The 99530-nt window shown below is 68.6% G+C and carries 99 protein-coding genes and 2 pseudogenes (1 of these 101 running past the window's edge); 47 read left to right on the top strand and 54 right to left on the bottom strand.

What is annotated here, in order from left to right; all coding sequences use genetic code 11:
- Positions 1–212 precede the first annotated feature (212 nt).
- From ACWEO7_RS04235 to ACWEO7_RS04225, 3 genes are all read left to right on the top strand, one after another.
- Complete coding sequence (locus ACWEO7_RS04235) at positions 213–1157, top strand: ABC transporter ATP-binding protein (RefSeq protein WP_364424617.1); 945 nt, start codon at positions 213–215, stop codon at positions 1155–1157.
- Positions 1157–1918 carry an ABC transporter permease gene (locus tag ACWEO7_RS04230; protein WP_450015392.1) on the top strand — a complete coding sequence of 254 codons (762 nt, stop codon included), beginning with the start codon at positions 1157–1159 and terminating at the stop codon, positions 1916–1918. The genes ACWEO7_RS04235 and ACWEO7_RS04230 overlap by 1 nt, the downstream gene beginning before the upstream one ends.
- A gap of 355 nt (positions 1919–2273) precedes the next feature.
- Positions 2274–3194, top strand: a complete 921-nt coding sequence (locus tag ACWEO7_RS04225) for an adenylate/guanylate cyclase domain-containing protein (RefSeq protein ID WP_452420630.1) — start codon at positions 2274–2276, stop codon at positions 3192–3194.
- Positions 3195–3215: 21 nt separating this feature from the next.
- On the opposite strand, the gene ACWEO7_RS04220 is transcribed toward ACWEO7_RS04225, so the two are convergent.
- Positions 3216–3374: a hypothetical protein gene (locus tag ACWEO7_RS04220; RefSeq protein WP_356962800.1), complete on the bottom strand. Its 159-nt coding sequence runs from the start codon at positions 3372–3374 to the stop codon at positions 3216–3218.
- Positions 3375–3555: 181 nt separating this feature from the next.
- Between ACWEO7_RS04220 and ACWEO7_RS04215 the strand changes: the two genes are divergently transcribed.
- From ACWEO7_RS04215 to ACWEO7_RS04185, 7 genes are read left to right on the top strand one after another with little or no spacing between them, the layout of a single operon-like run.
- Positions 3556–5271: an acyclic terpene utilization AtuA family protein gene (locus tag ACWEO7_RS04215; protein WP_452420628.1), complete on the top strand. Its 1716-nt coding sequence runs from the start codon at positions 3556–3558 to the stop codon at positions 5269–5271.
- Complete coding sequence (locus ACWEO7_RS04210) at positions 5268–6419, top strand: acyl-CoA dehydrogenase family protein (protein ID WP_452420626.1); 1152 nt, start codon at positions 5268–5270, stop codon at positions 6417–6419. The genes ACWEO7_RS04215 and ACWEO7_RS04210 overlap by 4 nt, the downstream gene beginning before the upstream one ends.
- Positions 6416–8014, top strand: coding sequence for an acyl-CoA carboxylase subunit beta (locus tag ACWEO7_RS04205; RefSeq protein ID WP_452420624.1), 1599 nt, complete (start codon positions 6416–6418; stop codon positions 8012–8014). Before ACWEO7_RS04210 ends, ACWEO7_RS04205 begins: the two co-directional genes overlap by 4 nt.
- Positions 8015–8022: 8 nt before the next feature.
- Positions 8023–10029: an acetyl/propionyl/methylcrotonyl-CoA carboxylase subunit alpha gene (locus ACWEO7_RS04200; protein WP_452420622.1), complete on the top strand. Its 2007-nt coding sequence runs from the start codon at positions 8023–8025 to the stop codon at positions 10027–10029.
- The gene (locus ACWEO7_RS04195) at positions 10026–11240 is read left to right on the top strand and encodes an acyl-CoA dehydrogenase family protein (RefSeq protein ID WP_452420620.1); all 1215 of its coding nucleotides are present in this window, start codon (positions 10026–10028) and stop codon (positions 11238–11240) included. Before ACWEO7_RS04200 ends, ACWEO7_RS04195 begins: the two co-directional genes overlap by 4 nt.
- A 10-nt stretch (positions 11241–11250) precedes the next feature.
- Entirely contained in the window at positions 11251–12027 is a 777-nt protein-coding gene (locus ACWEO7_RS04190) for an enoyl-CoA hydratase family protein (RefSeq protein ID WP_452420618.1), read from the top strand.
- 5 nt (positions 12028–12032) lie between these two features.
- Positions 12033–12647 carry a TetR/AcrR family transcriptional regulator gene (locus ACWEO7_RS04185; RefSeq protein ID WP_355071605.1) on the top strand — a complete coding sequence of 205 codons (615 nt, stop codon included), beginning with the start codon at positions 12033–12035 and terminating at the stop codon, positions 12645–12647.
- On the opposite strand, the pseudogene ACWEO7_RS04180 reads toward ACWEO7_RS04185, so the two are convergent.
- From ACWEO7_RS04180 to ACWEO7_RS04170, 3 genes and pseudogenes are all read right to left on the bottom strand, one after another.
- A pseudogene (locus ACWEO7_RS04180) lies at positions 12618–13427 on the bottom strand (glycosyltransferase 87 family protein); the annotation flags it as partial. The gene ACWEO7_RS04185 and the pseudogene ACWEO7_RS04180 overlap by 30 nt on opposite strands.
- A gap of 73 nt (positions 13428–13500) precedes the next feature.
- A pseudogene (locus tag ACWEO7_RS04175) lies at positions 13501–13722 on the bottom strand (hypothetical protein); the annotation flags it as partial.
- A gap of 574 nt (positions 13723–14296) precedes the next feature.
- Positions 14297–14662 carry a hypothetical protein gene (locus tag ACWEO7_RS04170; RefSeq protein ID WP_452420616.1) on the bottom strand — a complete coding sequence of 122 codons (366 nt, stop codon included), beginning with the start codon at positions 14660–14662 and terminating at the stop codon, positions 14297–14299.
- 243 nt (positions 14663–14905) lie between these two features.
- Here ACWEO7_RS04170 and ACWEO7_RS04165 point away from each other — a divergent pair, with 243 nt between their 5' ends.
- Positions 14906–15676, top strand: coding sequence for an SDR family oxidoreductase (locus ACWEO7_RS04165; protein WP_452420614.1), 771 nt, complete (start codon positions 14906–14908; stop codon positions 15674–15676).
- Between the two features lie 153 nt (positions 15677–15829).
- Here ACWEO7_RS04165 and ACWEO7_RS04160 read toward each other — a convergent pair whose 3' ends face one another.
- Positions 15830–18127: a glycosyltransferase family 39 protein gene (locus ACWEO7_RS04160; RefSeq protein WP_452420613.1), complete on the bottom strand. Its 2298-nt coding sequence runs from the start codon at positions 18125–18127 to the stop codon at positions 15830–15832.
- Positions 18124–19386 (bottom strand): glycosyltransferase, encoded by a 1263-nt coding sequence (locus tag ACWEO7_RS04155; RefSeq protein ID WP_452420611.1) that lies wholly within the window; start codon positions 19384–19386, stop codon positions 18124–18126. Before ACWEO7_RS04155 ends, ACWEO7_RS04160 begins: the two co-directional genes overlap by 4 nt.
- A gap of 116 nt (positions 19387–19502) precedes the next feature.
- On the opposite strand from ACWEO7_RS04155, the gene ACWEO7_RS04150 reads away from it, so the two are divergent.
- On the top strand, positions 19503–20249 hold the full coding sequence (locus tag ACWEO7_RS04150) for a TetR/AcrR family transcriptional regulator (RefSeq protein ID WP_452420609.1): 747 nt from the start codon (positions 19503–19505) through the stop codon (positions 20247–20249).
- A gap of 141 nt (positions 20250–20390) precedes the next feature.
- Here the strand turns inward: ACWEO7_RS04150 and thiD are convergent, their stop codons facing one another.
- The gene (gene thiD, locus ACWEO7_RS04145) at positions 20391–21236 is read right to left on the bottom strand and encodes a bifunctional hydroxymethylpyrimidine kinase/phosphomethylpyrimidine kinase (RefSeq protein WP_452420608.1); all 846 of its coding nucleotides are present in this window, start codon (positions 21234–21236) and stop codon (positions 20391–20393) included.
- 89 nt (positions 21237–21325) lie between these two features.
- Between thiD and ACWEO7_RS04140 the strand changes: the two genes are divergently transcribed.
- Positions 21326–22462, top strand: a complete 1137-nt coding sequence (locus ACWEO7_RS04140; RefSeq protein ID WP_452420606.1) for a GTP-binding protein — start codon at positions 21326–21328, stop codon at positions 22460–22462.
- A 56-nt stretch (positions 22463–22518) separates the two neighbouring features.
- Here the strand turns inward: ACWEO7_RS04140 and ACWEO7_RS04135 are convergent, their stop codons facing one another.
- Entirely contained in the window at positions 22519–23142 is a 624-nt protein-coding gene (locus ACWEO7_RS04135; RefSeq protein WP_452420604.1) for an NAD(P)-dependent oxidoreductase, read from the bottom strand.
- Positions 23143–23248: 106 nt separating this feature from the next.
- Positions 23249–24331: an epoxide hydrolase family protein gene (locus ACWEO7_RS04130; protein WP_452420602.1), complete on the bottom strand. Its 1083-nt coding sequence runs from the start codon at positions 24329–24331 to the stop codon at positions 23249–23251.
- Positions 24332–24418: 87 nt separating this feature from the next.
- Between ACWEO7_RS04130 and ACWEO7_RS04125 the strand changes: the two genes are divergently transcribed.
- Both ACWEO7_RS04125 and ACWEO7_RS04120 read left to right on the top strand, forming a co-directional pair.
- Entirely contained in the window at positions 24419–25063 is a 645-nt protein-coding gene (locus ACWEO7_RS04125) for a TetR/AcrR family transcriptional regulator (protein WP_452420599.1), read from the top strand.
- A 62-nt stretch (positions 25064–25125) separates the two neighbouring features.
- Complete coding sequence (locus ACWEO7_RS04120) at positions 25126–25530, top strand: VOC family protein (RefSeq protein ID WP_452420597.1); 405 nt, start codon at positions 25126–25128, stop codon at positions 25528–25530.
- Positions 25531–25606: 76 nt separating this feature from the next.
- Here ACWEO7_RS04120 and ACWEO7_RS04115 read toward each other — a convergent pair whose 3' ends face one another.
- Positions 25607–25993 carry a MerR family transcriptional regulator gene (locus ACWEO7_RS04115; RefSeq protein ID WP_452420594.1) on the bottom strand — a complete coding sequence of 129 codons (387 nt, stop codon included), beginning with the start codon at positions 25991–25993 and terminating at the stop codon, positions 25607–25609.
- A gap of 51 nt (positions 25994–26044) precedes the next feature.
- On the opposite strand from ACWEO7_RS04115, the gene ACWEO7_RS04110 reads away from it, so the two are divergent.
- Together ACWEO7_RS04110 and ACWEO7_RS04105 are read left to right on the top strand one after the other, a co-directional pair.
- Positions 26045–26821, top strand: coding sequence for an MBL fold metallo-hydrolase (locus ACWEO7_RS04110; RefSeq protein ID WP_452420592.1), 777 nt, complete (start codon positions 26045–26047; stop codon positions 26819–26821).
- A gap of 246 nt (positions 26822–27067) precedes the next feature.
- On the top strand, positions 27068–27244 hold the full coding sequence (locus tag ACWEO7_RS04105; RefSeq protein WP_452420591.1) for a hypothetical protein: 177 nt from the start codon (positions 27068–27070) through the stop codon (positions 27242–27244).
- 132 nt (positions 27245–27376) lie between these two features.
- Here ACWEO7_RS04105 and ACWEO7_RS04100 read toward each other — a convergent pair whose 3' ends face one another.
- A complete protein-coding gene (locus ACWEO7_RS04100) occupies positions 27377–28171 on the bottom strand; it encodes a thioesterase family protein (protein WP_452420589.1) in 795 nt (264 codons plus the stop codon).
- A gap of 149 nt (positions 28172–28320) precedes the next feature.
- Positions 28321–29565 (bottom strand): KasA/KasB family beta-ketoacyl-ACP synthase, encoded by a 1245-nt coding sequence (locus ACWEO7_RS04095; RefSeq protein ID WP_452420644.1) that lies wholly within the window; start codon positions 29563–29565, stop codon positions 28321–28323.
- A gap of 39 nt (positions 29566–29604) precedes the next feature.
- On the opposite strand from ACWEO7_RS04095, the gene ACWEO7_RS04090 reads away from it, so the two are divergent.
- Positions 29605–30162, top strand: a complete 558-nt coding sequence (locus ACWEO7_RS04090; protein ID WP_452420587.1) for a TetR/AcrR family transcriptional regulator — start codon at positions 29605–29607, stop codon at positions 30160–30162.
- Positions 30163–30288: 126 nt separating this feature from the next.
- Here ACWEO7_RS04090 and ACWEO7_RS04085 read toward each other — a convergent pair whose 3' ends face one another.
- Positions 30289–30750: a MarR family winged helix-turn-helix transcriptional regulator gene (locus tag ACWEO7_RS04085; RefSeq protein WP_452420585.1), complete on the bottom strand. Its 462-nt coding sequence runs from the start codon at positions 30748–30750 to the stop codon at positions 30289–30291.
- Positions 30751–30807: 57 nt separating this feature from the next.
- Here ACWEO7_RS04085 and ACWEO7_RS04080 point away from each other — a divergent pair, with 57 nt between their 5' ends.
- Complete coding sequence (locus ACWEO7_RS04080; protein ID WP_452420584.1) at positions 30808–31209, top strand: VOC family protein; 402 nt, start codon at positions 30808–30810, stop codon at positions 31207–31209.
- 94 nt (positions 31210–31303) lie between these two features.
- Here the strand turns inward: ACWEO7_RS04080 and ACWEO7_RS04075 are convergent, their stop codons facing one another.
- The 9 genes from ACWEO7_RS04075 to ACWEO7_RS04035 all read right to left on the bottom strand — a co-directional run bounded on the left by ACWEO7_RS04075 (position 31304) and on the right by ACWEO7_RS04035 (position 40159).
- Entirely contained in the window at positions 31304–31789 is a 486-nt protein-coding gene (locus ACWEO7_RS04075; RefSeq protein ID WP_452420583.1) for a nitroreductase/quinone reductase family protein, read from the bottom strand.
- Positions 31790–32119: 330 nt separating this feature from the next.
- A complete protein-coding gene (gene thiC, locus ACWEO7_RS04070; protein WP_452420581.1) occupies positions 32120–33772 on the bottom strand; it encodes a phosphomethylpyrimidine synthase ThiC in 1653 nt (550 codons plus the stop codon).
- Positions 33773–33974: 202 nt separating this feature from the next.
- Positions 33975–34421, bottom strand: a complete 447-nt coding sequence (locus ACWEO7_RS04065; protein ID WP_450015457.1) for a hypothetical protein — start codon at positions 34419–34421, stop codon at positions 33975–33977.
- A gap of 158 nt (positions 34422–34579) precedes the next feature.
- Positions 34580–35758: a fumarylacetoacetase gene (gene fahA, locus ACWEO7_RS04060; protein WP_452420579.1), complete on the bottom strand. Its 1179-nt coding sequence runs from the start codon at positions 35756–35758 to the stop codon at positions 34580–34582.
- Positions 35755–36951 carry a homogentisate 1,2-dioxygenase domain-containing protein gene (locus tag ACWEO7_RS04055; protein WP_452420577.1) on the bottom strand — a complete coding sequence of 399 codons (1197 nt, stop codon included), beginning with the start codon at positions 36949–36951 and terminating at the stop codon, positions 35755–35757. The genes fahA and ACWEO7_RS04055 overlap by 4 nt, the downstream gene beginning before the upstream one ends.
- 65 nt (positions 36952–37016) lie before the next feature.
- Positions 37017–37643 (bottom strand): TetR/AcrR family transcriptional regulator, encoded by a 627-nt coding sequence (locus tag ACWEO7_RS04050; RefSeq protein ID WP_452420643.1) that lies wholly within the window; start codon positions 37641–37643, stop codon positions 37017–37019.
- A 71-nt stretch (positions 37644–37714) separates the two neighbouring features.
- The gene (locus ACWEO7_RS04045) at positions 37715–38545 is read right to left on the bottom strand and encodes an exodeoxyribonuclease III (RefSeq protein WP_452420575.1); all 831 of its coding nucleotides are present in this window, start codon (positions 38543–38545) and stop codon (positions 37715–37717) included.
- A 32-nt stretch (positions 38546–38577) separates the two neighbouring features.
- Entirely contained in the window at positions 38578–39579 is a 1002-nt protein-coding gene (locus tag ACWEO7_RS04040; protein ID WP_452420573.1) for an N-acetylglutamate synthase, CG3035 family, read from the bottom strand.
- Positions 39569–40159 carry a peptide deformylase gene (locus tag ACWEO7_RS04035; RefSeq protein ID WP_452420572.1) on the bottom strand — a complete coding sequence of 197 codons (591 nt, stop codon included), beginning with the start codon at positions 40157–40159 and terminating at the stop codon, positions 39569–39571. The genes ACWEO7_RS04040 and ACWEO7_RS04035 overlap by 11 nt, the downstream gene beginning before the upstream one ends.
- A gap of 181 nt (positions 40160–40340) precedes the next feature.
- On the opposite strand from ACWEO7_RS04035, the gene ACWEO7_RS04030 reads away from it, so the two are divergent.
- The gene (locus ACWEO7_RS04030; RefSeq protein ID WP_452420570.1) at positions 40341–40694 is read left to right on the top strand and encodes a DUF3263 domain-containing protein; all 354 of its coding nucleotides are present in this window, start codon (positions 40341–40343) and stop codon (positions 40692–40694) included.
- A 53-nt stretch (positions 40695–40747) separates the two neighbouring features.
- Here ACWEO7_RS04030 and ACWEO7_RS04025 read toward each other — a convergent pair whose 3' ends face one another.
- Positions 40748–41050, bottom strand: a complete 303-nt coding sequence (locus ACWEO7_RS04025) for a hypothetical protein (protein WP_452420569.1) — start codon at positions 41048–41050, stop codon at positions 40748–40750.
- Here ACWEO7_RS04025 and ACWEO7_RS04020 point away from each other — a divergent pair.
- The 4 genes from ACWEO7_RS04020 (at position 41031) to ACWEO7_RS04005 (ending at position 44741) form a co-directional block, all read left to right on the top strand.
- Positions 41031–41300, top strand: a complete 270-nt coding sequence (locus ACWEO7_RS04020; protein WP_452420567.1) for a LytR C-terminal domain-containing protein — start codon at positions 41031–41033, stop codon at positions 41298–41300. The two genes, ACWEO7_RS04025 and ACWEO7_RS04020, sit on opposite strands and share 20 nt — an antisense overlap.
- Positions 41301–41462: 162 nt before the next feature.
- A complete protein-coding gene (gene sodC, locus ACWEO7_RS04015) occupies positions 41463–42149 on the top strand; it encodes a superoxide dismutase[Cu-Zn] (protein WP_452420565.1) in 687 nt (228 codons plus the stop codon).
- Positions 42150–42160: 11 nt separating this feature from the next.
- Positions 42161–43306 carry a glutamate--cysteine ligase gene (locus ACWEO7_RS04010; protein ID WP_452420563.1) on the top strand — a complete coding sequence of 382 codons (1146 nt, stop codon included), beginning with the start codon at positions 42161–42163 and terminating at the stop codon, positions 43304–43306.
- Between the two features lie 76 nt (positions 43307–43382).
- Complete coding sequence (locus ACWEO7_RS04005) at positions 43383–44741, top strand: DUF5933 domain-containing protein (protein WP_452420561.1); 1359 nt, start codon at positions 43383–43385, stop codon at positions 44739–44741.
- A gap of 14 nt (positions 44742–44755) precedes the next feature.
- Here the strand turns inward: ACWEO7_RS04005 and mnhG are convergent, their stop codons facing one another.
- The 12 genes from mnhG to ACWEO7_RS03945 form a co-directional block, all read right to left on the bottom strand.
- On the bottom strand, positions 44756–45091 hold the full coding sequence (gene mnhG, locus ACWEO7_RS04000) for a monovalent cation/H(+) antiporter subunit G (RefSeq protein WP_452420559.1): 336 nt from the start codon (positions 45089–45091) through the stop codon (positions 44756–44758).
- The gene (locus ACWEO7_RS03995) at positions 45088–45348 is read right to left on the bottom strand and encodes a monovalent cation/H+ antiporter complex subunit F (RefSeq protein ID WP_356962749.1); all 261 of its coding nucleotides are present in this window, start codon (positions 45346–45348) and stop codon (positions 45088–45090) included. The genes mnhG and ACWEO7_RS03995 overlap by 4 nt, the downstream gene beginning before the upstream one ends.
- A complete protein-coding gene (locus ACWEO7_RS03990) occupies positions 45345–45911 on the bottom strand; it encodes a Na+/H+ antiporter subunit E (RefSeq protein ID WP_452420557.1) in 567 nt (188 codons plus the stop codon). Before ACWEO7_RS03990 ends, ACWEO7_RS03995 begins: the two co-directional genes overlap by 4 nt.
- Complete coding sequence (locus tag ACWEO7_RS03985; RefSeq protein WP_452420556.1) at positions 45908–47512, bottom strand: Na+/H+ antiporter subunit D; 1605 nt, start codon at positions 47510–47512, stop codon at positions 45908–45910. The genes ACWEO7_RS03990 and ACWEO7_RS03985 overlap by 4 nt, the downstream gene beginning before the upstream one ends.
- Positions 47509–47886, bottom strand: a complete 378-nt coding sequence (locus tag ACWEO7_RS03980) for a Na(+)/H(+) antiporter subunit C (protein ID WP_452420554.1) — start codon at positions 47884–47886, stop codon at positions 47509–47511. The genes ACWEO7_RS03985 and ACWEO7_RS03980 overlap by 4 nt, the downstream gene beginning before the upstream one ends.
- A complete protein-coding gene (locus tag ACWEO7_RS03975) occupies positions 47883–50783 on the bottom strand; it encodes a Na+/H+ antiporter subunit A (protein WP_452420552.1) in 2901 nt (966 codons plus the stop codon). Before ACWEO7_RS03975 ends, ACWEO7_RS03980 begins: the two co-directional genes overlap by 4 nt.
- Positions 50784–50893: 110 nt before the next feature.
- Positions 50894–52195, bottom strand: coding sequence for a hypothetical protein (locus tag ACWEO7_RS03970; RefSeq protein WP_452420550.1), 1302 nt, complete (start codon positions 52193–52195; stop codon positions 50894–50896).
- Between the two features lie 131 nt (positions 52196–52326).
- Positions 52327–54591 carry an AAA family ATPase gene (locus ACWEO7_RS03965; protein WP_452420549.1) on the bottom strand — a complete coding sequence of 755 codons (2265 nt, stop codon included), beginning with the start codon at positions 54589–54591 and terminating at the stop codon, positions 52327–52329.
- 75 nt (positions 54592–54666) lie between these two features.
- On the bottom strand, positions 54667–55101 hold the full coding sequence (locus ACWEO7_RS03960) for a hypothetical protein (RefSeq protein WP_452420547.1): 435 nt from the start codon (positions 55099–55101) through the stop codon (positions 54667–54669).
- Positions 55102–55174: 73 nt separating this feature from the next.
- Positions 55175–55528, bottom strand: coding sequence for a UBP-type zinc finger domain-containing protein (locus ACWEO7_RS03955; RefSeq protein WP_452420545.1), 354 nt, complete (start codon positions 55526–55528; stop codon positions 55175–55177).
- Positions 55525–57015 (bottom strand): ATP-binding protein, encoded by a 1491-nt coding sequence (locus ACWEO7_RS03950; RefSeq protein ID WP_450015498.1) that lies wholly within the window; start codon positions 57013–57015, stop codon positions 55525–55527. The genes ACWEO7_RS03955 and ACWEO7_RS03950 overlap by 4 nt, the downstream gene beginning before the upstream one ends.
- A 14-nt stretch (positions 57016–57029) precedes the next feature.
- Positions 57030–58697, bottom strand: a complete 1668-nt coding sequence (locus ACWEO7_RS03945) for an FAD-dependent oxidoreductase (RefSeq protein ID WP_452420543.1) — start codon at positions 58695–58697, stop codon at positions 57030–57032.
- A gap of 462 nt (positions 58698–59159) precedes the next feature.
- Between ACWEO7_RS03945 and ACWEO7_RS03940 the strand changes: the two genes are divergently transcribed.
- Positions 59160–59615 (top strand): SRPBCC family protein, encoded by a 456-nt coding sequence (locus tag ACWEO7_RS03940; RefSeq protein ID WP_452420541.1) that lies wholly within the window; start codon positions 59160–59162, stop codon positions 59613–59615.
- Between the two features lie 75 nt (positions 59616–59690).
- Here the strand turns inward: ACWEO7_RS03940 and ACWEO7_RS03935 are convergent, their stop codons facing one another.
- On the bottom strand, positions 59691–60719 hold the full coding sequence (locus ACWEO7_RS03935; protein WP_452420540.1) for a beta-ketoacyl-ACP synthase III: 1029 nt from the start codon (positions 60717–60719) through the stop codon (positions 59691–59693).
- A gap of 219 nt (positions 60720–60938) precedes the next feature.
- On the opposite strand from ACWEO7_RS03935, the gene ACWEO7_RS03930 reads away from it, so the two are divergent.
- The 7 genes from ACWEO7_RS03930 to ACWEO7_RS03900 all read left to right on the top strand — a co-directional run bounded on the left by ACWEO7_RS03930 (position 60939) and on the right by ACWEO7_RS03900 (position 66246).
- Positions 60939–61211, top strand: coding sequence for a GlsB/YeaQ/YmgE family stress response membrane protein (locus ACWEO7_RS03930; protein WP_280478319.1), 273 nt, complete (start codon positions 60939–60941; stop codon positions 61209–61211).
- A 103-nt stretch (positions 61212–61314) separates the two neighbouring features.
- Entirely contained in the window at positions 61315–62043 is a 729-nt protein-coding gene (locus ACWEO7_RS03925) for a phosphatidylserine decarboxylase (RefSeq protein ID WP_452420538.1), read from the top strand.
- Complete coding sequence (locus tag ACWEO7_RS03920; RefSeq protein ID WP_452420536.1) at positions 62043–62987, top strand: CDP-alcohol phosphatidyltransferase family protein; 945 nt, start codon at positions 62043–62045, stop codon at positions 62985–62987. The genes ACWEO7_RS03925 and ACWEO7_RS03920 overlap by 1 nt, the downstream gene beginning before the upstream one ends.
- A gap of 134 nt (positions 62988–63121) precedes the next feature.
- Positions 63122–64051: an RNA polymerase sigma-70 factor gene (locus tag ACWEO7_RS03915; RefSeq protein WP_452420534.1), complete on the top strand. Its 930-nt coding sequence runs from the start codon at positions 63122–63124 to the stop codon at positions 64049–64051.
- Between the two features lie 83 nt (positions 64052–64134).
- Positions 64135–65223 carry an NAD(P)/FAD-dependent oxidoreductase gene (locus tag ACWEO7_RS03910; protein ID WP_452420532.1) on the top strand — a complete coding sequence of 363 codons (1089 nt, stop codon included), beginning with the start codon at positions 64135–64137 and terminating at the stop codon, positions 65221–65223.
- Between the two features lie 55 nt (positions 65224–65278).
- Complete coding sequence (locus ACWEO7_RS03905) at positions 65279–66004, top strand: Clp protease N-terminal domain-containing protein (protein ID WP_450015517.1); 726 nt, start codon at positions 65279–65281, stop codon at positions 66002–66004.
- Between the two features lie 5 nt (positions 66005–66009).
- Positions 66010–66246 (top strand): hypothetical protein, encoded by a 237-nt coding sequence (locus tag ACWEO7_RS03900; protein ID WP_452420530.1) that lies wholly within the window; start codon positions 66010–66012, stop codon positions 66244–66246.
- Here the strand turns inward: ACWEO7_RS03900 and ACWEO7_RS03895 are convergent, their stop codons facing one another.
- Both ACWEO7_RS03895 and ACWEO7_RS03890 read right to left on the bottom strand, forming a co-directional pair.
- The gene (locus ACWEO7_RS03895) at positions 66247–66921 is read right to left on the bottom strand and encodes a suppressor of fused domain protein (RefSeq protein ID WP_452420528.1); all 675 of its coding nucleotides are present in this window, start codon (positions 66919–66921) and stop codon (positions 66247–66249) included.
- Positions 66922–66980: 59 nt separating this feature from the next.
- Positions 66981–69038 (bottom strand): NAD(+) synthase, encoded by a 2058-nt coding sequence (locus ACWEO7_RS03890; protein WP_452420526.1) that lies wholly within the window; start codon positions 69036–69038, stop codon positions 66981–66983.
- 189 nt (positions 69039–69227) lie between these two features.
- On the opposite strand from ACWEO7_RS03890, the gene ACWEO7_RS03885 reads away from it, so the two are divergent.
- Together ACWEO7_RS03885 and groL are read left to right on the top strand one after the other, a co-directional pair.
- Complete coding sequence (locus ACWEO7_RS03885) at positions 69228–69521, top strand: hypothetical protein (RefSeq protein ID WP_355071706.1); 294 nt, start codon at positions 69228–69230, stop codon at positions 69519–69521.
- Between the two features lie 212 nt (positions 69522–69733).
- Positions 69734–71359 carry a chaperonin GroEL gene (gene groL / locus ACWEO7_RS03880; RefSeq protein ID WP_450015527.1) on the top strand — a complete coding sequence of 542 codons (1626 nt, stop codon included), beginning with the start codon at positions 69734–69736 and terminating at the stop codon, positions 71357–71359.
- A gap of 76 nt (positions 71360–71435) precedes the next feature.
- Here the strand turns inward: groL and ACWEO7_RS03875 are convergent, their stop codons facing one another.
- Positions 71436–72434, bottom strand: a complete 999-nt coding sequence (locus ACWEO7_RS03875) for an SMP-30/gluconolactonase/LRE family protein (RefSeq protein ID WP_452420524.1) — start codon at positions 72432–72434, stop codon at positions 71436–71438.
- Between the two features lie 122 nt (positions 72435–72556).
- Between ACWEO7_RS03875 and ACWEO7_RS03870 the strand changes: the two genes are divergently transcribed.
- Entirely contained in the window at positions 72557–73009 is a 453-nt protein-coding gene (locus ACWEO7_RS03870; RefSeq protein WP_450015531.1) for a MarR family winged helix-turn-helix transcriptional regulator, read from the top strand.
- A gap of 206 nt (positions 73010–73215) precedes the next feature.
- On the opposite strand, the gene ACWEO7_RS03865 is transcribed toward ACWEO7_RS03870, so the two are convergent.
- Positions 73216–74388: an MFS transporter gene (locus tag ACWEO7_RS03865; protein WP_452420523.1), complete on the bottom strand. Its 1173-nt coding sequence runs from the start codon at positions 74386–74388 to the stop codon at positions 73216–73218.
- Between the two features lie 46 nt (positions 74389–74434).
- On the opposite strand from ACWEO7_RS03865, the gene ACWEO7_RS03860 reads away from it, so the two are divergent.
- Positions 74435–74755, top strand: coding sequence for an ArsR/SmtB family transcription factor (locus ACWEO7_RS03860; protein ID WP_452420521.1), 321 nt, complete (start codon positions 74435–74437; stop codon positions 74753–74755).
- Positions 74756–74776: 21 nt separating this feature from the next.
- On the opposite strand, the gene ACWEO7_RS03855 is transcribed toward ACWEO7_RS03860, so the two are convergent.
- Positions 74777–75460, bottom strand: a complete 684-nt coding sequence (locus ACWEO7_RS03855) for a ZIP family metal transporter (RefSeq protein WP_452420519.1) — start codon at positions 75458–75460, stop codon at positions 74777–74779.
- A 54-nt stretch (positions 75461–75514) separates the two neighbouring features.
- Between ACWEO7_RS03855 and ACWEO7_RS03850 the strand changes: the two genes are divergently transcribed.
- The 4 genes from ACWEO7_RS03850 (at position 75515) to ACWEO7_RS03835 (ending at position 79728) form a co-directional block, all read left to right on the top strand.
- Positions 75515–76339: an HAD-IIA family hydrolase gene (locus ACWEO7_RS03850; RefSeq protein ID WP_452420518.1), complete on the top strand. Its 825-nt coding sequence runs from the start codon at positions 75515–75517 to the stop codon at positions 76337–76339.
- Positions 76340–76647: 308 nt separating this feature from the next.
- Positions 76648–77280, top strand: coding sequence for a TetR/AcrR family transcriptional regulator (locus ACWEO7_RS03845; RefSeq protein ID WP_355071720.1), 633 nt, complete (start codon positions 76648–76650; stop codon positions 77278–77280).
- Positions 77281–77328: 48 nt separating this feature from the next.
- Complete coding sequence (locus ACWEO7_RS03840; protein WP_452420516.1) at positions 77329–78186, top strand: alpha/beta hydrolase family protein; 858 nt, start codon at positions 77329–77331, stop codon at positions 78184–78186.
- 129 nt (positions 78187–78315) lie between these two features.
- Positions 78316–79728: an MFS transporter gene (locus tag ACWEO7_RS03835; RefSeq protein WP_452420514.1), complete on the top strand. Its 1413-nt coding sequence runs from the start codon at positions 78316–78318 to the stop codon at positions 79726–79728.
- On the opposite strand, the gene ACWEO7_RS03830 is transcribed toward ACWEO7_RS03835, so the two are convergent.
- The gene (locus tag ACWEO7_RS03830) at positions 79723–81768 is read right to left on the bottom strand and encodes a prolyl oligopeptidase family serine peptidase (protein ID WP_452420512.1); all 2046 of its coding nucleotides are present in this window, start codon (positions 81766–81768) and stop codon (positions 79723–79725) included. The genes ACWEO7_RS03835 and ACWEO7_RS03830 overlap by 6 nt on opposite strands.
- A 33-nt stretch (positions 81769–81801) precedes the next feature.
- Positions 81802–82344 carry an AMIN-like domain-containing (lipo)protein gene (locus tag ACWEO7_RS03825; protein ID WP_452420510.1) on the bottom strand — a complete coding sequence of 181 codons (543 nt, stop codon included), beginning with the start codon at positions 82342–82344 and terminating at the stop codon, positions 81802–81804.
- A 221-nt stretch (positions 82345–82565) separates the two neighbouring features.
- Between ACWEO7_RS03825 and ACWEO7_RS03820 the strand changes: the two genes are divergently transcribed.
- The 3 genes from ACWEO7_RS03820 to ACWEO7_RS03810 all read left to right on the top strand — a co-directional run bounded on the left by ACWEO7_RS03820 (position 82566) and on the right by ACWEO7_RS03810 (position 85861).
- On the top strand, positions 82566–83540 hold the full coding sequence (locus ACWEO7_RS03820) for a dipeptidase (RefSeq protein ID WP_452420508.1): 975 nt from the start codon (positions 82566–82568) through the stop codon (positions 83538–83540).
- Between the two features lie 83 nt (positions 83541–83623).
- Complete coding sequence (gene lpdA / locus ACWEO7_RS03815) at positions 83624–85027, top strand: dihydrolipoyl dehydrogenase (protein WP_355071727.1); 1404 nt, start codon at positions 83624–83626, stop codon at positions 85025–85027.
- A 126-nt stretch (positions 85028–85153) separates the two neighbouring features.
- Positions 85154–85861, top strand: coding sequence for a polysaccharide deacetylase family protein (locus tag ACWEO7_RS03810; RefSeq protein WP_452420506.1), 708 nt, complete (start codon positions 85154–85156; stop codon positions 85859–85861).
- Between the two features lie 339 nt (positions 85862–86200).
- Here ACWEO7_RS03810 and ACWEO7_RS03805 read toward each other — a convergent pair whose 3' ends face one another.
- The gene (locus ACWEO7_RS03805) at positions 86201–86629 is read right to left on the bottom strand and encodes a PPOX class F420-dependent oxidoreductase (RefSeq protein WP_452420504.1); all 429 of its coding nucleotides are present in this window, start codon (positions 86627–86629) and stop codon (positions 86201–86203) included.
- A 36-nt stretch (positions 86630–86665) separates the two neighbouring features.
- Positions 86666–87064 carry a winged helix-turn-helix transcriptional regulator gene (locus ACWEO7_RS03800; RefSeq protein WP_356962711.1) on the bottom strand — a complete coding sequence of 133 codons (399 nt, stop codon included), beginning with the start codon at positions 87062–87064 and terminating at the stop codon, positions 86666–86668.
- Positions 87065–87160: 96 nt separating this feature from the next.
- Here ACWEO7_RS03800 and ACWEO7_RS03795 point away from each other — a divergent pair, with 96 nt between their 5' ends.
- A complete protein-coding gene (locus ACWEO7_RS03795; RefSeq protein ID WP_452420502.1) occupies positions 87161–88012 on the top strand; it encodes an SDR family oxidoreductase in 852 nt (283 codons plus the stop codon).
- A gap of 126 nt (positions 88013–88138) precedes the next feature.
- On the opposite strand, the gene ACWEO7_RS03790 is transcribed toward ACWEO7_RS03795, so the two are convergent.
- On the bottom strand, positions 88139–88516 hold the full coding sequence (locus ACWEO7_RS03790) for a VOC family protein (protein ID WP_450026218.1): 378 nt from the start codon (positions 88514–88516) through the stop codon (positions 88139–88141).
- 128 nt (positions 88517–88644) lie between these two features.
- Here ACWEO7_RS03790 and ACWEO7_RS03785 point away from each other — a divergent pair, with 128 nt between their 5' ends.
- The gene (locus ACWEO7_RS03785; RefSeq protein ID WP_452420500.1) at positions 88645–89421 is read left to right on the top strand and encodes a TetR/AcrR family transcriptional regulator C-terminal domain-containing protein; all 777 of its coding nucleotides are present in this window, start codon (positions 88645–88647) and stop codon (positions 89419–89421) included.
- Here the strand turns inward: ACWEO7_RS03785 and ACWEO7_RS03780 are convergent.
- Positions 89418–89951 (bottom strand): carboxymuconolactone decarboxylase family protein, encoded by a 534-nt coding sequence (locus ACWEO7_RS03780; protein WP_355072125.1) that lies wholly within the window; start codon positions 89949–89951, stop codon positions 89418–89420. The two genes, ACWEO7_RS03785 and ACWEO7_RS03780, sit on opposite strands and share 4 nt — an antisense overlap.
- Positions 89952–90179: 228 nt before the next feature.
- Between ACWEO7_RS03780 and ACWEO7_RS03775 the strand changes: the two genes are divergently transcribed.
- Complete coding sequence (locus ACWEO7_RS03775) at positions 90180–91052, top strand: NERD domain-containing protein (RefSeq protein WP_356962705.1); 873 nt, start codon at positions 90180–90182, stop codon at positions 91050–91052.
- Positions 91053–91056: 4 nt separating this feature from the next.
- Here ACWEO7_RS03775 and ACWEO7_RS03770 read toward each other — a convergent pair whose 3' ends face one another.
- From ACWEO7_RS03770 to urtA, 6 genes are all read right to left on the bottom strand, one after another.
- Entirely contained in the window at positions 91057–91758 is a 702-nt protein-coding gene (locus ACWEO7_RS03770; RefSeq protein WP_452420498.1) for a GntR family transcriptional regulator, read from the bottom strand.
- Between the two features lie 8 nt (positions 91759–91766).
- Complete coding sequence (gene urtE / locus ACWEO7_RS03765) at positions 91767–92459, bottom strand: urea ABC transporter ATP-binding subunit UrtE (protein ID WP_355071742.1); 693 nt, start codon at positions 92457–92459, stop codon at positions 91767–91769.
- Positions 92452–93306 carry an urea ABC transporter ATP-binding protein UrtD gene (gene urtD / locus ACWEO7_RS03760; RefSeq protein WP_452420496.1) on the bottom strand — a complete coding sequence of 285 codons (855 nt, stop codon included), beginning with the start codon at positions 93304–93306 and terminating at the stop codon, positions 92452–92454. Before urtD ends, urtE begins: the two co-directional genes overlap by 8 nt.
- The gene (urtC, locus tag ACWEO7_RS03755) at positions 93303–94442 is read right to left on the bottom strand and encodes an urea ABC transporter permease subunit UrtC (protein ID WP_452420494.1); all 1140 of its coding nucleotides are present in this window, start codon (positions 94440–94442) and stop codon (positions 93303–93305) included. Before urtC ends, urtD begins: the two co-directional genes overlap by 4 nt.
- Complete coding sequence (gene urtB / locus ACWEO7_RS03750) at positions 94439–95323, bottom strand: urea ABC transporter permease subunit UrtB (protein WP_450026207.1); 885 nt, start codon at positions 95321–95323, stop codon at positions 94439–94441. Before urtB ends, urtC begins: the two co-directional genes overlap by 4 nt.
- A 217-nt stretch (positions 95324–95540) precedes the next feature.
- On the bottom strand, positions 95541–96815 hold the full coding sequence (gene urtA / locus ACWEO7_RS03745) for an urea ABC transporter substrate-binding protein (protein ID WP_452420493.1): 1275 nt from the start codon (positions 96813–96815) through the stop codon (positions 95541–95543).
- A gap of 373 nt (positions 96816–97188) precedes the next feature.
- Here urtA and ACWEO7_RS03740 point away from each other — a divergent pair, with 373 nt between their 5' ends.
- On the top strand, positions 97189–99018 hold the full coding sequence (locus tag ACWEO7_RS03740) for an acyl-CoA dehydrogenase (protein WP_452420492.1): 1830 nt from the start codon (positions 97189–97191) through the stop codon (positions 99016–99018).
- A gap of 13 nt (positions 99019–99031) precedes the next feature.
- Here ACWEO7_RS03740 and ACWEO7_RS03735 read toward each other — a convergent pair whose 3' ends face one another.
- Positions 99032–99530: the 3' portion of a TetR/AcrR family transcriptional regulator gene (locus ACWEO7_RS03735; RefSeq protein ID WP_452420490.1), read on the bottom strand. The gene runs 347 nt beyond the window's last position; 499 of the gene's 846 nt are visible here — the last part of the coding sequence; the start codon falls outside the window, past its right edge — the gene reads right to left on this strand; the stop codon is at positions 99032–99034.

The following is a 99530-nucleotide window of genomic DNA, read 5'->3' as shown; positions in this document are numbered from 1 at the left end:
CCGAAGCCCTTGGTTATCGAAAGTCTTTCTGTCGCAAGGAGACATGATCAACCAAGGGCTTCACCCATGATCACCCGGGGTATTGAAAACCCAGCCCAGAGGTTAAAACTCAAGCTAGGGGTGCCCTATTCCATCCCCTCATCCTCGAGGATGATCCCACTCGGCACTAATTACCGACGCGCGCGCCCGCGATTTGCGGAATGCTGGGCGGCATGATCGAGCTGAAAGGCCTCACCAAGCACTACGGGCAGACCGTAGCGGTGCAGGATCTGACCTTCACCGTTCGCCCCGGGCAGGTAACGGGGTTCCTCGGGCCGAACGGCGCGGGCAAATCGACCACCATGCGCATGATCCTCGGCTTGGACAAGCCCACCGCGGGCACCGCCTTGATCAAAGGCAGGCCGTACCACGAGCTGGACCATCCGCTGCGCACCGTCGGGGCGCTGCTGGACGCCAAGTGGGTGCATCCGAACCGGTCGGCGCGGGCTCATCTGGAGTGGATGGCCGCCTCCAACGACATCGCCAAGTCCCGGGTGGAGGAAGTGCTGCGGCTGGTCGGCCTGTCCGAGGTGGCGGGCAAGTCGGCGGGCGGCTTCTCGCTCGGCATGTCGCAGCGGCTCGGCCTGGCCGGCGCGCTGCTGGGCGACCCGGAGGTGCTGCTGTTCGACGAGCCGGTGAACGGGCTCGACCCGGAGGGCATCCTGTGGATCCGCCGCTTCATGCAGCGGCTGGCCGCCGAGGGCCGCACGGTGCTGGTCTCCAGCCATCTGCTGTCGGAAATGGCGCAGACCGCCGAGCACCTGGTTGTGATCGGGCGCGGCAAGCTGATCTCGGACTCCACCACCCAGGAGTTCATCGAACGCGCCTCGGAGCAGACGGTCCGGGTGCGCAGCCCGCAACTCGACCAGCTGCGCAGCGTGCTCACCTCCAACGGCATGACCGTCCGGGAGGACGGCGCGAGTGCCGACGGCCCCGCGCTCATGGTGGCGGGCGTCTCCAGTGACGCGGTGGGCAAGCTCGCGGGCGAGAACAGCATCACGCTGTTCGAGCTGGCCCCGCAGCGCGCGTCGCTGGAAGAGGCGTTCATGCGGATGACCGGCGGCGCGGTGGAGTACCACGGCGAAGGCTTCGATCAGGTGATGGGAGGTGCGCTCTGATGGGCGTGCTGGCAGCGGAACGAATCAAGCTCACCTCGACCAGGTCGCCCTGGTGGTGCTCGGCGATCGTCATTGCCCTCGCGCTGGGCATGGCCGCTTTGCTCGCCTCGGTGGCGCGCGCGTCCTACGGCAAGGAAGGCGCGATCGACCTGACGGTCTCCACCGCGGTGGCCGGGATCAGCGGTTTCGGCGTGATGGTCCTGATGATCATGGCCACCCTGACCGTGACCAGCGAATACCGCTTCGGCATCATCCGGACGACGTTCCAGGCGACGCCGCACCGGGCCAAGGTCGTCCTGACCAAGGCTGGGCTGGTCAGCGTGTACGGCGCGCTGCTGACCATCGCCTTGGCGTTCGTCGCCTACGTGGTGGCCAAGGCGATCAGCGGGCCGGACGCGGGCGCGGCGCTCACGCTGTCCAGCGCGGCCGACTGGCGTGAGGTCTACTCCATCCCGATCTACGCGTTCCTGTGCGTCGTCCTCGCGGTCGGCGTCGGCGTGCTGGTGCGGCAATCCGCCGCCGCGATCTCGCTGATCGTGCTGTGGCCGCTGCTCATCGAGGGGCTGCTCGGTGCGTTCGGCAGCTTCGGGCGCAATGTCACCCCGTTCCTGCCGTTCGCGAACGCGAACCATTTCATGAGCGCCTCCCCGTCCACGGCCAACTGGCACTGGGGACCCTGGGGCAGCCTGCTGTACTTCACCGTCTTCGTCGCGATCGTCTTCGGCGCGTCGCTGGTCGTGGTGAACCAGCGCGACGCTTGAGACGAGTTCCCTTGACGACCCGAGTCGCCTTCCCTCGCCACTCGGGTTGACGGTGCGCCGACCTTGTCGGGAGGTCCGGCGCTCCCCCCACCGCCCGTCACTGCCCGGCGGACGGTGCCCTGATCGGCCCGGTGCGAACCCCTCGCGCCGGGCCGATCGTGCGTGTGAACATCGAGGAAACTATGCCGCTTGCCGGTTCCGAGACCCCTTCTCGCCCGAGTAGCCTCGGTGCAGCAACCAGCTCGTTATCCAATGCCGGGCCCGACGGTGTGCTCGCTGAGGTTCGCAGCGGAGGTGGCACATGGTGATGATCGGTAACCTGCCGACGTCGGATCGGCTGAGATACCCTCGGGGCGTGCATGAAACACCTTCCGGCGGCGCCGAGCCAGGGTCGGGGCCGGAGGCCGAAGGAGGGGGACCGCCCGAGGTGGTCATTCCGTTGGAGCCGTCCGATCCGGACGCTGCTCCCCGCCGTTCCGGCGGGTTACGTCGTGGCCAGATATCCGGGCTGGTGAGCGCGGCGAATCAGCGGGCGGACCTGATCGGCGTGCTGCGCAAGGCGCGGCAGCAGTTGCCGGGTGATCCCGCTTTCGGCGACCCGCTGTCGGTTTCCGGGCCCGGCGGGGCGCGAGCGGTCGCGCGCGCGGCGGACAAACTGGTCGGCGACGCACCGAGCGCCGCGCGGGAGATCGGCTTCGGCGCCTTGCAGGTCTGGCAGGCCGCGTTGGAGCGGATGGGACGCGGTAAAGGTAGCCAAGAAGTAACTGTCATGTTCACCGATCTGGTGGCCTTCTCGCGCTGGTCGCTGTCGGCCGGTGACGAGGCCACCCTGGAACTGCTGCGCAAGGTGGCCAAGGCCATCGAGCCGCCGATCGCCGAGCGGGGCGGCCACGTGGTCAAGCGCATGGGCGACGGGGTCATGGCGGTGTTCCCTTCGGCCGACCGGGCGGTGCGCGCCGCCGTGACCGCCAAGCGCAACCTGGCCGACGTGCAGGTGCGCGGCTATACCCCGCAGATGCGGATCGGTTTGCACACCGGTTCCCCGCGTGAGATCGGGGGCGACTGGCTCGGGGTGGACGTCACCATCGCGGCCCGGGTCATGGAGGCGGGCGGCAACGGCAACACCATGCTGTCGGAGGCCACGCTCCAGGGGCTGCGGCCGGAGACGCTGGCGGAGCTGGGCTTGGCGGCCAAGCCGTATCGCCGCAGCTTCTTCGCGGCGCCACTCAACGGTGTCCCTGAGGACCTGCGAATCTTCCGGTTGTCGAGGGGCTGAGCGGCCGCCTCTCCACTCGATCTATCCGAGCCACCAGGCCAGCGCGCCGCCCGCCGCGAGGGCGGCGCAGACGGCGAGCGCGATGGACAGCGGCCGGGCCGTCCTCCAGGTGGTGTAAACGCCGCCGAGCAGGAAGCCCGCCAGGGCGAACAGAACGATCACGGTGACGTCGCTGGACACGGTGCCATCTTGCTCCAGTCCACTCGGTCTCCCGGTGGCCGGGGCGGCGGGTCGGCAATTAACAAGCACGCATGCTTGCTTTTTTCTGGCCCCGGTGTGATGCTGGTCGCGGAACGCGGACTTCACGGGTGCGGCATGCGGCTCATCCTGACGGTTCGCCGTACAGGAGGCATTCCCGCTGATGAGTATGCTGGCCGCCGACCCGGACGTGCTCCGGATCGGCAACTGTTCCGGCTTCTACGGCGACCGGCTCGGCGCCATGCGCGAGATGCTGGAAGGGGGACAGCTCGACGTCCTCACCGGCGACTATCTCGCCGAACTCACCATGCTGATTCTCGGCCGGGACCGGATGAAGGACCCGGACCTCGGCTACGCCAAGACCTTCGTCAAGCAGATCGAGGACTGCCTCGGGCTGGCGCTCGAACGCAACGTGCGCATCGTGGCGAACGCGGGCGGCCTGAACCCAGCCGGTCTGGCGCAGCGTCTGCGCAAGGTTGCCGCCGACCTCGGACTGGACGCCAAGATCGCGCACGTCGAGGGCGACGACCTCCTCTCGCGCGCCGGTGACCTCGGCTTCGGCGCGCCGCTGACCGCCAACGCCTACCTCGGCGCGTGGGGCATCGTCGAATGCCTGAACGCGGGCGCGGACATCGTGGTCACCGGCCGGGTCACCGACGCTTCGGTGATCGTCGGCCCCGCCGCCGCGCACTTCGGTTGGAGTCGAACGGATTACGACCGCCTGGCCGGCGCGGTGGTGGCCGGGCATGTCATCGAGTGCGGCACCCAGGCCACCGGCGGCAACTACGCCTTCTTCACCGAGCTCGCCGATCTGGGCAGGCCGGGTTTCCCGATCGCGGAGATCCGCGCCGACGGCGGCAGCGTCATCACCAAACACGCGGGCACCGGCGGCGCGGTCACCGTCGACACGGTCGAGGCCCAGCTCATGTACGAGATCCAGGGAGCGCGCTACGCCGGGCCCGACGTCACCTCCCGCCTGGACACGATCCGGCTCGACCAGGACGGCCCGGACCGGGTGCGGATCAGCGGCGTCACCGGTGAGGCCCCGCCGTCCCGGCTCAAGGTCTCGCTGAACACCCTCGGCGGTTTCCGCAACGAGATGGAATTCGTGCTCACCGGTCTGGACATCGAAGCGAAAGCGGAACTGGCGCAACGGCAACTGGAGTCCTGGCTGCCGAGCCGACCGTCCGAGCTGACCTGGACCTTGGCCCGCCTGGACCGCCCGGACGCCGACACCGAGGAGCAGGCCAGCGCACTGCTGCGCTGTGTGGTGCGCGACCCGGACCCGAACAAGGTCGGGCGCGCGTTCTCCAACGTCGCGGTGGAGCTGGCGCTGGCCAGCTATCCGGGGTGCAGCTTCACCACCTTGCCGGGCAACGGTTCTCCTTACGGCGTGTTCACGCCCGGGTTCGTCGACGCCGCCGAAGTGCCGCACACGGCGGTGCTGCCCGACGGCGCCCGCGTCGAGATCGCCCCGGCGACGGAGACGGCCGAACTCGCCGCCGTCGACGAGCCGCCCGCTCCGGAACCGCTGCCCGCCGGGGAAACTCGCCGCGTGCCGCTGGGAACCATCGCGCTGGCACGCAGCGGTGACAAAGGCGGTGACGCGAATATCGGTGTGTGGGTGCGCACCGACGAGCAATGGCGCTGGCTGGTGCACACGCTCACCGTGGAGCGCATCAAAGAACTCCTCCCGGAAGTGGTTTCGCTGACCGTCACCCGGCACGTCCTGCCCAATCTGCGGGCGCTGAACTTCATCATCGAAGGCCTGCTCGGCCAGGGTGTGGCCTATCAGGCCCGCTTCGACCCGCAGGCCAAGGGACTCGGCGAATGGCTGCGGTCTCGTCACCTCGACATTCCAGTGGAGCTGCTGACATGACGAAACTCTGGGAAACGCCGGAACGACGCGAATTGCGTTCCACGGTGCGCGGATTCGTGGAACGCGAGATCCTGCCGTACCTGGACGGCTGGGAGCGCGCCGGTGAGATCCCGCGCGAGCTGCACAAGAAGGCGGGCGCACTCGGCCTGCTCGGCGTGCAGTTCCCGGAATCCGCGGGCGGTTCCGGCGGCGACGGCGTGGACGCGATGATCGTCTGCGAGGAGATGCACCAGGCCGGTGCGTCCGGCGGGTTGTTCGCCTCCCTGTTCACCTGCGGCATCTCCGTGCCGCACATCATCGCCTCGGACAACGCCGCGCAGATCGAGCGCTGGGTGAAGCCGACCTTGGCGGGCGAGAAGATCGGATCGCTCGCGATCACCGAGCCCGGCGGCGGCTCCGACGTCGGGCACCTCACCACCACCGCGCGCCGCGACGGCGACCACTACATCGTCAACGGCGCCAAGACCTACATCACCTCCGGCGTCCGCGCCGACTTCGTGGTCACCGCGGTGCGCACCGGCGGGCCGGGCTCCGGCGGCATCTCGCTGCTCATCGTCGACAAGGACACGCCGGGCTTCACGGTCAGCCGCAAGCTGGACAAGATGGGCTGGCTGGCCTCCGACACCGCCGAACTGTCCTACGTCGACGTCCGGGTGCCGGTAGAGAACCTGGTCGGCCCGGAGAACTCCGGCTTCTACCAGATCGCGGGCGCGTTCGTCAGCGAGCGCGTCGGCTTGGCGGTGCAGGCGTATTCCAGCGCGCAGCGCTGCCTGGAACTGACGCTGGAGTGGGTGCGCAATCGCGAGACCTTCGGCCGCCCGCTGATCAGCAGGCAGGCGGTGCAGAACACGGTCACCGAGATGGCGCGTCGGATCGATGTGGCCCGCGTCTACACCCGGGATGTGGTGCAGCGCAGCGCCGAAGGCGAGACCGACCTGATCGCCGAGGTGTGTTTCGCGAAGAACACCGCGGTGGAAGCGGGCGAGTGGGTGGCCAACCAGGCCGTCCAGTTGTTCGGCGGCCTCGGTTACATGCGCGAATCCGAGATCGAGCGTCAGTACCGGGATATGCGCATCCTCGGGATCGGCGGCGGCACTACCGAAATACTGACCGGACTGGCGGCGAAGCGATTGGGGTACCAGTCATGACCATCTTGCGCAGCACCTTGGACACCGCCGCGCCCGAGTACGAGGCGGCCGCGGAGGCGATGACGGCCAAGCTCGCCGAGGTCGACGCGGAGTTCGCCAAAGCCATCGCGGGCGGTGGGCCGGACAAGCTGGCGCGGCATCGTAAGCGCGGCAAGCTGACCGCGCGCGAGCGCATCGAGCTGCTCGTCGACGAGGACTCGCCGTTCCTGGAGTTGTGCCCGCTGGCGGGCTGGGGCAGCGAATTCCACGTCGGCGGCAGCACCATCGCGGGCATCGGCATCGTGGAGGGCGTCGAGTGCATGATCGTCGCGCCCGATCCGACCGTGCGCGGCGGCACCTCGAACCCGTGGACGCTGCGCAAGACGTTGCGGATCAACGACATCGTGCGGGAGAACCGGTTGCCGGTGATCTCGCTGGTGGAATCCGGCGGCGCGGATCTGCCCACGCAGAAGGAGGTCTTCGTCCCCGGCGGCCGGATGTTCCGCGACCTCACCCAGGCGTCGGCGGCGGGCATCCCGACCATCGCGCTGGTGTTCGGCAACTCCACCGCGGGCGGCGCGTACATCCCCGGCATGTCCGATCACGTGGTGATGATCAAGGAGCGCTCCAAGGTGTTCCTCGGCGGTCCGCCGCTGGTCAAGATGGCCACCGGTGAGGAATCCGACGACGAATCCCTCGGCGGCGCGGACATGCACGCGCGGATCTCCGGCCTGGCGGATTACTACGCCGTGGACGAGCAGGACGCGATCCGCATCGGCCGCTCCATCGTCAAGCGGCTGAACTGGCGCAAGCAGGGTCCCGCCCCGCGCGCCGAGGTGATCGAGCCGCTCTACGACGCGGAGGATCTGCTCGGCATCGTGCCGTCGGATCTGAAGATCCCGTTCGATCCGCGCGAGGTGATCGCCCGCATCGTGGACGGCTCGGATTTCGACGAGTTCAAGCCGCTCTACGGCAGCAGCCTGGTCACCGGATGGGCCGAGCTGCACGGTTACCCGGTCGGCATCCTGGCCAACGCGCGCGGTGTGCTGTTCTCCGAGGAATCGCAGAAGGCCACCCAGTTCATCCAGCTGGCCAACAAGACGAACACCCCGCTGCTGTTCCTGCACAACACCACCGGCTACATGGTCGGCAAGGAGTACGAGCAGAGGGGCATCATCAAGCACGGCGCGATGATGATCAACGCGGTCTCCAATTCGAAGGTGCCACACATCTCGGTGCTGATGGGCGCGTCCTACGGCGCGGGCCACTACGGCATGTGCGGCCGTGCCTACGACCCGCGCTTCGTCTTCGCCTGGCCCAGTGCGAAATCCGCTGTGATGGGCGGTGCGCAGCTGGCGGGCGTCATCTCGATCGTCGGCCGGGCCGCCGCCGAGGCCAAGGGCCTGCCGTTCGACGAGGAGGCCGACGCCGGGATGCGCGCCATGGTGGAGGCGCAGATCGAGGCCGAATCGCTGGCGATGTTCATGTCCGGGCGGCTCTACGACGACGGCGTCATCGACCCGCGCGATACCCGCACCGTGTTGGGAATGTCCCTGTCGGCCATTCACAACGCCCCGATCAAAGGCGCCGATGGCTTCGGCGTCTTCCGAATGTGAGGCCGAACATGACAGGTGCGGATATCACGAACGTTCTCGTCGCCAACCGGGGCGAAATCGCCCGCCGGGTCTTCGCGACCTGCCGCCGAGCGGGTCTGGGCACCGTCGCGGTGTACTCCGACGCGGATGCCGCCGCGCCGCACGTCACCGAGGCGGACGCCGCGGTGCGCCTGCCCGGCAACACACCCGCGGAGACCTATCTGCGCGGTGAGCTGATCATCGAGGCCGCGCTCGCCGCGGGCGCCGACGCCATCCATCCCGGATACGGATTCCTCTCCGAGAACGCCGAATTCGCCAAGGCCGTGCTCGACGCCGGGCTGGTCTGGATCGGGCCGCCCGTCGAGGCGATCGAGCAGATGGGCTCGAAGGTCGCCGCGAAGAAGATGATGGACGCCGCGGGCGTGCCGGTGCTCGCCGAACTGGACCCGGCCGAGGTCACCGAGGCGCACCTGCCGGTGCTGATCAAGGCTTCCGCCGGCGGCGGCGGACGCGGTATGCGCGTGGTGCGCGAGCTGGCCGACCTGACCGCGCAGATCGAGGCCGCCCGGCGCGAGGCGGAATCCGCCTTCGGCGATCCGACGGTCTTCTGCGAGCGCTACCTCGAGACCGGCAGGCACATCGAAGTCCAGGTGATGGCCGACACGCACGGCACGATCTGGGCGGTCGGCGAGCGTGAGTGCTCGATCCAGCGCCGCCACCAGAAAGTGCTCGAGGAGGCTCCGTCGCCGCTGGTGGAGCGCACCGAGGGTATGCGGGCGCGGCTGTTCGAGGCGGCGCGGCTGGCGGCGGGCGCGATCGGCTACACCGGTGCGGGCACCGTCGAGTTCCTCGCCGACGAGCAGGGCGAGTTCTTCTTCTTGGAGATGAACACCCGCCTGCAAGTGGAGCATCCGGTCACCGAGTGCACCACCGGGCTGGATCTGGTGCGCCTGCAACTGGACGTTGCCGTCGGCGGCGTGTTGCCCGCCGAACCGCCCGCCATGCACGGGCATTCGATCGAGGTCCGGCTCTACGCCGAAGACCCGGCGCACGACTGGCAGCCGCAGAGCGGGACCGTGCACCGGATCGATATCCCGTCGGTGCTCACCGAGTTCGACCTGCTGGACCGCCCGGGCGTGCGGCTCGACACGGGCGTGGTGGACGGCTCGGTGGTCGGCGTGCACTACGACCCGATGTTGGCCAAGGTCATCTCCTACGCCGAAACCCGCAGCGAGGCTGCACGATTGCTGGCTTCGGCGCTGCACCGCGCGAAGATCCACGGCCTGGTCACCAACCGCGACCTGCTGGTGCGCGTGCTGCGTCATCCGGCGTTCTTGGCGGGTGACACCGACACCGCGTTCTTCACCACGCATGGGCTGGACGCCCTGGCCGCGCCGCTGGTGTCGGAGTCCGACGAGGCGCTGTCCATTGTGGCCGCCGCGCTCGCCGACGCCGCCGCCAACCGGGACAGCGCGCGGATGGGCGGCGGGCTGCCCAGCGGGTGGCGCAATCTCCCCTCGCAGTCACAGCGAAAGTCCTACGAAAGCCGCACTACCGGAACGCACGAGGTGGGTTACCGGTTCGGCCGCACCGCCGTCACCGTGGACGGTCACGACGGTCTCGCTCTCGTCGAGTCGGCTCCCGATCGCGTCGTGCTGTCGGTTCCGGGTGAGCGCCGCCCGGTGCGCAGGCAGTTCGAGGTCGCCCGCTACGGCGACCAAGTCTACGTCGACTCACCGCTCGGCCCGGTAGCCCTGCGCAGGCTGCCGCGCTTCAGCGACCCGGCCGACCAGGTGGCCACCGGCTCCCTGCTTGCGCCCATGCCGGGCAGCGTGATCCGGCTCGGCGCGGAGGTCGGCGACCATGTCGAACAGGGCCAGCCGATCCTGTGGCTGGAGGCGATGAAGATGGAGCACACCATCGCCGCGCCCGCCGCGGGTGTGCTCAGCGCCGTCAACGTCACCGTCGGCCAGCAGGTCGACGTCGGCGCCGTGCTCGCGGTCGTCGAACCCGTAGAACTCCAGGAGAAGTTATGACTACAGCATCGCGCAGCGATTCGGTGAGGGGCGGCGGCCGGGCGGCGGGTGGGCCTTTCATTGAGACCGACGAGCAGAAGGCGCTGCGGGCCGCCGTCGCCGCGCTGGCCGCGAAGTACAACTACCGCGACTACGTGCTGCCGAAGGCGCGCAAGAGCGAGCCGCTGGACGAATTGTGGCAGGAGGCGGGCAAACTCGGTTTCCTCGGCGTGAACCTGCCGGAGGAATACGGTGGCGGCGGCGCGGGCATGTACGAGTTGTCGCTGGTGCTGGAGGAGCTGTCCGCGCAGGGCGCGGGCCTGCTGCTGATGGTGGTCTCCCCGGCCATCTGCGGCACCATCATCACCAAGTACGGCACCGACGAGCAGAAGCAGGAATGGCTGCCCAAGCTCGCCGACGGCTCCGGCAAGATGGTGTTCGGCATCACGGAGCCGGACGCGGGCTCCAACTCCCACCAGATCACCACCACCGCGCGCCGCGACGGTGACGACTGGATCCTCAACGGCCGCAAGATCTTCATCTCCGGCGCGGACCAGGCCGAGGCCGTGCTGATCGTGGCCCGCACCTCCGACCACAAGACCGGCAAGCTCAAGCCCGCCCTGTTCATCGTGCCGACCGACGCCGAAGGCTTCACCAAGACGGCGCAGGAGATGGACATCATCGAGCCCGATCACCAGTACAACCTGTTCCTCGACGACGTCCGGCTGCCGTCCACCGCGCTGGTCGGCAAGGAGGACGCCGCGTTGATGCAGTTGTTCGCGGGCCTGAACCCGGAGCGGATCATGGGTGCCGCGATGGCCGTCGGCATGGGTCGCTACGCCATCGAACGCGCGGTGGAATACGCCAAGGAGCGCACGGTGTGGAAGACGCCGATCGGTGCGCACCAGGGGATCTCGCATCCGCTGGCGCAGGTGAAGGTCGAAGTGGAGCTGGCGAAGCTGATGATGCAGAAGGCCGCGACCCTTTACGACGCGGGCGACGAGATGGGCGCCGCCGAGGCCGCCAACATGGCGAAATACGCGGCGGCGGAAGCCAGTATCAAGGCGCTCGACCAGGCCGTCCAGACCCACGGCGGCTCCGGCCTGACCAAGGACGTCGGACTGGCCGCCATGCTCGCCGCCGCTCGCATCGGCCGCATCGCGCCGGTGAGCCGGGAAATGGTCTTGAACTTCGTCGCCCAGTACTCGCTGGGCCTGCCGAAGTCGTACTGAGAGGACGCGCATGACCGAGACGGCTCCGTTCGTCCGCTACGAGGTGAGCGGCGGCGTGGCGACGCTCACCTTCGACTCGCCGCACAACCGCAACGCGCTGTCGTCCAAGCTGGTCGCCGAGCTGCTGCGCGGACTCGACGACGCCGCCGACGACGAGAAGGTGCGCGTCGTCGTGCTCGCGCACACCGGCACCACCTTCTGCGCGGGCGCCGATCTGAGCGAGGCGAGCGACGCCGATCCGGCCGTGGCCGCCGACGAGCGCACCCGGGTCATGATCGGCGTGCTGCGCAGGCTGGTGGAGATCCCGAAGCCGGTGATCGCGCGGATCGACGGCAACGTGCGGGCGGGCGGCATGGGCATCGTGGCCGGTTGCGACATCGTCGTGGCCGGGCGGGGCAGCAGTTTCGCGCTCACCGAGGTGCGGATCGGGCTGGCGCCGTTCATGATCTCGCTGACCCTGCTGCCCAGGCTCGATCCGCGCGCGGCCAGCAGGTACTACCTCACCGGCGAGAAGTTCGACGCCGCCGTCGCCGAGCAGATCGGCCTGGTCACGGTGACCGCCGACGACCCGGCCGCCGAGGTGGCGCGGCTGTGCGGGGAAGTGCGCAAGGGCTCCCCGCAGGGGCTGGCCGAGGCCAAGCGGCTGGTCAACGCGGGCATCCTCGCGGAGTTCGACGCCTCCGCCGAGGAGCTCGCGCGGCGTTCGGCGAGCTTCTTCGGCACCCCCGAAGTGCACGAGGGCATGCTGGCCTTTTTGCAGCGCCGCCCGCCGAGCTGGGCAGAATAACGACCATGGCGACACCTCACGAACCCAAGCAGGACCGCAGCCGAGCCACCCGGCAGCGCCTGCTCGAGGCGACCATCGACTGTCTGGCCGAGATGGGCTGGGCCGCCGCGACGGTCGCGGTCGTCGCCGAACGGGCCGGGGTGTCGCGTGGCGCGGCGCAGCATCACTTTCCCACCAGGGAGGATTTGATCACCGCCGCGCTGGAGTTCATGTTCGACACGCGCAGCGGGCAGGCGGTGCAAGAGGCGTCGTCGCTGGGGGAGCTGGGCGACGGCGTCGGCCGTACGGAGGCGGTGGTGGCGGGGCTGGTCGAGTCGTACACCAGTCCGCTGTTCAAAGCCGCGTTGCAGGTGTGGACGCACGCCGCGGCCGACCCGGTGCTGCGCGAACGCATCGTCCCGCTGGAAGCCCGCTTCGGCCGCGCGTCGCACCGTCGCGCGATCGAGGCCCTCGGCGTGGACGACTCCGATCCGGTCACCCATCACCTGGTCCAGGCGACCCTGGACATGGCGCGCGGCCTGGGGTTGGCCGACGTCCTCACCGACGACTCGGCCCGCCGCAAGCGCATAGTCGAGCAATGGGCGGCCACGCTACACGCCGCTTTGCACGCTCCTCGCTGAGCGGGAGTCCGCGATCGGGTCACTGGGTGCCGGTCTCGGCGCGCTCAGGAGCAGGGCTATCGCGGCGACCATGGCGCCGAGGGTGAGCAGAGCGTAGGAGTTGCCGACCAGGAATTGCACGACGGTCCAATGGAATTCCCGGCCGTTGGTCTGGGGTACGAACCAGATCAGGCCTTGCGGAAGCAGCGGCAGCGTCTGATCCCATGCTCCGATCGAGTCGACTTGCATCGGCCACGCGAAGGCGAACAGTGCGATCGTCGTGACCGCGGCGATGCCTGCCGTCCGCGCCCGTGGGGAGAGCGCGTGCACAGCCCAGACGAGCGCGGGCACCGCCCACACCCAATAGTGCGTCCAGGAGATCGGTGAGCACAGCAGCGTCACACCGGCGGCGAGCAGGACGCCGAGCATCTCCTCTCCCCGCTGGTAGGCGATCCGCGCGGCGGCCAACCCGGCCAGCCCGAGCCCACCGGCGCCGAGGAGCCACAGCACATGACTGTCCCACGTGGTCCATTGCAGGCGGCCGAGCACACCGTTGAGCGACTGATTCTGCACGTACGCGAAGCCGATCCGGTTCTGCGACGCCACAGTCGTGGTCCAGAACTGGATCGCCTCGGTCGGCCGATACCAGAGCCCGGCCGCGACCGTGGCCGCGAACGCGCCCACCGCGACGGCAGCGGCCTTGAATTGGCGTGTGATCACCAGATAGGCGATGAACACCGCGGGCGTCAGCTTGATGCCGGTGGCGATACCGATGAGGATGCCGCGGACTCCAGCGGCGCTTCGGCGTGGCCAGGTCGACCAAGACCATGGCCATCAGGATCATGCTGATCTGCCCGAAGCGGAAGGTCTGCTGCACCGGCTCGAGCCAGAGTGCGGCGCTGCCGACGGCGAGCGTCATCGCAGGCATGCCGAGCCCACGCCGATACCGCATCAGCACAGCGGTGCACCACACGCTGACATACAGGGAGATCAGCGTCGTGACCACCATGCCGGTGCCGATGTAGTCGATCGGGAACCGCGCCAATTCGGCGCAGATCCACGCGGCGAAGACGGGATAGAGAAACGGCAGGAACATCGGGCCGCGAGCGGTGTACAACTGATCCGGGTGTAGGGCGGCGGCCTTGCCGCCCCACATGTAGACCTGCAGATCTATTTGATGCCAGTACATTTCCCAGTTCGGCCGCAAGAACAGCAGCCAGGCCGCCAGGGAGATCGCGGTGAACACGATGGCCGCGCCCAGGGCGAGCGCGGCCCGCGGCGGTCGGCTGCGCGCGGTCGATAGTTCCGTCGCCTGCGCGACAACGACAGTTGTCGCCGGTGCGACAGTTGCCATGAACTTTCCTTCATCAGATGACGATCGATCGGCGGAACCGTTGCCGGACAACATGTTCGGCGCGGTTCCGAAAGCAACGCCGAAACCGTGAGCTCGTCTAACGATACGGCTACTACGAAAGTAGTATTACCATTAGGAAATAACATGTGTCACTTTTGGCCTCCCTGTGTGGGAAGCGCCGCTTACCGGGTCCCGATGTCCTGGTGCATGTGATCGCGCGAATCCGTGGGGGCGCGACAGGCAACTCGCGCCCCTCATGTTCAACGAATTCGCTTAGGGCTCCACCGAACTCGGCGCGCTCACGCGCTGTGACCGATCAGCACAATCCTTGCTGCTCGAGGCGCCCGGAGTCGATGGCGTAGGAGGAGGCTCCGATGGCGGCGCCGATCAGGCCGACGATGATCGCGCCGGGGATCGCGCCGACGAAGAAGACGGGCAGGCCGACCAGCGCGCCGATGGCGGCGCCGATCGCCGCGCCGATTCCCGTGCGCAGTTCGATCGTGTCGCCGGGCGGCAGGCACGCCTTGATGTAGGTCACCTGCGGAGTCTCGCTGGTCGCCGCGGCGATCGGTTCGGTGCGGTCGACGGGCGCGGCCGACGCGGTGGCGGCGAATCCGACGGTGAGCGCGGTTGCGACCAGTGCGCTGACCACCGTCACGGCCAGCTTCGTGAAAGCGTTCAACTGTCTCCCTGAATGTTCGCGGTGGACACATGACCTGATGCGCTCCGGGCTCCGGCTCCGGAATGTGCGCTGTCACGCATCCGATCATCATCGCTGGAGTTTTGCGGTGTGCCAAGGCCTGACGCTCGAATAGCCTGCGCCGGTGCCAACTCCGAGCGCCTTCGGGTCGATGTCACACTCGCCGACGTCGCGTCGTCCTTCCTGTGAACGCGAAACGACGCAGCGACACAAGGAGTGAGGATCATGGTGAAGGCCACGAAGATCGCGGTAGCGGGCGCGACCGGGCGGCTGGGCAGGCACGTGGTGGATGTGCTGAACGAGCAGGGGCACGACGTGGTCGCCTTCTCCCGGGCCGACGGTGTCGACATCGAGACCGGGCGGGGCCTGGTCGATGCGCTGGATGGTGTGCGCGTCGTGATCGACGTTTCCAGCACGCCGTCCCCGGACCGGGAGGTGGCGACGGCCTTCTTCACCGCGGCCGCGCGCAATCTGCACGAAGCGGGACAGAAGGCAGGGGTCGAGCGACTGGTGGTGGCATCGATCATCGGCATCGACGGCACCACCGCCGGATACAACGCGGCCAAGCTGGCCCACGAACGAGCGCTGCTGGAAGGGCCGCTGCCGGTGCAGATCCTGCGTGCGGCGCAGTTCCACGAACTGGTCGAGCTGATGATGGGGTGGGGCACCCAGGGAGACACCGCCTACCTCGCCGGGATGCGCACCCAACTGGTCGCCGCGCGTACCGTCGCCGAGGAACTGGTCCGCCTGGCGCTCGGCCCCGCGCCCGAGACCACCGCGGCTCCATTCCCGGAAATCGCGGGCCCGCAACCGGAAACGATGGCCGGTGCCGCAACCCTGCTCGCCGCCCGTCGCGGCGCACCCGCACACGTCGTCGAGGTGAGCGACCAGGACAATCCCGATCGTGAGGTGTTCGAAAACGGTGGACTCCTCCCTGGCCCGCACGCCAAGCTCGCAGGCCCGACGTTCGCCGAGTGGGTCGAGTCCGTCCGGTAGCCACGCGAAGACGTCGAAAACGCGGTCCGCACCGGCGCCGAGGTATGACGCCGGTGCGGATGCGGTGTTCAGCGAGTGCAGAGGAATGCGCTGAACAGTGGAAGGCGATGCGGCTCCGAGGGATGCAGGGCGACAGGGCCGCATCGCGTGGTTTCAGTGGGCAGCGGTCAGGTCGTACAAGGTGACCCCGTCCACCTGGACGGCGGTGAAGTTCTCCTCGACCCACTGCGAGATCTGCGCACTGGGAGAGGAACTGGATGAACCGGGCCCGCCGCGGCCGCCGCCGACGAAGTAGTGGATCTTCCCTTCGGCGACATACCGCTGGAACTGCTCCAGCGTCGGCGAGGGGTCACTGCCGTTGAAGCCGCCGATCGGCATCACCGGGAGTTCGGTGGCCAACTGCAAGCCCGCGGCGCTGTTCGAGCCGATGGCCGCGGCCACCCAGGTGTAGTCGCCGCCGTTCTGCTCGAGCAGGGACACGATCCGCGCGCTCGGTTCGCTCGCCCCGAGGAGGCCGCCCATCCCACCGCCGCCATTGGGACCGGGACCGCCGTCTCCGGGCATACCGCCCGTTCCCTGCGGGAACACGGTGCCGTCCGGTGCCTGCTCGCCGGGCGCGGTGCCTTGCGGCGCGGTACCGGGCGGGAAACCCGGCGGTGTCCCCGCGCCGTCAGGAGCTTGCCCGTCGGGCGGGAAGCCTGGCGGCGTACCCGCGCCGCCGGGGGCCTGCCCGTTGGGCGTGGTGCCCTGGCGTCCGCCGCTCGGTGTCCGGCCGCCGGGCGCGTTGCCCTGCGGTCCGGAGCCCGGAAGTCGGCTGCCCGGCTGAGGAATTCGGCCGTCCGGTGCCGTACCCGGCGAACCTCCGTCCGGCGGTGTGCCACCCGGTGCTTGCGCGGCGCCGTCGCGGCCCGTGCTCGTTCCGTTCTGCATGCGGCGACCCATGCCGGGCATGCCTTCGCCCCACGGTGGCCGCCCGCGCATCGCGACGTTCGGCCCCGCCGAAGGAATCGAACCGGCGTGTGGCGTCGCGATGGTGTCGACGGCATAGGCGACAGGCCCGGCCAGGAAGGTGAACGCGACCGCCAGCGCCGACACCGCGGCCGGCTTGCGGGGCGCGGGAACGACCACGGCGAGTGTCGCGAGCACGCCGACGACCAGCACCGTCCAGCGCAGCCACGACTGCCATTCCGGACTGCGCGACAACAGCATCCACGCGGTCGCCGTGGTGAGACCCACCGCGAGTGCCGACGCCAGCCGCACCCACGGCCGATGCCGCCCTCGCCACGCCAGGACCGCGCCCGCGCCGACCAGCGCGGCGACGGCCGGAGCCAGGGCGACGGTGTAGTACTGGTGGAAGATGCCCGCCATGAAGCTGAACACCAGCCCGGTCGCCAGCAGCCATCCGCCCCAGAGGACGAGCGAAGCGCGCTGCCGGTCGGTGCGAGCCGCTCTGCCGCGCAGGAGGATCCCGACGACCAGCGCGACCAGCGCGGCGGGGATCAACCACGCGATCTGACCGCCCTGTGCCGGTTCGAACATCCGCGTGATGCCGGTTTCCCCCCACATGCCGTTGCCGCCCGGCGGCAGCTCACCGCCGCCCGGTACGACACTGCCGCGCTCGTTGCCGTTGAGCCGGCCGAGCCCGTTGTAGCCGAGGGTGAGTTCCAGGATGGAGTTTTGGTGCGAGCCGCCGATCCACGGACGGGACGAGGCGGGCCACAACTCCACCGCGAGCAGCCACCAGCCCGCGGCCACCACCATCGCGGCCCCGGCCGCGAAGAGTTGCAGGACGCGCTTGCCGAGCTTCGGCGGGCCCGCGAGCAGATAGGTCAGCGCGAGCGCCGGAACCACCAGCAGCACCTGCAGTTGCTTGGTGAGGAAGCCGAATCCGATCAGCGCGCCGGTCAGTACCAGCCACCGCCAGCGGCCGTCCTCCACCGCCCGGGTCATCGCCAAGGCGGCGGCGACCATCAAGAACACCAAGAGCGCTTCGGGATTGTTGAAGCGGAACATCAACGCCGCGACCGGCGTCACCGCCAGCGCCAACCCGGCGAGCAATCCGGCCGCGGGCCCGAACGGCCTGCGCACCGTCGCCCACAGCAGTGCCACGCTCGCCACGCCGAGCAGTACCTCCGGCACCAGGATGCTCCAGCTGCCCAGCCCGAAGGCCCGCACCGAAAGCTCCATCAACCACAGCGAGGCGGGTGGCTTGTCCACGGTGATCGAATTGGCCGCGTCGGAAGACCCGAAGAAGAACGCCTTCCACGACACCGAGCCCGCCTGCACCGCGGCGGAATAGAACGAATTCGCCCACCCATTGGCGCTCAGGTTGCACAGATAGGCCACCGCCGTGCCGAGCAGCAGCGCCGCCAGCGCCGGAAACTCCCAGTTCCGTTCGGCCCGGGGCCGCGGTTCGGCCGCGACCGGTTGCGCGGTCAGAGTCGCCGTCATCGACGAACCTCCGCGGCGCGCCCCGATGCGTTCGACGCACGATCGCCTCCGCTGTCGCGGAACACCCAGCGCAGCCCGACGAACCGCAGCAGCGTCGCCACCAGGTTCGCCGCCACCAGGACGAACAGTTCCAGATGCACCGAGGAGTCCGGCGCCCACCGATGCAGCGCGAACAACGAACCGCTGGTGAGCGCCAGCCCGATGCCGAAGATCACCAAACCTTGGAACTGGTGCGACACGGCCCCGTTCGAGCCGCGCACGCCGAAGGTGAAGGCCCGGTTGGCCGCCGTGTTGCCCACCGCCGTGATCAGCAGGGCGGCGAAGTTCGCCACTTGCGCGCCGGTCAATGGTTGCAGCGCCACGTAGAGCAGCAGGTAGGCCAGCGTGCTCAACACACCGACGATCGCGAACCGCACCAGCTGACCCACCATGCCCAGCGGCACGCCGGGCACCAGCGGTTCCCGGCCCACCGAGCGGCGCAGTTCCTCCAGCGGCAGCGCGCCGGTCGCCAGCGCCCGACCCAGCCGCCAGATGCCGAGCAGGTCCTTGCGGGCGGTGTCGATGATGTCGACGCGGCTGTCCGGGTCATCGATCCAGTCCACCGGGACCTCGTGAATCCGCACACCCGCGCGCTCGGCGAGCACCAGCAATTCGGTGTCGAAGAACCATTCCCCGTCGTGCACCAGCGGCAGCAGGCGGCGCGCCACCTCGGTGCGCATCGCCTTGAAGCCGCACTGCGCGTCGGAGAAGTGCGCGCGCAGCGAGGCCTTCAGCAGCAGGTTGTAGCAGCGCGAGATGATCTCGCGCTTGGGTCCGCGCACAACGCGGGACGCGGCGTCGAGCCGGGTGCCGATGGCCAGGTCCGAATGCCCGGTGATCAGCGGCGCGACCAGCGGGAGCAAGGCGTTCAGGTCGGTGGACAGGTCGACGTCCATGTAGGCGACCACCTGCGCGTCCGAGTGTTCCCACACCGCGCGCAGCGCCCGACCGCGCCCCTTGGCGGACAGATGGACGACGCGCACATCGTCCAATTCCTCCGCGAGCAGCTGGGCGACCTGGAGCGTGGCGTCGGTGCTCGCGTTGTCGGCGACCGTGATGCGCGCCGGGAACGGGAAGCCCTCGCGCAGGTAGGCGTGCAGTCTGCGCACGCACACGCCGAGGTCGGTCTCTTCGTTGTAGACGGGTATCACCACGTCCAGCACGGGCGCGCCCGTGGTCTCGGTCCGTTCCGTCGCCGCGACGGTGGAAGTCTCGGTCATGCGAACCAGACTCGACGGCCACACTGCCACCGCGCTGGGCCTCAGCTGTGAGGTTCCTGGTAGCTCGGGATCGCCGGGTGAATGCCCGGCGGACGTCCGGTTATCGGTGCTGCTCGGTGCAGGTAGCATCCGGATTCGTGATGCTGCGCGGCCGGACGGAAGACGACCAGCCGCCGAAACGCGTGGACGCCCGCACCGAGCGCTGGCGCGAGCATCGCAGAAAGGTGCGCGAGGAATTCGTGGACGCGGCGTTCCGCGCCCTCGACAAATTCGGTCCCGCCGTCAGCATGGGCGACATCGCCAAGGAGGCGGGCGCGGCCAAACCGAAGCTGTATCGCCATTTCGAAGACAAGACCGACCTCTACAACGCGATCGTGGACCGGGTTCGCGACCTGCTCTGGGAACAGGTCATGACCAGCTTCGACCTCACCGGCGACTCGGCCGGTGACCTGGTGCGCCGCGCCGCGTCCGAATACGTGCTGGTGGTGTCGCGGCAGCCGAACGTCTTCCGGTTCATGCTGCACAGCCACTTCACGCAACGGTCCGACGACGCCGATCGCGTGCTGCAATCGGCCAGGCAGTCCGCCCGGCGCGCCGCCGAGTTGTTCGCAGGCGTCGTGGACGACGAGTCGGTGCGGGTCGAAAACGTGCAGTTGGTGATCTATTCGATCTTCGGCGCGGTGGCCTCGGCCACCGATTGGTGGCCGGGAGTGAACCGGCTGGAGCCGCCCGCCATGACGGCCGAGCAGTTCGCCGACTATCTGAGCGAGACCATCTTCGCGCTGGTGGCGGCGAGCGCTCGGCTGCACGGCATCGCCATCGCGGCCGATCGTCCGCTGCATCTTGCCGTTTTCACGTTGTGACCGGAGCGCCCCCCGGGCCGGGCGCCGAGGTCGTGCCGCGTCCACGCCGAACGTCGTTGTTCCGATCGCCTCGCCGTTGAAGCCATCCGTGTCGGCGACGTCTTCAGTATCGCAGCGCCCACCGACAAGAAATGGCGCCGATCAGCTCCGGTGCAACCGCCACAGCGGGGACACCGGCCCATGGCCCGCGCCGAGATCGTAGGACGCTGCCAAGCAACGGTAGGTCCACTCCTTGGCGAACTCGACCGCTTCGGGCACCGGACAGCCGTGGGCGAGTGCGCAGGTGATCGCGGCGGCCAGCGTGTCGCCGCCGCCGTGGTCGTTGCCGGTCGCGATGCGCGGCGCGGTGAACTCGAGGAATTGCTCGCCGTCGAACAGCAGGTCGGTGCTGTATTCGGAGGAACGCAGGTGCCCGCCCTTGACGATCGCCCACCGCGGTCCCAGCTTGTGCAGCGCCTCGGCCGCGCGCCGCGCCGAATCGTCGTCCGCTACCTCGATGCCCGTGAGCAGGCGGACCTCGTCCAGGTTCGGCGTCACCACGGTCGCGAGCGGAATCAGGGTGCTGCGCAGCGCGTCCAACGCTTCGGCGTGCAGCAGCGGGTCGCCGTGCATGGAGGCCGCCACCGGATCGACGACCAGCGGAATCTCGCCATCGCGGCCGATGCCGACCTCCCGGCACACCTCCGCGACCGCCTCGATGATCGCGGTCGAGGCCAGCATGCCGGTCTTCGCGGCGCCGACCCCGATGTCCCCGGCGACCGAGCGCACCTGAGCGGCCACGACCTGCGGCGGAATCTCGTGGAAACCGCTGACGCCCACCGTGTTCTGCACGGTCACCGCCGCGACCGCGACCAGGGCGTGCACGCCGCACAGCGCCATGGTGCGGGTATCGGCTTGAATTCCGGCGCCTCCGCCGGAATCGGTACCGGCAATGGTGAGCGCCCGGACGGGGGTCTGCCCCTCGGCGGGCAATGGCAGCAATTTCACGACCCAAACCCTACGGCGACGTCGTTCTCCCGCTACGAGCAACCGGACCCGCCCGTAGAGATAAAATGAAAATCGTTATCATTAACGTCATGGACTCCGATCTGCTTCCCGTCACCGTGCTGTCCGGCTTCCTCGGTGCGGGCAAGACGACGCTGCTCAACCACATCCTCGCCAACCGGGAGGGCCGCCGGGTCGCGGTGATCGTCAACGACATGAGTGAGGTGAACATCGACGCCGCGCTGGTCGCGGGCCAAGGCCACCTCGACCGCACCGAAGAGAAGCTGGTCGAACTGACCAACGGCTGCATCTGTTGCACCCTGCGCGAGGACCTGATCGAGGCGGTGGCCCGGCTCGCCCGCGAGGGCCGGTTCGATCAGCTGGTGATCGAGTCCACCGGCATCTCCGAGCCGATGCCGGTGGCCGCGACCTTCGACTGGGAGTTCGAGGACGGGTTCCGGCTCGGCGACGTCGCCCGGCTGGACACCATGGTGACCGTGGTCGACGCCTCGACCTTCCTCGCGGAAGTGGCGCGCGGCCAAGCGCTGGCCGAGCGGAATCCGGAAGCGGGCGAGGGCGACGCGCGCACCATCGCCGACCTGCTGGTGGATCAGGCCGAGTTCGCCGACGTCGTGCTGGTCAACAAGACCGACCTGGTCGGCGTCGCGGCGGCGGGCGCGGTGGAGGCCACGGTGCGCAGGCTCAATCCGCGCGCTCACGTGCTGCGCACCAGCAACGGTGTGGTCGACCTGCGCGAGGTGCTCGACACCGGCCGCTACAACCCGCTGGTCGCCGCGGCGGCCGAAGGGTGGGCGGAGGAACTCGCAGGCGGCCACACGCCGGAGACCGAGGAGTACGGCATCCGCAGCCTCACCTACACCGCCGATCGGCCGTTCCATCCACTGCGCCTTTCCGGCGCGCTGGAGCGGTTGCGCGGTCTGTTGCGCAGCAAGGGATTCTGCTGGATCGCGAGCCGTTCGACGCTGGCCGCGGTGTGGTCGCAAGCGGGACCGAACCTGGTTTTCGAACCCGCCGCCTGGTGGTCGTCGCTGGAGGTGCCGCCGGGGCAGGAGATCGTGTTCATCGGGATCGGGCTGGACTGCGAGAAGGTGCGTGCACTGCTGGACGGCGCCCTGCTCACCGAGGCGGAGTTCGCCGAGGGACCGGGTGCGTGGGCGGAGTATCCCGATCCGTTCCCGGCCTGGGGCGAACCGCACGAGCACGCATGAGGTGCGTCGGCCCACGCTCCAGGCGTGGGCCGCTTTCGTGCCGCCGCATGGCGCGCTCAGTTCGAGATGCCCGGCGCCTGGCGCAGGTAGGTGGTGTCGGTCAGTTGCTCGATCATGAAGTCGGCGATGTCGGCGCGGGAGATCTTCAGGGTGAGTCCGGGCTCGTCCGCCGGGAACCCGCGCCGGTAGCTGCCGGTGGCCGGTCCGTCGGTGAACGCGCTCGGCCGCACGATCGTCCAATCCAGGTCGCTGGCCAGGACGTACTCCTCCTGCTCGACGTGGTCGGCATAGGCCGGGCGCAGCAGCAACCCGAACATCACGTACTTCCACAGGAAGTTCAGGTTGCCCTTGCTGTCGCCCACACCGAGCGTCGTCTGGCAGATCAGCCGTTTCACGCCCGTCCGCCGCATCGCTTCGATGATCGCTTTGGTGCCGCCCGCCCGGACCACGCCCTTGCGGCCGTTGCCGAGCGAGACCAGCACCGCGTCCTGTCCCTCCACCGCGCGCTGCACCGAATTCGTGTCCAGCACATCGCCTTCCACGACGCGCAGCCGCTCGTGCCGCTGCGTGACGCTCGTGGCGCTGCGGGTGAAGGCCGTCACCTCGTGACCCTCCCGCAACGCCTGCTCGACGACGAGACGACCGACGGTACCGGTGGCTCCGAAGACCGCGATTCGCATGGTTTCTCTCCTTGTTCGAAAGCTGTTGTGCTGTTGATGAATCCAGTACATCAGCGGGAATCGAGACGAACCATGGCCGCGACTCTCGATGCCATAAGCGACTGTCTCAGCGCAGCTTCGCGAAGAACTCCGTGATCTCCTCCGTCATGAGCGCGGGCGCCACATGGTGCAGGTAGTGGGTGAACACATCGTGCGTGCGCCACGAGACGATGTTGTGATCGCGCTCGGCGAAGCGCCGGATGCCGTGGAAATCGCCGGAGGAGCCGCACAGCGCGAGCGGAACCGTGCTCGGCGCGGTGGGGTGCTCGGCCTTGTCCTTCTCGAAGTAGTGCCGGATCGCCGAGCCCGCGGTGCCGGTGAGCCAGTGGATCGCGATATTGGTCAGCACGAAGTCGTCGTCCAGATCCGGGCCGAGCAGTTGGCCGTTCCAGCCGACCAATCCGGCGGGCGAATCCGTGATCGCGTGCGCCAGCGTCTGCGGCTGCTGGGATTGCAGCACGTTGAAGCCCATCTTGTTCTTCACGAACCAGTCCAGGGTGGCCAGCGACCGCTGCTCGTCCTCGTCGAGATCGGCCAGTTCGGCCGGGTCGCCGGACGGGAAGGAGTACACCTGCGCGACGTGCACGCCGACGACGTTCTCCGGAGCCACCCGCCCGAGTTCCGGCGAGATCTGCGATCCACCGTCGTTGCCCACCGCGCCGTAGCGGGCGTAGCCGAGCCGCCGCATCAGCTCCGCCCAGGCGCGGGCGATGCGGGCGTCGTTCCAGCCCGCCTCGGTGGTGGGGCCGGAGAAGCCGTACCCCGGGACCGAGGGGATCACCAGATCGAATCCGGCCGTGGTGAGCGGCTCGATGATGCCGACGAACTCGACGAAGGTGCCGGGCCAGCCGTGCGTGAGGATCAGCGGAAAGGCGTCCTCTCGTGCGGATTTCACGTGCAGGAAGTGGATGTTCTGGCCGTCGATCTCGGTGGTGAACTGCGGGTAGGCGTTCAGCGCGTTCTCGACCGCGCGCCAGTCGAACCCGTCGCGCCAGTAATCGACCAGGTGGCGCACGCGCTCGACGCTCACCCCGTAGGTGTCGCCCGAACCCGGGATCTGCTGAGCCCACCGGGTACGTGCGAGCCGGTCGCGCAAATCGTCCAGCTCGGCCTGGTCGATGTCGATGCGGAAGGGGGTGATCGCGGTCATGTCGGGCTCCTTGTTGAAACGGAATACTCTGTTCTGTTCCAACAGTAACAGAACAGAGTATTCCGTTTCAAGTGCTACGCTGAATCCATGCCGAGAACATCCGACGCCCCAGCTCAGAAGGGTTTGCCCGGCCGCAAGGCGCAGGCGGCCCGCAACGACGGCTTGATCCTGGAGGCCGCCCGCGTGGTCTTCCTCGCCGACGCGACGGCCCCGATCTCCGCCGTCGCCGAACGCGCGGGCGTCGGGATCAGCGCGCTCTACCGCCGCTATCCGAGCAAGGAGGTGCTGCTGCGCACGCTCTGCCATGACGGCCTGCGCCGATATAACGCGGAAGCCGAAGCGGCGCTGGAGGATTCGGACGGATGGCGCGGACTCGTCGGCTTCTTGGAGCGCGTGGTGGACGCGGACGTGCATTCCCTCGCCGTGCACCTCGCGGGCACGTTCACCCCCGACGAATCGATCCTCCCCGACGTCCTGCGCTCCGGCGAGGCGACCGAGGAACTCGTGCGCCGCGCCCACGCCACCGGCAAGCTGCGTCCCGACGTCACCCCGCAGGATCTCGGCCTGATCCTGGAATCTTGCGCGGCGGTCGCGGTGCCCGACCCCGAGCGCACGGTCCAGTTGCGCCGCCGCGTGCTCGCGATGCTCGTCGCCGGGCTGAGCTCCGACGGCGAACTCCCCGGCCCACCGCCCGCGCCGGACGAGTTCTCTTGGCGGTGGGCACGGCGATGAATTTCCCGGGGTGAACCGGTCCGAACTGGTACGAATACCGCAGTCCGCCGAAAGGAAGTGCCGTGAACTGGACACTCGAGGTCGTGATCGTGCCCGTGTCGGACATCGACCGAGCCAAGCAGTTCTACGCGGAGCAACTCGGCTTCGCCGTCGACCACGACACGAAGATCGCCGAGGACGTGCGCATAGTGCAGCTCACCCCGCCCGGCTCGGGCTGCTCGATCGTGATCGGCCGAGGCGCGGTGCCGGACATGCGCCCCGGATCCCAACGAGGCCTCCAACTGGTAGTCAACGACCTGCGCAAAGCCCATGAGGAACTGACCTCCCGAGGCGTCGAACTCACCGAAATCCAAGTCCTCGGCGAAAATCCGACCCCCACGCCCGACCCCTTGGACAACGTCGGATTCTTCTTCACCGACCCGGATGGCAACGGCTGGAGTGTCCAACAGATCTCGACCCGTCCGTGACCTGATTTCGACCGGCGATGCGGCGCTCGTTCTCCGGCAGCGCCTCCTGCCCGACCGCCTCCCTAGTTCTTGCGGGTCAGGACGTTGATGCCGCGAAGTCCCGGCATGCGGGGCAATCACGCACGATCGGATGCGAGCACTCCAAGACATGGTCGAGGTAGTTGGCGGTCTGTGCGAGTTGGGCGCGTTGCCGGTTGATTGCCTCGCGCTGCTCGGCGACCAGCTGTCGGCGTTGTCTGCGGTCACCATTGAGCAGGCGAGCGATCACGTCGAGCGGCATGCCCGCCTGTTGGCACTTGAGGGCGATGGATAGTGCATCCAGTGATTGCGCGTCGTAACGTCGAGCCCCGGCCGCTGTGCGATGCGGGGTGACGATTCCCACGGTTTCCCAATGTCTCAGAAGGTGGGTCGATACCCCGAGGTGCTCGGCGGCGTCACCGATGCTCAGTAGTTCCTTGGGCACGGGACCATTGTCGTTGACTTCGTGTCGACACGAACTTCTAGCATCTGGTGAGTGCAAATCCATGAAATCAACTGCGGAACCCTCAACGTCCCCGGCGGCGAGGCTGTCTTCGGCGTTCCTCATTTCATCTGCCGTTGCCTGCTCATCGAGGTGGACGACCGCCTGGTCGCTGTCGACACAGGTATCGGCCACAAGGACATCGAGTCTCCCGAGGAACGTTTGGGGCAGGACTGGCTGAGGCGCGTCAACCCGGCGCTGGACCCAAGCGAGACCCTGCTGGCCCAGGTGAAGGCGTTGGGGCGCAATCCGCGCGATCTATCCGACGTGGTCCTCACCCACCACCACCGCGACCACGTCGGCGGCCTGGCCGACTTCCCGTGGGTGCGCGTGCACGCCAGCCCCGCGTGTCGCGCCGTAGTCGACGAGGGCAAGGACCGAGTCCTCCCCGCACAGTGGTCCCATGGGGTGCTGTGGGCTCCGACACCGAAGCCGGCTGCCGATTGGCGGGGGTTTTCCACCTGGACGCTGGAAGACATTCCGGAATCGGTCCGGCTGGTCGCTCTGCCCGGCCACTCGCCGGGCCACGCCGGCGTAGTGATCGCCGACCCGAACGCCGGTCAGGAACTTCTGCACGTCGGTGACGCGATCCACCACCACGCCCAACTCGCTTGCACCGCACCCGCGGCGGTCGAGGCGTTCGCCGCGTCTACGCAGCACGATGAAGTAGCAAGACTGCACACGCAGCGGCTGCTGGCCGAACTGGCCGCAGAGGGGTCGGTTCGGCTCGTCAATGCACACGACCCGGGTATCGCGGCGGTGGGCGACTGAGGTGGTTCCCCAGCCGCCAGCCCACTGCCACCAAGGCTGGTCACATAATCGCGATCGCCCTTGGCGCGGATCGTTCCTCGATCGGCGGTATGAAGAAGTCGGCTCCCTGCTCAACAGCGGAACTGGCGATTTCGAGTAACCTGTCCCGACTCGCTGTCATGACGGCGACACCTCCCGAGCGCTGGACCACATCGTCTCGAAGACTCGGCATATAGTCCCCGACGAACGCGCGCGGCGGAGGGGACGATGAGTCAGCCGGTCAGCGCGGATATTGTGCGAATCCGCCATCGCATCTGTGGCGAACAGCCAGGTGAAATCTCGCTCGATGTCGCGAGGATCATTCTGACGCAGCATGCCGGGCACGGTGGCGACTGTTTGCAGTTCCTCGGCGCGCTGAAACGAGCTTCGAGAGTGTGCGGATGAAGTACCGCCGGACGCCCGACCGGCAACTTCTGACGCTTATCGACCAGCGCCGAGAGCGATAGTCGGTCCGTCCATGTTCTCGACCCGTCCGTAACGGCGGCGGCGACGAACGCCGAGTGGGGTCTGCCTCGGTTATCGGTTGCCGAGGAAGAGGGTTTGCGTGCTGCGGCCCAAGGGGCCCTTTTCGTCGTAGAGCGCCGATTCGGCCATGCCTATGCCATGGGGTTGGGGGTAGGTGACGGCGTCGAGGCAGACCCATTCGCCTGCGGGCTGGCGGTGCAGGGTGACCGTCAGGTCGGTGTTGATGAACAAGTACTTCGACCAGTCCAGGACCGCGCTGACGCCGTTGCCGGAGTCCGCGGCCGCGAGGGTGCGCTCCAGTGGGCTCGGATCGGTTCCGGCGACGATCGGGTGCTTGATCCTGATCCAGCAGATCGCCGGGCCGGGCTCGGCGAAGGAACCGCTGACGAAGCGGTAATCGATGGCGGTGTGGAAGCCGATCGGCTGGGTGGACGGGAATGGCTCGGGCGCGTCCGCCTGCTCCGGGCCAGGGCGGGTGCCGGTCGGCGAGAAGTGGTTCGGCAGTGGCAATTCCGGCTCGGCCAGCTTGAATCGCCAGGCATTCGCCCGCATCACCGGCCCGCGCTCGGTGGACAGCGTCGCTTCGATGAGTTCGACGCTGCGGCCGGGACGTACGACGCGCGCCCGGGCGGTGAGCGGTTCCAGCGGCACCGGGCCGAGGATCTCGACGGCGACCCGGCCGACCTGGAACCCGGGCCGTGGCTCGCACCGCTCGATCACGTGCCCGAGCAGCGCCGACGGTGGACCGGCGTGCTGGGCGTCCGGCGACCAGGGGCCACGGGTGAACTCGGTGGAGATGAATCGGTCCGGCCGGTCGGGATCGGGTAGGTAGAAGGCGTCAGTCATGACCGTGCCTCGCCCGCGCCCGGCTGAGTGCGGGCCTGCGCGCCGTGTCCTCGGTTGCTTCGCTGACGCTCGCTCACGTCGCTGTCCATCCTTCGGGCCGATCGGTCGCTTGCACAACGACGGTAACCCGCCCCGGAACGGGCTCGGGATCAGACCCGGCCGAACGCGAGCGCGACGTTGTGCCCGCCGAAACCGAACGAGTTGTTCAGTGCGAAATCGATGTGTTGAGTACGCGGCGAGCCCGAGACGATGTCGAGATCGATCTCCGGATCGAGGTTGTCGAGGTTCAACGTCGGCGGGACGACCTGATCGCGCAGGGTGAGCATGGTGACCAGCGATTCCAACGCGCCGACCGCCCCGATCGAGTGACCGAGCGCGGATTTCGGAGCGTAGACCGAGGCGTCGGGCACGACGGAGGTGATCGCGTTGGCCTCCGAGGCGTCGCCGATGGAGGTCGACGTGGCGTGGGCGTTCACATGCTGGATGTCCGAAGCGCGCAGTCCCGCGGTCTCGATGGCCTTGCGCATCGCGCGGGCCGCGCCGAGCCCCTCCGGTTCGGAGGCGACGATGTGATAGGCGTCGGACGTGATGCCCGCGCCGAGTACCCGCCCGTACACGGTCGCGCCGCGCGCGCGTGCGTGCCGCTCGGACTCGAGCACCAGCAGCGCGCCGGCCTCGCCGAAGACGAACCCGTCGCGATCCCGGTCGAACGGGCGGGACGCGCGTTCGGGTTCGTCGTTGCGGGTGCTCATGGCGCGCATCATGGCGAAGCTCGCGATGGGCACGGCGTCGATGTGTCCTTCGACCCCGCCCGCCACCACTACGTCCGCCTCGCCGGTGGTGATCAGCCGCCAGGCGTGCGCGATCGCCTCCGAACCCGACGAGCACGCCGAGACCGGAGCGAAAACGCCTGCTCTGGCCCCGATCTCGAGCCCCACGGTGGCGGCCGGACCGTTCGGCATCACCATCGGCACCGACATCGGCGACACCTTGCGGTAGCCACCGGCGCGCATCGCGTCGACCGCGGAGATCAGCGCGTCACCACCGCCGAGCCCGGTGCCGATCGCCACCGCCAAGCGTTCGCCGTCCACCTCGGGCGCGCCCGCCGCGCGCCAGACCCGGCGGCCGAGCACCAGCGCCATCTGCTCGACGTAGGAATGTCTGCGCTGTTCGACCCGGCTCAGTTCCGCGCCGGGTTGTGACTGCAACTTGCCGCCGATGCGGACCGGCAGGTCGTACTCGGCCACGAAATCGTCCTCGAGCGCACCGATCCCGCTGTGCCCCGCCAGCAATTCGGACCAGGTCGTGTCCATGTCGTCGGCCAGCGACGTGGTCGCCGCGTATCCGGTGACCACGACCGAATCCCGAGTTTCTGAAGCGATTGTTACAGTCACGATGTCATGAATACCTGTACCGATCGCTACAGTCAACTCATGGCCCGCCCCCTCGACCACGTCAAACGCGCCGAACTGCTCGCCGCCGTCGTGCGCTACATCGCCGATCACGGCCTCGCGGACCTGTCGCTGCGCCCGCTGGCCGCCGAACTCGGCACCAGCTCGCGCATGCTGATCTACTACTTCACGACCAAGGAGGAGTTGCTGGTCCAGGCGCTGGCGACGCAGCGACCCGACATCGCGGCCGTATTCGCCGACATCGGCGACGCTTCGGACCTGCGCGAGCGGCTGTGGGACTTCTGGACCGCCAACGCCGCGGGCGACGGCCGCACGAGCGTCCGGGTGATGCTCCAGGTGCTCGGCGCGGCCTGTGCACCACGCAGTCCGTATGCCGATTACGCCAACTCGGCCATCGCCGTCTTCGTATCGGCGCTGGCCGACGGACTGCGCGGCCTCGATTCCGTCGATGACCCGGAAGTCGTCGCCACGCTTCTGATTTCGGGCCTGCGCGGCATTTTGCAGGACCGGCTGATCACCGGCGAGGTCGAGCGCACCGATCGCGCGGCCCGCCGCTTGATCGAACAGACGGTGCGCTGAACTTTCTCAGCGGCGTCCGGGCGCGGGTGCGGCCGGTGAGGGTGGCCGCGCGTTCGACTCGCTGTGTGACGAGAGCGCGGTGATCATGAGTCGCCCGCGTAGCCGCATGGTCTCGCGCGGAGACGATCACTCGGTGCGGGACTCCGGGTACGCATAGGCGAAGAGACGTTCCAGCATCGCATGCAGCTGCTCTCGCTCCGCCGGGTCGAGCGGGGCGAGGATCTCGTCGCCGACCCGACCGGCTTCGCGATCGAGGGAGCGCAACGCGGTACGGCCGGTCCGGGTGAGGCGCACGGTGATCCGGCGACGGTCGCGCTCGTCTCGCGCACGTTCCACCTGACCGGCGGTCTCGAGTTCGTCGACGACCTTGGCCACGTCGCTGGGATGGATGGTCAGGCGCTCGGCCAAGTCCCGCTGTGCATGTGGGCCGAAGTCGGCGAGCGCGGCGAGGATCGCCATGTGCCACAGGCGCAGGCCGCGAGCGGCGAGGCGGTCGGCGAACCCGGTGCGCGCGGCCTTGCCGACCCGCGATAGGAGGTAGATGTCGAGGCCGAGCAGGCTCGGTGGGAGTGCGCGTTCGGTACCCATGGAACTATTGTAGGAGCAAACCTACAATAGGTCTGAACCAACTAATCGGAGATCACTGTGGACGCGCTACATCCGAGACTCCTGGTCACTCGCTTCGCCGAATGCTTCGACTTCTACGCGGCGGTGCTGCCCGAGCTGATCGGGGCGACCCTCGTCAAGGGAACCGTCGCCGGTCCATACGCGAACTGGGACGTCGCGGACCAAGGCGTACTCGTGCTCTTCGATCGCGCCGCGATGGCTGAGGTCATCGGCACGTCTACGCTGCCTGCCGCACCGTCGCAGGACGCCGTCATGTTCGTCTGCCGGGTGCGCGATGTCGACGCGGGCGCGCAGCTGTGCGCGAAGCATGGTGCGACCGTAGTAGCGGGTCCGGCCGATCGCCCGCAGTGGGGCCCCGGGCTGCGCACCGCCCACCTGCGTGACCCCGAGGGCACGCTGATCGAACTCCAGTCCTATTGAGTGCTCGAAGATCGGACGCGCTCATGCGGTGAGCGCCACCAGCGATCGACCTCAGGCGGTGTGGCCCGCATCCGGGCGCGGTTGCCTGCGCGAGCTAACCTGCGGGTTCGACCCGGAAAACCGGGTACTGGTCGGCGATCCGCGCGAACTCGTCGAGGGAGGCGGTGCGGTCGATCGGAAAGTGCGGGCGGGCACCGGGAGCGACGGCAAGGTAGCGGCGCAGGATCGGCGCCCGTTCCCCCACCTCCACCTCGGCGAGCCGTACCGCTTCGCGGCCGCGCCGGTGCAGGAACGCCCGGCCATGGGCCGCGGAGACGTTGCGCACCCACCCCGCGTCCCGGCCCAGCATCGACACCAGGTAACGCCGACCCTCGTACTCGGCGACCACGATCGGCAGCGTCACCGGACGCCCGGTGCGCCGACCGGCCACTTCCAGAGTCATGGCATAGCCAGGAGACAGCACACCCGCCGAATACATCCACTCCGAAGCCCGGTTCAGCACCCGGGCGAACGTCCCCGGCCGGTTCCCCCGATACATCCGGCGTTTCGCCGCATAAAGCAGACCTCGCACGCTGTCCATACACCCACCTACCTCATGTGCGCCAGCAGCACCGCATACAGTACAGAACGTCCACCGTCACTGCGGTTCTCCCACTGCGACATCAATCCAACACTGCGCCAAAGCATTCGACCTGCTAAGCAGCTGCGACATCTTTTCTGGGCTCAGCCCCGTGCACGGCCCCAGCGGCGGCCTCGACTGCCGGGTGCGGCTTGCCGGCTTCCGATCGACTGATTCGGCCGGGGGATCAGCACGGTGTCGGCGGCCACGAGAACCCATGCGGTGAACCAGCGTCGGTACCGTCCCACCGCCCGCCACATCGTCGGGATGCGGCGGGCAGCGGGTGGCCGATTACGAGACCACGGGCAAATAGACGGCGTTGCCGTGGCTGGCGAACTCGGCGGATTTCTCCGCCATGCCCGCCTCCAGCGCCTCGGCGTCGTTCAAGCCCTGGCGCTCGGCGTATTCGCGCACGTCCGCGGAGATCCGCATCGAGCAGAACTTGGGGCCGCACATGGAGCAGAAGTGTGCGGTCTTGGCGGGTTCGGCGGGCAGCGTCTCGTCGTGGTACTCGCGCGCGGTGTCCGGGTCGAGGGACAGCGCGAACTGGTCGCGCCAGCGGAATTCGAAGCGGGCCTGGGACAGCGCGTCGTCGCGCTGCTGTGCGTGCGGATGGCCCTTGGCCAGGTCGGCGGCGTGTGCGGCGATCTTGTAGGTGATCACGCCGACCTTCACGTCGTCGCGGTTGGGCAGGCCGAGGTGTTCCTTCGGCGTGACGTAGCAGAGCATGGCGGTGCCCGCCTGCGCGATGATGGCGGCGCCGATCGCGGAGGTGATGTGGTCGTAGGCGGGGGCGATGTCGGTGGCGAGCGGGCCGAGGGTGTAGAACGGCGCCTCCTCGCACAGCTCCTCCTCGAGCCGCACGTTCTCCACAATCTTGTGCATCGGCACGTGCCCCGGGCCCTCGATCATCACCTGCACGCCATGGGATTTCGCGATCTTGGTCAGTTCGCCCAGGGTGCGCAGTTCCGCGAACTGCGCCTCGTCGTTGGCGTCGGCGATGGAGCCGGGCCGCAGGCCGTCACCGAGGGAGAAGGTGACGTCGTAGCGGGCCAGGATCTCGCAGAGTTCCGGGAAGTGCGTGTAGAGGAACGATTCCTGGTGATGCGCGAGGCACCAGGCCGCCATGATGGATCCGCCGCGCGAGACGATGCCGGTCACCCGCTTGGCGGTCAGCGGAATGTAGCGCAGCAGCACGCCCGCGTGGACGGTCATGTAGTCGACGCCCTGTTCGCACTGCTCGATCACGGTGTCCCGGTAGATTTCCCAGGTCAGCGCGGTCGGGTCGCCGTTCACCTTCTCCAGCGCCTGGTAGATCGGCACGGTGCCGACCGGGACGGGGGAGTTGCGCAGAATCCACTCGCGGGTCTCGTGGATGTTCTTGCCGGTGGACAGGTCCATGATGGTATCCGCGCCCCAGCGGGTGGCCCACACCATCTTCTCCACCTCCTCGGCGATGGAGGAGGACACGGCCGAGTTGCCGATGTTCGCATTGATCTTGACCAGGAACTTCTTGCCGATAATGGTCGGCTCGAGCTCCGGATGCTTGTGGTTGGCCGGGATCACCGCGCGGCCCGCGGCGACCTCTTCCCGCACCGATTCCGGCGAGACGCCTTCCCGTGCGGCGATGAAACGCATCTCAGGCGTGACGATGCCCTCGCGGGCCCAGGCGAGCTGAGTACGCGGGCCCTTCCCCTCGGGTCTGGTCCATGTGTCGCGCAGTTTCGGTAGCCCGCCTTCGAGATCGATCGTCGCCGACTCGTCGGTGTACGGGCCCGAGGTGTCGTAGACGTCGAAGTGCTCGCCATTGGTCAGATTGATCCGGCGCACCGGAATGCGCAGGTCATCGACCTGGAGATAGTGCTTGACGCTGCCCTCGATCGGGCCGGTGGTGACGCTGTCGACGGGTGCGGATCCGCCGTCGGACGCAGCGGCGCGTGCCATATTTCCTCCCTACGCCGGCATTACCCGGTCAGGTTCATACGGTCGACGGCCCTGACGCCTCTCGGCTAGCCGTCCTCTCAGCCCGCTGGTGCGAGCCCCCGTTGGTTTGTGAAATTTTCCCGCCCGACCATACCCGGACCCGCCGAGCGTCTGCCCGGCGATTCGGCGGGATCGCGTGAAGTCGCAGGCAACGGCGTGGGAATCAGGGGTCTTCCGCCGGCTGCGGGGTGGCCGAATGTCCCGGCGCGCCGTGGGTGCGGCGTGCTTCTTTCATCTCGGCCTCGTAGATGTGGCGGCGGCCGTCGAGCAGTTCGTCGCGGGCGGCGCGCTCGATGTCGCGGAACAGGTCGTAGTAACCGTCGTCGTATTCCTCGACGATCTGGAATGTCCAGCGTCCGGCCAATACGTTCCGCCCGATCAACTCGGCGGAGATCCGATCGGCGATGTGCGCGTGACCCGCCGCGCGGAACAGCTCCACCGCTATGTCGAGCGCCAGATCGGCCCCGCCGGTCAGTTGGTGGAAGGAGTACAGGTGGCCGCGGGCGCGTTCGACGATCTCCAGGGCCTCCGAGAGTTTGCCGGTGGCGGCGACGGTGCCGTCGTCGACGCCATCGGGGCGGCGGTGCTGAGCGGCCGGGCGATCGGTCATGACCTCGCTCCTTGTCCGGAGGATGGGTGCGGCCGTGAACTCCGCGGTCGGCCGGCGGCGGAGATCGAGGCGCTCGGGTAGCGGCGTACCCGGAGAACGCCGTTCTCATGCGCGGCTGTCGTCGAAACCGGTATCCGGTGGGCCGAGACCGAACGTGTTCAGCGTGGGTGTGCTGGAAGGATCCGGCCGGTGACCTCGCCCAATCCGATCCTGGTCGAACCCGGGCCCGGGGCCGAGGCCGTGATCGTCACCGCGTCGCCGTCCTCGAGGAAGGTGCGTTGCTGATCGTTGACCGATACCGGCCTGCTGCCGCCCCAGGACAACTCGATGAACGATCCGCGCCGGCCGGGTTCGGGGCCGGAGATGGTGCCCGAGGCGTACAGATCGCCGGTGCGCGTCGATGCGCCGTTCGCCGTGAGATGAGCCAGCATCTGCGCCGGTGACCAGTACATCCGGGAGTAGGGCGGGTAAGTGACAGGTTGTCCGTTCCACGTCACGGTGAGTTCGATGTCCAGGCCCCAGTGCTCGGTGCCGAGCAGGTAGGGCAGAGGCGCGGGTGACTGCTCGGGCAGCGGTATGCGCGCCGACTCCAAGGCAGCAAGCGGCGTGATCCACGGCGATATCGAGGTCGCGAACGACTTGCCGAGGAACGGGCCCAGCGGCTGGTACTCCCAGGCCTGGATGTCGCGGGCGGACCAATCGTTGACCAGCGCGACGCCGAAGACCCGGTCGGCGAACTCATCGATCTCCACCGGTACGCCGAGCCGCGAGCCGACGCCGATCACGAATCCGAGCTCGGCTTCGATGTCCAGCCGCCGCGACGGGCCGAAATCCGATGCGCCGGAGCCGGTTCCGCGCTGTCCGCAGGGACGCGTCACATCGGTGCCGGACACCACCACGGTGCCCGCCCGCCCGTGATAACCGACCGGCAGATGGCGCCAATTCGGCAGCAGCGGGTCGCCGTCCGGCCGGAACAGGCGGCCGAGGTTCGTCGCGTGGTCGATGCTGGCGTAGAAGTCCACGTAATCGCCGATACGCACAGGCAGCCGCAACACCACGTCGGACAGCCGATGCACCGCGGCGTCGTCCAGTTCGCCGTCGACCGCTTCACGAATCCGCTCGCGCACCGTCCGCCAGCGCACGGGTCCCTGCGCGAGGAAGGCGTTCAGGCTCGGTTCGGCGAAAACCGAATCATCCAGCAGCACAGCCAAATCGATGACATGTTCGCCGAGCCGCACCCCCACGCGGGGGCCTTCTCCGGTCGGCGCGAACACCCCGTAGGGCAAGTTGTCCGGACCGAACTGCGACTCCGGCGCTACCTCCACCGCGGTCCTCACGCGGGGCCTCGCCCCGACCAGCTCCACGCATAGGTCGGGTCTTCGCAAGCCAGCGCGCCTTCGCCGAGCTCCAGCGGGCGAAAGGTATCCACCATGACGGCCAGCTCGTCGAAGTACTCGATGCCGATGCTGTTCTCGTACGCGCCGGGCTGTGGACCGTGGGCGTAACCGCCGGGGTGCACCGACACCGAGCCTTGCGTGATTCCCGAGCCTTTGCGCGCTTCGTAATTGCCGCCGCAATAGAACATGACCTCGTCGGAATCGACGTTGGAGTGGTAGTACGGCACCGGGATCGACAGCGGGTGGTAATCCACTTTGCGCGGAACGAAATTGCAGACGACGAAGTTGCCGCCCTCGAACGCCTGATGGACCGGCGGCGGCTGGTGGATGCGGCCGGTGATCGGTTCGAAGTCGGCGATATTGAAGGTGAACGGATACAGGCAGCCGTCCCAGCCGACCACGTCGAACGGGTGCGCGGCGTAGACCATCCGCGTGCCGACGACCTGGCCGCCGGGGCGGTGCTTGACCAGCACTTCCACTTCGGTGCCGGTCGCGCTGATGGTCTCGGTGGGTCCGTGCAGGTCGCGCTCGCAATACGGGGCGTGTTCGAGCAACTGGCCGAACTTCGACAGATAGCGCTTGGGCGGCGTGATGTGACCTGTCGCTTCGATCGCGTACGCCCGCAATGGTTCCGGGCCGGTGGGCCGCCAGCGGTGTGTGGTGGCACGCGGGATGAGCACCTGATCGCCCTGCTGTGCGGGCAGCGCGCCGAACACGGTCTCCACCACCGCCGCGCCCGACTCCACATAGACCAGCTCGTCGCCGATCGCGTTGCGGTACAGCGGCGAACCGCCCTTCGCGACCACATACGAGATGCGCACGTCCGCGTTGCCCAGCAGCAGGCGTCGGCCGGTCACCGGATCGGTCTCCGCCGGGGTGTCGCCGGGGAACAGCGTGTGCAGGCGCAGATGGCGGTGACGCAGCGGATGGTTCGGCGTGGTCCGCTGATCGGGCAGCTCCCATACCGTCGAATCGACCAGTGCCGGGGGCAGGCCACGGTGATAGAGCAGGGAGGAGTCGCCGGAAAAGCCCTCCTCGCCCATCAGCTCCTCGTAGTAGAGCCGCCCCTGCTCGTCACGATGCTGGGTGTGCCGCTTCGGCGGTACCGCACCCACTTGCCGATAGAACGCCATGACCGTTCCTCCGCCAGCCGGTGGTCGGGTAGTTGATCACCATCGTAGTGCGGCCGAATCCCCTATCAGGCGTTTCGCATGGCCCGGTAGACCGCGGCCCCGACGAACGCGCCGAGATCCGCCGGTGTCCAGCCGTCCTGGTCCGCGAGCAGCGCGCGTACGGCGGCCTCGCCCGCGGAGACCCACTGCTCCACCAGCACCGGCAACTTGTGCTCGGCGTCCACCGTGCCCCAGGCGCGCAGCGTCGGGCGCAGGAGTTTGGTACAGCGCTCGATGACGAGCGCGCGTCCGCGCCCGAAGGAATTCGCGACGGCGGGGTCGGGATTGCCGTAGACCAGCCGCCAGGCGTCCGGCCGGCTCGCGGCCTTCGTCAGCAGAGCGCGGAATCCCTGGACGAACACGGTTTCGTCGGCGTCGACGTCCCGTGGCTTCACCACCTCGAGCACGCCGCTGACCAGGTAGCCCTCCTCGCGCTGGATCAGCGCCTCGATCAGCTCGACGCGATCGGCGAAGCAGGCGTAGACCACCGGCCTGGTCACCTTCATCCGCTCCGCGATGGCGGCCATGGTGACCGCGGCGATGCCGTTCTCCACGGCGATGGCGAGCGCGGTGTCGAGCACCTGCGGACGGCGGCGCTCCGGGCCGAGATGCTGTGCGCGCTGCCGTTGCCGCACGGCCGGGTCGGCGCCCATACCGCCCAGCCTGCCGCCGGTGGCCCGGTTGCCGCTGCTGCGGCGGGGGAAAGGCGGCTGCGCCGGGCGGGTCACGAGCGCCCGGGTTCGTCGGCGAACTCGGCGATCACCGGGGCGTGGTCGCTGGCGCCCTTGCCCTTTCGCGCCTCACGATCGACCGTCGCGTCCGATACGGTGGCGGCGAGCGCGGGAGAGGCGAGGATGAAATCGATGCGCATCCCCTCTTTTCGCGGGAAGCGCAGCTGGGTGTAGTCCCAGTAGGTGTAGACGCCCGGTCCCGGCGCGAACGGACGCATGACATCCGCGAATCCGGCGTCCACGACGGCCTGGAAGGCATCGCGCTCCGGCTGCGACGTGTGCGTCTTCTCGGCGAAGTACTCCACGGACCACACATCGTCGTCGGTCGGCGCGATGTTCCAGTCGCCCACCAGCGCGATCTTGGCCTGCGGGTCGTCGGCCAGCCAGCGCGCGCCGTTGTCGCGCAGGGCGTCAAGCCATTCCAGTTTGTAGGCGTAGTGCGGATCGCCCAGCATACGGCCGTTGGGCACGTACAGGCTCCACACCCGCACGCCGCCACAGGTGGCCCCGATCGCGCGGGACTCGACGACCGGCGTGCTGATCAGCGACTCGCCCGCGTCCTTGTCGAAGCCGGGCTGGCCGGGAAAGGCGAACTCGACGTCGGAGAGACCGACGCGGGAGACGATCGCCACCCCGTTCCACTGGTTGATCCCCAGGTGAGCGACTTCGTAGCCCAGTTCGTCGAAGCGCTCGAACGGGAACTGGTCGTCGCGGCACTTGGTCTCCTGGATGGCCAGCACGTCGATGTCCTGGCGGTCGAGCCAGTCCGCGACGCGGTCGAGCCGGGAGCGAATGGAGTTGACATTCCAGGTGGCGAGACGCACTGCGGCCTTCCTTCGCGGGTGACAGGTCTGTTCTACCGCAGGCCGCCGGGCCCGGCGAGCGGTTCCGGCGCGGCGTAGCGATAGGTGTGGTGTTCGATGAAGCCGAGTTCGCGGTACATCGCGCGGGCCGGCTCGTTGGTGGCTTCCACCTGGAGATAGGCGTGCGTCGCGCCGCGGTCGCGGCCCCAGCGGATCAGTTCGGCGCAGACCAGCGAGCCGAGCCCGTGCCTGCGGTGCGCGGCGGCGACGGCCACGCAGGTGAGGCCGATCCAGCGGCGTCCGTCCGGGGCGGTGGTGAGCGCGCCGCGGCCGATCGCGATGGGACGCGGCAGGCCGAGCGAAGCGAAGCCGAGTTCACCGTTGAGGACCGCGGTCAGTACCTCGGGATCGGGCGCGGGAATCGTCCGTGCGCCGGGTTCTTCGCCGTCGTAGCGGTGCGTCTCCAGCCAGTCGGCGTCGGGAGCGGGCGCGATCCGCACCATCGAAGGGCCTTGGGGCAGCACGAAATTGTCGATATCGAGAGCCAGCACGGCCGTCTCTCGCCAGCTGTGCCAGCCGGGCGGCACCGGGGCCAGCCGATCGGGCAGCGCGAGCTGCACGGGCAGGCCCTGCGCGGTGTACCACTCGCCGATCCGGTGCAGCGTCTCCGCCGACACGGTGGCGGGTCCATCGGAGCTGCCCAGCGGCACAGCGGAATTCGCGCGCCCGGTGTATCCGTTGCCCGCGCGCGCCAGCCAGCCGTCGATCCACGCGTGTTCGACGCCCGGCCAGCCATAGGCGGCCGCGGCCTCCAGCGCGCGGATCTCTCGGATGCGAATCGGCCTCGGACCGATGGCTTTCAGCGCGACCACGCGCTCCGGCGCCACCGAGACGAGCTCGCCGCCCGCGCCGCGCACGGTCGGCGGGTCCAGGGAGACGAGTTCGCCGATCACGTCGGTCAGCGGTTGTGGATAACCCGCGGGCAGCTGATAGCGCAGCACCACGCGGCGGCCGAGCGGAATATCGGGCAGGCCGGCGGCGGGGTCAGTCGTCATGCCCGAACGGGTCGGGGTCGGTGCCGGGCAGCCAGCTCAGACCCGGTGTGCCCCAGCCGTTGCGTTTGATCGCCTTCTTGGCGGCCCGCGCGTTACGGCCGATCAGCACATCCACGTAGAGGAACCCGTCCAGATGCCCGACCTCGTGCTGGAGCATGCGGGCGAAGAAGCCCTTGCCCTCCACCTCCACCGGCTCGCCGTTCTCGTCGGTGCCGGTCACCTTCGCCCATTCGGCGCGGCCGGTGGGGAACTGCTCGCCGGGCACCGACAGACAGCCCTCCTCGTCGTCGTCCGGGTCGGGCATGGTCTCCGGGATCTCCGAGGTCTCCAGCACCGGATTGACCACCACCCCGCGTCGTCGGGTCGCGGTGCCGTCCGCGCCGAGGTCGGGGCAGTCGTAGACGAACAGGCGAAGCGGGACGCCGACCTGGTTGGCCGCGAGCCCGACGCCGTGCGCGGCGTCGAGCGTTTCGAACATGTCCGCGATGAGCGGAGCCAATTCCTCCGGCGATCGAGTGACCCGCTCGGTCGGATTGTGCAGAACCGGGTCGCCGACGATCACGATCGGGAGGATTGCCATGGGCCAATTATTGCCGTGGGCGCCACGTCACAGCTTCCCGGGTGCCGAAGTGGAGACCGCGGCTACCGGCGGGTAGGGAACACGCCGCGCTGCGGGCCCGGCGATTCCTCGCGCGCGTGGTTGAATGTTCCGCGACGTACAAGCACCATTTTCGTCTGGTGGTCACTCGGCGAGGAGCGAGATGGACGGCGCAGCGGCACGGAATCTTTCCGCGACCCACAACGGCCCTTCCGCGAGCGAAGATGGCACGACGGAGCACGCTTCGGCCGGACAGGCCGACGGCGACGGACTGAGCCGTCGCGAACTCGACATCCTGGCTTTCGAGCGGCAGTGGTGGAAGTACGCCGGGGCCAAGGAAGAGGCGATCCGCGAGCTGTTCGCCATGTCGCCGACCCGGTACTACCAGGTGCTGAACGCGGTGGTCGATCGGCAGGAGGCGCTGGCGGCCGACCCGATGCTGGTCAAGCGGCTGCGCAGGCTGCGAGCGAGCAGGCAGAAGGCGCGCGCGGCGCGGCGGCTGGGATTCCAGGTCTGACCCGGCGATGCGGACCCGGACCCGTCCCGTGCGACTAGGCTCGCGAAGGTGAGCTACCCGAATCCCACCTCCGGTGGGCCACCGTTGCGCGCCCTGGCGATGGTGCTGATCGCGTTGGCCATCGTCTTCGCCGGTCTCGGGGCGATGTCGCTGTCGAGTTCCGACGCCGACACCGACGCCTCGGGAACCAGCGCATCGCCGACCTCGAGCGCGAGCGCCGCGCCGCAGGTCCCGGCGAGCACCACCGTACCCAAGGCGCCCACCTCGTCCACCGCGGTGGCGACCGGGACGGCGACCAGTGCCGCCGCGTCGACCACCACCACGGCGGCGCGTTCGGTGCCGGTGCGCGTACTCAACAACAGCATGGTGGCCGGACTCGCGGCGAAAACGGCAGGCCAGCTCGAGGCGAGCGGCTGGACGATCGCGGAAACGGGCAACTACCCGGGCTCGAACATCGCCAAAACCACGGTCTACTACGGCGATTCGTCCGGCGACAAGGAGGCCGCGCAGGCCATCGCGGACCAGCTCGGCGCGTCGGTGGCACCGAAGTCGAGTGCGATCGGGGATACCGCGCCGGGTGTAACGGTGATCGTCACGGGTAACTGACCCATATGTGGCCGCTGGTCGCACGCCCGGACCAGCGAACACGAGTTAGGGCGCGCCGCCCTGTCGGGGGCACGGCGGGACGGCGTGGCATCATCTTGTCCCGTAACGAACGTGTCCACCCGCCCTTACTCGTAAACTCGGTACTCGTAAAGGAGTTCCCCGATGGCCTCGTCCACAACTCGACGCCCGTCCTGGCGGACTGTGACCCCGGTGCTCGCGGTCGCGGTCTTCGGCCTCGCCGCCTGCTCGAACAGCCAGGAGTCGAGTGACGTCCAGGGAACGACCCCGCCGGTGTGGAGCGGGTCGCCCGCTCCGGCCGCGCAGTCGAGCACCCAGCACGGTGGCTCCCCGGCCGCCGAGCAGGGCGTGAACGTGCAGCTGAAGGACCCCTCGGGCGCCGCGGTCGGCACCGCGAACTTCGCCAAGGACGGCAACCACCTGCAGCTCACCGTCGAGGCGCACGGCCTGCGCCCCGGCTTCCACGGCCTGCACGTGCACCAGGTCGGCAAGTGCGAGCCGAACTCCGTCGCGCCGACCGGCGGCCCGGCGGGCGACTTCCTGTCCGCCGGTGGTCACCTGCAGGTCGGCAGCGCCAACGCGCATCCGGCCAGCGGCGATCTGACCTCGCTCGAGGTGCGCGGCGACGGCGTCGCCAAGCTGGTCACCACCACCGACGCGGTGACGCTGGACGACGTGAAGGGCAAGGCCCTGATCATCCACGCCGACGCCGACAACTTCGGCAACATTCCCAACCGTTACTTCCGTGCCGATGGCGTCGCGGGTCCCGATGAGACGACCCTAGCGACGGGTGACGCGGGTGGCCGTGTCGCTTGTGGCGTGATCCAATAGCGCGGTGGTATATGGCCGGGGCAGGAATCGAACACGTTCCCTTCGATGGTTCGCCCCGGCCCACCATCGGGGTCGAATGGGAGATCGCCTTGGTCGACAAGGTGACCCGCGACCTGTCGAATACCGCTGCGGCGGTGTTCGATTCACTCGGTGACCTCCGTGCCCACGACGGCACACCCCAGGTCACCAAGGAATTGCTGCGCAACACCGTCGAACTCGTCACCGGGGTGCACGAGACCGTCGGCGCGGCGGTGGAGGACCTCACCGGCACGATGAACACGGTGCGCCGTGCGGCCGAGCAACTCGGTGTCGACTTGTTCTGCGCGGGCACCCATCCGTTCGCGCAATGGTCGGCCCAGCAGCTGACCCGATCGGAGCACTACGACGAGCTGATCGAGCGCACCCAGTGGTGGGGTCGCCAGATGATGATCTGGGGCGTGCACGTGCACGTCGGAGTCTCCCACCGCGACAAGGTGTTTCCGATCCTCAACTCGTTGCTGCTGTCGTATCCGCATCTGCTCGCGCTGTCGGCGGGCTCGCCGATGTGGGCGGGATCGGACACCGGCTACGCGAGCAACCGGACGCTCATGTTCCAGCAGTTGCCGACCGCGGGCCTGCCGTTCCAGTTCGAGAACTGGACCCAGTTCGAGCATTTCGTGCACGATCAGATCAAGACCGGTGTCTTCACGCAGCTCGGCGGCATGCACTGGGACATCCGCCCGGCGCCGAAGTGGGGCACCATCGAGGTCCGGGTGTGCGACGGGATCTCCACGCGCGCCGAGCTCGCCGCGATGGCCGCGCTCATCCATTGCCTGATCGTCGACCTCGACCGCCGCGTCGAGAACGGCGAGGAACTGCCCACCCTGCCGCCGTGGCACGTCCAGGAGAACAAGTGGCGCGCCGCGCGTTACGGGCTGGATGCGATCATCATCACCGATGCCGACAGCAACGAGCGGTTGGTCACCGACGACCTGGCGGATCTGCTGAACCGGCTGGAGCCGACGGCGGCCCGGCTTGGCTGCGCGGACGAACTCGCGCTGGTCGCCGAGATCCCCAAGCGGGGAGCCTCCTACCAGCGGCAGCGCCGGGTTGCCGCAGCATCGCAGGGAGATCTGGTCGCGGTGGTGGACGCGCTGGTCGAGGAGCTGAAACAGTAGCGATCGGCCGCGTATAGGTCGGTTGCTGTTCAGCTGGCCAGGGGGATGACGTTCACCCCACGTTTACTATGGTCGGATGCTTGTCGAATACCCGGGGTCCAGAGCAGGAAGCGCGGTCGAGCGCCGTCGCGTACCGCGAACTCGGATCCGGGTCGTCGCGGCGGTGGCCGCGGTGCCGGTCCTGCTGATCGTGTTGCAGGGCGTCGCCATCTGGCAGGGATTCGAAGGCCCCCTGGAAAGCTTGGGGCGGGACTACATCGGCACACCGAAATCGATGTCGGTGCCGTGGGCCGGACTGGTCCTTGCGCTGGTGGGCGTTTCGGCCCGTCGCAGGCTGGTCGCGGTGGGTGTCGCGGCTGCCATCGATGTGGCGTGGGCCGGTGTCCGCTTGCTGGCGGGAGAGCCGTTCGCGATCGGGAACGGCCCCGTGATCGTGCTGACCGGCTTGGCGCTGGTGGCCTGGCTGCGCTGGTCCGGAACCGAACGGCGGGACGCGCTGCACGCAGCCGCGCTCGGCGCGCTGCTCGTCCTGGCCACCAAGGTCGGCGATGTCTGGTTGCACGTCACCGTGATCGGCAGACCGACGGTGCTCGACGAATACGTGATCCTCGCCGACCATGCGCTGGGCGATCCGTCGTGGGTGCTCGGGCGGGCGGTGGACACGCTCGGGCCGGTGGTCTACGCGGTGCTGCACTGGGTCTACATCGAGCTGCCCGTGGCGGCGATCGTCGTGGCCGTGTGGCAGCTGCGCCGAGTGGTGTCGTCGGGCCGGTGGCCGTCGCATTACCTGGTGCGCACCTTCCTGGTGCTCGGCTTGATCGGTCCCTTGGTGTACGTCCTCTTCCCGGTGGTCGGCCCGATGTTCGCGTACGGCCCGGACGGCAACGGGCTGCAATTGGGCAACTACTGGCCGGGGGTCGTTCCGCCGATCGATCGCAACCCGCTGCCGCTGCCGTTCGACGCGGCGGTTCCGCGCAACTGCATGCCCTCGATGCACACCGCTTGGGCGCTGTCGGTATTCCTGCACACCCGCCGCGACGGCGACGGCGAGCCTGCTCCACGCTGGCTGCGCTGGGGCGGCGCGTTCTGGCTGCTGGCCACCCTCACCGCCACCCTCGGGTTCGGCTACCACTACGGCGTCGACCTGGTCGCGGGCGCGGTGCTGTGCCTCACCGTCGAATCGGCGCTGCGCGCCCCGGAGCGCGGCTGGGGATGGTTCCGGATCCGGCTGGTCGGCTCCGGTGCGGTCGTGCTGGCCACGCTGCTGCTGTCCTACCGATACCTCGCCGTGCCGATGGCCGAGTATCCGGTGCTCGCGGGCACGGTCGTGCTCGGGCTGCTGGCCGGACTGGCCGCGGCGTTCCACGCGACGTGGTTCGCGACCGCGCGGCAGCCGGAGCAGGCCGTCCGCGAGGTCGAGCCCGTCGCGCGCTGAGGCCGGTCACGCCGCTAGTCGAGGTCGTCGTCACGCATCTCGTTGACACGCAACAGGCCGTCGCGGTGGCGCTGCTCGCGGTAGGCGGTGCGGCCGATCAGGTGGGCGATCACCGGGGCGGTCAGCAGGGTGAACAGCCCGACCAGCACCAGCATCCAGACGTTGCCGTGTCCGCCCAGCTGGATCGCGGCGCCCGCCAGCACCAGGATCAGCCCGATGACCTGTGGCTTGGTGGCGGCGTGCATCCGGGTCAGCGTGTCGGGAAAGCGCACGATCCCGATCGCCGCCGTGAGCGCCAGCGTCGAGCCGAACAGGATCAGGGTGCCCGCGAGCACGTGCCAAAGGTTCATGTGTCGTCCCGCACCCGGAATCGGGACACCGCGGCCGAGCCGAGGAACCCGACCAGCGCCAGCGCGACGATCGCGGGCACCACGGTGGTATCGGCGCTGTAGGCCGCCCAGACGGCCAGCCCGGAGGCGGCGATGGCGATCAGCGAGTCGATGCCGACCACCCGGTCCAGCGTGCTCGGTCCCATGACGACGCGATACGTGGTGATCAGCGCCGCCGCGGTCAGGATGACGGCGGCGAGGACGGCGACGACGGTCACGATGTCACCTCCGGGGGCGAAGGCGGCCGGGAGTACGGCCATCCGGTCGGGCGTTCGAAGGTTTCGATCAGTAGGCGTTCCAGCCGCCGGGTGGTCCGGAAGAACTTGTCCACCGCCGCATCGCTGCCGACATCGAGAACGTGCACGTAGACGACGCAGCGCCGACGATCGATCTCCAGCACCATGGTGCCGGGGATCAGGTTGAGCAGGTCGGCCCACAGCACCAGCACCAGATCCGATCGCGTGCCGGAGTACACGCGCAGCACGCCCGACACCGGGGTCTGCTTCGGGCGGATCGCGAGCCAGGCGACCTGAAGACTCGACTCCAGCGCGTAATACGCGCTCGCCACGATCAGTTCGGGCAGGGGAAACGGGTTCAGCCGCCCGGACACCGGCACGCGCGGCAGCGGCAGCGCCACCATGATCAGCGCGGCGACCGCCAGCCCGCCCAGGACATTCGCGATGCTCGGATCGCCCCACAGGGCCAGCCAGACCACGGTGAGCCACACGAGGATGCCGACGCGGACGGTGGTGTCGCGCCCCCGGCCCCGCTCGGCGCTCATCGTGGGCTTCCCGGCGATTCGCCCAACACCGCACCGATGTACACGCCGGGATCGCGCAGGTCTACCGCAGCGCGGTCGGCGATCGTGAGGATCGGCCCGGCCAGCACCGTCAGGCACAGCCCCACCGTAACCAGCGCCGCGGTGGACAGCACCATCAGCGGCGGCATGCGGCCGGGATCGGTGCGCTCGTCGTAGTGCACGTCGGTCGCTTCCTCGATCAGCGTCGGCGGTTTCGCCGCGGTGATATGGCCCTCCGGCGCGTCCTCGCGGGGCCGCCAGAACGCTTTGCTCCATACCCTGGCGACGGTGTAGAGCGTGAGCAGGCTGGTGAGCACCGCGCCGCCGACCAGCACCCAGGCCAGCACGCTGCCGCGTTCGGCGCCCGCCCGCAACAGCGCGACCTTGCCGATGAACCCGGAGAACGGCGGTATCCCACCGAGATTCAGCGCTGGGACGAGGAACAGCACGGCCAGCAGCGGGCTGGCCGCGGCGAGCCCGCCCAGCCTGCGCAGCGAGGTGGATCCGGCTTGCCGCTCGATCAGGCCCGCCACCAGGAACAGCGTGGTCTGCACCAGAATGTGGTGCGCCACGTAGAACACCGCGCCCGACAGCCCGGCCGCGTTGGCGAGGCCGACGCCGAACACCATGTATCCGATGTGACTGACCAGCGTGAACGACAGCAGACGGCGGATGTCGCTCTGCGCGATGGCGCCGAGGATGCCGATGAGCATGGTGAGCAGGCCCGCCACCAGCAGCACCGAGTCGAAGCCGCCGTCGGGGAACAGCAGCGAGTGGGTCCGGATGATCGCGTACACGCCGACTTTGGTGAGCAGACCGGCGAACACGGCGGTGACCGGCGCCGGGGCGGCCGGATAGGAGTCGGGCAGCCAGTTCGACAGCGGGAATACGGCCGCCTTGATACCGAACGCCACCAGCAGCACTGCGAAGATCGCCGTGCGCGTGCCCTCCGGCACGGCGCCGAACCGGACCGCGAGCTGGGCGAGATTCAGCGTTCCGGTGGCCGCGTAGGTGAGCCCGATGCCGGCGAGGAAGATCAGCGACGAGACCGACGAGACCATCACGTAGGCCACGCCCGCGCGGATGCGTTCGGTGGTCGCGCCCACGGTGAGCAGCACGAACGACGCCGCGAGCAGGATCTCGAAGCCGACGAAGAGGTTGAACAGGTCACCGGCGAGGAACGCGGCCGAAACACCGGCGGTGAGCACCAGATACGTGGGCCGGTAGATCGAGGTGGGCTGCCGCTCGTCGCCGTCGCGGATGTTCTGGCCCGCGCCGTAGAGGTTGACCGACAGCAGCACGATGGACGAGACCAGCAGCATCGCCGCCGACAACCGGTCCACCACCAGCGTGATGCCGATCGGCGCTGCCCAGTCGCCCACCTGCAACGCGGTGGTGCCGTCCCGGTCGACCAGGAACAGCAGTAACCCGCAGATCACCACGACAGCGGTGAGCGCCCCGACGCTGACCGCGCTCTGGATGCGCGGCCTGCGGCCGAAGACGAGCGTGGCCGCCGCGCCGAGCAGGGGGACGAGCACCGGCAGCGGCGTGAGGACCGGCAGCAGGCCAGGCGATAGGCTCACGTCTCCGGGTCCTCTCCGGCGCGACGCCGGGCGACATCCATGTCCTCTTGGTCGTTGGCGACGTCGTCGCTGGTGGTGAGCATGTAGGCGCGGTAGGCGAGGGCGAGCACGAATGCCGCGATGCCCATGGTGATCACGATGGCGGTGAGCAGCATCGCCTGGGCGAGCGGGTCGGCCATCTCCTCGGTGTCGGCCGTACCGCGGATGGGCGGTTTGCCGCGACCGCCGCCAGCGGTGAGGATCAGCAGGTTCACCGCGTTGCCGAACAGGATCAGCCCGAGCAGCATCTTCGACACCGCGCGTTCCAGGAGCAGGTACACCCCGCACGCGACGAGGATGCCGATCAGCACCAGCAGGGTCAGATTCGCGGTCACGTCGCGGAACCTCCGTTCGCCGAGGGGGTCTCGGCGTCGGCCAGCTCGCTGTCCAGGCGTGCGCCGAGACTGCGCAGCACGTCCAGCACCAGGCCGACCACGATGAGGTAGACGCCGAGATCGAACAGCAGCGCGGTGACCACCTTGACGTGCCCGATCACCGGCAGCGAAACCTCGATGATCGCCGAGGACAGCGGCGGCGCGCCGAGCAGCAGCGACGACACGGCGGTGCCCGCGGCCAAGGTCAGGCCGGCGCCGAGGATGTGACCCGCGTCGACGGGCAGTGCCTCACCCAATTCGTAGCGGCCGCCCGCGAGGTACCGCAGGGTCAGCGCGAGCCCAGCGGTGAGCCCGCCCGCGAACCCGCCGCCGGGCGCGTTGTGGCCGGAGAAGAAGAAGTAGACCGACAGCACCATGATGGTCGGGAACACCAGCCGCGTGGTGATCTGCAGAACCATCGAGCGTTCGGCCCGAGCCACCAATCGGCCCGCGGGCAGCCAGCTGACCAGCTCCGGATCGTAGTCGGGGGAGTCCGTCGCGCGCGGCGCGCTACCGAAACGCCTGCTGCGGAATACCAGAGAGGCCACCCCGGTCGCGGCGACGACGAGCACCGAGATCTCACCGAGGGTGTCCCACGCCCGCAGGTCGACGAGCAGGACGTTGACGGCGTTCTTCCCGCCGCCGAATTCGTAGGCGGCATCGGGAATTCTGAGCCAGACGGGTTCGGCGGTGCGGGCCGCCACGGCGAACCCGGCCAGGACCGCGACCACCGTCCCGGTCCCGACGGCCAGAACCGCTCTGCGCAACTTGAACGCGGCCGTCCGGCTCGGCTCGATCGTCGCGGGAAAAGCGCGCAGCACCAGCACGAAGATGACCAGGGTGAGCGTCTCCACCAGGAATTGGGTGAGCGCGAGGTCGGGCGCGCCGTGCAGCGCGAAGATGACGCCGCTGCCGTATCCGGTCACCCCGACGACCAGCACGCTCGCGAGCCGGTTGCGCAGCACCGTCGCGGCGAGCGCGCTCACCGACATGATCGCGCCGATGGCCGCTTGCAGCGGCGAATCCCACAACCGCAGCGTGACTCCGGTTCGGGTGCCGAGGGCGAGCAGGATGGTCGGCAGGACGATGAGCGTGACCAGGATCACGGCTTGGCTCAGCGGCAGCGACCCGCGCTGCACCGCGCCGGTCATCCGCAGCGAGAGGGTGTCCATCGCGCGCAGCGTGGCGTCGTAGGCGCGGTCGGCGTTGCCGAGGCGCGGGTGCGCCGATTCGGCGAAGCGGCCGCCCAGCCGCCACAGCACTACGCCGACCGCGACGATCAGCAGTGTCGACGCGAGCGCGGCATCGAAACCGTGCCACAGCGCCAGATGCGACGGAACCGCGGCCAGCGTTTCGGCGTAGGGGCGCAATCGTGCGTCGAGCCAGGACGGGGCGAGACCGGCCACGAGGCTCGCGACGGCGAGGATCACCGGTGCCGCGAGGAACAGAGCTCCTGGCGGATGCCAGCGGAGACGGCCTTCGGCTTCCGGCTGATCTTCGGCGACGGGTACTTCGCTCGGGTGGTGGGCGACGGGCGTGGCGCCTGCCGCGGGTTCCGGCCCGCGGTCCTTGTCCGCGAAAGCGCCCCAGACGAACCTGATGCTGTAGCCGACGGTCAGCATCGAGCCGAGCACCACTCCGGTGAACACCGCGCCGCGTACGGGCGCGGTGAGCACGTCCGCGTCCAGTACGGCGTTCAGCGCGCTTTCTTTGCCGACGAAGCCGAGCAGCGGCGGAATGCCCGCCATGCTGAGCGCGGCCAGGACCGCGGTGGCGCACAGCACGGGAGCCCGACGGCCGAGCCCGGACAAGCGGCGCAGATCGCGCGTGCCCGCACCGTGGTCGATGATCCCGACCACCAGGAACAGGCACGCCTTGAACAGCGCGTGCGCGACGATCAGCGCGACCCCGGCCAGCGCCGCATCGGGTGTGCCGATGCCGACCAGCACGATCAGGAATCCCAGCTGGCTCACCGTGCCGAAGGCCAGTATCAGTTTCAGATCCACCACCTGGAGCGAGCGCAGCCCGGCCAGCAGCATCGAGGCGAGGCCGAGGGTCAGCACCAGCGGATGCCACACGGGGTTCTGCGCGAACGCCGGCGCCAGGCGCGCGATCAGGTACACGCCGGCTTTCACCATCGCCGCGGCATGCAGGTACGCGCTCACCGGGGTCGGTGCGGCCATCGCGCCGGGCAGCCAGAAATGCAAGGGCACCACGGCGGATTTGGTGAGCGCTCCCACCAGGATCAGGGCCACCGCGACATTCACCGCGGTCCCGCTCGGGTTGGTCCCGGAAAGGAGATCCGACAGCAGATAGCTGCCGTTCACGGTGCCGAGCACGACGATGCCCGTCAGCATCGCCAGTCCGCCCGCCCCGGTCACCAGCAGCGCCTGGATCGCGGCCCTTCGGCTGGCCGCCTGCTCGGCGTTGTGACCGATCAGCAAGAACGACAGCACCGTTGTCGCTTCCCAGAACACATAGAGCAGGAGCATGTTGTCGCTGGTGACCAGCCCGAACATGGCGCCGGCGAACGCGACCAGCTCGGCGGCGAACACCCCGAGCCGCGGCTCGTCGTTCTCGAAGTACCGGGCGCAGTAGATCAGCACCAGCGCCCCGATGCCCAGTACGAGCGCGCACAATACCGCCGCGAGGGTGTCGAAGCGCAGATCGATGTTCAGGGCGATGCTCGGCGCCCAGGTCAGCCGAACTCGCTGCGGCTCGGACCAATTCGCGACAACCCAGGCGAAGCCGCCGAGCGGGACCACAGCCAGCAGAAAGAAAGCGTTGCGCCCCAGTGCCCGCACCCACAGCGGAGCCACCAGGGCGGCCGCGGCATGAACGAGCAGGATCGCGAGCAAACTTCACTCCGTCGGGTAGGGGCGGCGGGGTGTCCGGCACAAGCCTACGGAAAGCGTGCTTTTTCCGTGGAAGGGCTGAATATGGTGTCCGTCATCCGCCCGAACCGAAGCTATATGTCCGCTAATGATTCGCTCTCTGGTTGCCCTTTTGTTTGCGGCCTGCTGCGTGGCCGCAATTTACGCAGCATGACGAGCCCGATGGCGCTGCCGATGACGATGGCGAGCGCGGTGGCGCCCAGGGTCGCGTCGTGCGCCGCCACGTCCTCGCGCCAGTCCTTCATCCGGTCCGGCATCACCGAGACCGCCGACGGCAGATACAGCGCGCTGAGCGCGAGCACCCCGCTCGGCGCGTAGTGCGGACGCGCCGTGCCGCAGCAGTACCCCGCGGTCAACGCTATGACCCCGCTGATCACCGCGTAGGCGATGGTGCTCGCGGACGTCGAGGTGACGAGGGCGAAGACCGTGATGCCCAGCAGCAGCAGGATGGCGAGGGCGGTCGATGGCATCCGGGCGCCGATGACGAGTCCGGCCGCGGTCAGCGCGATGAGCACCGGCGCGGTCCAGCCGGGCCGCACCGCGTAGCCGACCGCGTCGACCGCCGCGGTCAGGCTCACGGCCAGGTACACGCCGGTGCCGTCGCGGCCGGGCAGCAGCATGGCGGCCGCGGTCGCGCTGACGATCGTCGCCGCGACGACGATGACGATCTCGACCGCGTGACTCTCCCCCGGCAGTTTGGTGTACTGGCGGCCAAGCCATTCGGTGCCGGCCAGGATCACCAGTGCGAGCACCATGGCGGCGAGGATCGGCGTCACCGGCAGCGCGATCGCCATGTGCGAGGTCTTGGTCTCCTCGGTGCGCTTCCAGTTGTGCAGGGTGCTGAGCACCAGCAGGGCCAGGGACACGCCGATCATCCAGCGCGTCGGGGTCTCCAGGACGGCGTACGGATCCGCGTTGATGTTCAGCAGGTCGGCAAGATCGCCGAAGCCGAAGAAGCCGACGCCGCCGACCGCGAATGCCGCGGCGGGCAGCGGTCTGCGCAGCACCACCGCGCCGAGCGCGCCGAGCAGCACGGCGGCGCAGATCGAGTCGATGTAGTTCTGCGTGGTCAGCATCTCGGCCGTGGCCACGTGGCGTCCGGTGAAGTGGTTGATCAGCTGCGCCAGCGCGGCGGCGGTGGCCGTCGCCCACCCGGTCAGCGGTCGCGAGGTGGTGGCGACCAGCACGGCGACCGCCACGGCGACGATCACGCCCAGCGCCGCGCTGCGCGGCACGCTGTTGAGCAGCCCGGCGATCCGGTACGACGTGGCTTGTCCCTGTGTATTGACGGTGACCGGCAGGAACAGCGTCACGCCCGCGACCGCGGCTCCGGTGAAGGCCGTGGTCGCGTCGACAATGTCGCCGACCCTGCGCACGGTTGTCGAACATACCCGTGGTGATGACGTGATCTTGTGATTGCCGATGATTCGCCCGAAAATGTTTCCCGCGCGAAAAAGGCAACAAGAGCCGGATTGCCGGAGATTGTCCGAACCGGGTCGCGCGTGACCTACCCGCGGCTGTCCGCGTAGCGGCGCAGTGTGTCGATCTGCGATGGATCCAGCGAGGGTCGCACCACCGTCTTGGCGGCCAGCACATCGGCGGCGGTGACGTCGGCCGCGTGTACGTCCCGGCGCATCGCCGCGAGCGCGGACTCGCGCAGCAGCGCGGCGCAGTCGGCAGCGGAGTAGCCGTCCAGTTCCTCCGCGAGCGCGTCGAGGTCGACATCGTCGGCCAGCGGCACCGCACGGCCCGCGGTGCGCAGGATCTCCCGACGGGCGGCGGCGTCCGGCGGCGGCACGAACACCAGCCGTTCGAGCCTGCCCGGGCGCAGCAGCGCCGGATCGATCAGCTCCGGCCGGTTGGTCGCGCCCAGCACCACCACGTCGCGTAGCGGCTCCACGCCGTCGAGTTCGGTGAGCAGCGCCGCGACCACCCGATCGCCCACGCCCGCGTCCGCGCTCTGGCCGCGGCGCGGGGCCAGTGCGTCCACCTCATCGAGGAAGATCAGCGAGGGTGCGGAATCCCGCGCCCGCTGGAACAATTCGCGCACCGCCCGCTCCGACGAGCCGACCCACCGGTCCAGCAGTTCGGCGCCCTTGACCGCGTGCACGCTGAGCTGACCGGTACCGGCCAGCGCGCGCACCAGGAAGGTCTTGCCGCAGCCGGGCGGGCCGTAGAGCAGCACCCCGCGCGGCGGCTCGATGCCGAGGCGGGCGAAGGAGTCCGGGTGCTTCAGCGGCCACAGCACCGCCTCGGTGAGCGACTGCTTGGTTTCCGCCATATCGCCGACGTCGTCGAGGCTCAGGCTGCCGATGGCGAGTTCCTCCATGCCCGAGCGGGACAGCGGCCGGATGACCTCGAGCGCGCCGAGCAGGTCGGATTGGGTGAGCTGCGGCTCGCCGTGTTCCCTGGCCCGCGACGCCGCGCGCAACGCCGCCTCCCGGCACAGCGCCGCCAGATCGGACACCACGAATCCGGGCGTGCGCGAGGCGATCTCGTCGAGTTCCAGCTCCGCGGTCGGCACCCGGCGCAGCAGGTACTCCAGCAGCGCCTTGCGCACGCCCGCGGTGGGCAGCGGCAGCGCGAGTTCGCGATCGCACAGGTCGGGGGCGCGCAGACGCTGGTCGATGCCTGCCGGGTGCGCGGTGGTCGCCAGGAACGCGACGCAGGGACCCGCGATCGCGGCGCGCAGCTGGTCGAGGATGAGTGTGGCGACGGGTTCGGGGTCGGCGGGCAGCAGCGCGTCGATGTCGGTGATCAGCAGGACGCCGCCCCTGCCGCAGCCGATATCGGCCACCGCCTCGGCGACCTGGCGCAGCCGCGCACCGCTCTCGGCCGCGCCGATGCTGGGGCCGTCCAGCTCCACCAGGCGCCGCGATCCCGCGACCGCGCGTGCCAGCGTGGCTTTGCCGACGCCGGCCGGGCCGGTGATCAGCACGCCGAGATGAGGTCGTGCGCCCAGCGTGCGCAACAGCTCGGGCTCGTCCAACGCCAGGCTGAGCCACTCCTCGAGTTTCGCGGCCTGGCTGCGCCCGCCCGCCAGAACTTCGACCGAGACGCTCTGCATGTCGACGGCTGCCGTGGCCCGGACCATCGCGGCGCCGTTGTTACCCGCGGCCGTGTCGAACGCGGCGGCTTCGGTGGCGGCCCGCGAGGCTTCGCCCACCGGGATCGGAGTTCCGGCCCAGGCCAGATCGGCGGCGTCCCGCGCGGCGACCGCGCCCGCGCCCCAGCTCACCGCGGTATTCGGTTGCACGCTCACCGGCCCGCGCGGATCGGTGCCGGTGACGGTGAGCAATTCCGTGGTCCAGGCGATGCCGAAGGTGCGCGACAGTGCCTGGGTGGCCGCCGTGGAGCTGATGTCGGGGCCGAGATCGCGCGGCAGCAGGGAGACCGCGTCACCGACGGTGACGACCTTCCCCAGCAGCGCCTGCCGCAGTGTCGCGGCCGGGATCGTGCGGGTGGCGTGCACCGAACCGCTCACCGTGATCTGTTTCGCGCCGTAGACGGTCGCGGGGGAGACCACCACCGTCGCATCCTCGCGCAGCCCGGCGTTGGACAGCGTGACGTCGTCGAGCAGGGCTACCCCGGCGGGCGTGCCTTGGCGCGCGACGCCGACCACCGCGGCCGTGCGCCGGGAGCCGACCAGCATGATTCCGTCCCATTCCCGCAACCCCAGCGCGGTCAGCGCCTCCGGATGCAGCCGGACCACCCCGCGCCGGGCATCGGCGGCCGAAGGGTTCAGACGGGCGGTGAGTGCCAGTTCTGCCACTGTGCCATTCTGCCGTGCGGCCCCGCGTTCGGTCACGGTCCGCCGTCCGGGAATGGTGGACGACGACGCTTTCGGCTATTTCTTGACGAGTCCCGCGGCGGTCGCGACCGACTTGTCGGCGACGCTCGGCGCCAGGCACACCAGTTTGGCCGTGCCCAGCGCGACGTTCGGGCTGCCGTCGAACGGGCCGCCCGGGTTCTCCGCCAGGATCTGCTCGATCAGGACCTTCTCTTCGTCGGTGTCGAGCTTGCGGAACTCACCGCAGGTGGTGCTCGACGCCGGACCGAGCGCGGGGTCGCGCTGCTTCGTCGTGGTGGGGGCGTCCGTATCCGCCGGGCCGCTCGGCGTCGCGGTGCCGGGAGCGGTCGTCGTGCGGGCGGCCGAGGCGGCCGCGGTCGCGGAGCCCTGGCGCAATCCGTTCGCGTCGGTGGACTCGTCCCCTCCGCCGCAGCCTGCCAGCAGGAAACCGACCGTCCCGGCGATCAGGACGATGGCGGAAGTTCGTTTCATACCGATGCTTTCCCGGGTGGATCGTGGCGCCGGAGGCCCCGGCGTCGGCAGCAGCGTACCGGTTCCGGCGGCGTCAGTGGATGTATGCCTGCCAATCCGCGGGAACCCGCTCACGCGGGCCGGGGACGCCCTGATCGACGGGATGACTGTGCGGTGGCGCCAATTCCGGTCCGCCGCTGAACATCTCTTCGGTTTCGAAGTTGTAGTACCAGTCCTCACCCGGCTCGAAGCTCTGGATGAACGGGTGACCGGTGCTCTTGGCGTGCGCGGAGGCGTGCTGCGCGGGGGAGGTGTCACAGCAGCCGATATGCCCGCACTGGGCGCACCGGCGCAGATGCACCCACCAGCCGGAGTGCTGCTCGCACTCCACGCAACCCGGCCCACTGGGCGGTACCGTGGGATCGATGCCCGCGAGCTGCTCGGTCATGATTGCCCTTCCGTGTCGGTTCCGGCTTGATCCTGTTCTGGGCGGTGCAGCGGCAGCCAGACGGTGAACCTGGTGTCGCCCGGCTCCGAGTCCACCCTGATGTCGCCGTTGTGTTTCTTGACCACGATGCGGAACGAGATGTCCAGACCCAGTCCGGTGCCCTCGCCCATCGGCTTGGTGGTGAAGAACGGCTCGAAGATCCGGTTGCGGGCCTCCGGCGCGATGCCCGGCCCGGTGTCGCCGATCTCCACGACCGCGCAGTCGTTCTCTTTCCTGGTGCGAATGGTCAGCGTGCCCTCGCCGTTCATCGCGTACACCGCGTTGTCGATGAGATTGGTCCACACCTGGTTGAGTTCTGCCGCGTAGCACGGCACTTCCGGCAGCGTCCGGTCGTACTCCTTGACCACGTGCACGCCGTCGCCGATCTTGCGGCTGAGCATCACCAAGGTGCTGTCCAGCAGCTCGTGGATGTCGACCACCTGGAACGGGGCGCGGTCCATCTGCGAGTACTGCTTCGCGGCGCCGACCAGCGCGGAGATGCGCGTCGTCGAGTCGGCGATCTCGTTCATCAGCAGCTCGGTCTCGATGGTGTAGTTCAGCCAGCGGATGGCCCCTTGGAACACCTGCTCCGGTGAGCCGTCCAGGGTGGCGGCCACCCGCTCCAGCCAGTCGGTGTCGAACCCGGCCTGCACGAAGTTCGGCGCGAGGTTCCAGCCGTCGGTGATCCCGTGGTCCTCCAGCCATTCGCCGAGCACGTCCTCGCGATCGGCGGCTTCCAGCGGCGTCAGCTCCGGTGCCTTCGCGACCTGGGCGGCGGCCTCCTCCTGCAGGCGCACCAAGGAACCCAGGGACGACGGATCGAACTTGCCCTCCGCCATCATGGCGAGCTTGTGCCGCATGCCCGCGACCCGCTCGCGCAGGCCCGCGGTGGCGCGCACCGCGGCGGCGGCCGGGTTGTTGAGCTCGTGGGTGAGGCCCGCCGACAGCGAACCCAGCGCGAGCAGTCGTTCGCGCTCACCGATGCGCGCGTTGGTGTTGCGGTTGCCGAAGAACACCCCTTCGAGCAGGTGCACGGCCATCGGGAACCACTCGTGCATCATCCGGGCGAAGATCTCGGCGTCCAGCACGAAGAACCGCGTCGGCCGCGTCACCTGCATCGTCCCGCTGTAGGTCTGGTCGACCTTGTCGCCGATGTAGGACATCCAAGCGCCCGCGTAGGCGCCGTGATGCTCGGTGCGTACCAATTCGATCTCCGCGCCGCCGGACTGCTTGGTGAGGATCAGCTCGCCATCCATCAAGACGTAGAAACAGGTGGCCGGTTCGCCTTCGCGGAAGACGACACCGGGTTCGATCGTCTCGATCCGGCCGTCGGCGCACAGCCATTCCAGCTGCTCGTCGTTCAGCTTCTCGAACAGGAACAGGGTGCGCAGCTCGGCGGGGTCGCACACCGACCTGCTGCTGCGGTCCGCGGTCTGGTTCGAAGTCATCTGCGGCCTCCTGGTTACGCGAGATAGCGGTGCACGAGCATGACGGCCATGGCGCCCTCGCCGACGGCGGAGGCGACGCGCTTGGCCGACTCGGCGTGCACGTCGCCCGCCACGAACACGCCGGGCACGCTGGTTTCGAGGTGATGCGGTGGCCGGGATAGCTCCCAGCCCGCGGGGCGCGCGCTCTCGACCATCAGGTCGGGCCCGGCGAGCACGTAACCGGCGCCGTCACGGATGACGACGCCGTCGAGCCAATCGGTCTGCGGCGCCGCGCCGATGAACAGGAACAGCCGCTCCGCGTCGGCCTTCTCCTCGGCGCCGGACTTGTTGTTGCGGAGCACGATCTGCTGCAGGTGATCGTCACCGTCGGCGGCGATCACCTCGGTGTTGGTGTGCACCTCGATGTTCGCGATCTGCGCGATCTGCTGGATGAGGTAGTGCGACATGGACTGTTCCAGCGAATCGGCCCGGACCACCAGGTGCACGGTGCGCGCGTTGCGGGACAGGAACACCGCGGCCTGACCGGCGGAGTTCGCCCCGCCGACGATGTAGACCTCGTGATCGGCGCACTCGGACGCTTCGGTCATCGCCGATCCGTAGTAGACGCCGCGCCCGGTGAAGTCGTCGACGCCCCGAGCCGGGTGGCGGCGGTAGTCGACGCCGGTCGCGATGATCACGGTGTGCGCGCACAGTTTGCCGCCGTCGGCGAACCGCACGGTGCGCGCGGACCCGTTCACCTCCAGCCCCACCACCTCGCGCGTGGTGATCACTTCGGCGCCGAATTTCGCCGCCTGCCGCCGGGCCCGGTCGGCAAGCTGCGCCCCCGACAAGCCGTCGGGGAAGCCGAGATAGTTCTCGATGCGCGAGCTCTGCCCCGCTTGGCCGCCGGTGGCGGTCCGCTCCACGAGCACGGTGCGCAGCCCCTCGGACGCACCGTAGACCGCCGCGCCGAGACCGGCGGGACCGCCGCCCACCACGATCAGGTCGTAGAACTCGCCCGCCGGGTCGACGGTCAGGCCGACGTTCTGGGCCAGTTCGCTGTCGGTGGGCTGCACGAGCGCGTCGCCCGCGGAAGTGATCACCACCGGACAGCGCTCGGGGTCGGCGCCCGCCGCTTCCAGCAGGCGCGCGCCCTCGGGCTCGTCGGCCAGGTACCACCGGTAGGGGAGCTGGTTGCGGGCGAGGAATTCCCGCACCTGCGACGACCGCGGCGACCAGCGATTGCCGACCACCTTGGTCTCGGTGACGGGCCGATGCTCGCTGCTGCGCCACGCGTCGAGCAGCCCGTCGAGCACGGGATAGAGCTTCTCCTCCGGCGGGTCCCACGGTTTGAGCAGATAGTGGTCGAGGTCGATGACGTTGATCGCGTCGATCGCGGCATTGGTGTCGGCGTAGGCGGTCAGCAGCACGCGGCGCGCGTAGGGGTGCAGGTCCATCGCCTGCTCGAGGAATTCGATGCCGTCCATGCCCGGCATCCGATAGTCGGCGATCAACACGGCGACCGGCTGCCCGCGCAGCTTCATCTCACGCAGCGCGTCCAGGGCCTGCGGACCCGATTCCGCGCGCAGAATCCGGTAATCGGCGCCGTAGCGGCGGCGCAGGTCGCGGACGACCGCCCGGGAGACGCCCGGGTCGTCGTCGACGCTCAGGATGGCCGGTTTCGTGGCAGCGGGTGAAGTCACCTGTCGAGTATGGAGCCTCGCGGCGCGGTCTGTCGTGGGCGTTCGCCGAGGGCTCAGAGCCGATGGTGCAAGACGATATCGAGCTCACGCGGGGTGAGCAGACGCTCCAAGCGTTCTTCCTGTGCGGCCCCGCGAACACTACGTGGCGGAAAGACCGACGCGCCGTGCGCTTTTCGCCCGTCCTCGGGGGCGATGGCGGGAAGCAGCGGAACCGGGTCCGCTGGTCGACGATGGAGCAGGGAGCGCAGTTTCACGGCCGATCACCTCACGTTGGGACGCCGAAATGTTGGAGGCGGTGTCTGTGCTTCATGTATCCGTTATTGTGCGCCGATCATTACACCGGCCGGTGCGCGAGTAGCGAAAATGTGACGCAACTGTCGGCGCGTTTAAAATGTGCGCGACTCGTCACATCGCGCTCGGACGGATGGTCGTCGGTCCGTCGCTCGTATCCCGGAGGCAGCGTTGCCGAAAAATCTCGAAGCCAGCATCGACATCTCCGCGCCCCCGGAGCAGGTGTGGGCGGTGATCGCCGATCTGAAGCGGATGCGGGAGTTCAGTCCGCAGTGCGTGCGCATGGTGCCGCTCGGCTCCCTCGCGGCGGGCACCTGGACGTTGAACCTCAATCGCGACGGCAAGAAATTCTGGCCGACCACGTCCCGCATCGTGCGGTTCGAGCCGAACCAGGCGTTCGCGTTCCGGATCACCGAGAACCGGACGGTGTGGAGCTACACCTTGGAGCCGACCGAGTCCGGCACGCGGCTGGTCGAGCGGCGGGACGTGCCCAACGGCACCACCTGGTTCTCCCGCAAGGCGATCGAGGCCGCGCTCGGCGGCGAGATCCCGTTCGAGGAGGCGTTGGTGCGCGGCATGAACGAGACGCTGGGCAAGGTCAAAGCGGCGGTCGAAGCCGGCGCCTGAGCGCGGGGCGCCGCGCGCGGTGCTCGCCGCGGCCGGTCCACGAGATGTGGTGACCCGGCTGCGGCGAGTGCAGCGTCACTTCCAGTTCGGCAGGGTCACGACCTGAGCCGCGTAGGACAGGCCTGCGCCGAACGCGATGAGCAGCGCGGTGTCGCCCGGCTTGGACTCACCCTTGCGCAGCAGCGCCTCCATGGCCAGCGGGATCGAGGCGGCCGAGGTGTTGCCCGCCTCCTCGATGTCGTTGGCGAGCGCGCAGTGCTCGGGCAGCTTCAGCACCCTGGCCATGATCTCGATGATCCGGCCGTTGGCCTGGTGCGGGATCATCGCGTCCAGGTCCTCGGGGGACAGGCCCGCGCGGTCGATGGCGTCGCGGCACACCTTCTCCAGCGAGTGCGCGGCCCACCGGAACACCGCGGTGCCCTCCATGGCCAGATAGGGCCGCACCGCGTCCAAGCCCTTCTCGTCGATCTCGTGGAAGAACTCCATCCAGTCCTTGTCCTGCCGGATGGCGTGGTGCTGGGTACCGTCCGATCCCCAAACGGTGGGGCCGATGCCCGGTTCGTCGGAGGGGCCGACGATCACCGCGCCCGCGCCGTCGGCGAAGAGGAAGGCGGTGGAACGGTCCTTCGGGTTGACCGTGTTCGTCAGCTTCTCCACGCCGATCACGAGGACGTGCGAAGCGGTGCCCGCCCGGACCAGATCCGACGCCAGCGCGATCGAGTGGCAAAAGCCCGCGCACCCGGCCGAGACGTCGAAGGCGGCGGAGCCGTTCATGCCGAGTTCGGTGGCGATGCGCGGGGCGGCGGCCGGCGTCAGCAACAGGTGGGTGGATGTAGCAACGATCACGCAATCGACTTGGTCGACCGCGATACCGGAGGATTCCAGCGCGCCGCGCGCGGCCGCGACGCTCATGCTCTGGATCGTCTCGGACTCGTCGGCGAACCGGCGGGTTCTGATTCCCGACCTGGTCCTGATCCACTCGTCGCTGGAGTTGATCGGGCCGGCCACCTCGTCGTTGGTGACCACTCGAGCAGGGCGGTAAACGCCGAGCCCGAGGATCGCCGTGTGCTCAGCGCCGGTGGTCTGGGCGATTCGAGCAGCCATCTGCGTCTCCTATGTACCTGCGGCGACGCCGCCGGGGGTGCCCCGAAGCATCGAAATCGGTCCCTCATCAGCCACTGTCCATTGGCGAACAGACATGAGGCTTCCTCATATTAGCTTGAAAGTCGCTCATCTGCCGCGCGTATTCCGACAATCGGTGGGTATCACATCGAAGCACGCCACTGCTGCACGAGGCGTGGCCCAACTGAATGCGAGGACAAAATGCTCGGTCTCGGGATTATCGGATGGATCATCATCGGCGGTCTTGCCGGCTGGATAGCGAGCAAGATCATGAAGACAGATGCTCAACAGGGCATTCTGCTCAATATCGTCGTCGGGGTGATCGGCGGCCTGCTCGGCGGGTTCCTGCTGAAGGTGCTGGGAGTCGACGTCGAAGGCGGCGGCCTGTGGTTCAGCTTCTTCACCTGCCTGGGTGGCGCGGTCATCCTTTTGTTCCTGGTTCGACTGGTCACCGGCGCCCGAGTCAGGTCCTGACCCCGAGTGCCACAGGCTCCTTTCCCGTAAGGTGTGAACGCTTGCGCCGGTCCTATCGTCGATATGGCGCAAACCGTCTGCATCGAGCACGAAAGAGGAGCCTGTGGCCCGCCGTCCCACCCCGCCCGGCACGCCTGAACGCACCGGAGTCGGCCACGTCGTCGATCTGGTCCGCAACGCGATCCCTCCGTTGCATCCCGCCGGGCTTCCGTTCGTCGCCGCACCCTTGGCGGTCGCCGTAGTCGGCGGCAAGCGCAAATGGGTGCGGCGCACCGGACTCTTCGCCGCTGCGGCCTGTGCGACCTTCTTCCGTCACCCGCATCGCGTGCCGCCGAACCGGCCGGGCGTCGTTGTCGCCCCGGCGGATGGCGAGATCGCCTTGGTCGACACGGCCGCTCCCCCCGCCGAGCTGGGTCTCGGCGACGCGCCGCTGCCGCGCGTGAGCATCTTCCTGTCCGTGTTGGACGTCCACGTGCAGCGCACACCGGTCTCCGGCGTCGTGCGCACCGTGCTGCACCAGCCCGGCCAATTCCGCTCCGCCGACCTGCCCGAGGCGAGCTCGGTGAACGAGCGCAACAGCATGGTGCTCCAGACGCCGGAGGGCGACCAGGTCGTCGTGGTGCAGATCGCCGGGCTGCTCGCGCGCCGGATCGTCTGCGACGCCCAGGTCGGCGACGTGCTGACCATCGCCGACACCTACGGTCTGATCCGCTTCGGCTCGCGGGTCGACACCTACTTCCCGGCGGGCACCGAACTGCTCGTGCAGCCCGGCCAGCGCACCATCGGCGGCGAGACAGTGCTCGCCGTGCTCGGCACATCCGCTGACGCGTGATGGAAGCGGCGGTACCCACCCAGCGGCGCAGGCGGCGGCCCATCCGGCTGCTGCCCAGCATCGTCACCATCCTGGCGCTGTGCTCCGGGCTGTCGGCGGTGAAATTCGGCCTCGACGGCAAACTCGGTATCGCGCTGGCCATGATCGGCGCGGCGGCCGTGCTGGACACCCTCGACGGCAGGCTGGCCAGAATGCTCGACGCCACCACGAAGATGGGCGCCGAGCTGGACTCGTTGTCGGATGCCATCTCCTTCGGGGTCGCCCCCGCGTTGGTGCTGTACGTGACCCTGCTCAGCAGCAACAGCGTCGGCTGGATCGTCGCGCTGCTGTTCGCCGTCAGCATCGTGCTGCGCCTGGCCCGGTTCAACACCTTGATGGACGACGACACCCGGCCGGATTGGTCGCGGGAGTACTTCGTCGGTGTGCCCGCTCCGGCGGGCGCGCTCATCGCGATGGTGCCGGTGGCCTTGTTCGTGCAGTTCGGCGACGGCTGGTGGGTCGGCTTCTACGAGGTGGCGGCGTGGGCGGTGTTCTCGGCCGCGCTGTGCGTCAGCACCATCCCGACGCTGGCCATGAAATCGGTGTCGGTGGCGCCGCAGGCCGCGGCCGGGCTGCTGGTGCTGGTCGCGCTCGCCGCCGCGGCGCTGGTCACGTATCCGATCGTGCTGCTGCTGGTGCTGGTCGCGTTGTATCTGGGCCACATCCCGTTCGCCTGGCATTCCCAGCGCTGGGTGGCCGCGCGTCCGGAGACCTGGACGCACAAACCCGCCGAGCGGCGTGCGCAACGACGGGCGGACCGGCGGCTGACCGCCATCCGTCGTCCGGCGATTCCGCGTCCGGCCATCCCGCGTCCGGCGATCCGCGGCTCGGCCCGTCTGCGGCTGCGCCGACCTGGGGCGAAGCAACGCCAGAACGGTGATGGGCCGCCGCGCGCTGAGTTCTAGCGGCGGCTTCCGGAGCGGTCGCTTCCGGTCCGCCGTGCCACTGCGCCGTGTCGCCGGATCGGCGCACCGGCACCTCCGCGCGCTGCGCTGGGAGCGGTACGGTCATTCCGTCGGGCGGGTGGAGGAAGGTGCGTATGGAGCCGGACGGTTTGCGGGAATTCGAGGGGCATCGACCGCGCTTGTTCGCGCTCGCTTATCGGATGCTCGGCTCGGCGAGCGAGGCCGAGGACGCGGTGCAGGAGACCTATCTGCGCTGGGACGGCGCCGACCGCGGCGGTATCCGCTCCGCCGAGGCCTGGTTGACCACCGCGCTGGTGAATCTGTGCCGCACCTGGCTGGTTTCGGCGCGGGCCCGGCGGGAGAGCTACGTGGGGCCGTGGCTGCCCGAACCGGTGCCGACCGCGCGCGGCGAGCTCGGACCGCTGGAGACCGTCGAGGAGCGCGAACAGGTCTCGCTCGCGCTGCTGACCGCGCTGGAGCGGCTGACCCCGATCGAACGCGGGGTGTTCGTGCTGCGCGAGGCGTTCGGATACGCGCACCGCGAGATCGCCGACATGCTCGACATCACCGAGACGAACTCGCAGCAGATCTTCCGCAGGGCGGCCCTGCGCGTACGAGAGGGTCGCCCCCGCTTCGGTATCACGCCCGACCATGCCCGCGAGTTGATCGAGCGGTTCATGAAGGCGGCGCGCGACGGCGACGTCGCGTCGCTGGAGCGGATGCTCGCCGCCGACGTGAGCGCGACGGCCGACGGCGGCGGCAAGGTGAACGCGGCGCGACGCCCCGTGCAGGGCGCGGCGCGGGTGGCGCGGTACCTCGTCGGGCTCCTGCGCTGGGAGGTGCCCGGCATGCGGCTGGTCGTGGAGGAGGTCAACGGCGCGCCCGCCGCGGTCGCGCGGGTGGACGGTGCGCCGCTGGTCGTGGTCGCGGTGGACGTGGCCGACGGCGCGGTCACCGCGCTGCGGTTGATCGTGAATCCGGACAAGCTCGCCTATTTCGCCGGGGCGAGCGGGTCGGGTGACGCGGTGGGCACACTGCCGGACCGGCTTCGCCGTCCGCTGTGACGCGCTTCACGACACCGGTGTGTCAGGGATCGGGGCCCTGTCCGGTCTGAGTGTTGATGGGCCGATCGAAAGGAGCCTCAGCAATGACCGGACAGCATCGGATCGTCGTTCTCGGCGCGGGGTACGCGGGACTGGCGGCGGCCCGCAGGCTCGCTCGCACGGCGCGGGACGCTCGGATCACCGTGGTGGACGCGCACGCGTCCTTCGTCGAGCGGGTACGGCTGCATCAGCAGGCGGCCGGGCAGCGGATCGCGGCATGGGATCTGCGGGAGACACTGGAAAGCAAGGGCATCGGCTTCGTGCAGGCCCTGGCGACGGAGATCGATACGGTCGCGCGTCGGGTGGTGCTCGACAGTGCGCCCGCGCTCGATTACGACACTTTGATCTACGCCCTCGGTAGCGTCGCCGATCTCGCGAGCGTTCCCGGCGTCGCCGAACACGCCTTTTCGGTCGCCACGCAGGAAGACGTGCGCGGTCTGGCCCTGGCGGGCGGACCGGTGGCGATCGTCGGCGCCGGCGCCACCGGCATCGAGCTGGCGGCGGAACTGGCCGAATCGCATCCGGAGTCCCGGGTGGTGCTGCTCGGATCGGAGGAGCCGGGCGCCTGGCTGTCGGCGCGGGCGCAGGCGCACATCACGCGGACGCTGGAGCGACTCGGAGTCGAGATCCGGTCCGGCGCCAAGGTGATCGAGGTGACGGCCGAGGGGCCGCGCTTGGCTGACGGATCACTGGTGGCGGCCGCCGCGACGGTGTGGACCACCGGCTTCCGGGTGCCCGACCTCGCCGCCCGCTCCGGTCTGGCGGTGGATTCCGACGGTCGGGTGCGCACCGACGCCACCTTGCGTTCGGTGTCGCACCCGGACGTTTTCGCCGCAGGTGACGCCGCCGTGGTCGCGGGGCCGGGCGGACGCGAACTGCGCATGGCGTGTGCCACCGCGCTGCCGACCGGCAAGCACGCGGCGGACGCCGCCGTCGCCCGGATGCGCGGTCGTGAGCCGAAGGAGCTGCGGTTCCGCTATGTGCTCCAGTGCCTCAGCCTGGGCCGCGGAGATGGGGTCGTCCAGGCGGTGCGCGCCGACGACGCACCGGCCAGGACGGTGCTGACCGGACGCACGGCCGCATGGGTGAAGGAACGCATCGTGCGCGGCGCGGCCTGGTCGGCGCGCCCGTGAATCGAATCGTCAACTAACGGTTGACGGTGAGTCGTCGTCAACTTATGGTTGACGCATGACCGAACAACTCCGCCTCGACGACCTGATCGACGGCATCAAGAAAGCCCGCCCCGACAATGTGCTCGAACAACTGTCCGATGCCGTCGTCGTGGCGAATCACCTGGGTGAAGTGGCCGACCACCTGATCGGCCACTTCGTGGACCAAGCCCGGCGCTCCGGCGCCTCGTGGACCGATATCGGCGCCAGCATGGGCGTCACCAAGCAGGCCGCGCAGAAGCGGTTCGTGCCCAAGGTGCCCGATCCGGCCGCCGCGGCGGCCATGGACCCGAACGCGGGCTTCGCCCGTTTCACACCGCGAGCGCGGGCGGTCGTGATGGCGGCGCAGGAGGCCGCGCGTACCGCGGGCAACCGGGAGATCTCCCTCGGGCACATGGTGCTGGGGTTGCTCACCGAACCCCAAGGTCTCGCGGTGCACGAACTCCTCCACCAAGGCGTGTCCGTCGACGTGATCTCCGCCGCCGCTTCCGCGTCGTTGCCGCAGGCCGAGGGGGACGTCCCCGCGCTGATCCCGTTCGGCGCGGAGGCCAAGAAGGTCCTGGAACTCACCTTCCGTGAGGCGCTTCGGCTGGGGCACAACTACATCGGCACCGAGCACATGCTGCTGGCGCTGCTGGAACAGGAGAACGGCGCCGGTCTGCTCAGTGATCTCGGCGTCGACAAGGCGAGCGCCGAAGCGCATCTGGGCGAGCTGCTCGCGGTTATCAAGACCGAGAAGTCCTGATTCCGATGGGCGACGGGAAGTTCCGTGCGCGGACCGCGCTCGCCCTCGCGGTGCTCTTGCTGGTGATCGGCGTGGCCCGGCGATCGGTTGCCGCGCAGGAGATTCGCAACGTCGTCAACGGATTGCGGTGCGCGCACGCCGCGCGGGCGCGCCATCGCCGGGCGCTGCGCACGCGGGGAGCCGGTATCCGCGGACCACACCCGGCCGTTCCGGTCGCACACCACGCGACGCGGGCGGCGTGATCACCCTCGTCCGGCCAGACCGCCGCCCCATCGGGGCCAGAGGGCTTGCGGCTTCGGCTCGGGAACCAACGGCTCGCGGTGGATGTCGGTGATGAAAAGGGGTAGTCGCGGTTCCAGCTCGGCGAGCAGTGCGAGGGCGCGCCCGCCTTGCGCCGCACGGTATTCCCGCATGGTCAACCCGACGATCTGCAGGAACGACACGCGGCCGTGCTGGCTGTCGATGGCGCCCAGTTCCGGGTCCGTCGTGAAGCAGACCGCGTGATTGGTGCAGTCCGCGTGGCCGGCCGCGATCGGCCCGTTCGTCTTGATGGTGTGCCCCGGTTCGAACCACTTGCCGGACTGGAAGACGTAGTGGGCGAGGTTCTGCATGAAGTTCGTCGGCCAGGCGGGCGGTTCGGTGTCCTCGGGCCCGCGCGCCAAGCGGAAGGTGAACTCGAAGCCCCAGCCGGACTCCGCCGGGTTGTCCCACTCCTTCTCGTACAGCTCGGTCATCCCATAACTGACGTAGTGCCAGTGCGGCACCGGATCGGTGCGGGAGTAGGCGCTGATCCCGTCGAGAGGGTCGGACCCGCCCAGCGACCACGGGTGGTCGGAGGCCCAATGGAAGGGTTCGATGTCGCCGTACAGCGGCCGCAACGCACCATCGATGGCATCCCAGCCGGATCTCTCACTCACGCAGCCACCATAGGCAGGGGTGCGTCGGGCCCTATCCGGGGCGTCGGACACCGCGCCGGTCAGGCATCCGGCACGTTGCGGGCGAGCTCGTCCAGCCAGGCAGCCGCGGACGCGTCGCTCGGCGCGCGCCAGTCGCCGCGCGGCGAGAGCGAGCCGCCGGAGCCGACCTTCGGCGCGTTCGGCAGCGTCGAGCGCTTGAACTGGCTGGTCTGCACGAAGCGGCGCAGGAACTCGCCCAGCCAGTGCTTGACGGTGGCGAGGTCGTAGGCGTTGCGCTGGTCGGCGGGGACCAGATCGGGCCAGCGGCCGGTCGCCGGATCGGACCAGGCGTGCCAGGCCAGGTAGGCGATGCGGCTGGGCAGGTAGCCGAAGCGCAACAGGTAGTAGAGGTGGAAGTCCTGCAATTCGTACGGGCCGACGGTCGCCTCGGAACTCTGGGCCGGCGCGGAGGAGTCCTCGTGCGGAATCAGCTCCGGCGAGATCTCGGTGCGCAGGATCGAAGAGAGCACCTCGTTCGCTTCGGCGCCGAACTGCTCGGTGTCCACCGCCCAGGCGATCAGGTACTTGATCAGCGTCTTGGGCACCGACGCGTTCACACTGTAGTGCGCCATGTGGTCGCCGACGCCGAACGTGCACCAGCCCAGCGCGAGTTCGCTGAGGTCGCCGGTGCCGACCACCAGCGCGCCGTGCATATTGGCCAGCCGGAACAAGTGCGAGGTCCGCTCGCCCGCCTGCACGTTCTCGTAGGTGATGTCGTACACCGGCGCGCCGTCGGCGGCTGGATGGCCGATGTCGCGCAGCATCTGCGTGGCCGATGGGGTGATGTCGATCTCGCGCGCCGTGACGCCGAGGGCGGCCATCAGGCGGTGCGCGTCGGTCCTGGTCCTGGTGCTGGTCGCGAAGCCGGGCATGGTGTAGGCGAGGACGTTCTCCCGGGGCAGGCCGAGCCGGTCCATCGTCTTGGCCGCCACGATCAGCGCCTGCGTGGAGTCCAAGCCGCCGGAGACCCCGATCACCACGCGCTGCGTGCCGGTGGCGCGCAATCGCGTGCTCAAGCCCTCCACCTGGATGTGGTGCACCTCGGCGCAGCGCTCGTTGCGCAAGGCGGGGTCGGCGGGGACGTAGGGGAAGCGCGCGAGCTCGCGCTCCAGCGCGACCGGGGCCTCGGGGACGGGCAGCCGCACGTCGATGTGCCGCAGCGAGGTCAGCCGGTCGCGGTGGTCGTGCACGTTGTCGGCGAAGCTGGTGGTGCGCAGCCGGTCCGCGGCGAGGCGGCGCAGGTCCAGGTCGGCGGTGACCAGCTGAGGATGATCGGAGAACCGCTCGCCCTCCGCGAGCAGGTCGCCGTTCTCGCAGATCAGCGCCTGGCCGTCCCAGGCGAGGTCGGTGGTCGACTCGCCGGTCCCCGCGGCGGAGTACAGGTACGCCGCGAGATAGCGCGCCGAATGCGAGGTGCACAGCGACCGCCGGTAGTCCGCCTTGCCGATCACGATGTTGCTCGCGGACAGGTTGATCAGCACGGTCGCCCCGGCCAGCGCGGCGAAGCCGCTGGGCGGCAAGGGAACCCAGCCGTCCTCACAGATCTCCAGGTGGAAGACGAAGTCGTCCAGATTGCTCGCGCGGAACAACAGGTCGGATCCGAACGGCGCCCGGTGCCCGGCGACGGTGACGTGATCCTCCAGCGCCTCCCGCGCCGCCGCGAACTGACGCTTCTCGTAGAACTCCCGATAGTTCGGCAGGTAGCTCTTCGGCGCCACGCCGAGCACGATGCCCCGGCAGATCGCGATCGCGCAGTTGAACAACCGATGGTGGACCCGCAGCGGCGCGCCCACCACGAGCACCGTGTCGATGTCCGTGCTCGCCGCGACCACTCTGGCGAGCGCCGCCCCCACCGCCGAGTCCAGCGCGTCCTGGTGGAACAGGTCGTCGGCGGTGTAGGAGGAGAGGCCCAGCTCGGGGAACACCGTGAGCACCGCCCCGGCCGCCGCGGCCTGTGCGGCCAGCTCGACGGTCTGTTCCACGTTGTAGGCGGGGTCGGCCACCCGGACCCGGGGTACCGCGACCGCCACCCGGGCGAAGCCGTGCCGGTAGAGCGAATCGAACGGCAGGTCGTCCACCCGCGTCCCCTTCCGGGCTGAGGTTGATCATGGTCTACCCGGAATCTACGCCGCCCCGGCCGCCTCGGCGCGGTGCCTAGTCCCCCCTGTTCCCAGGAGGGGTGCTGTGACCTGCGCTTTCATCGTCGGCGCCGGGCGGCGCGAATCGTCCGGCCGAAGATGTGAACCGCTGGCGGCTAAGCTATAGCAATGGCGGATGAAACGGATTCCGACCTAATAGCGGGGGAACGGCGCGCAGATCTGCTGCGCGCGCTTTCGTATGTGTCCACCGAGTCCCAACCGGACGGCAGCTACGTGGTGAACGGCGACCTGCCGCCCGACGTCGCCCCGCCGTTCATTCGCGCCATCATGCGGGTGGAGGCGGAGTTGCTGCTGCACGACGCCGAGCTCGTCACCGTCGAGGATGGCGAGCCCCGCACGCCGGAGGAACGCCGTACCGACGCGTTCGTCGCGCTGGTGCTCCGTGTCGACGACCGCCCCTAGCCCGCGCGGACCTTGCACTCGGCACCCCTGAGTGCTAAAAATGCTCTTGGCACTCTCGACCTGTGAGTGCCAGGTCGGGACGGTGAGACCGGGTTCCCTAGACACCCTCGGTCGTCCGTCGCGGGCACCGAACCTGGCCAGCGTAACTGGGGCGACCCAACCGGCGGTCGTCCTGTGTGTCAGCCATACACATGGAGGATCTCAACAACGCCATGGCCAAGACAATTGCGTATGACGAAGAGGCCCGCCGCGGCCTCGAGCGGGGTCTGAACAGCCTCGCCGACGCGGTCAAGGTGACGCTGGGCCCCAAGGGTCGCAACGTTGTCCTGGAGAAGAAGTGGGGCGCCCCCACGATCACCAACGATGGTGTGTCCATCGCCAAGGAGATCGAGCTGGAGGACCCGTACGAGAAGATCGGCGCCGAGCTGGTCAAGGAAGTCGCCAAGAAGACCGATGACGTCGCGGGCGACGGCACCACCACCGCGACCGTGCTCGCCCAGGCGCTGGTGCGCGAGGGTCTGCGCAACGTCGCGGCCGGCGCGAACCCGCTGGGCCTGAAGCGCGGCATCGAGAAGGCCGTCGAGGCCGTCACCGCCAAGCTGCTCGACACCGCCAAGGAGGTCGAGACCAAGGAGCAGATCGCCGCCACCGCCGGTATCTCGGCCGGCGACCCGTCCATCGGTGAGCTGATCGCCGAGGCCATGGACAAGGTCGGCAAGGAAGGTGTCATCACCGTCGAGGAGAGCAACACCTTCGGTCTCCAGCTGGAGCTCACCGAGGGCATGCGCTTCGACAAGGGCTACATCTCCGGCTACTTCGTCACCGACCCGGAGCGTCAGGAAGCGGTCCTCGAGGACCCGTACATCCTGCTGGTCGCCTCGAAGATCTCCACCGTCAAGGACCTGCTGCCGCTGCTGGAGAAGGTCATCCAGGCGGGCAAGCCGCTGCTGATCATCGCCGAGGACGTCGAGGGCGAGGCCCTGTCCACCCTGGTGGTCAACAAGATCCGCGGCACCTTCAAGTCGGTCGCCGTGAAGGCTCCCGGCTTCGGTGACCGCCGCAAGGCTCAGCTGGCCGATATCGCCATCCTGACCGGTGGCGAGGTCATCAGCGAAGAGGTCGGCCTGTCGCTGGAGAACGCCGGCCTCGAGCTGCTCGGCCAGGCGCGCAAGGTCGTCGTCACCAAGGACGAGACCACCATCGTCGAGGGCGCGGGCGACCCGGAGGCGATCAAGGGCCGGGTCGCGCAGATCCGTAGCGAGATCGAGAACTCCGACTCGGACTACGACCGGGAGAAGCTGCAGGAGCGTCTGGCCAAGCTGGCCGGCGGTGTCGCGGTGATCAAGGCGGGCGCGGCCACCGAGGTGGAGCTCAAGGAGCGCAAGCACCGCATCGAGGACGCCGTCCGCAACGCGAAGGCTGCCGTGGAGGAGGGCATCGTCGCCGGTGGTGGCGTGGCCCTGCTGCAGTCGGCTCCGGCGCTGGAGGAGCTGAAGCTCACCGGTGACGAGGCCACCGGCGCGAACATCGTGAGGGTCGCGCTGTCGGCTCCGCTGAAGCAGATCGCGTTCAACGCGGGCCTCGAGCCCGGCGTGGTCGCCGAGAAGGTCGCCAACCTGCCCGCGGGTCACGGCCTGAACGCCGACTCGGGCGAATACGAGGACCTGCTGGCCGCCGGTGTCGCCGACCCGGTCAAGGTCACCCGTTCGGCGCTGCAGAACGCGGCCTCGATCGCGGCTCTGTTCCTGACCACGGAGGCCGTTGTCGCCGACAAGCCGGAGAAGGCCGCCGCTCCCGTCGGCGACCCGACCGGTGGCATGGGCGGCATGGACTTCTGAGTCCGGCCACCCGGCAACATATTTCGAACCGGAAGCCGGTCCACCGCGAGGTGGGCCGGCTTCCGGCGTTTCGGTGTCAGATGCCGTCGAGGGTGACGACGGTGAAGGGCGTCTTCGGGGTGCCGGGGCCCATCGGGCCACCCTTGTCGAATTGGGAGGAGACGATCAGGATCCGGTCACCGGCGCGGGCCAGGGTCGTGGGGATGGACAGGGCTTCGTCGGTGCGTTGCTGCGCGAGCGTGGCCGTGGTGCCGTCGTCGGAGAGGGTCCAGCGGCTGATGGTGTTGGTCGTGTTGTGCGCGGCCCACAGCGTGTTGTCGCGCAGTTCCAGGCCGTCGCCCTGACGCAGATCGCCACCGCGCAAGGTCACCTTGCGGATCGGCGTCGATTCCGGGGTGAGCGCGATGCGGTACAAATCGCCGCGCGGCATGTCGACCGTGAGCAGATAGCGGCCTGCCGGATCGGCGACGATGCCGTTGAGGCTGAAGCCGCCCGGCTCGATCGGCGGCAGCACGGAGTGCAGGTCGAACTGCGGGGTCAGTTCGGCTCGCCCACCCTGCGCCCTGGCGGCGGCCAGTTGGTCGGGTGTCACGCGATAGACGACCGCCCGTGTGCTGTCGGTCAGATACGCCGTGCCGTCCGGGGTGATGGCGAGATCATTCACGAAGCGGGGCTCGCTTCCGGGCACGGTGAAGTCGGCGAGCAGCGCGCGGGTCGCGATGTCGTACACCGCGACTCCGGTGGTCGAGTCGGTGACCCACAGCCGTCCGGCCGCGTCGACCTTCAAGCCGTTGGCGGTCTTGTGGTTGTCGGCGCCTTCGGGCAGGAAGACCTCGGCTCGGTGCGCGTTCGGGGTCGCGCGATAGACGGCGCCGGTGGTGTAGGAGCCGACATAGCTATCTCCTGTCCGCGCGTCCACCGCGATGCCCTCGGGGTAGGCCCGGTCGCCGGGCAGCTCGTAGGCGGTGTGGACGGCGGTGCTCGGCGCGTCGCTCGTGCCGCAGGCGGCGAGCGCGAGACACACGCTGCTTGCGGCCAGGCTCGACAGCAGACGGAGGGGCAGGGCGTGGGGCATCGGTTACCTCTTAGAGATCATTCGGTCGAATGTGCTCACATCGAGCAACAGACACGAATTTAAGTTAGAACTCTAATGTCGGTCAAGGTCCGAATGGATGAACGTCCGGATACCATGCGCTTATGACGTCCATGCCCGCCGCCGAACGGATCGGCTCGTATCTGAAACGTGCCGAGCAATCCCTCAACACGGCCAAGAACGCCGCGTTGAAACCGGCGGGCGTGACCGTGCCCCAGTACGCCGCATTGCTGTTCCTCGCCGAGAATCCCGGTATCTCCGCCGCCGCCCTGGCCCGGCTCTGCGGCGTCACACCGCCGTCGATGAACACCGTGCTGAGCAACCTGCAGGACCGCGGGCTCATCGAGCGCACACCGCACCCGTGGCACAAGAACGTCCTGGAGACAACGTTGACCGACGAGGGCGCGGCGGTCATGCGCGACGCGGATGCCCGCGCCGTCCGCGTCGAACGCGCCCTGGCCGAGGAATTCACCGACGCCGAGCGAGCGACCTTGCAGGACTTGCTCACTCGCTGCGCCGACCGATTGGATTCGATCCGCCCAGGCCCCGCCGCTTAGCCAGGACGTGGCTATGCCGAGCGTCCCCGGATCTCGGCCATCTCGCTGCTTCGTACCCGTGCTGGGCGGGATATCGGAGCCGCCACCAGGACGCCCGGTCGGCTGCGGCTCACGTCTGTCGGTGAGTCACCAGTGGCCTCGTCGGCGGAGTGAAGTGGGCTGTGCGGCCGGCGGCGCGGGTCGATGCCGTGCCGCCGGCGGGTAGGTCATGCTGGGACCGGACTCTTGGCGGAGGACGGGGCCTTCTGCAGCGCGAGGGCCAGGGCGAGGCATGCGATGAGCGTGGAGGTCCACGGGAGCCACTGGCTGCCGGAGGAATCCAGCACGGTCGCACCGACTATCGAACCGATTCCCGCGCCGAGGTAGATGGCCGATCCATTCAGGCCGAGGGCGACGGTGGGCGCGTCATGGGCGATGCCGAACAGGCGATGCTGTTGCGGAACCAGGATCGCCGAACCGAACAGTCCGGTGATGGCGAGCACCACGAACACCGCCCACGCGGCATGGACGGCCACGCCGAGCAGGGCGAGGCCGACCAGCGCGCCCGCGAGCCCCACCGTCAGCGTGCGCTGCGGGCCGTAGCGGTCGACCGCGCGCCCTGCCTGGGCGTTGCCGATCACCTGGCCGATGCCCATGGCCAGCAGCAGCCAGGCGAGCATGCTCTGCGGCACCGATGCCGCGACCACCACGGGCAGGTAGACGATGGTGGTGTAGACGGCGGTGATCTGCGTTGTCGTCACGATCAGCACCCGCAGCACCGGCGGACGGGTCAGCACGCCGATCCGGGCGCGCAGTCCCGTGCTCGGCAGGGTCACCCGCGGCAGTAGCAGTACCAGCAGCGCGGCGATGGCTCCGCCGAGCGCGATGCCCCACAGCACGCCGCGCCAGCCGATCCAGCGCTCGGCGAAGATGCCGATCGGCACGCCCGCGACGCTGGACAGCGTGATGCCCGCTGTCACGATCGACAGGGCCCGCCCCCGGTGAGCGTCATCGGCGACGACACCCGCGACGGCGAATGCGTTGGCCTGGAAGGCCGCCGCCCCGATGGCCGCCACGACGCGCGCCGCGGCCATGACGCCGAAACTCTCCCCGGCGGCCTGCCCGATCATGCCGATCACGAAGAGTGCGGCGCCGCCGCCCAATAGCACGCGCCGATCCCAGGATCCGGTCGCCGCGGCGATCAGCGGCGAGGCGATGGCGTAGGTCCAGGCGAACATCGTGGTCAGCTGCCCCGCGGTGGACATAGAGACGTGCAGGTCGGCGGCGATCAGCGGAAGCAGTCCGCTGAGCACGAAGCCGTCGGTGCCGACTACGAAAGTGCCCACGGCGAGCGGTAGGAGCGATCGGTAGAGATTGTTCGATGATTGTCGAAGCATCATAGAATGAGGGTGAGATACAATTCGATTGTTGTCAAATGATCGGAGAATGGAGATGCGCCCGCTGCCGCAGCCGAGTACCGCCGACATCGATCTGGTCCGCGTGCTGAGCGCGCTCGCCGACCCTGTGCGGCTGGAACTGGTGCGCGCGCTCGCCGGGGAACGAGAACCGTTGAGCTGCAATATCAGAGAGTTCGACGTGGAGATCACGGCGGCGACCGCTTCGCACCACTGGAAGGTGCTGCGAGACGCGGGCGTGACGACGACCTTCGTCTCCGGCCGCAACCGGCTGGTCGAATTGCGGCGCGAGGATCTGAATCAGCGCTTCCCTGGCTTGCTGGACGCGGTCATCAGCGGCGCGCGGCGTTGAGCCTGTCGCCGATGCGCGGCGTCAGTGCAGTATGAAGGCCACCAGAAACCCGGCTGCCGTGGCCATTCCGACCCACCAACCGCCTTCCCGGTAGGCCTCCGGCATCAGGGAGTCGGCCAGCACCGCGATCGTTGCGCCGCCCGCGAATGCTTGCACCGCGCCGATGTTGGTCTGGGACAAGTGGTCCGACAACATGTTACCGAGCACCGTGACCAGTACGAGCACCGCGCCGGTCGCGGTCCACAGCCAGAGGGTGCGGTGCCGCGCCACGCCGTGCTGGTCGCGCATCAGCGCGGCGCCGCTGATCGCCTCGGGCACGTTGCCCACGGCCACAGCCACCAGCAGGACCAGTCCGCCGCCACCGGCCAGCGTGACGCCGAGCGCCGTGTTCTCCGGGACGCCGTCCAGCACCGCGCCGAGCATCAGCGCCCAGCCTAGCGCGCGCGGGCCGAGTTTGTTCTCGATGAGATGGTTGGCCACCACGTAGACCCCCGCGCCCGCGAACAGCGCGATCGCCGCGATCGTCGCGTTCTGGCGAAAGGCGGGTTCGAACAGCTCACTGGACACCGCCGCGATCATCGTGCCCGCGCCGAAGGCCATCAGGGAGGCGAGCACCGCCTTTGGCAGTCGCCACCGCAATCCGATGGCGGCGCCCAGGATCAGCGGCACGGCGGTGCCGAGTCCGTAGAGCAGCGCCTCCGTCATGGGAACACCTTAAGTCGGTCTGCCCGGTTCGCGAGTCGGTCGTAGGCTGAAGCCATGCCTGACCGCGTCCGGAGCCGAGGCGTGCTCTACGACATCGACGGCGTCCTGGTGACCTCCTGGCGGGAGATCGCTGGCGCCGCCGCGGCGGTGCGCCGGATCCGGGAGGGCGGACTGCGCCGGGCGTTTCTGACCAACACCACCTCGCGTACCTGCGCCGAGATCGCGGAACGCCTGTGCGGCGCGGGTATCGAGGTCGAACCCGCCGAGATCATCACCGCCGCAAGGCTCACCGCGGAGTTCGTGCGCGGGCGCTACCCCGGCGCCGCCGTCTGGGTGCTCAACCACGGCGACATCGATGCCGACCTCGCCGGTCTCCGGCTCGACGAGGAACATCCGGAGGTGGTGGTGATCGGCGGCGCGGGAGCGGAATTCACCCATGCCGCACTGAGCCGAGTGGCGGAATTGATGCTGGACGGCGTGCCCGTCGTCGCCATGCACAGCGGATTGACCTGGGCGACCGCGGACGGATTGCGTATCGACGCGGGGGCGTATCTGCCCGGCTTGGAGGCGGCGGGCAATGCCCGCATCCAGGTGGTGGGCAAGCCCGCGGCCCCCGGTTTCCGGACTGCCGCGGGGCTGATGCGCCTCGAGCCGGCGGAGGTCGTGATGATCGGTGACGATCTGTACTCGGATGTGCTTGCGGCGCAAGACGTCGGGTTGACCGGCGTGCTGGTGCGCACCGGCAAATTCCGGCCGGGCGTGCTGGCGTCGGCCGACCGCGCGCCGGATCACGTCATCGATTCCGTGGTCGATCTGCCGGAATTGCTGGGCGGTTCGGTGGGAGCCGGCGAACTTGCCGTAACCGACGAATCGGAATGAAACAAAAAATTCTACAGTTTCCCTCTAAAATAGCCCGCAAGCGCGACGCTGCTAGGTATCGTCTGTTCCGGCAAATAGCCAGTGACAAGAAATCTCCTACGGCCCAGATCGGAGTTGCCGAATGCTCGATCCGTGGAAAAGAGTGCTTGTGCGCAAGCTACTATGGTCGCCGGGCTTCTGTCCGGCGACCATTTGATGAGGTAGCAACTGCTCAGCCAACTTTCGGCTAACCATAGATTGGTCGAGGGTTGTAACGAAGGGCCCGATCGGTGACGATGAGTTCGGGCCCTTCTGTATTGTCTGCCCCAATGTCACAGGATGCGAATACGGGTCGAATGTATGCCGGGCAACCCGTGGAGGACCGGCAACGTCAGCGGCGTGCGCGTTTTCTGGAGTCAGGCCTGACGGTCTTCGCGCGGGACGGCTACGCCAACAGTTCGGTCGGCGCCATATGCAAGGACGCCGGACTCTCCTCGCGACAGTTCTACGAGGAGTTCACCGGTCGCGAGTCCCTGCTCCTAGAGCTGTACGAGCAGATCGACCGGGAGTCGCGGGACGCCGTGAAGAAGGCGTTGGACGCGAAGTCCGGCGCGAAGGCGCTGGACGTCATCGACGCCGCGGTTCGCGCCTACGTCGAATCCATCGGTTCCGATCCGCGCAAGGCACGCGTCGCCCTGGTGGAAGTGGTCGGCGCGGGCCCGAAGGTGGAAAAGTTCCGTCTCGCGGTGCGCCGGGAGTGGGGTTCGCTGCTGGCCGGCGCCGCCGAAGACGCCGCCCTGCACGGTGAGATACCCGCGGGCGACTACGAAATGCGGATGCTCGCCATCATCGGCGGTGTCAACTATGTGGTCGACTCGTGGAGCGGCGCGGAGCCGCGCCCGCCGCTCGACGACGTGATCCGGGTGCTCAGCAGGGTGATCATCGGCGCGGTCCGCGCATAGCGTCCCGGCCTGCGGGATCGGGTGCGATGAGCGCGGTAACCTGCGGGGATGCAAACAGTTCCGATCCAGATGCCGGACGGCACAACGGTCCCGGTGCGGTTGATCCCCGCCGGGGGTCCGCACCGGCACGCGGTCGGTCCGGACACGCCGCGGCCGGTGCTGGTGATCGTGCCCGGGCTCGGCGTTCCGGGGGGCTACTACGAACTGTTCGCCTCGGGACTGGCCGCGCGCGGGTTCGACGTGGCCATCGGCGAGTTGCGCGGCAACGGCGACAGCAGGCCGAAGCCAAGCTCCGCCAGCACCTTCGGCTACCACGAACTGGTCTCGGTGGACTTCCCGGCGATCCTCGAGGTGGTCCGCGAGCAGTTCCCGGACAGCACGCCGTACCTGCTCGGTCACAGCATGGGCGGCCAGCTCGGCGTCATGTACGCCGCGCGCGTCCGTGGCAGGCTCGGCGGGCTGATCCTGGTCGCCTCCGGCACCCCCTATTACCGTGGCTATCGGGGACTTTCGGGTCCGGGCATGCTGGTCGGCACCGCGGCGATCTCGCTGACGGCCAACCTGGCCGGCTTCTGGCCCGGCGACCGGGTCTCGATGGGTTTCGGCCGCCAGTCCAAGGTGCTGATCTCCGACTGGGCCCGGCTGGCGCGCACCGGCCGGTTCGTCCCGGTCGGCGCGGACATCGACTACGAGGAGCGCATCGCGCGGCTGAAACTCCCGGTGCTGTCCATCACGATCACCGGCGACGACCTCACCCCGCCCAGCTCCGCCGAGCACCTGCTGGAGAAGCTGCCCAACGCGGAAGTGACGCGCTGGCGCCAGCCGGAACCACTGGGCCACAACGGCTGGATCCGGCAGTACACCAGCACCGTCGACCAGATCGAGAAGTGGTTGCGCGACCGCTGAGCCCCGGTCGCGCTCGTCGTCCGATCAGCATCTGGGTGAGAACTCGTAGATCAGCGCCGCCTGGATCGCGATGACGAAGAGCGTCGCGCCACGGAGCGGAATCAATATCGCTGGATCGGTTGGTCTATCTTGACGATCGCGTTGCGAGCTGAATGGAAAAAGCGGTTCAATGCTTTCTGGCTGGCGCAGACGGTAGGTGGAATCGGTAGCGCATATCTACCGTTCGGCCTCGGCTTGTTCGCGGTGACCGAACTGCACGCAGACGCGTCCGATATGTCGGCTCTGGCCGCTGCGAGCCTGCTCCCGAAGGTGTTCATCACCCTGCACGCGGGGGCCTACGTCGAAAAGCTGGGGCGCTGGCGCTCGATGATCCTTGCCAACGTTGTAGAGCTGGCGGTCTGGTCCGGAGCGCTGATCATCTGCGTGAGCCACGGAGCGACGATCCCTCTGCTGCTCGTTGTGGCCTTCTGCACCGAGTCGGCGCGGATGGTGAATGTCGTCGCCTTTCAGAGCGTGACGCCGATGATCGTGCCCGATGCTGCACTCAGGTCGGCCAATGCGAAGTTCGGTGTGTCGGAATCTCTCGCGCAATTCGCCGGTCCGCTGGCCGGAAGCTGGTTTTTCGCGGTCGTCGGTGCAAGCATTTCCCGTGTGTCGGAATCTCTCGCGCAATTCGCCGGTCCGCTGGCCGGAAGCTGGTTTTTCGCGGTCGTCGGTGCAAGCATTTCCCTTGCTGCTGCCGTGGGCATGGTGGCTGTTCTCGCTGTCGCGCTGACGATTCTGCGGTTGCCGGAAGCGCCGTCACCTTCGGTTCGCCGCACCAGCGTGACAAAACTTGTCCTGGAAGGCTTACGCTACGTCGTCACAGACCGCTATCTGCGCTGGATCGCTTTCGCGAACCTTTCTACCAACTGCTTTCTGGCGTGGATCGGGGCGCTGTGGCTGGTGTTCCTTGCGAGGGATATCGGCTGGCAACCCCCAGTGATCGGGCTGGTCGGCGCGGTGGGGTCGCTGGGAGGGTTGATGGGTGGACCTATGGCGCTGTGGTTGACGCGGCGGCTCGGCGATGGACGGACTCTGCTCTGTTTCGCCATCGCGTATGCGCCGGGTTACGCCTTGGCAGTCCTACCTGTACCGGAGGCTTGGCGGACTGTCCTCGTGACCAGCGGCTTGCTTGTCGTGATGACGGCGCTGGTCGGCTACAACGTCGTTCAGCGGACCCTCAGGCAGACGATATCGATACCGGAGACGCTGGCCCGAGTCAACGCGTCGATGCGGTGGTTTTCGGCGCTGGCCGCGCCACTGGGAGCGCTCCTCGGCGGAATCGCAGCCGCTGCGCTCGGCGTGCGGGGTGGTCTGATGGCCGGGATTGCCGGGCTGGTGGCACCAGGGCTGGTACTGCTGTTGTCTCCTTTGCGGCAAGTGGAAGCGGTTGCCGAGATCACCAGCGCGACAGATGCGGCACCGGCGCAGGAGAAACCACGCGAGCCCGGTGCAGGCGAATCCGCGCAGCATCCGGATTTGCCTGCCGACGCCCTATGAGAGCATCTGGGTGAAGAACTCGTAGATCAGCGCCGCCTGGAAGGCCGACTGCTTGTTGTCGGCGGCGCCGCCGTGGCCGCCTTCGATGTTCTCGTGGTACCAGCACTCGTGGCCCTGCTCCTCCAGCAGCGCCGCCATCTTCCTGGCGTGGCCGGGGTGCACCCGGTCGTCCCTGGTCGAGGTGGTGAGCAGGATCGGAGGGTAGGCGCGGTCGGCGCGCGCGTTCTGGTAGGGCGAGTACTTGCCGATGTACTCCCATTCCTCCGGTTTGTCCGGGTCGCCGTACTCGGCCATCCACGAAGCGCCCGCGAGCAGCAGGTGGTAGCGCTTCATGTCCAGCAGCGGCACCTGGCAGACGATGGCGCCGAACAATTCGGGGTAGCGGGTCAGCATCACACCCATGAGCAGTCCGCCGTTGCTGCCGCCCACCGCGCCGAGCTGGTCCGCGGTGGTGATGCCGCGCGCGACGAGGTCTTTCGCGATCGAGGAGAAGTCCTCGTACACCTTGTGCCGGTTCGCTTTCTGCACCGAGGTGTGCCACTGCGGTCCGTACTCGCCGCCGCCACGGATGTTCGTCATCACCCAGGTCCCGCCGCGCTCCAACCAGCCCATGCCGGACGCGCCGCTGTATGCGGGGGTTCGGGACACTTCGAAACCGCCGTAGCCGGACATCACCGTCGGCCCGGGCGCGTCCTTCTGGTCGCGATGGCGGATCACGAAGTACGGCACCGGCGTGCCGTCGTCGGACGTGGCGAAGAACTGCTCCGTCTCCACCCCGTCGGCGTCGAAGAATCCGGGTTCCTGTTTGAGCCGCTCGGTGCGCCCACCGACAGCACTGGCCAGCAGCGTCGCCGGGGTGGTGAAGCCGCTGGTGTTGAGCATGAACTCGTCGCCGCTCTCCAGCGGGTCGAGATTCAGGACGCTGGTGGTGGCCATCGGCGGGGTATCGGCGAGCGGCTCGCGGCGCCAGCCGTCGGATCCCGGCGTCAGCACGTAGAGCTTGGTCTGCACGTCCTCGAGCGTGACCAGCAGCAGGTGGTTCTCGGTCCAGCCGTAGCCGTGCAGCGAGGTATGCGCGTCCGGGGTGAAGATCACTTCGAATTCCCGTGCGCCGGAAAGGAACTTCTCGAAGTCGATGGCCAGCAGCGCGCCCGCGGGATAGCTCGTGCCGCCGACCTCCCACGGCGACTTCAGCCGCACCAGCAGCCAGTCCTTGTACCAGGACTCACTGGCGTCGGTGGGGATGTCGAGGTGCCGCAGGGCGCCGTCGTCCTCCAGCAGGTAGACCTCTTCGTTGAAGAAGTCGGTGGCGCGGCCGACGTAGTGCCGTTCGTAACCCGGCGTGCGGTCGTAACCCGCCGAGACCGCGACATCGCCGCTCTCGCCCTCGAAGACGGTGGTCGCCTCCTCCAGCGCGGTACCGCGCCGCCAGCGTTTCGCGATGCGCGGATATCCCGAATCGGTCAGTGTGCCGGGGCCGAAGTCGGTGCCCACGTACACCGAGTCGATGTCGATCCAGCGGATCTCCGACTTGGCCTCGGGCAGGAAGAACCCGCCATCGGCCGGATCGAGGAAGACCCTGCGCTCCATGTCGAACTCGCGGACCACCTTCGCGTCCGCGCCGCCGCGCGACAGGCTGATCAGCGCGCGGGACTGTTCCGGGCGCAGCACCGTCGCGCCGCCCCACACCCAGTTCTCGTCCTCGTCGGCGGCCAGCGCGTCCAGGTCGATCAGCACGTCCCAGTCCGGCGCGTCCTCGGCGTACTCGGCGAACGTGGTGCGCCGCCAGAGGCCGCGCGGGTGCTGGGCGTCCCGCCAGAAGTTGTAGAGCCAGGGGCCGCGGCGGGACGGGTAGGCGATCTTGGTGTCGGTGTCGAGCATGTCGAGGATGCGCCGCTCCAGGTCGCGGAAGCGATCGGAGTCGGCGAACCGGGCGCGCACGACCGTGTTGTGCGCGCGAGCCCAGTCCAGAGCGCGCTCGCCGGTCACTTCTTCCAGCCAGAGGTAGGGATCGGTCACATTCCGCTCAACGCCGCTCATCCCCACATTGTTGCCGAGCCGTGCGGCGCGGGGTCACCAGGAGTGCGCTACGTCGATCACGATGCGCGACCCGCTGCCCGGCCCGGCCAGGGTGGACACCTGGAACGGCAATCGCGCGCGCGTGCCCAAGCCGACGGTGGTCTGTCCTTCGAAGGAACCGGCCCAGGCCACCTGGCGGAAGGTCCGGTAGTCCCGCACGTCGGCGAGTTCGGTCCGATTCGCGGGGGTGTAGGTGGGGTTGAACGCGTCGTCGTAGGCCGGGGCGTAGACGGCGATGCTCAGGAACGCGTCGCCGCGCAGCGCGACGGGTGCGCCGGAGCCGTCCATGACCACTCGCTCGACGTAGCCGACGTGATAGCCGGTCACCGGACCGGCGATGTCGAGCACCAAGCGGTCGAAGCAGTCGTGCCGTCCGGCGCGGATCCCGGTGAGCGGTGTGAGCGCCCGGGCTCGGCTCACCTTGGGTATCGAACCCCAGCCGGAGGCGCACTCCGGGGCGGCGGAAGCCGGGGCGGGGGCGACGAAAAGGCCGGCGAGGGTCACGAAGGAAACGAACAGGAGAAGCAAGCGACGCATGGTCGCACCGCCTTCGGGCACAGGAGGGATTGATGTATAGCATGCATCGGTCCAGGTGGATGCCTTGTTACCTGCGGTGAGGGGCGAAAAACGTTGGCGGTCGCGGCAACTCGGTCACGGCACGGCGGCCCGGCGGCCCGGCGTTCGCTGCGCGCCGATGCTCGCTCGGCGCGAACAGTAGGATCGCTGCTCCGAGGCTGGATCCACCAGGAGGTTCGAGGTTGCCGCCCTTTCTCTGGGAACAGCACTGCTGTCTGCCGCTGTCGCCCGCCGCGCGCATCGGCGACCTCGCGCGCTACCCGGCCGGATCGTATCTGTCGGTGAACGTCGGCTACTCCCGGCAATCGACCGCGGATTCCCTGGCGCTGCTGCATCGATTTCGCCGGGATGCCATGGCGGACGGCCGGTTCCGCCTGGTCGAGACCGTGGCGGACATCGGGGCCGCGGACGCCATCGCGCTGGCCTTCGATCTGGAGGACGCCGGCCCGCTGGGCGGCGACCTGGACAACGTCGCTCGCCTCTACGACCTCGGCGTGCGGTCGTTGCTGCCCGCCTACAACCACGCCAACGCCGCGGGCTGCGGCTGCCTGGACACCGAGGACACAGGGCTCACCGGTTACGGGCGCGACCTCGTTCACGCGTTGAACGAAGTCGGCATGTTCGCCGACGGTTCGCACTGTTCCCGGCGCACCGGGCTGGAGCTGGCCGAGCTGAGCGTCGTCCCGATGATCTACAGCCACTCCAATTTCGCCGCGCTGTGGGGCCACCCGCGCAATATCACCGACGACCAAGCGCGCGCCTGCGCCGCGACCGGCGGTGTCATCGGCATCAACGGCGTCGGCATCTTCCTCGGCCGCAACGCGCCCCACGAGCGCGCCGAGCGGATCGCGGCGATGGCCCGCCACATCGAGTACGGCGTCGAGCTCGTCGGGATCGAACACATCGGCATAGGTTCGGACTACTCCTTCGACGCCGACGACTTCAACGCCGAACTACAACAGAACCCCGACGCCTTCTCCGACGCCTACACCCGATGGGGTCCCCTCCATTGGATCCCACCCGAAGACCTCCTCGGCCCCTCCGAAGTCCCCACCCTCGACCAGGCCCTCTCCCAACGCGGCTTCACCCCCGCCGACCGAGCCGCGATCTTCGGTGAGAACTTCCGCCGCGTCGCCCGTCAGGTATGGCGTAGCTGAGCTTTGCGGAAGGATGTGGCCCACGCCTCACTGTGGTGGGGGATGGGTGGGTGAACTACCCCCTGCGGAGTTAGGCTCGGGGCGTGACTTCCCACTACGATGTCGTCGTTCTCGGCGCTGGTCCCGGCGGATACGTCGCCGCGATCCGCGCCGCTCAACTCGGCCTGCGAACAGCGATCGTCGAGCAGAAATACTGGGGTGGTGTGTGCCTCAACGTCGGCTGCATCCCGTCCAAGGCGCTGCTGCGCAACGCCGAGCTCGCCCACATCTTCACCAAGGAGGCGAAGACCTTCGGCATCTCCGGTGAGGTGAACTTCGACTTCGGGGTCGCCTTCGACCGCAGCCGCAAGGTCGCCGACGGCCGGGTCAAGGGCGTCCACTTCCTGATGAAGAAGAACAAGATCGACGAGTTCGACGGCAAGGGCACCTTCACCGGCCCGAACTCGCTCTCGGTCGAGCTCACCAAGGGCGGCACCGAGTCGATCACCTTCGACAACGCGATCATCGCGGCGGGTACCGTCACCAAGCTGCTGCCCGGCACTCAGCTCAGCGCCAACGTGGTCACCTACGAGGAGCAGATCCTCACCCGTGACCTGCCCGGCTCGATCCTCATCGTCGGCGCGGGCGCGATCGGCATGGAGTTCGGCTACGTCCTGAAGAACTACGGCGTCGACGTGCGCATCGTGGAGTTCCTCGATCGCGCGCTGCCGAACGAGGACGCGGACGTCTCCAAGGAGATCACCAAGCAGTACAAGAAGCTCGGCATCACCATCACCACCGGTGCGGCCGTGCAGTCCATCGAGGACGACGGCGCCAAGGTCACCGTCGCGATCAAGGACAACAAGACCGGGTCGATCGAGACCGTCACCGTGGACAAGGTGCTGCAGGCCGTCGGCTTCGCCCCGCGCGTCGACGGCTACGGCCTGGAGACCACGGGCGTCGTGGTCACCGACCGCGGCGCGATCGGGATCGACGACTACATGCGCACCAACGTGCCGCACATCTACGCGATCGGCGACGTCACCGGCAAACTGCAGCTCGCGCACGTCGCGGAGGCCCAAGGCGTGGTCGCGGCCGAGACCATCGCGGGTGCGGAGACCGTTCCCCTCGGCGACTACCGGATGATGCCGCGCGCCACCTTCTGCCAGCCGCAGGTCGCCAGCTTCGGCCTGACCGAGCAGCAGGCTCGCGACGAGGGCTACGACGTGAAGGTCGCGACCTTCCCGTTCACCGCCAACGGGAAGGCCCACGGCCTCGGCGACCCGACCGGTTTCGTCAAGCTCGTCGCCGACGCCAAGTACGGCGAGCTGATCGGCGGGCACCTCATCGGCCCGGACGTCTCCGAACTGCTGCCCGAACTCACCCTCGCGCAGAAGTGGGACCTGACGGTCAACGAGCTGACCCGCAACGTCCACACTCACCCGACGCTCAGCGAGGCCCTCCAGGAAGCCTTCCACGGCTTGGCCGGCCACATGATCAACTTCTGATCCCTTCGCGTCGAAAGGGCGTGCGGTCGATGATCGCACGCCCTTTTCGCTGTCCGGCAAGGGTTTCCGCGCCGGTAGGGCCGTCGGCGGTCGGCATCGGTGCGAGCGTTCTGCTATACAGCGTGCATGTTTCGCAGGTGGCTGATCGGAAGTGTGCCGGTGCTCGTCGTGGTGGTGCTGCTCGGGACGGGCACCTTCTACCTGATGAAGGCGCGCACCTTCCAGTTGGCCGGTCACGTGGTCAGCCGGGTGGACACCGACGCGCGGGTGGTCGCACTGACGTTGGACGACGGGCCGTCCGATCGCGCGCCCGAGGTGCTGAAAGTCCTCGCCGACGCGCAGATTCCGGCGACCTTCTACCTGAACGGACGTGATCTCGCCGAACACCCGGAGTACGGCCGGGCGATCGCCGCGGCGGGCCACGAGATCGGCAATCACACCTATTCGCATCGGCGGATGGTCTTCGTGACGCCCGGCACGGTCCGCGACGAAGTGGAGCGCACGGACGCCGAGATCGTGAAGACGGGCTACGTCGGCCCGATCACCTTCCGTCCGCCTTACGGCAAGAAGTTGTGGGTGCTGCCGCATTATCTCGCCGAGCACGACCGCGTCACCGTGACCTGGGACGTCGAGCCCGATTCCGGCCGGGCGGGCGTCACCGCGGACGACATCGTCGCCGAGACGCTCGGCAAGGTCCGCCCCGGGTCGATCGTTCTGCTGCATGTCATGCATGGGAACGCCGAGCCCTCGATCGCCGCCATCCCGCGCATCGTCACCGAATTGCGTGCCGCGGGATACCAATTCGTCACGGTGTCCGATCTCATGTCCCGCTGATCCGATCGGCCCGGCGCACGGCCGCCATCGACCGCGGTCGATGCGCGGGGCTGCTGGGCGACGGCGTGATTTCGCAGCTCGCGCCGATCGCGGAGCCGGGCCGATCGGTCGGCGCGGCGAAGTCCGGTCGGCGGCGCGCATCAGCCGCCGCGAGGTGGGGGCGGGGCACGGCGTATCCGCTACTGCTACGCGCGCCCACGCTCGGATCCGGCGTCTGTTCTCGCCACCCAGTCGTGGGCGCTCTCGGCCCGGCTCGGGTGGGCCATGCCCGCGCGGCCGCAGGCGCCGACGGAGGCAGTGCGCCGGAGCGTCGGTGTTCGGGGCGCAGGATTAGTTCGGCTACCCGGCGGCCGGGAGCATGCCGTAGGCGTGAGTCGGGGTGAACAGCACCAAGGCGCGGCGGTCGGTGACCATCGCCTTGCGGTATTCGTCCCAGTCGGGGTGCTCGCCGGTGGCGGTGCGGTAGTAGTCGACGAGTGCGTCGACGGTGGGGTCGTCCGGCTCGGCGGCGACAGGGGTGAGTTCGACCGTGCCTTCGAGCACGGTATAGGCGAAGAAATCGTCGCGGGTCACGTGCAGCGCCGCCCACGGGTCCCGGACGAGGTTGTGGTACTTCGCCCGGTCGGCGGTGATGGAGATGCGAATGCGGCCATCCGCGCCGACGACGTGCAGCACGTTGGACAGTTGTGGTCGTCCGTTGCGGCGGATCGTGGTGAGCACGGACCTGCGGTGGTCGCGGGCGAAATCGACTGCGGCGGCGAGTTCCATGCCCGTGTAACCCGCGGTGACGCTGGTCTCTTCCCGTCAGTCGCGGTGGTAGGCGGCCTGCGCCTCGCGCACGCGCGGCATGTTGGTTTCCAGTACCCGGATGAGCGCCTCCAAGCGGTCGGCCACCTCGACACCCAGGTCGGTGAGGGTGTATTCGACCCGGGGCGGGATGGTCTCCTGCACCTCGCGGTGCACCATGCCGTCGCGTTCCAGGGCCTGCAGGGTCTGCGACAGCATGCGCTCGCTCACGCCGTCGACCCGCCGCCGCAAGGCGCTGAACCGGTACGGCCCCTCGCGCAGCGCGACCAGCGCCAGGGTGCCCCAACGACTGGCGACGTTCTGCAGGACCGGCCGCGACGTGCAGTTCCGGGCGAAGACGTCGGCTTCCAGCGTGGGATCGTCGGCGTCCGCCGAGGCAATGCGCTGGGTGGACATACTTCGATAGTACCCAACTTGACCACAGTGGCTACGAGGTGCATAGTGCTTACGAATAGTTAGTGCTATTCGAACATGCCGATCTTGGAGGTAGTCATGACCGTCGCGGTGACCGGGGCCAGCGGGCAGCTGGGCCGGCTCGTAGTGGACGCGCTGTTGAAGGTGGGATCGACACCGGTCGTGGCGATCGTGCGCGACCCGGCGAAGGTGGCCGATCTGGCCGAGCGGGGCGTGGACGTCCGGCAGGCCGACTACGACGACGCGGCCGCGCTGGACCGGGCGCTCGAGGGTGTCGACCGGGTGCTGCTTGTCTCCGGTAACGAGTTCGGCGCGCGCGTGGCGCAGCACACCAACGTCATTCGCGCCGCTGAGCGGGCCGGTGTGGAATTGCTCGCCTACACGAGCATTCCCGGCGCGACTGACAATCCGCTCATTCTCGCGCAGGAACACAAGGGCACCGAAGCGGTGCTCGCCGAATCGACTGTGCCGTACACAGTGCTGCGCAACGGGTGGTACTGGGAGAACTACCTGGGCGGTCTGGCGCACGCGGTGGAGTCCGGCGTGCTGCACGGCGCGGCGGGTGAAGGTCGCGTGGCGGGAGCGGCGCGGGCAGACTACGCCGAAGCCGCCGCCCGGGTGCTGACCACCGACGGCCACGCGGGCCGGGTATACGAACTCGGCGGCGACGAACGGCTCACCTATGCCGAACTGGCCGAGGCGATCTCCGAGGCATCGGGCAAGCCGGTGCGCTACGAGAACCTTCCACAGGCCGACTACGCGGCCGGTTTGACCGGAGCGGGACTGCCCGCCCAGTTCGCCGAGGCACTCGCCGACGCCGACGCCGGTATCGCACAAGGCATCCTCGACGTCCGCTCCGGCGACCTGGCTCGACTGCTCGGCCGCCCGGCGACTCCCGCCGTCGACGTCTTCCGCGCTGCGCTCGCCTGACGCCATCCGAGCCGCTCGGGGGGAGAACGACGCGGACCGGGCAGCCGCTGTTTCGCGGCCCGACCGGCGTCCGAGTGGCCGCCGCCTTCGCGACGAAGTCGCCAGCGGCGGTCGCTCGGACACAACTCAGACCCACTGCACCAATTGGATGATGATCCCGTTCGGATCGCTCATCTGGAAGTACCGCTCGCCCCACTCCTCGGTTTCGATGGGCGTCACGATCGGCACGCCCTCGGCTCGCAGCCGGGCGTATTCGGCATCGATGTCGTCGACGACGAAGACGACGAGCAGGCCTTCGCCCGCGCTGCCCGCCGCGCTCCGCGGTTTGAAGCTCGCCAGTCCGGTGCGCAGGTAGATGACGTTCACTCCGGCGTCGGCGCGGTCCAGCGAGACGAACCCGTCGGCCGACATCTTCTCCTCGAAGCCGAGGTGCTCGATGAGGAACCGCGCCGAGGCGGCCGGGTCGGGGACGTTGAGCGAGATGGCGGAAGCGGTGATGTGCATGGGCCCTCCTCGGCGGAAAAACTCCGTACTTAGTACACTGTACTTTGTATGGAGTTTATGAGCGGCTCGCACTATGAGGTGCGTCACATCGATACCATCGGGAACCGAGGCGGTTGAGGAGGCGAGCGATGAGACAGCCGAAGGAGCGCAGCGGCGCCGGTGACCCGGTGCGCACGTTGGAATTGCTATGGCGGATTCCGTCGGAGCCGGGCACCGGCCGGGGGCCGAAACAGCGCAGCAGCGTCGAGGCGGTCGTCGCCGCCGCGATCGAGATCGCCGACGTGGAGGGAATCGCGGCGGTCACGATGCGTGCGGTCGCCAACCGGCTCGGCCTGACCCCCATGGCCACCTACACCTATGTGCCGGGCAAATCCGAGCTGATCGACCTGATGCTGGACACGGTGTACGCGCGCATGGAGCGCACCGACCTCACCGGTCTGCCCTGGCGCGAGCGGGTCGCCCGGATCGCCGCCGAGAACCGCGCCCTGCTGGCCCGTCATCCGTGGGTGGCGTATCTGCCGACCACCCGGCCACCGCTCGGGCCGGGCCTCGCCGCGAAATACGACCACGAGCTGGCAGCCTTCGCGGACCTCGGCCTCGACGACCTGGCGATGGACACCGCTCTGACCTTCGTGCTCGGCTTCGTCACGTCCGTCGCCCGCATCGCCATCGACAGCGCGCGTGCGGCGGCGGACAGCGCCATGTCCGACGGTGAGTGGTGGGAGCGGGCCGCGCCGGTGCTGGCGCAGGTCTTCGACGCGCGGCGATACCCGCTCGCCGCGCGCGTCGGGTCGGCCGCGGGCCGGGCGCACGACGCCGCCTACAGCGCCGACCATGCCTACGAGTTCGGGTTGACGCTGGTGCTGGACGGTCTGGCCCGCCGTATCGAGGGCCCGTCCGGCTAGAGGCCGTCGCGCTGGATGCGCAGGGCGGTGATGGTGGCGGCCAGCCCGTCGTATTGGTTGATCAGCAGGACGATCTCGATCAGACTGCGCTCGTCGTAGTGCTTCGCCAGCTCGGCCCAGGTGTCGTCGTCGAGGTCCCGGGTCTCCACCAGCTGATCCACGGCGGCCAGCAGCGCGCGGTGCTTGTCCGACCACTCCGCCGCCTCGGGGCCTTTGCGCAGCCGCTCCAGGATTTCGCTCGTCACCCCGGCGCGCCGGCCGAGCCGGATGTGATGGTCCATCTCGTACTCGCACCCGCGCAGATGCGCGACCCGGATGATGACCAGCTCGGACTCGTGGCGGGGCAGCCGCCCGCCTGGCATGAGCTTGCCCGAGAAGTGCAGCCAACCGCGGAACAGGCCGCGGGTGCGGCCCAGCGTGCTGAACAAATGGGCGTCGTGGGTGCCCGCGGCGCGGGAGAGCACCTGCCAGACAACCCAATTGAGCGCCCCGAGTTCCCGGAGCCGTCCGGGCGAGATGCGTGGTTGCAGCGCTGAAACCATGCCGGTTGCCACCTCCGCGTGGTCTGTGCGGCCGGCGTCGGTGCCGACCGAGATGAGAGCCTACTTGGCAGTATCCCGTCCGGCGCGCCACCATTCTTTTGCTTTCCAGTGGTTTTCAGCGGGGTACCCCGTCATCATCAGTACCGGTGCGGGTCGCCGCGGCCGCAGCGCGTTTCCGCGGCGTCAGGTGTGGACAACAGGTCGTCAGGGGAAAAGATGCTGGTGAGGATCAGGCCGGGAGCGGAGCTGTCCGGCGCTGAGCGGGAATTCGTCGCGTGCCTGCGGTCGTATCCGACGACCGGCCTCGCCGTGATCGATCTCGAGGCGGACAACCGGCGTGTCGACGCGGTGGTGTGGACCCCGCGCGGGTTGACCGTGCTGGAGGTGCACGGGTTCCAGCGCAGGCAGAGCGGCATCCTGAGCACACCGGCCGAAGGGCCGTGGACGATCAGTGACGCGCCGGTGGAGCTCGACGACCCGGAGAACGGAAGCCCCGCCGAGCGCGTGGAACACGGCATCTACGCGGTCAAGCACATGCTCCAGCGAGCGTTGCAGGACCCGGGACACATCAGCGGCGCCGTGGTGCTCGTCCCCTTCCGCGGCGCCGTGGTGCGGCCGGCGCGCACGAATCTGCGTCCGGGGTTGGACGTGGTCGTCGGAAACGTCACCGACGCGACCGAACTACGCATCTACCTGGAGGGTTTCTCCGCGGGACCGCGCGACTGGACCGCGGACCGGGTGATCGGCGCGTGCGGCGCGCTCGGCCTGGCGGAGATCGCGCCGTCCCGCGCGGAACTCCTCGAGGCGGGCTTCGAGGAGAACGCGCCGGAACCGGTTACCACCATCCCGCGCACACCGAAGCCGCGAGTCGAGCCGACGGCGGGCGTCGCGACGAAAAGCCAGGCCTATGCGGGCTGGTCCGTCATCGTGATCGCCGTGGTCGGGGTCCTGTTCGTGCTCGGCGTGATCGCCACCGCGCTGGCGCACGACTCGGCCCAGCCGATCCCGGCGACCGGCACGACGAGTCCTACGCCGTCGCCGCCGGCGTACCGGCCCACCCAGTGCTACCCCTTCCAGCAGCACTGCTGAACGGTCAATCCCGCACGGCACGGCCCAGTTTGGTCAGGCGCATGGCGTACTGCGCTCGGGCCAGCACATGCGTTCGCGAGGTGTCGATATGGGCGGTGAGCGTCGCCAACGCCGCGTCCACCGCGCCGGACACCAGGTGTTCGGCGATCGCGATGTGCTCGGCGGTCATCGTGGCGATGCGTTCCGGAGTCGGCATGTCCAGCGTGCGCACCGGACGCACCCGGACGTGCACGGCGGTGAGCGCGTCGGCGAGCGCGGCGTTGCCCGCGGCTGCGAGCAGGGTGGTGTGAAAGTGTTCGTCGGCGGCCACCAGCGCGGGGCCCGGTTCGGGTGGGGCGTCGCCCAGGGCGCGCCAGGTGTCGAGCTCCGTGCGCACGAGATCCAGATCGTGCGTGGGCGCCTCGCCGGGCGGGGCCACGCGTTGCATGCCCCTGGCTTCCAGTACGAGCCGCAACTCGTAGAGGTGATCGAGTTCGTCGAGCCGGGGACGGTACGGGTAGAGGCCGTCGGCGAGCCGCTCGACCAGTCCGTCCGCTTGCAGTCGCGCCAGCGCCTCGCGCACCGGCGTGCGCGACACCCCGTACGCCTCGGCGAGGCGTTCTTCGCCGAGCCGTTCGGTCGGCACGATGGCTCCGGTGGCCAGATCCCGGCGCAACGAGTCGTACACCTGCTCGCGCAACGGAATCCGGCCCCTGTCGCGGGCCACGGCGGCGCTCAGATCGCCATCGCCGAGCGGACTTCGCGCTCGGCGCCAGCCCCACCCGCGCCCGTGGAGGTCACCCGGCCCGATCGCAGCACGTAGTAGCGCTGCGCCGCCTGCAATGCGAAGCCGATGTGCTGTTCGACCAGCAGCACGCTCAGCCCGCCGCGCCGGGTGAGATCGATGATGGTGCGCTCGATCTCGGCGACCACCGACGGCTGGATGCCCTCGGTCGGCTCGTCCAGGATGAGCAGCTTGGGCTCGGTGATCAGCGCCCGCGCGATGGCGAGTTGCTGGCGCTGGCCACCGGACAGCAGGCCCGCCTTCCGGGTGAGCAACTCGCGCAGCGCGGGGAACAGGTCCAGCGATTCATCGATCAACGCCTTGCCCCGTTTGCGGCCGTCGGCGACCACTTGCAGATTCTCCGCCGTGGTCAGTTGCGGGAAACTTTGCTGTCCCTGCGGCACATACGCGATCCCGCGGCGCACCCGGCGCGACGGCGACAGTTTGGTGATGGTCTCCCCGTCGAACTCGATCCGGCCGGACTTCGTGCCGATCAGCCCGACGGCGGTGCGCAGCAACGTGGTCTTCCCCGCGCCGTTGTGCCCCATGATGGCGACCACGCTGTCGTCCGGGACGGTCACCGAGACGCCGTGGATCACCTCGGTGCGGCCGTAACCGGAGTGGATATCGGTGAGTTCAAGCATCACTGTCCCCTTTCTGGGGTGACTCCGGGCTCGGCGCGATCGACGCGTCCTCCAGCTCGGTCCCGACGGCCGCTGCGGTGCCGAGGTAGACCTCCTGGACTTTCGGGTCCGCCTGCACCTGTTCGACGGTTCCCTCGCTGAGCACCTTCCCGCCGGCCAGTACGGTGACCGAGGTGGCGAAGGCGCGCATGAAATCCATGTCGTGCTCGACCACCACGACCACCCGGTCGCCGCCGATGCGGCGCAACAGATTGCCGGTTTCCTCGCGCTCCTCGGCGCTCATCCCGGCCACTGGTTCGTCCAACAGCAGCACCGACGCGTTCTGCACCAGAAGCATGCCGATCTCCAGCCATTGCTTCTGCCCGTGCGCGAGCACCCCTGCGGGTTTATCGCGCAGGTCGGCCAGGCCGGTGGTCTCCAGCGCCTCCTCGATCGCGGGCAGCACCGTCTTGCGGCGGCGCAGCATGGTGAGCGCCGAACGGCCCGCGCCTGCGGCGATGTCGAGGTTCTGCAGCACGCTGAGCTGCTCGAACACGCTCGCGGTCTGGAACGTTCGTCCGATACCGAGCCGGGCGATCCGGTGCACCTTCTGGCCGAGCAGTTCCACGCCGGTCTTCTGCGCGGAGCCGGTCGCCGGGACCAGTCCGGTGATCGCGTCGATGAGCGTCGTCTTGCCCGCCCCGTTGGGGCCGATGAGGAAGCGCAGATCGCCCTGCAACACCGTCAGATCGACATCGGTGACGGCCTTGAAACCGTCGAAACTCACCGAGAGGCCGCGGATCTCGAGGTACTCGCTGGACATTCCGGCGTTGCCGCCGAGCTTCGGTTCGTGCGTCGTCTCGGTCATCGCGATTCCACCTTCTCCGTCGCGGGTTCCGGCAGCGCCTCGACCACCACCGTCGCGGGTGCGGGCGCGGAACGCCTGTTGTCCAGCAGGCCTTTCAGCATCGGCCACAATCCGGCCAGACCCGCCGGAACGAAACCGACCACCACGATGAACAGCACGCCTTGCAGATACGTCCACCCCGAGGGGAACTCCTCCGACAGCGCCGTCTGCGCCCACGCCACGCCGATCGCGCCGAGCACCGGCCCGAGCAGCGTGGTCCGGCCGCCGATCGCGACGCCGATGAGGAACGCGATGGACGGGACGACGCCGATGTCGGCGGGGGAGATGATGCCGACGATCGGGGTGAACAGGGCGCCTGCGATGCCCGCGAAGAACGCGGCGACCACATAGGCGACGATCTTGACGTTCGCCGGATCGTAGCCCAGGAAACGTACCCGCTCCTCCTGATCGCGCACCGCGACGAGCAACTCGCCGTAGCGGCTGTGCATCAATTGCCGCACCAGCGCGACCACCACCAGCAGCGCGGCCGCGGCGAAGAAGAACAGCATGCGCCGGTTGACCGGATCGGACAGCTTGAACCCGAAGAACGCGCGGAAATCCGACAGGCCGGTGAACCCGCCGATGCTCTGCTGACCGGTCAGCAGGATGGCCAGCGCGGCGGCCAGCGCCTGGCTGAGGATGGCGAAGTAGGCGCCCTTCACGCGCCGCTTGAAGACGCCGTAGCCCAGCACCGCGGCGATCAGAGCGGGCAGCGCGAGGATGCCGATCAGCGCGACCGGAGCCGACGCGAACGGCTTCCAGAACGAAGGCAATTCGCGAATGCCCGCGATCTCCATGAACTCCGGCACGTCGTTGCCCAGCCGGGCGGCGTCGGCCATCTGCAGGTGCATGGCCATGATGTAGGCGCCGATGCCGAAGAACACACCTTGCCCAAGGGTGAGCATTCCGCCTCGGCCCCAGGCCAATCCGATGCCGACCGCGACGATCGCGAAGCACAGGAACTTCGCCAGCAGGTTGAGCCGGAAATCGCTGAGCAGGGCGGGTGCGACCGCGAACAACAGCACGGCGGCGACGGCGAATCCGGCCAGCGCGCCGAGCGAGGAGTGTGCGCGCCACCGTTGTATCAGCGTGGTCATGCCAGGCTCCTTGTCCGGACGGTGAACAGACCCTGCGGGCGGACCTGCAGGAAGATCACGATGACGACGAAGACGATGACCTTCGCGATGGACGCGGTGGTCGAGTATTCGATGTAGGAATTGAGCAGCCCGAGCGCGAACGCCGCGATCACCGTGCCTTTGATCTGGCCGAGCCCGCCGATGACCACCACGAGGAACGCGTCGATCAGGTAGCTCTGGCCGATGGTCGGGCTGGTCGAGCCGATCAGCGTCAGCGCCACACCGGCCACCCCGGCCAGACCCGAGCCGATGAAGAACGTGCTGATGTCGGTGAAACGACTGGACACCCCGGAGGTTTCGGCCAGGCCGCGGTTCTGCACCACCGCGCGGATACGGCGGCCCAGCGGCGTCGCCTTGAGCACCGCGGCCAGCGCGGTCACCGCGACCACCGCGAGGACCAGAATGAAGATGCGCGTCTTCGGCACCACAGCGCCCAGGATCGTGACGCCGCCGCTGAGCCATTCCGGCGCGATCACGTTCTTGGCGGGTGCGCCGAAGATGTCGCGGGCCAATTGTTGCAGCACCAGCCCCACACCGAAGGTGACCAACAGGGTGTCCAACGGCCGGTCGTACATCCAGCGGATCAGGCCCATCTCCAACGCGGCGCCCAGCAGTCCGCCGACGAGGAAACCGATCAGCAAGGAGACGACGAGCGAACCGCCCGCCGACGAGATCACCTTCTGCACAACATAAGTGGTGTAACAACCGGCCATGATGAACTCGCCGTGCGCCATGTTGATCACGCCCATCTGACCGAAGGTCAGCGAGAGGCCGAGTGCGGCGAGCAAGAGAATGGATCCCAGACTCAGCCCGGTGAAGAGCTGTCCGATCACAACATCCATGGGGAAGGCTCCTGTGTTGGATTTACCGCGCCTTCGCGCCGCGAACGGCGCTTGCCCGGAATCGGTGGCCGTGCCATGCGGCTATTTGCCGCAGGCCTGCGATGCCTGCGCCGGTCCGATGCTGTCCGCGGCCCCCCTCATTACGCGCTCCGCGTGACCGCCGTCGCGACTGTGTCGCCGGGCGGGCATCGGTAGCTGGGCCGCGGACAGCCGCGGACTACTTCAGGCCCTTGGCCCAGTCGTAGGACTTCAGGTAGGGGTCCGGCGTCACGGCCTTGCCGGAGTCCCACACGGTGTAGATCAGTCCGTCGGGGCGGATCTCGCCGATCCGGGCGGTCTTGGTGATGTGGTGGTTGGCGCCGTTGATGGTGACCAGGCCCTCGGGCGCGTCGAACGTCACGCCGTCGGCGGCGGCCTGGATGTCCTCGACCTTGAACGACTTCGCCTTCTCGACGGTGTTCTTCCACAGGTAGACCGACGCGTAGGCGGCTTCCATCGGGTCCGAGGTCGGCTTGTCGGCGCCGAAGGCGGCCTTGTAGTCGGCGACGAACTTCCGGTTCACCGGGCTGTCGACGGTCTGGTAGTAGTTCCACGCGGTGAGCTGGCCGGCGATGTTCTGCGCGCCGATGCCCGCCACTTCCTCTTCGGCGATCGAGACCGAGACCACCGGCATCTCGGCGGCTTTCAGGCCCGCGTTGGTGTACTCGCGGAAGAACGCGACGTTGGAATCACCGTTGAGGGTGTTGAACACCGCGCCCGCCTTGGCGGCGCGAACCTTGTTCACGATGGTGGAGAAATCGGTGGAGCCGAGCGGGGTGTAGTCCTCGCCCTTGATCTCGATGCCGTTGGCGGCGGCGTACGCCTTGATCTCGCGATTGGCGGTCTGCGGGAAGACGTAGTCACTGCCCACCAGGTAGAGGGAGGTGATGCCCTTCTGCTTCAAGTAGTCCAGGGCCGGGACGATCTGCTGGTTGGTGGTGGCGCCGGTGTAGAAGATGTTCTTGCTGTCCTCCAGGCCCTCGTACTGCACCGGGTAGTAGAGCAGCGAGTTCAGGCTCTCGAACTTCGGCTTCATCGCCTTGCGGCTCGATGAGGTCCAGCCACCGAACACCGCGGCGACGCAGTCGGAGCTGATCAGCTTCTCGGCCTTCTCCGCGAAGGTCTTCGGGTCCGAGGCGCCGTCCTCGAGCACCAGGTCGATCTTCTTGCCGAGCACGCCGCCCGCGGCGTTGATCTGGTCGACCGCGAGCTTGGTCGAGTTGGCGACGGTGACCTCGGAGATGGCCATCGTGCCGGACAGGGAGTGCAGGGAACCGACCTTGATCGTGTCCTTCGACGTGTCGACGCAGGACGCGGCGCCCGAGCCGGTGGTCGAGGCGTCGTCCTTCGAACCGCAGGCGGTCAGCAACAGGCCGGCGAGCGCGACCGCGGTGGGTACCGCCATCGCTCGCACCAAACGCCCGGAGCGATGGGTGGCACGGAAACTTGGCATGGGGCGAGCCCTTTCCTCATCAGGTATCGCGGCGGCGCCGGCAGGACGCCGCGTCGAACACCGCCGTCTTCGTCCCGCTCACGGCTGTAGACGGGGCTGTATACAACGGCTGTATTCGTGAAGGAACGGTAGACAGGAGTTGTTGCGCCGGAATATCTCTCGATGACAAGTCGGTTTCGTCTGTTTCGCCGATGTGAACCTTTCCTGGAAACGGATGGTGAACAGTTGTGAGATCCCGGCAAACCCGCTGGCCGGGGCGGATGTGGCTACGGTTGCGTAGCGTCGCCGCGATACGGCACGCTTCGATTCGTACGACGTCTGAACCGTCCCATGCCGCGGCGGCGGGCCGCGGACTCGAGTCGAGGAGGACCAGGTGGGCCACTACAAGGCGAACCTGAGGGATATCGAGTTCAATCTGTTCGAAGTGCTCGAGCTGGACAAGCTGCTCGATACCGGGGCCTACGGCGACCTCGATTCCGACACGGTCCGGGAGATCCTGTCCGAGGTGAAGCGCTTGGCCGAGGGGCCGGTAGCGGACTCCTTCGCGGCGGCCGACCGCGATCCGGTCGTCTACGACGCCGCCACTTTCTCGATCTCTGTTCCGGAGCCGCTCCGTAGGACCGTCGCCGCCGTGCGCGACGCGGACTGGAGCAGGCTCGGCATGCCGGAGGGCATGGGCGGCACCCCGGCCCCCGCCACGCTGGTCTGGTCGGTCGCCGAGATGATCACCTGCGCCAATCCGTCGGCGTCGTTCTTCAACATGGGCCCGGTCATGTCGTCCGTGCTGTTCGAGGTCGGCACCGAGCAGCAGCGGCATTGGGCGACGCTCGGTTTCGAAAAGGGCTGGCAGGGCACCATGGTGCTGACCGAGCCCGACGCCGGTTCCGACGTCGGAGCCGGTCGCACCAAAGCGATCCGGCAAGAGGACGGCTCCTGGCACATCGAGGGTGTCAAGCGCTTCATCTCCGGCGCGGAAGTCGGCGACACCGCCGAGAACGTCTTCCATCTGGTGCTGGCCCGTCCCGAGGGCGCCGGGCCGGGCACCAAGGGGCTGTCGCTGTTCTACGTGCCCAAATTCCTCTTCGACCCCGAGACTTTGGCACTCGGCGACCGCAACGGCGTGTATGTCACCGGGGTCGAGCACAAGATGGGCCTGAAGTCCTCGCCCACCTGCGAGTTGACCTTCGGCGGCCACGGCACGCCCGCCAAGGGCTGGCTGGTCGGCGAGGTGCACAACGGCATCGCGCAGATGTTCCAGGTGATCGAGAACGCGCGCATGATGGTCGGGGTCAAATCCTCCGGCACCCTGTCGACCGGTTACCTCAACGCGCTGGCTTACGCCAAAGAGCGCGTCCAGGGCGCGGATCTGACGCAGATGACCGACAAGGCCGCGCCGCGCGTGGCTATCATCCAGCACCCGGACGTCCGACGTTCGCTGGCCATGCAGAAGGCCTACGCGGAGGGTTTGCGGGCGGTGTATCTGTACACCGCCGCCCACCAGAACGCCGATGTGGCGCAGCTCGTTTCGGGCGCAGACCCCGAGCTGGCGCACCGGGTGAGCGATCTGCTGCTGCCGATCGTCAAGGGAGTCGGTTCGGAGCGGGCCTACCAGTACCTGACGGAATCGTTGCAGACCTTGGGCGGATCCGGCTATCTACAGGACTACCCGATCGAGCAGTACATCCGGGACGCGAAGATCGACTCGCTGTACGAGGGCACCACCGCCATCCAGGCGCAGGACTTCTTCTTCCGCAAGGTCATTCGCGACCAAGGAGTGGCGCTCGGCCACGTCAACGCGCGGATCGCGGCGTTCCTGGACGCCAAGACCGGGCGGTTCGACACCGAACGCGAACTACTGCGCACGGCCGCCGAGGACGTACAGGCCATGGCCGCCTCGCTCACCGGCTTCCTGATGGCCGCCCAGCAGCAGCCCACCGAGTTGTACAAGGTGGGTCTGGGTTCGGTGCGTTTCCTGCTGGCGGTCGGCGATCTGCTCATCGGCTGGCGGCTGCTGGTCCAGGCGGAGATCGCGGCTGCCGCACTGGCCGCCGACGCACCGGAGAAGGACCGCGCTTTCTACGCCGGAAAGGTCGCCGTCGCGAGCTTTTTCATCAAGAACGTGCTGCCGACGCTGAGCGCGGTGCGCGGAATCGTCGCGACGCTGGACAACGACATCATGAACCTCGAGGAAAGTGCGTTCTAGAGGCGCGGCGGGTTCAGGGTTCGGGCTGGGACAGGAGCTTGAGCACCACGGGACGGGACAGGGTGCCGGAGACCTGACGGGCGAGGTGGTTGGCGCTCGCGCCCGCGGCGTGGGCGGCGCGTAGGGCGGTAGCGAGTTCTTCGCGGGCGGCGTCGGCGGCGGCTTGGGCGTCGCGGAGGCGCTGGGCGGCTCGATCGACTCCGGACGACTCGTCCTCGGCGGTCAAGTCATTGACCAGCTCGACCTCGGGGAGGCGTGCTTCCTGTTCGCCGGGAGCCGCGTCCCGGCGCATCGCCGCCCTGGCGAACTCCATCAGGAACGCGCGGGTGGCGTTCCCGTCCTCCGCGGCGGCCTCGCCGAGCAGCAGTTTGGTGGTCTGTGGAACGGCGAGTGACCAATTGGCCAGGCCGCACAGGGCCAGCAACAGGCGGCCCGCGTTCGCGGAGTCCACGTCGAACTGTTCCTGCGCACGGTCGAATTTGCGCACGTAGTGCGCGGCGCGCCAGCCGTCG

This window comes from Nocardia sp. NPDC004260 (assembly GCF_053603155.1).
This window is presented reverse-complemented; position numbering and strand designations above follow the sequence as displayed.

Excerpts from the sequence above, each read along its gene's own strand:
- ACWEO7_RS04235 (WP_364424617.1), top strand. The coding sequence starts at position 213 with ATGATCGAGCTGAAAGGCCTCACCAAGCACTACGGGCAGACCGTAGCG.
- ACWEO7_RS04230 (WP_450015392.1), top strand. The coding sequence starts at position 1,157 with ATGGGCGTGCTGGCAGCGGAACGAATCAAGCTCACCTCGACCAGGTCG.
- ACWEO7_RS04215 (WP_452420628.1), top strand. The coding sequence starts at position 3,556 with ATGAGTATGCTGGCCGCCGACCCGGACGTGCTCCGGATCGGCAACTGT.
- ACWEO7_RS04210 (WP_452420626.1), top strand. The coding sequence starts at position 5,268 with ATGACGAAACTCTGGGAAACGCCGGAACGACGCGAATTGCGTTCCACG.
- ACWEO7_RS04205 (WP_452420624.1), top strand. The coding sequence starts at position 6,416 with ATGACCATCTTGCGCAGCACCTTGGACACCGCCGCGCCCGAGTACGAG.
- ACWEO7_RS04200 (WP_452420622.1), top strand. The coding sequence starts at position 8,023 with ATGACAGGTGCGGATATCACGAACGTTCTCGTCGCCAACCGGGGCGAA.
- ACWEO7_RS04195 (WP_452420620.1), top strand. The coding sequence starts at position 10,026 with ATGACTACAGCATCGCGCAGCGATTCGGTGAGGGGCGGCGGCCGGGCG.
- ACWEO7_RS04190 (WP_452420618.1), top strand. The coding sequence starts at position 11,251 with ATGACCGAGACGGCTCCGTTCGTCCGCTACGAGGTGAGCGGCGGCGTG.
- ACWEO7_RS04185 (WP_355071605.1), top strand. The coding sequence starts at position 12,033 with ATGGCGACACCTCACGAACCCAAGCAGGACCGCAGCCGAGCCACCCGG.
- ACWEO7_RS04165 (WP_452420614.1), top strand. The coding sequence starts at position 14,906 with ATGGTGAAGGCCACGAAGATCGCGGTAGCGGGCGCGACCGGGCGGCTG.
- ACWEO7_RS04160 (WP_452420613.1), bottom strand. The coding sequence starts at position 18,127 with ATGACGGCGACTCTGACCGCGCAACCGGTCGCGGCCGAACCGCGGCCC.
- ACWEO7_RS04155 (WP_452420611.1), bottom strand. The coding sequence starts at position 19,386 with ATGACCGAGACTTCCACCGTCGCGGCGACGGAACGGACCGAGACCACG.
- ACWEO7_RS04140 (WP_452420606.1), top strand. The coding sequence starts at position 21,326 with ATGGACTCCGATCTGCTTCCCGTCACCGTGCTGTCCGGCTTCCTCGGT.
- ACWEO7_RS04135 (WP_452420604.1), bottom strand. The coding sequence starts at position 23,142 with ATGCGAATCGCGGTCTTCGGAGCCACCGGTACCGTCGGTCGTCTCGTC.
- ACWEO7_RS04130 (WP_452420602.1), bottom strand. The coding sequence starts at position 24,331 with ATGACCGCGATCACCCCCTTCCGCATCGACATCGACCAGGCCGAGCTG.
- ACWEO7_RS04125 (WP_452420599.1), top strand. The coding sequence starts at position 24,419 with ATGCCGAGAACATCCGACGCCCCAGCTCAGAAGGGTTTGCCCGGCCGC.
- ACWEO7_RS04105 (WP_452420591.1), top strand. The coding sequence starts at position 27,068 with ATGAGTCAGCCGGTCAGCGCGGATATTGTGCGAATCCGCCATCGCATC.
- ACWEO7_RS04100 (WP_452420589.1), bottom strand. The coding sequence starts at position 28,171 with ATGACTGACGCCTTCTACCTACCCGATCCCGACCGGCCGGACCGATTC.
- ACWEO7_RS04090 (WP_452420587.1), top strand. The coding sequence starts at position 29,605 with ATGGCCCGCCCCCTCGACCACGTCAAACGCGCCGAACTGCTCGCCGCC.
- ACWEO7_RS04085 (WP_452420585.1), bottom strand. The coding sequence starts at position 30,750 with ATGGGTACCGAACGCGCACTCCCACCGAGCCTGCTCGGCCTCGACATC.
- ACWEO7_RS04075 (WP_452420583.1), bottom strand. The coding sequence starts at position 31,789 with ATGGACAGCGTGCGAGGTCTGCTTTATGCGGCGAAACGCCGGATGTAT.
- thiC (WP_452420581.1), bottom strand. The coding sequence starts at position 33,772 with ATGGCACGCGCCGCTGCGTCCGACGGCGGATCCGCACCCGTCGACAGC.
- ACWEO7_RS04065 (WP_450015457.1), bottom strand. The coding sequence starts at position 34,421 with ATGACCGATCGCCCGGCCGCTCAGCACCGCCGCCCCGATGGCGTCGAC.
- ACWEO7_RS04055 (WP_452420577.1), bottom strand. The coding sequence starts at position 36,951 with ATGGCGTTCTATCGGCAAGTGGGTGCGGTACCGCCGAAGCGGCACACC.
- ACWEO7_RS04050 (WP_452420643.1), bottom strand. The coding sequence starts at position 37,643 with ATGGGCGCCGACCCGGCCGTGCGGCAACGGCAGCGCGCACAGCATCTC.
- ACWEO7_RS04040 (WP_452420573.1), bottom strand. The coding sequence starts at position 39,579 with ATGACGACTGACCCCGCCGCCGGCCTGCCCGATATTCCGCTCGGCCGC.
- ACWEO7_RS04035 (WP_452420572.1), bottom strand. The coding sequence starts at position 40,159 with ATGGCAATCCTCCCGATCGTGATCGTCGGCGACCCGGTTCTGCACAAT.
- ACWEO7_RS04030 (WP_452420570.1), top strand. The coding sequence starts at position 40,341 with ATGGACGGCGCAGCGGCACGGAATCTTTCCGCGACCCACAACGGCCCT.
- sodC (WP_452420565.1), top strand. The coding sequence starts at position 41,463 with ATGGCCTCGTCCACAACTCGACGCCCGTCCTGGCGGACTGTGACCCCG.
- ACWEO7_RS04010 (WP_452420563.1), top strand. The coding sequence starts at position 42,161 with ATGGCCGGGGCAGGAATCGAACACGTTCCCTTCGATGGTTCGCCCCGG.
- ACWEO7_RS04005 (WP_452420561.1), top strand. The coding sequence starts at position 43,383 with ATGCTTGTCGAATACCCGGGGTCCAGAGCAGGAAGCGCGGTCGAGCGC.
- mnhG (WP_452420559.1), bottom strand. The coding sequence starts at position 45,091 with ATGAACCTTTGGCACGTGCTCGCGGGCACCCTGATCCTGTTCGGCTCG.
- ACWEO7_RS03990 (WP_452420557.1), bottom strand. The coding sequence starts at position 45,911 with ATGAGCGCCGAGCGGGGCCGGGGGCGCGACACCACCGTCCGCGTCGGC.
- ACWEO7_RS03960 (WP_452420547.1), bottom strand. The coding sequence starts at position 55,101 with ATGAAACGAACTTCCGCCATCGTCCTGATCGCCGGGACGGTCGGTTTC.
- ACWEO7_RS03955 (WP_452420545.1), bottom strand. The coding sequence starts at position 55,528 with ATGACCGAGCAGCTCGCGGGCATCGATCCCACGGTACCGCCCAGTGGG.
- ACWEO7_RS03950 (WP_450015498.1), bottom strand. The coding sequence starts at position 57,015 with ATGACTTCGAACCAGACCGCGGACCGCAGCAGCAGGTCGGTGTGCGAC.
- ACWEO7_RS03935 (WP_452420540.1), bottom strand. The coding sequence starts at position 60,719 with ATGGCTGCTCGAATCGCCCAGACCACCGGCGCTGAGCACACGGCGATC.
- ACWEO7_RS03930 (WP_280478319.1), top strand. The coding sequence starts at position 60,939 with ATGCTCGGTCTCGGGATTATCGGATGGATCATCATCGGCGGTCTTGCC.
- ACWEO7_RS03920 (WP_452420536.1), top strand. The coding sequence starts at position 62,043 with ATGGAAGCGGCGGTACCCACCCAGCGGCGCAGGCGGCGGCCCATCCGG.
- ACWEO7_RS03915 (WP_452420534.1), top strand. The coding sequence starts at position 63,122 with ATGGAGCCGGACGGTTTGCGGGAATTCGAGGGGCATCGACCGCGCTTG.
- ACWEO7_RS03910 (WP_452420532.1), top strand. The coding sequence starts at position 64,135 with ATGACCGGACAGCATCGGATCGTCGTTCTCGGCGCGGGGTACGCGGGA.
- ACWEO7_RS03905 (WP_450015517.1), top strand. The coding sequence starts at position 65,279 with ATGACCGAACAACTCCGCCTCGACGACCTGATCGACGGCATCAAGAAA.
- ACWEO7_RS03900 (WP_452420530.1), top strand. The coding sequence starts at position 66,010 with ATGGGCGACGGGAAGTTCCGTGCGCGGACCGCGCTCGCCCTCGCGGTG.
- ACWEO7_RS03885 (WP_355071706.1), top strand. The coding sequence starts at position 69,228 with ATGGCGGATGAAACGGATTCCGACCTAATAGCGGGGGAACGGCGCGCA.
- groL (WP_450015527.1), top strand. The coding sequence starts at position 69,734 with ATGGCCAAGACAATTGCGTATGACGAAGAGGCCCGCCGCGGCCTCGAG.
- ACWEO7_RS03875 (WP_452420524.1), bottom strand. The coding sequence starts at position 72,434 with ATGCCCCACGCCCTGCCCCTCCGTCTGCTGTCGAGCCTGGCCGCAAGC.
- ACWEO7_RS03870 (WP_450015531.1), top strand. The coding sequence starts at position 72,557 with ATGACGTCCATGCCCGCCGCCGAACGGATCGGCTCGTATCTGAAACGT.
- ACWEO7_RS03865 (WP_452420523.1), bottom strand. The coding sequence starts at position 74,388 with ATGATGCTTCGACAATCATCGAACAATCTCTACCGATCGCTCCTACCG.
- ACWEO7_RS03860 (WP_452420521.1), top strand. The coding sequence starts at position 74,435 with ATGGAGATGCGCCCGCTGCCGCAGCCGAGTACCGCCGACATCGATCTG.
- ACWEO7_RS03855 (WP_452420519.1), bottom strand. The coding sequence starts at position 75,460 with ATGACGGAGGCGCTGCTCTACGGACTCGGCACCGCCGTGCCGCTGATC.
- ACWEO7_RS03850 (WP_452420518.1), top strand. The coding sequence starts at position 75,515 with ATGCCTGACCGCGTCCGGAGCCGAGGCGTGCTCTACGACATCGACGGC.
- ACWEO7_RS03845 (WP_355071720.1), top strand. The coding sequence starts at position 76,648 with ATGTCACAGGATGCGAATACGGGTCGAATGTATGCCGGGCAACCCGTG.
- ACWEO7_RS03840 (WP_452420516.1), top strand. The coding sequence starts at position 77,329 with ATGCAAACAGTTCCGATCCAGATGCCGGACGGCACAACGGTCCCGGTG.
- ACWEO7_RS03830 (WP_452420512.1), bottom strand. The coding sequence starts at position 81,768 with ATGAGCGGCGTTGAGCGGAATGTGACCGATCCCTACCTCTGGCTGGAA.
- ACWEO7_RS03825 (WP_452420510.1), bottom strand. The coding sequence starts at position 82,344 with ATGCGTCGCTTGCTTCTCCTGTTCGTTTCCTTCGTGACCCTCGCCGGC.
- ACWEO7_RS03810 (WP_452420506.1), top strand. The coding sequence starts at position 85,154 with ATGTTTCGCAGGTGGCTGATCGGAAGTGTGCCGGTGCTCGTCGTGGTG.
- ACWEO7_RS03805 (WP_452420504.1), bottom strand. The coding sequence starts at position 86,629 with ATGGAACTCGCCGCCGCAGTCGATTTCGCCCGCGACCACCGCAGGTCC.
- ACWEO7_RS03800 (WP_356962711.1), bottom strand. The coding sequence starts at position 87,064 with ATGTCCACCCAGCGCATTGCCTCGGCGGACGCCGACGATCCCACGCTG.
- ACWEO7_RS03795 (WP_452420502.1), top strand. The coding sequence starts at position 87,161 with ATGACCGTCGCGGTGACCGGGGCCAGCGGGCAGCTGGGCCGGCTCGTA.
- ACWEO7_RS03790 (WP_450026218.1), bottom strand. The coding sequence starts at position 88,516 with ATGCACATCACCGCTTCCGCCATCTCGCTCAACGTCCCCGACCCGGCC.
- ACWEO7_RS03785 (WP_452420500.1), top strand. The coding sequence starts at position 88,645 with ATGAGACAGCCGAAGGAGCGCAGCGGCGCCGGTGACCCGGTGCGCACG.
- ACWEO7_RS03775 (WP_356962705.1), top strand. The coding sequence starts at position 90,180 with ATGCTGGTGAGGATCAGGCCGGGAGCGGAGCTGTCCGGCGCTGAGCGG.
- urtE (WP_355071742.1), bottom strand. The coding sequence starts at position 92,459 with ATGCTTGAACTCACCGATATCCACTCCGGTTACGGCCGCACCGAGGTG.
- urtD (WP_452420496.1), bottom strand. The coding sequence starts at position 93,306 with ATGACCGAGACGACGCACGAACCGAAGCTCGGCGGCAACGCCGGAATG.
- urtC (WP_452420494.1), bottom strand. The coding sequence starts at position 94,442 with ATGACCACGCTGATACAACGGTGGCGCGCACACTCCTCGCTCGGCGCG.
- urtB (WP_450026207.1), bottom strand. The coding sequence starts at position 95,323 with ATGGATGTTGTGATCGGACAGCTCTTCACCGGGCTGAGTCTGGGATCC.
- urtA (WP_452420493.1), bottom strand. The coding sequence starts at position 96,815 with ATGCCAAGTTTCCGTGCCACCCATCGCTCCGGGCGTTTGGTGCGAGCG.